This is a genomic window from Paenirhizobium selenitireducens ATCC BAA-1503, from assembly GCF_900492185.1.
Lineage (GTDB): Bacteria > Pseudomonadota > Alphaproteobacteria > Rhizobiales > Rhizobiaceae > Allorhizobium > Allorhizobium selenitireducens_A.
The window spans coordinates 168,228-280,242 of the sequence record NZ_UEYP01000002.1; the positions used below are offsets into that span (position 1 = coordinate 168,228).

Below are 112,015 nucleotides of genomic sequence, written 5' to 3' on the forward strand. Positions count from 1 at the left end.
CTTGCCACCTACATGCCGGCCGGCACGACCTGGACCCGGCCGGAAGGTGGCATGTTCATCTGGGTGACGCTGCCGGAGGGGATGGACGGGGCCGAGCTTCTGGCGCGCTCGGTCGAGACCGAAAAGGTTGCCTTCGTCCCGGGCCAGGCCTTCTTTGCCGACCGGTCGGGCGCCAATACACTGCGGCTCTCCTTCTGCTGTGCCAACGAGACGATGATCGACGAGGGGATCAAGCGCCTCGGTCGGATGGTCCAGGGCGCGCTGGCCGCCGCTGCCTGAGGACCATACTGGATCGTCCCTGAAGCGGTGGCATGGTCGCCGGCCCAGCGGCTGGTCGTCTGCGGTCCGTAAGGGCCATCGCGGCAGCCAGATTGTCCGCCGGACTGCATCGCTGCGGTGTCGTCGCTGCTTAACCTTGTTGAGCGAAACCGGCCGCGCGCGTGCAGCCCGGCGTTGAAGGGGCCCGGCGTTGCGTGACATGCTGGGGCCGAGGATGGGAGACCGAGGGGGCTTCATGCGGTTCCTGGCATTCGATGGGTTGAGAGGCCTGTTTTCGCTGCTAGTCGTCCTGGCGCATGTGCCGGCGGCGACGGTGCTGCGCCAGTCTGGCCTCAGTGCGACGGGCGATACGCTCGTCGATCTGTTCTTCGTCTTCAGCGGCTTCGTCATCGCCGCCGGCTACGAGAAGAGGCTGCTTCAAGGTTACGGCACGGGCCGCTTCCTCATCGAGCGGCTCGGGCGCATCTATCCCATCCACTTCGTCATGCTGATGGTTTTCATCGCCACCGAGATCGCCTTCGCCACCTTGCTCGGCTCGCTCGGGCAGCAGGGGCGGGCGCCCTTCGAGGGGGACAAGTCGGTGGAGGCGATCTTCACCCATCTGACCCTGATCCATGCCTGGAACGTCCATGACATACCGACGTGGAACTACCCGACCTGGAGCCTGTCGACGGAGTGGGCGGCCTATATCGTCTTCGCGTTTGCGCTTCTTGTCTTGCGACGGCGTTTCACAACTGCCGCCGTGGTCGGGATCGGCGTCTCCATCGTGGTCTTGCTGACGGTCGCTCCGAACGGCATGCAATCCTACCACGACTATGGCGTGTTCCGGTCTATCCTCGGCTTTTCGGCCGGTGTGCTCGCCTATCGCACCTACGACGCCCTGAACCGTCGCCAGGCTTTTTCCGCGCTTTCCAGGCCGGTCTTTACGGCTCTGGAAATCGGTGGACTTGCCGGCCTGTTCGGGTTGCAGGTGTCCTTTGGAGCCACGGATTTTGCAGTCGCCCTACCGCTCGTCTTCACGCTGCTGATGATCGTGTTCGCCTATGGCAAGGGCCATGTCTCTGCCCTGATGGGCAGCCGGCCACTCGTCTATCTCGGCACGATTTCGCTGTCGATCTATGTCGTGCATGTCTGGATCATCATGCGCGCCGGCAATGTGGCGGCGCTCGCCGAACGGCTGACCGGCCTAAATCTCGTCACTTATGTCGCGGAAGGCGATTCACGCCATCTCGAACTGGCGCTGCCGCCGCTTGCGGCAAACCTCCTTGCCCTGCTGGTCGTCGCCGGCGTGGTGCTCGTCAGCCACTTCACCTATCGCTATGTCGAGCTTCCCGGCCAGGCGCTGTTCCGCCGCCTGGCGAAACCCCTGGCGCCGGCGGTCACGGGGCCCGGACGGGCCGTGGCCGTGAACCCCTGAGGGTGTCGCATGTCTGCGGCGGTGGCGACGGTTTTCAGCCCCGCGCAAGCACGATGACCATGTCTTCCGGGTGATACTGGATCGGATCCGAGCGGGACGGATTGACCGTCACACCGCCGAGATTGCGGGTGTCGGCCTCGTCGTCGCGCTGGCGGCGGTGGCCGATGGCGATCTCGCCGCGACGCAGCGCCGCGAGCGCGATGGTGAAGAAGTTCACCGGGCGATCGATCGCCACATAGTCGCTCATCGGGCGCATGTAGATTTCCGAGCCGTCCTCGTCGAGCAGTTCGGCAAAGATCTCCGCCATGAACTCGTTCTCCGAGGCCTGGGCGAGCATCAGGCTGACCAGCTTGTTGCTGACGACGAAGTCGTCGGCGCGCGCCACCTCGGCAAGCTCGCGGTTGCGCACGTCGGTCATCTCGCTGACCACGTTAACGTGGCAACCGGCCCGCTCCGCGATCCTGCGGATGTGGAGAAGGGTGATCAGCGTGCGCGTATCGGCCGACTGCATGCTCATGTCGTCGCTGTAGCCCAGTACCAGGACGTGGTCATAGCTCGGGATGTTCAGACGATCGAGGGCGGTCCGGCTGCTGGTCTCGATCTCGTGGTACTCGATCGCCATATGGCCGTTCGGCAGTTGCAGACCGGCCATGTCTGCCCTGAACTGCGGCGTGTCCGCAGCGATCGTCAGATGCGAGCCGGGAGTGACATAGCGGCAGAGTTCGGAGGCGATGATCGGACCACGACGGTTCCAGCCGAGGATCAGCGTGCGTTCCGGCCCGGCCGGACGCTTCACCGGCGGCAGGATCACCTCCTTGGCGAGGTCGATCTCGTTGTTCCAGGACTTGATCGAGTCGTCGTCCTCGGCGATGATCACCACCCGTTCGCCCGGCTCGATCAGGCGGTTCGGGGCGGGGTTCAGGTGGATCTTGCCGGCCCGGTCGCAAAGGCCGATCAGGGTGCAATTCTCGTAAGCCATGACGCCGGCGGCGAACGGCTTGCCATTGAGTGCCGGCTGCTCGAGCGTGTAGATTTCGCAGCCGTCGAAATCGAGCAATTCGGAATAGACCGCGGACAGGCCGGACTGGCGGCTGGTATGGACGACGATCCGCGAGATCAGGTCGTCGGCCAGCACCATCTGCATTTCCCTACCGCCGACAATGCGGGCGACCTCGGCATTGTGCGCGTCGCGGATCTCGGCGGCGATCATGTAGGGCTCAGGGCGGCGCTTCGGATCGTTGACCAGCGCCAGCACCGATTTGATGACCTGCGAATCCGGATCTTCGTCCTCGGGTGAGAGCACGATGATCGAGCGTGAGTTCTGCGGATTGACGATGTCGAGGTCGTAGAGATCGGTCGGGTCGCCGCTGCGGCAGATGATCTTGGTGTTCTTCAGATCGGCCACCTTGGTGGCGATCTCATCCTCCATCTCGACCTTGTCCTTGTTCGCCATGATGACGATGCGGGGGCGGCGGCGGCTCTGGTTGGCGATCACCAGTTCCGAAATGACGTCGAAGATCGATGACGACCAGTTGAGGATGATCGTGTGGTCGGCCTCCAGCACGCGCGAGCGACCCTTGCGCAATTCGTCGAGCTTGTTCTCCAGGCCGGAGCTGATGACGCCGATCAAGGCGGAGAAGACGAAGATGCCGGCGAGCGTCACGACGAGCGCGACCAGGCGGAAGCCCCAGCCCTGATCTCCGCCCATTGTCCCGGCGTCGAAGGTGCGCATCAGCGATGCCCAGGTGCCCTCGATGAAGGAAACCGGCTCGCCGCCTTCCGGCGCGATGCCGGTAATGGCGAGAAAGGCACCGGCCAGAGAGATGACGACCAGAGAAATCAGGGCCAGCCAGCCGATCAACGCCACGGCGCCTCCGGCCATGCTCTTGTCGAACTCATAGCGCATGCGCGCCCGCCAATTTCCGCCCGTCTTCATGCTGATGCTTTCATTTGGTCTTTGAGAGGTAAGTAAATCCGCCATTGCAGGAAATGCCAATTCCCGCAACGTCCAAGCTTCGCAAGGTTGAAGAAAACCCATAAAAGTCCAATGGCAGGGACAAGGCGAGGGCTCGCCGTGCCTCAATGACGACGGGCCGCAGGCGACCGGCGCGATTTGCCTGTCGAAAAAAGCTGAATGTCATCCACGTGTTATACAGGCGCACTAAGCAGCGACATCTCATCCACACGAGGACGTTCCGATGAAAACCCTGCTTTCCGCTTTCACCGCCCTTGCGGCCGTCGGTTTCATGGCGGTTTCCGCCAACGCTGCCAATCTGGTGCTCTACACCAGCCAGCCGAACGAGGACGCGCAGGCGACCGTCGACGGCTTCATGGCCGCCAATCCCGATATCAAGGTCGACTGGGTGCGCGACGGCACGCCGAAGATCATGGCCAAGCTGATGGCCGAAATCGAAGCCGGCAATCCGGCTGCCGACGTTCTGCTGATCGCCGACACGGTCACCATGGAGCGCATGAAGCAGGCCAACCATCTCCTGGCCTACAAGTCGCCGGAAGCGGCCAACTATGACGCTGCCCTCTATGATGCAGAAGGCGCGTATTATTCGACCAAGCTGATTACCACGGGCATCATGTACAACACCGCGGCTGCCATGAAGCCGACCAAGTGGGCGGACCTGGCCAAGCCGGAAGCCAAGGGTCTCGTCACCATGCCGAGCCCGTTGACCTCGGGCGCCGCGCTCATTCATGCCCAGACGCTGGCCGGTGTTCCCAGCCTCGGTTGGGATTACTACGAGGCGCTGCAGGCCAATGGTGCCATCGCCGCCGGTGCCAATGGCGGCGTGCTGAAGGCTGTCGCTTCGGGCGAGAAGGCCTATGGCATGGTGGTGGACTTCATGCCGATCCGCGAGAAGGCCAAGGGCGCTCCGGTCGAATTCGTCTTCCCGGAAGAGGGTGTTTCCGCCGTCACCGAGCCGGTCGCCATCCTGTCGTCGAGCAAGAACGCCGAAGCCGCCAAGAGGTTCGTCGACTACGTCCTGTCCGAAAAGGGCCAGGAAGGCTTCTTGAAGCTCGGCTACATCCCGGCCCGCAACGGCATGCCGGTTCCGGAAGGTTTCCCGGCCCGCGACACGATCAAGGTCCTGCCGATCGACCCCGCCGCAGCCCTCAAGGCGACGGACGCCGACCTCAAGACCTTTTCGGGCATTTTCGGCACGAACTGATCGAACGGATCAATGCCGCATCACCTTGCCAAAGCGAACAGCCAGCCCCGCTGGCTGTTTCCTTTTGTCGTCTCGTTCGTCGCTCTCCTGTGCGTCCTGCCGCTGGCACGGCTGGTCGCAGCCGGCATTTCCACGCTGTTTTCCGGTCGCGCCCTCGACCTCCTCGAGGAACCGGCCGTGTGGTCGGCGGCGGTCAACACGCTCACCACCTCCTTCTTCGGCATGGTTGCCGCGGTCGCCATCGGCGGACTCTTCGCCCTGGCGCTGACGCTGGCCGACGTGCGGGGCAAGTGGCTGCTGAGCTTCCTGTTCATGCTGCCGACGATGATCCCGCCGCAGGTCCAGGCGCTGGCCTGGGTGGGCATGTCCGGTCCGTCGAGCCCGCTCCTGAAAGCGCTCGGCATCGCGCCGCCGATGGGAAGCCCGCAGCCGCTCTATTCGGTGGCCGGCATTGCGCTTCTTTACGGCGTCCAGCATGCGCCGCTGGTCTATCTTGCGCTCAGGGCCGGCCTTCTCGCCCTGCCGCGCGACGGTATCGAGGCGGCCAAGCTCGCCGGGGCGTCGCCCTGGCGGGTGCTGAAAGACATCATCCTGCCGCTGTCGCTGCCGGGCATCATCGCCGGAGCGGCCATCGCCTTCGTCTCCGGCGTCGGCAATTTCGGCATTCCGGCGATCCTCGGCCTGCCGGCGCAGATCTACACGCTGCCGACGCTGATCTATTCGCGGCTGGCGAGCTTCGGCGGCAATACGTTTGGTGACATCGCCGTGCTGTCGGCGATGATCGGCCTGATGGCGGTCGCCGGCCTGCAGATCCAGGAACGGGCGCTGAGGGGCCGGGACTATCGCGTCATCGGCCTTTCCGGCGCATCGGCGACCTTCCGGCTCGGCCGCTGGCGGGCGCCGCTTGAGGCCTTTCTCTGGCTCCTGCTGTTCATCATGCTGATCGCACCCTTCTTCGCCCTTGTCTCCGCCTCGCTGGTGCCGGCCTATGGCGTGGTGCTGTCGCTCAAGACCGCTTCGTTGTCCGCCTATGAGGAGATCCTGTTCCGCCAGACGGTGACGAGGACCGCCTTTGCCAATTCGCTCTTCCTTGCGGGCACGACCGCGTTCGGGCTTCTCGTGATCGGCGTGCTGGCCGGCTACACGCTGACGCGCGGCACGAGCCGCTGGACCGGTCTGCTCTCGGCGATGATCGAAATCCCCTATGCGCTGCCGGGCATCGTCATTTCGGTCGCCTTCGTGCTGGTCTTTGCCGCACCCTTGCCCGTCCTCGGCGTCACCATCTACGGGACGATCTGGATCATCCTGGCCGCCTATTTCGCCAGCTTCCTCGCTGTCGGGCTGAAACCGGTGGTCAGCGCGCTGCGCCAGCTCGACCCGGCGCTGGAGGAGGCGGCGCGCCTGTCGGGCGCCAGCTTCTACCGCCGGCTGTTCGACATCATCGTGCCGCTGATTGCGCCGGCGGCCGGCGTATCCGTGATCCTGGTCTTCCTCATCTCCTGCAACGAGCTGACGGTTTCGGCCCTTCTTTGGTCGGCCGGCACCCAGACACTCGGTGTCGCGATCTACAATCTCGACGACAGCGGTTCCTACGATCTCGCCTCGGCCCTTTCGGTCCTGGTGGTGCTAATGGTCGTGGTGTTGATGCTGCTGCTCGAACTGATGGCGGCGCGGCTGCCGAAAGGAGTAGTCCCATGGCGAAACTGATCCTGCACAAGCTCTGCAAGGACTACGGCACGGGACGGCCGGCGGTGAACGACGTGTCGCTCGACATTCGCGAGGGCGGCTTTCTGGCGCTGCTCGGGCCATCGGGCTGCGGCAAGACGACGGTGCTGCGCATGATCGCCGGCTTCGAGACGCCGAGTGACGGTTCGATCCTGCTCGGCGAACGGGTTCTGGCCGATGCGAGCGGCGTCGTTCCTCCGGAAAAGCGCAACATGGCCATGGTCTTCCAGTCCTATGCGCTCTGGCCGCACATGACCGTGGCCGCCAATGTCGGCTATCCGCTGAAGGTCAGGGGCATTTCCGGCGAGCGTTACCGGGCGAAGGTGACGGATGCGCTCAAAACCGTGCGGCTGGAGGCCTATGCCGAGCGCCGACCGGCGGACCTGTCCGGGGGGCAGCGGCAACGCGTGGCGCTGGCGCGCTGCCTGGTGACGGCGCCCGACGTGGTGCTGCTCGACGAGCCGCTCGCCAATCTCGACCGGCACCTGCGCCAGGAGATGGAGGAGACGTTTCGCGAGTTCCATGCCCGGTCCGGTGCGACGATGATCTACGTCACCCATGACCAGGCCGAGGCGATGGCGCTGGCCACCGATGTCGCGGTCATGTCGGAAGGCCGGCTGTTGCAGGTCGCGTCGCCGGCGGAGATTTATGCGAGGCCCGAAGGTCGGCTGGTCGGCGGCCTGATCGGCCAGGGGGTCGTCCTGACCCTTGCGGAGCGCGGGGCCGACCGGCGCGATCTGGAGTGGAACGACATCCTGGCGCGGCTGATCTCCGGTCAGTCGGGCGAGCCGTCGATGGACGTGCTGGTGCGGCCGCAGGACGTCGTGCTCGGCGGCGACGGGCTTCCGGCCGAGGTCGTCGGCGTTTTGTTCGAGGGCGAGCGTTATGCGCTCAGGCTCAAGCTCGGCGACGGCCGGTTGCTGCGGGCCTACAGCCGGACCGCCTGTATCGAAGGCGAACGGGTGGCGGTGACGATCACCGCCGGCTGGCGGCTATGAGGCTGCGTTGACCCCTCAGGGCGCGCCGGAGCAGACCCAACGGGCAACCCGGCAGCCGCCGGTATACTGGTTGCAGACGCCGATGGCCTCCAGTTCCGCCCTCCGGCGGTCGCTGCCCCAGCCGGAGCCCCAGCTGCCATTCTGCCCGACGGCAAGCGCCCCGCAGGCATTCTTGAACCAGATCGCGACGCGGCAATCGCGGGCACGACCGGAACATTCGCGCAAGGCCCGGCGCTCGGCATCGGCGCGGGTCGAGAAGGAGTGCGACCAGCCATCGGCGCGGGTCGTTGGCGAATAGGCGATCGCGCCGTAGCTATCGGCGACCGCCATGGCCGGAGCCAGGGTGGTGAAGGCGATGGCCAGAACGGCAAGGACTGAATAGGAACGGCGCATGCTGAACTCCCGGGTCATGCGGATGTCCAATCATAGGACGATGACGGGAGGCGGTGGAAGGACGTTTTTTGGGATGCGGCCCATGGTGGACCGGCGGCCGAAACGCCTTGGACTGTCATCTGTCCGTTCAGGTCTGTTGGTCTATACTTCTCTTAATCAGAAAGAGAGAATCATGGCGCTCAGGCTAGGCACGTTCAATATCGAGAACCTGATGACCCGGTTCGATTTCACCGGCTTTCGCAACCAGTTGCGCAAGGATCGGGTGCTGAATCTCTTCGACGTGCGAAGCGAGCAGGACTATCAGCGGCTGGAGGCCGCCCGGGTCGTCGCCTCGACGGACGACACGCGCCAGCTTTCGGCGCTCGCCATCGCCGACGCCGCCGCCGACATCCTGTGCCTGCAGGAGGTCGACAGCATGGAGGCACTCAAGGCCTTCGAATACGGCTATCTGTTTCGCATGGTCGGCGCCGGCTATCGCCACAAGTATCTGGTCGAGGGCAATGACAGCCGCGGTATCGACGTCGGTGTGATGATGCGCGACGAGACCCGCGACGGCGAGAAGATCGAGATTGTCGATATCCGCAGCCATGCGGCCCTGACCTATGGCGACCTCGATCTGTTCACCCCGGCGCTTGCCGCGACCAACAAGGCCGACGACAAGATCTTTAAGCGCGATTGCCTGGAACTCGAGCTGACGATCGGAGGCCGGCCGCTGGCGCTCTATGTCGTGCACCTGAAATCGATGAGCAACGGCCGCGACGGGGCCGACGGGCGCAGCTACACCATGCCGGTCCGCGAGGCGGAGACCAAGGCGATCCGCCACATCATCGAGGCGCGTTTCGGCAAGGGGCAGACCGCCGACAAGAACTTCGTCATCTGCGGCGACATGAACGACTATCAGGAGCGGGTGGACGTGGTCGGCGACCGCCGCTCGGGCTATCAATTCAATCCGAGCGGCCGGCTGGAGAGTGCGCTCGACGTCTTTTCCGCCGACGGCTTTGCGGAAAACGTGATGCTGCGGCGTGACCCGCTCGACCGCTGGACGCTCTATCACGCGCGCGGACCCGAGGAGCAGCATCTCTGCCAGCTTGACTATCTCTGGCTGTCTCCGGCGCTCGCCCGCAGGAATGCGGACAGGGCACCGGAGATCATTCGCAATGGCCAGCCGTACCGCACGCCCTTTCCCGAGGGGCAGGGGGTGGAGCGCTATCCGCGGATCGGCTGGGACCGGCCGAAGGCTTCCGACCACTGCCCGATCGTCATGGAACTGGAACTGTGATGTTCGATCGCGACGAAGGCTGCGTGGACCCCTTGCCGCCCGAAGGGCAGGTCTTTCCGCTGCAAGGGGTGCGGTTGCGTGTGCTTGAGGGCGAGCATCCCTTCCATCGGGACAATCACCGGGCCGCGGCCTCAAACTGGCAGGCGGAAATCGCCGCCAAGCCGGCGCTTTTCGACGGGCGCATGATCTTCCAGCATCGGCTGAGGCTCGAAGAGGGCGTGCTCGAGGGGGAGGGTTATGTCGTTCCCTATTCGACCTACCTCTGGTGGCGAAGGCAGCCGGACGGCGCCGGCGGGCGGCATGTCTTCGCATTCCCGGTGATCGCCTCGGCCGATGGCGCGCTGATTGCGGTGAGGATGGCCGAGCATACCGCCAATGGGGGCCAGGTCTATTGCGCCGCCGGGTCGCTCGACCCCGACGATGTCGTCGACGGCCATTGCGACATTGCCGGCAACATGGCGCGGGAGGTGCGCGAGGAGACCGGTCTCGACCTTAGCCAGGCCGTCACCGACGGGCGGTATTTCGCCAGTTATCGCGGCCGGCGGCTGACCATCCTGCGGCTTTATCGTTACCCGCTCACAGCCGATGCCCTGCTGGACCGCATCGCCGCGCACATGGCCATCGACGAGGAGAAGGAGATCGCCGGTGCGGTCGCGATCCGCTCGGCGGATCCGGCCGCGCATCCGTATAATCCGGCCATGTTGCCGGTTCTCGCCTGGTTCTTCGGCGGGGCGTCCTGACATCGCTTGCTTGCGCAAGGGGCGAAGGTCGGGCAGTCTCTGGCCAAATCGATCCATGCCTGCGGAGGATGCCTTGGCGCGACACTATTCGATCTACGACGTCTTTACCGAGCGCAAGCTGGCCGGAAATCCGCTGGCGGTGATCTTTGACGGCGAGGATCTCTCCGACCAGGCCATGCAGGCGATAGCCGCAGAAACCAACCTGTCGGAAACGGTGTTCGTACAGAAGTCCGCCAATCCTGCCCACTCCGCTCGTATCCGCATCTTCACGCCGGCGCGCGAACTGCCATTTGCCGGGCATCCGACCGTGGGCACCGCCGTGGCGCTCGCCGAGCGGGCCTATGGCAAGGAGAGTGGCGGGCTCGACCTCGTCTCGGTGCTGGAGGAAAATGTCGGGCCGGTCCGCTGTGCGGTGCGGCTGCGGGACGGCGAGGCGAGCTTTGCCGAATTCGACCTGCCGAAGACTTCCGTGCGCCACGAACTGGCGCTGGAGCGCCAGGGCATCGCCGACGCGCTTGCCTTGAAGGCGACCGACATCGGTTTCGAAAACCATGTTCCCTCCGTGTGGAGCGCCGGCGTACCCTTTCTCATGGTTCCGGTGCACAATCTGAGCGCGGTGGAAGGCCTCGATTTCGATGCGCAACTGTGGGAACGTATCGCACCGCTCTGCGAGGGCGGCCTGACCGCGGCCTATGTCTACTGTCGGGGCGGGGTGCATCATGCCGCGAAGTTCCATGCGCGGATGTTTTCCACCGACATGGGCATCGTCGAGGATCCCGCGACCGGTTCCGCGGTCGCAGCGTTGTCCGGCGCGATCCACCATTTCGATGGATTGCCCGATGGCCATCATCCGTTGATGATCGAGCAGGGCGTGGAGATGGGCCGGCCCTCCTACATTCATCTGCATATCGACACCAAGGATGGCGCGATCAGCCGGGCGCGGATCGGCGGGCAGGCGGTGCGGATCGCGTCCGGAATTCTCGACCTCTGAAAATAAAGGGATTTTGCCGGTTTTTGAATTTTTTTTGAAAAACGGCAAAGTTTTTTCTCCCCGGTGCTGGACAACATCGGCGATGCTGTTTATACGCCCTCTCACACCGCCGGAAGGCGCTGGTCGGGTGATTAGCTCAGTTGGTAGAGCAGCTGACTCTTAATCAGCGGGTCGTAGGTTCGAGCCCTACATCACCCACCATTTTCAATCAGATGGACGTATTCTTTGAAGTTTTGCCGCAACTCGCGGCCGAGGCGTTTTGTCGGATTCTTGACGCGCCGCTTGACCGCAGAATGCCTCCTCGGCCCTGTTCTTGGGCGGCCCTGTCTGGCCATTATTGGTACTAGCTGGCTTTTATCCGAAGCACGGATTGCGTCTTGTCCGAAGTGACGAATATGTGGTCACGCCCAATCTCGGGCATGGAGCATTGCAGTTACATGAAACGCGTTTTGTCCGCCGCCGGCATGCTGGCCGCCGTCCTTTTCTCAAGCGCTGCGCAGGCTGAAGACCTGGTCTTCACGCTGACCAACGGCACGAATTCGGTGCTTACCCATTTCTACACTTCGCCGGTCGGCGTCGAAAGCTGGGAAGGCGACGTCTTCGGCGACCAGGTCCTCGAGCCGGGCGAGAGCATTCAGCTGACCATCGCCGACGGTCGCACCCAGTGCGAATACGACATGCGCTTCGAATTCGCCGAAAGCTCGGATCTCGACACGACCGAAGACACGCAGAACCTCTGCGAGATGGGTTCGTACAAGATCCACGAATAAGCGACCCTAGCCCCATCTTGCCTCTCTTGGGGCCGCCTGCGGAGAACGCCGGCGGCCCCAAGGCCGTTTCCGGCACCGCATCGGCGGGGCGCCCCCGAGAGTCTTTGCCGGCTATGTTGTTGCATTGGGGATTTCCCGCCGGGACTGTCGAAGCGATCCGACGAAAATGCTCTTTTGTTCCGTCAGTCCGCAGCCGCTGTTCCCCGGATGTTCATGGAATTTGAGCGTTTCCGGGGAATGGAGGCTGTGGAAAGCTGTGGATAACTTAGTTAGCCGGCTCTTGCCGCCGAAGGATGCCGGGACTGTGGCAGGACGAAGGGCATGGAGGCCACGGGCAGCCGGCCGACAGCGCCGCCAATTCCATAAACGGCGGAAATGATGGCGTCGTCGATGACCGCAAGCGGCGTTCCCTCGGACATGATTCGACCCCGGTGCATGATGACGAGGTGATCGGCGAATTCCGCCGCCAGGTTGAGGTCGTGCAGGATGGCAAGGACCGCACCGCCACGGCGGGCAAAATCGCGGGCGGTTTCCAGCACGCTGATCTGGTGGCCGATGTCGAGGCTCGATGTCGGCTCGTCGAGGAAGAGCGCGCGGGCGCGTCCTTGCTGGACGGGATACGGCACCTGCGCCAGCGCACGGGCGAATTGTACACGCTGCTGCTCGCCGCCCGACAGGGCCCGATAGGCGCGAGCCTCGAAGCCTTCTAGCCCGACACGGGCGAGCGCCTTGCGGGCGGCATCGGTCGGGTCCCGTCTGCCATGGGCGATGGCGCCCATGCGCACCACTTCGAGCGCGGTGAACGGGAAGGACAACGTGGTCGCCTGCGGCAGCACGGCGCGGTCTGCGGCGAGCGCGACCGCCGAAAGGCGCGAAAGCGGTCGACCATGGCAAACGACCGTGCCGAGGTCGGGAGCGAGTTCTCCCGACAGGACCTTGAGCAGGGTCGATTTGCCGGCGCCGTTCGGGCCGATCACCACGGTAAAGACGCCCGGGCAAAGCGTGAGATCGACCTTGTCGACCAGAACCCGGCCGTCCCTGACGATGCTGACATCCTGGGCAACGATCATCACAGGCCCTCCATCGCGGCGCGGCCATTGCGGCCGAGCAGCAGGATGAGAAAGACCGGTGCGCCGAGTATGGCGGTGATGATGCCGATCGGCAGCTCCGCCGGGGCTGCAATCGTGCGGGCAATGCTGTCGGCTAGCAACAGCAGGCCGGCGCCGCCGATCGCGGAGGCCGGAAGCAGGAAGCGGTGCGACGGGCCGATGGCGAGCCGCAGGAGGTGGGGCACGACGATGCCGACGAAGGAGATCGAGCCGGCGACCGCCACCGTCGCGCCGCAGGCGGCGGCCACCGCGAGGATCGACAGCCGCTTCAGCCGCTGGACCGGCACACCCATGTGGAAGGCGGCGGCATCGCCCAGTACCAGCGCATCGAGCCCGCGGGCGACGAACGGCAGGGTGGCGAGGACCAGCAGGATGAAGGGGAGGATGGCCAGCACCTTGGCATAGGTCGCGCCGCCGAGCGAACCGAGCGACCAGAAGGTGATGTCGCGCAGCGCCCGGTCGTCGGCGATGACGATCAACAAGCCGGTCGCCGCAGCGCTCATTGCACCGATGGCGATGCCCGATAGGATCAACGCCGTCGTCGAGGTCTGGCCGTTGCGGGTGGCGATGGCATAGAGCAGCAGGGTGTTGGCAAGCCCGCCGGCAAAGGCCATGAGCGGCAGGAACTGGTCGCCGAGCAGGGACTGGAGAGGGGCCAGCACCGTCCCGCCGAGGACAATGGCGCAGACGGCGGCAAGGGCGGCGCCCGAAGTCACGCCGACAATGCCGGGATCGGCGAGCGGATTGCGAAACAGGCCCTGCATCATCGCACCGGAGATTCCGAGGCCCGCCCCGACGAGGAGGCCCAAGGCCGTGCGCGGCAGGCGGACGGCTTCGAGGATGATGCGGTCCTGCGCGTCCAGGCTGCCCATGTCGCCGGCGATATAGGCCAAGAGAACCTTCAGTCCGACCCCGGTCGGGCCGCTGACCAGCGATCCCAGCACGGCCGCGGCGAGCAGGGCGAGAAGCAGGAGGATGACGACGACGCCGAGGCCGGAACGGTCGCCGGGCGGCGAGTGCCGCCCGATCAGTGTGGCAACCGTGCTCATGGCTTCACGGTACCCGGATAGAGCCTTGCCGCAAGATCGAGTGCTGCGGCGGGCGTGCGTGGCCCAAGGCCGAGAAGGTAGAGGCCGTCCATGGCGATGAAGGCGCCGGTTTTCGCCGCCGGACTGGTTTGCAGCGCGGGCAGGGCAAACGCCTGTTCGGCGGTCAGGTGAAGCTGCGGGTTGTCCATCACCAGCACGACGTCGGGGGCCGCCGCGATCACCGCCTCGTCGCTCAGCGGCTTGTAGCCGGTAACGTCGGCTGCGGCATTGACGCCCCCGGCGAGCCGGATGATTGCATCGGCGGACGTGTTCGTGCCGGCGGCCGTGACGCGACCATTGGCGAGCGAGAGGGCGAAGAGCACGCGTTTCTTCGGCTCGCTGATCGCCGCGAGTTTCTGCTTGAGCGCCGAAAGGTTGGCATCGACGTCCATCGCCAGCTCTTCGGCGGCGTCCGGCGTGCCGACCGCGGCACCGACCGCCCGGATCTTGCCGGCGATCGCCTCAGCCTCCGGCGGGGTCGGGATGGAGACCATGGCCACGCCCGAGGCCTTGAGGATGGCGATAGCATCGGCCGGACCGGCGCCCGCCTCGGCGATGATGAGGTCCGGCTTCTGAGACAGCACGCCTTCGGCAGACAACTGGCGGATATAGCCGACATCGGGTTTGTCCGCAGCGCTCTTGGGATAGGTGCTGGTGCTGTCCACCGCGATGACCCGCTCGCCTTCGCCGAGCGCGTGGATGATTTCGGTCACCGTGCCGCCGATCGAGACAATGCGCTGCGCGCCACTCGGGCTCGATTGGGCGAGGGTGGCGCCGCCGGGGGCGACGATGAGGAGGAGGGCGGTGGCGAGCGTCCGTGCCGTCAGCCCGAGCGATCCGAATTGATCCATGCTTGTGAAATCCTATTGCCAATAATTGTGCGCTGCCGCCAAACTGGGTCGGCGAACGCCCGGAAAATCGAGCGCCGCTGCCGGCGACATTTAACTTGACACAAATACACAAGTTTAAATACCAAGGCAACACAACGTGGTGGCGGGCGGGAGGCCGGTGATGGTGGAATGCCGGCGCCCGGTCCGAGGCGTGGCCGTCCCGCCGATCAGAGAGAGGATTTTGACAGATGTTTATTGCCATGAACCGTTTCCGCGTGGTTCCCGGTCATGAGGAGGCATTCGAGGCCATGTGGGCGAACCGCAAGGGCCGACTGGCCGAAGTGCCGGGCTATGTCGAATTCCACATGCTGAAGGGCCCGAAGGCGGAGGATCATTCGCTCTATGCCTCGCATGCCGTCTGGGAGAGCGAGGAACACTTCAAGGCCTGGACCAAGTCCGAGCAGTTCCGGGCGGCCCATGCCCGCGCCGGCGAATCCAAGGTTCAGTATCTTTCCGGCCCGCAATTCGAAGGCTTCGAAGTCATCATTCATGAAGACCGTGACGGCAAGCGCGTCAACGAGGCCGCTTGAGGGACGAGGGAATGGCTATGTCGACAGACAGCGAAGAACGGGCGGAGCGGGCACGCGCCGCGCTCGCCGAGAAGCCCGACGGCGTCGTCGAGGCTATGGCTGCACAAGCCAACGTGACGCCGGCGGAGATCCTGGCGATCCTGCCCGCCGGGGCGGCGGTGCTCGCTCCGGGCGAACACTTCCTGACGATCTGGCAGGACATGACCGGTTGGGGCGACGTCCTCCTGATCGTCAACACCGACGATATCGTGCTCGAGGTGGAGGGGGCGCTGCCCCACGGGAGCGAAGGCCATGGATGGTTCAACATCCACGGCGACAGCCCGATCGGCGGCCATATCCGCAAGGACCGGTGCGTTTCGATCGCCTTCGTCGACCGTGGCTTCCATGGCCGGCGCTCCTGCTCCGTCTGGTTCATGAACGCCGATGGACGCGCGATGTTCAAGGTCTTCGTGCGGCGCGACGAGGAACGGGCGCTGCTTGCCGATCAGTTGCAGCGCTTCGAGGCCTTGCGCGGCAAGATGGCTGAGGCCTGACCAACCATGAGCGGGGCACAGGATGCCGGGTGCCTCGGCTTCGGGCGTTCTTTCTTTTGGCCTAAACAGTGACTATGGTCCGCGCAGAATCCAGATCAGCGCAAGGACCGAACTTGTCCCGCATCCACCGCCTTTATCTTGTCGTCATTGCCATGGTGCTCGCCCTCCAGCCGCTGGGGGGCGCCGATGGCGTCACGCCGGCCGTCGCGCAGGAAAGCGCGCCGGCGCGTGACAAGATCGTCGGGCACGCCCTGGAACAGATATCCGAGGCGGAAAAGCAGATCGAGGCGCTGCAGTCGCAAGTGGAGGCCCACAAGAGCGACGACGCGGCGCTGGTCGACATCAAGGTCAAGGCGGACGAGATCATCCGGCAATTGTTGAAGATCTCGGTCGAGCTTCGACCGCGCTTCAACGACGTCAAGGCCCGGCTGGCGCAGCTCGGCGAGAAACCGGCCGAGGGCGAGCCAGCGGAGGCGCCGGCGGTCACCGAGGAGCGCACGCGACTGAATGCGGCGCGTCTGGAGATCAATACGCTGACCGGACGGGCGGAGGATTTGTCGATCCGGGCCTCCAACCTTTCCGACAGCATTACCGACCTCAGACGCGAATTGTTCACCGACAGACTGTTCGAGCATACCGAAATCTCAGGCGACGTGGTCGATGACGCGCTCAATGCCTTTTCGGCGGAGTTCAACGACTTCCAGCGTACCGTCAGCAGCTGGTTCTCCTTCATCTGGAAATACAAGCGGGTGCCGCTCGGCACGGCCGTCACTCTGTCGCTGGCCATGGCGCTGGTGCTGCTCGCCGGCGAATACAGGCTGTTCGGCTCGCTCATCCGCCGGGATCCCACGGTCAGCAAGCCTGCCTATATGAGCCGGTTCTCGGTGGCTTTCTGGTCGACGATCCTGCCGGCACTGGCGCTCGCGGCCTTTCTCGTCAGCAGTTTCTTCTTCCTCGATACCTTCAACGTGTTGCGACCGGACATCGCGCCGATCGCGGCCGCATTGTTCGGTTTCGCCGGGCTCGTCTTCTTCGTCGCCATGCTGGCGCGGGCGGTGCTGGCACCAAAGGCGCCGAGCTGGCGGCTCGTCAGGCTGTCCGACAAAGGTGCGCGCGACCTGAATTTTGCTGTGCTGTCGATGGCCGTAGTCAATGGGTCGGACTACGTGCTCGGCGCGATCAGCGAGACCTTGAGTTCTCCGGTGGTGCTGACCGTGATGAAGAGTTTTCTCTCCTCGGTCGTGGTCGGGCTCATCGTTCTTGTCGTCTCCTTCCTGCGCCCGATGGTCGCCCCGAGCGGCGATCCTTCGGAGCGGGGCCGCGCCTGGCCTAAGGCCGTCGCCTTGCCGTTGCGCATTATCGGCATCGGCCTGATCCTGCTCAGTGCGATCGGCTATGTCGGACTGTCGCGCTTCCTCGCCACACAGATGGTGCTGACCGGCGCAGTCGTGGCGACGATGTATATCGGCATTCTTTCCGGCAAGGCGATTTCGGCACCGAACCAGTTCGGCGAGACGCGGGTCGGCCGATACCTCCAGCAGCGCTTTGCGCTCAAACCGGTCGGCCTCGACCAGGCGGGCATCGCCGCCGGCCTGCTGATCTACGTGTTCGCGCTGTCGATCGGCCTGCCGTTGATCCTGATCTCCTGGGGTTTCCAGCCGCGCGACCTGCAGATCTGGCTGGTCAACATCTTCACCGAGATCAACATCGGCTCGATTCGCATCTCGATCTTCGGCATCCTCGGCGGGGTCCTGCTGTTCGCTCTCGGTCTGGTCGCCACGCGCTGGCTGCAGAAGTGGCTCGACGGCAATGTCATGGCGCGTTCGCAGGTCGATGCCGGCGTTCGCAATTCGATCAAGACGGGGGTCGGTTATCTGGGAACCGGTCTCGCCGGGCTGATCGGCATTTCGGCGGCGGGGATCGACCTGTCGAGCCTGGCGTTGGTCGCCGGCGCGCTGTCGCTTGGCATCGGTTTCGGCTTGCAGAACATCGTGTCCAACTTCGTGTCCGGCCTCATCCTGCTCGCCGAACGGCCGTTCAAGGTCGGCGACTGGGTGGCGACCGGAACGACGGAGGGTTTCGTGCGTCGCATTTCGGTGCGCGCCACCGAAATCGAGACGTTCCAGCGCCAGTCGATCATCGTGCCGAACTCGGAACTGATCAACGCCCCGGTCGGCAACTGGACGCATCGCAACAAGCTCGGCCGTATCGAGATCCCGGTCAGCGTCTCCTATGAAGCGGACCCGCGCCGGGTGATGGAACTGCTGATGGAAATCGCACTCGCCCATCCCGGCTTGCTGCGCAATCCGGAGCCGGTGGTGATGTTCAACGGCTTCGGCGCATCTTCGCTTGATTTCGAACTGCGCGGCTTCATTGGTGACGTTCTCGGCGGACTGCCGATCAAGAATGAGCTTCGCGTGACCATCCTGGAGCGGTTCCGCGCGGAGAAGATCCAGATGCCCTATCCGCATCAGGAGGTGCACCTGCATCTCGACGAGGCAGATCGGCGCATCTTCGCCGGTCGCGGGAAGGGGCGTGCGGGAGAGGCGGGCGATTTGCGCGAACCGCCGGATGATGACAAGATCCTGCCATGAACGGGATGTTCAGCCGGCGTTCAGGGGCGCCGGCCTAGAAGAGGGGCATGTTCGGTGCGGTCAAGATGACCGCGAAACGGACAAAACGAGAGGACGGCGCCTCGGCGCCGGTTTGGCGATGAAAAAGTTCCTGACTGGCTTGATGATGTTCCTCGGCGCTGCGAACGGCGCCTGGGCGGCCTCGGTCACCAATGGCGGCACGGCAGCGATCGTGCTTCAGGTGGTCGAGGATGGCAATCGGAGCGAGGTCGCGATCGATGCCGGCGCTTCGGAAACGATTTGCCCGTCTGGCTGTTTCGTCACGCTTCCAAACGGAGACCGCCTCGGTCTCGAGGGTGGCGAGACGGTCGAGATCAAGGACGGTTCGGCAACGGTCAAGTAGGCGGTCAGTCGCCATCTCGCGGAGATTTGCAGGTTGAGGCGCCCGGACCCGTTCCGGGCGTTTGTGTTTTCGTCAGCCGATCGCACGGGCGACAGCATATTCAAAGTCCTTCAGGTCAAAATGCCGCGGGCGAAAGCCGTCCATGAACAGTCAAAGATCAAAAAGGGGCAGAACTGGTCGCCTTTCCTTCAGCATGAGTTAATCACGGCATGCTTCGATCTCGCCCGCTCGATTAACGGTTCTGCAAGTCCAAACGACTAATTTGTTTGCAGTTCTCTCAGGTTAAAGGCGTGTCATGGCTTTTCTAGGCATATCCGGAATGCAGTATTCCGGAGAGACTTTTCCGGATGTTCGTATCATCGTTGCTGAGGATTCGAATGTCTTCACGTCCATGATCAGCACGCGCATGAAGGAGCTGTTCGGCATCGACGTCGAAATCTGCCGTACCTTCGAGGATCTTCAGGCCGCCAACGAACTGTCCGACGAGGCGGTGACGCTGGCGATTTCCAATATCAACCTGCCGGGAGCGGAAAACGGCGAGGCGCTGGAATATCTGATCGACCTGAACATCCCGGTGATCGTGTTTACCGGTACATTCCAGGAGCAGACCCGCGAGAAACTGCTGTCGAAGGATATCGTCGACTATATCCTCAAGGACAATATCTTCGCGGTCGAGATGCTGGCCGAGTCGGTCTATCGGTTCCTGACCAATCATCGCCATCACGTGCTGATCGTCGACGATAGCCCGACGGCGCGGGCGCTGCTTTCAAGCCGCCTTAAACGCTATAATTTCCGCGTCAGCACCGCCGAGAGCGGTGCCAAGGCGCTAGAGATCCTCAAGGCCAGTCCGGATATCGGCCTCGTGGTCACCGACTACAATATGCCGGACATTGACGGCTTCGAGCTGACGCGGCGCATCCGTGGCGCCCGTGGCAGCCACGAGCTTCGGATCATCGGTGTGTCGTCCTCGACCAACCGGTTGTTGTCCGCGCGTTTCCTCAAGGTTGGCGGCAACGACTTCATGTTGCGACCGTTCATCGATGAAGAATTCTACTGCCGGGTGAATCAGAACCTCGACACTCTGGTACAGATCCGAGCGGCGAACGCGCGCAAATAGCGCGTCCTCGCACTCGTTGAGGACAGTTTTAAAGAATTGCCGATCCGAGGCTATGCCTCGGATTTGTGCGCGTGCCTGTAGATACCGATTGTTGCAGAACGACTGATTTTCAAAGGCGATTTTAAAATGTCAAAGCCGAGCGAACTGTCCGCAGGGTCCGTGGCTTCAGCGCGCAAGCGTGCGCATGTGCTGGTAATCGAGGATTCCCGTACCTTCTCATCCTTGCTCTGCCATCGCTTCGAACATGAGCACGGCTACCTGGTGACCCATTGTGCATCGACCAAGGCCCTGAGGGATGCGGCGGGGCGCGCGGACCAGCCTTTCGATGCGGCCGTCGTCGACCTCAACCTGCCGGATTCGCCCGACGGCCAGATTCTCGACGAGGTGGTCGCCATGGGCGTCCCGGCCGTCGTCTTCACCGCCGACTTCAACCGCCACATGCGCGAGCGTCTGGTCGAGCGCGGGGTCGCCGACTATGTCATCAAGAACAATGAGCGGGCCGTCGACATGGTCGTCTCTGCCGTTGCGCGCATCCTCGACAACCGTCACGTCCGGGTTCTGGTCGTCGATGACGTGGCATCGGCGCGCAAGATGCTGGTCGATCTGCTCAATGTCCAGCAGTTCCAGGTATTCGAGGCGACGACCGGCAGCGAGGCGCTCGACATGCTGGTGCGCCATCCCGGCATCGACATGGTGATCACCGACTATAACATGCCCGACATGGACGGCTATGAGCTGACCCGGCGGATCCGCCGCGAGCACGGTTCCGACCGGCTGCGGATCATCGGCATCTCCTCCTCGGCCGATCGCCTCTTGTCGGCAAGCTTCCTGAAGGCCGGGGCCAACGACTTCGTCTATCGCCCCTTCGTGGTCGAGGAATTGCAGTGCCGCATCGGCCACAATATCGAGACCTTGTCCCAGATCCGGCAGCTGAGGCTCGCCGCCTTCAGCGATTATCTGACCGGCTTGCGCAACCGACGCCATTTCTTCGACGAGGGCCCCGCCAGGATCGCGACCTGTCTCGAACGCGACGAGGCGTGCAGCATGGCGATGCTGGACATCGACCATTTCAAGCAGCTCAACGACAGCTACGGCCACGAAGTCGGTGACCGGGTTCTCAAGGCGGTCGCCGCTCGCCTCTCCGACCTCGTCGACAATACCGACCACCTTCTGGCGCGGCTGGGCGGCGAGGAGTTCGGCATATTGCTGTCGGGAATGGATTCGGAGGCGGCGAGCGCGTTTTGCGAGATCGTCCGCTCCAGCGTGGCGGAACTGCGTGTGGCGCATGCCGATATCGACATATCCGTGACCGCGTCTATCGGCGTGGCGGAGGTGGCGGGGCTGGAGAACTTCAGCAACTACCTCAACGCGGCCGACCAGTTCCTCTATCTCGCCAAGCGCTACGGCCGCAACCGGGTCTATTCCGACAATACGCTGCTGAAGATGGCGATCGGCGGCTGACGGCGGCAGTAAATGCCGTCGGCCGGCAGGCGTGCCGTTTTGGCGGCCGCTGCGTGCTGGCAAATGGCGATCCGTTTCCTATATTGGCCTGACGTTCCTCATTCCACACGGAGTCTCCGGCCATGGCCCCGATCATTTCCGTGCGTTCCCTGTCCAAGACGTATGCCAATGGATTCAAGGCACTCGACAACGTCTCGCTGGATATCGAGGAGGGCGAAATTCTCGCCTTGCTCGGTCCGAACGGCGCGGGCAAGACGACGCTGATTTCCATCATATGCGGCATTGCCAATCCGAGCGAGGGCTCGGTAACCGTCGACGGCTATGACGTGGTGCGCGACTTTCGCAAGACACGCGGTCAGATCGGCCTGGTGCCGCAGGAGCTGACGACGGACATGTTCGAAACCGTCGTCAACACCGTCAGTTTCTCGCGCGGGCTGAACGGAAAGAAGCCCGCGCCCGAACACATCGACAAGCTGTTGCGCGAGCTGACGCTGTTCGAGAAGCGCAACAATGCGCTGCGTGAGCTTTCCGGCGGCATGAAGCGTCGCGTGCTGATCGCCAAGGCGCTGTCGCACGAGCCCCGCATCCTGTTTCTCGACGAGCCGACGGCCGGCGTCGATGTCAGCCTGCGCAAGGATATGTGGCAATTGGTGAAGCGGCTGCGGGAAGGCGGCGTCACCATCATCCTGACCACCCACTATATCGAGGAAGCGCAGGAGATCGCCGACCGGATCGGCATCATCGACCGGGGTCGGCTGATGCTGGTCGAGGAGAAGGACACGCTGATGCGCAAGCTCGGCGGCAAGCATCTCAGCATCGAGTTGCGCGAGCCGATCGGCGAGATTCCTGCCTCCCTTGCCGCCTGGAACCTCCAGCTTTCGGAGAGGGGCGACGAACTGGTCTATGAGTATGACGATGAGACCAATCATGGCGGGATTGCGAGACTGCTGGCGGCGGTCGAGGCGGCGGGGATCGGATTTGCCGATATCTCCACCCGGCAGACCTCGCTCGAGGATATTTTCGTATCGCTGATCGGAGACGGCAGATGAATTTCGAGGCGATCAAGGCAATCTATTATTACGAGATGGCGCGCACCCGACGCACGCTTCTGCAGAGCGTGGTGTCGCCGGTGATCACTACGGCGCTCTACTTCATCGTGTTCGGCGCGGCGGTCGGATCGCGAATGGAAGCGGTTGAAGGGGTTGGCTATGGCGGCTTCATCACGCCCGGCCTGATCATGTTGACGCTCATCACCCAGTGCGTGTCGAACGGTTCGAGCGGCATCTATTTTCCGAAGTTTACCGGCACGATCTACGAGATCCTTTCAGCACCGATCGCCATGAGCGAAATCCTCATCGGTTACGTCGGTGCGGCGGCGACCAAGGGTATGATCATCGGCCTGATCATCCTGGCGACGGCAGCGTTCTTCGTCGACCTGCGCATCGACCACCCGGTGCTAATGATCTTCTTCATGCTGTTGACGTCGATCGCCTTCAGCCTGGCCGGCTTCATCATCGGCATCTGGGCGAAGAACTTCGAACAATTGAGCATGGTGCCCATGCTGGTCGTTCCGCCGCTCACCTTTCTTGGCGGGACATTCTATTCGATCGATGTCCTCCCGCCCTTCTGGCAGGCGGTCAGCCATTTCAATCCGGTGCTCTATCTGGTGAGCGGCTTCCGCTGGAGCTTCTTCGAAGTGTCGGACGTGCATCCGCTGATCAGCCTGGCGATGATCGGCGTCTTTCTTGCGGTATGCCTCGGCTTTCTCGCCTGGGTGTTCCGCACCGGCTTCAAGCTGCGCGCCTGAGCACGCGTGTCGCAAACCTCAGTCGCGCAGGCGCAGTTCGTCGCTCTGCATCTGCAGGGAGCCGAGCGTTGACAGGAAGCTCATGCCGAGCAGGCTCTGGTCGAGCTGGCCTTCTTCTATCACGACCCCCTGAATGTCTTCGCGCAGGATGGGGCCGAGCGAGACCTGCCTGAGGCGGGCCGGCGCAGCCATGGCCCGGCCGTTGGCCGTCATGATCGTCTGGGTGAAGGATAGCTCGGCGGGATCGATGCCGATCCGGATGGCATCGCGGTAGCTCAACGCCACGGAACTTGCGCCCGTGTCGATCAGTACCGACACGGGTACGCCATTGATGGCGACGGAGGTTTCGAAATGGCCGCCGAGCGACTTGTGCAGGACGACTTCGGCGGTTCCCTCGCTGGTCGTGACAACGACGGCGCGACCGGGAACGAGGCCTGCGAGAAGACGGTCACCGACAGCCTGCATTTCGAAGCGATAGAGATAGCCGGTGACCAGTGCGAGCCCGATCAGCAGCCAGATGGCGAACTGTCGTGCGCTCTGGCCGAGCGAGCGCTGGGATGCGACGAGCCCGACCGACAGCAGCGCGGCAAAGGGCAGCAGCCGGACGACATGTCCGAAATCCTCGTTGGCCATGCCGAAGCTCTGGCCGCTGTCGTGGTTGACGACGAGCACGGCGAGGCCGAATGCGAGAATGGCGAGAGCGAGGATCAGCCGCATCAGCTCGTCTTAAGCTCCCGCGCCAACCTCGTGCGGCGGGTTTCCCGGCGCGGCTTGCGCTCGACGGTTTCGAGGCGCGCCGGCAGGCTTGCCATGATCGCCCGGCGCTCGGCATCGCTATAGACCGTCCAGCTGCCGATCTCGGCGCCGGTGCGACCGCAGCCGAAACAATAGCCGGTCTTGATGTCGATCGAGCAGACGAGGATGCAGGGTGTTTCCATCGGGCGGCCTTGATTTCGAATCCGGTTTATATCGGGTGCTCAGCTGGCCATGGCAAGGGCGGCAAGCGCGGCGATCTCGGTCACCTGCTGCGTGGCGCCGATCGTGTCGCCGGTGTGGCCCGACAGGACGCGGCGGATCCTTGCGGTAAAGGCGGCGGCGGTAAGGGCCGCGACAAGCACGGCGAGGAAATAGGCGAACAGCGAAGCGGCCGGCACCAGCAGAACCGCCGAGAGTATCACGCCGGAAATCAGTGCCAGGTTGAGCGCGGACTTCAAGGGCGCGCCGGCGGCGACCGCCAGGCCATTGCTGCGCGCCGGCGGCAGGGCCGACCAGTGCCATACCATCAGCGCCCGGCTGAGGGCCGCGGTTGCGGGAAGGCACATGGCGGCGGCGAGCGGTCCGAGATGCGTGGCGAGTTCGGCAATCGCCGCGGCGCGCAGGCCAAAGGCCACGAGCAGGGCGATCGCGCCATAAGAGCCGATCCGGCTGTCCTTCATGATCGCCAGCGCATGGTCGCGGTCGCGTCCGCCGCCCAGGCCGTCGGCCGTATCCGACAGTCCGTCCTCATGCAGCGCGCCGGTGACGAGCGCCTGGACGGCAAGAGCTGCGAAGGCGGCGAGCAGCGGCGTCGCGTTCAACACCAGCATCACGAACAGCGTCGCGCCGGCGGGAAGGGACACAAGCAGACCGGCCAGCGGAAAGGCCCCGACGCCGCGCGACAGGCTGTCGTCATGGCCCTCGAAAACGCGGCCGGGCACGGTGATGCGGCTGAGGAAGGAGACCGCCCGGGCGGTGTCGGTCAGATAATCGCGCCAATCCATGGGATCGGATCACTCCATTTCAAAGACGACGGCACGCACCGTTTTTCGGCTTGTTGCGACAAGGCGCGGTCCGTATTAGAGGAGCCAACAAAGAACCGATTTGGAAGCAGATTACAAGGAAGCCTTGCTCATGAGCGTGACCGGCCTGCCATTCGACGATTTCCGTGCCCTGCTACGCGACCTGCCCGGGCCGGACACGGCGGCGCTGGTGGCGGCGCGCGACCGCGACCGGCAGCTGACGAAGCCCGCCGGATCGCTCGGCCGGCTCGAGGAAATCGCCATGTGGCTCGCCGCCTGGACCGGCCGTGCCCCGGCCGTGACGCGTCCGCTGGTGGCGATCTTTGCCGGCAATCACGGCGTCACCAAGCACGGCATCACGCCCTATCCGCCGTCGGTGACGCAGCAGATGGTCGAGAATTTTGCCGCCGGCGGCGCTGCGATCAACCAGATCTGCGTGACCTATGATCTCGGCTTGAAGATCTTCGACCTGGCGCTCGACTATCCGACCGGCGACATCACCTGCGAGCCGGCGCTTTCCGAGCGCGACTGCGCCGCCACCATGGCCTTCGGCATGGAGGCGATCGCCGGCGGCACCGATCTTCTGTGCATCGGCGAAATGGGCATTGGCAACACGACGATCGCGGCCGCGATCAATCTGGCGCTCTACGGCGGCACCGCCGAAGAATGGGTCGGTCCCGGCACCGGATCGGAAGGCGAAGTGCTGAAGCGCAAGATCGACGCGGTGAAGGCCGCCGTCGAATTCCACAAGGACCATCTCGACGATCCGCTCGAAATCCTGCGCCGTCTCGGCGGACGCGAGATCGCCGCCATGGCCGGCGCCATTCTCGCCTGCCGGATGCAGAAGATCCCGGTCCTGATCGACGGCTATGTCGCAACCTCGGCGGCGGCTATCCTCAAGGCCGCCAATCCGTCTGCGCTCGATCATTGCCTGATCGGCCATGTGTCGGGCGAGCCGGGCCATCTGAAGGCGATCGAGAAGCTTGGCAAGACGCCGCTTCTGGCGCTCGGCATGCGGCTCGGGGAGGGCACCGGCGCCGCGCTCGCCGCCGGCATCGTTAAGGCCGCCGCCGCCTGCCATACCGGCATGGCGACTTTCGAGGCTGCCGGGGTGGCGACGCCAAATGGCTGACGACGCACGTAGAAATTCAGCGCCGGAGACGGGGCCCCCGGTCGAGAAGAAGACGGGTATTGCCCATTTCTTCGCAGCCGGCCGTTATTCCCTGCAGGGGTTCCGAAGGCTCGTCGGCGAGGCGGCGTTCCGCCACGAACTTCTGGCGCTCGCCATCGGTCTCGCCTTGTTCGCCTTCGTCGGCGCGTCGGTCGGTGAATTCGTCACCTTCATCATCCTGATGCTGGTGCTGTTCTGCGTCGAGGCCGTCAACACGGCGATCGAGGAACTGGTCGACCGCATTTCGCCGGAAATCTCGACCGTCGGCCGCAACGCCAAGGATCTGGGGTCGTTTGCAGTCTTCTGCCTGCTGGTGGCGAACGGCCTCTATGCCGGCTACGTGGTGTTCTTCTAGAAGCCTGAAGCGGTTCCTGGCGGGATCGAAGTTTTCTAGAAACGAACCTTGGCCACGACCGCGCGGTGATCCGAAGGCCATGGGGTAACGACGATATCGGCCTGCGGGCTCCTTTCGCCGACCACGGAGACGCTCAGCGTCTCCAGCTTGGCGCTCCGGCCGAACACGTAGTCGATGCGGTCGTGGTGGTCGTCCTTGTCGGTCGGCTCGGATGTCGGCGTCCAGGTGAAGGCGGGCTTGGCCACTTCGTCGGGATAGGCGGCGCGCAGCAGGTCCGTCATCCCGGCTTGCTGCTCGATCCTGAGCGCCGAAGGATACTTCACCGCCATCGGCTGATGGCCGGCCTTGACGGCCGCGTCGGTCCAGTCGCGGTAGGACGGCTCGTTGAGATCGCCGAACAGGAAGACGGCGTCCGCTCCCTCGGCCTGCTTCATATCCTTCATCAGCAGATCGAGCGCCGGGCCGCGGGCCTTGGCGGCGGCCGCGACGGCTTCTTCGGCGGTCTTCAAGAAGGGCGCCGGGCCGTAGTCGATGCCGAGCAGCTGATAGGGCTGGTAGGGGAAGTCGGTGAGGTGGATGTTGAAGGCGTAGACCTTGCGGCCGTTGACGTCGATTTCGGCGCCGAGATCGTTGTCGGTCGGCTTGCCGATCGGGTAGCGGCTGAGGATCGCATTGGCCCAGAGCGCCGGATTGGTCTTGGCCTGCTCGTAGTAGTGGAAGCCCAGCGCCTCGGCGAGCTGCCTGGCGACGCTCGAACCCGTCGGTACGCAGTCGTCGGCATCGCAGACATCGGGTTCCGGCTTGGTCTCCTGGATGCCGATGATGTCGGCGCCGGCGGCGCGGATCACGGCGGCCGTTTCGGATACGTCCTTCTCCTCGTTCGCGCCGCCGCCCCAGATGTTGAAGCTCATGACCGTGAGCTCGCTCGGCGTTTCGGCAGCCATGGCCGGTGCGCCGACAAGCGCCGCCGACAGGAGGATTGCACGCGGCAGCTTGGTCATGGAGGTCTCCCGAATCCGTCGATTTTCGCCGAAGATAGGCGGGATCGATGACAGACGCACGAAAGAAAAAGAGCGAACAGGGCGTGTGCCCGTGCGCTGCCGGCCGGTCAGGCGAACTGGCGTTTGCGCGGCTCCACCGCCTGGGTCTCGGTCACGGCCGGCAGGCTTTCCAGCACGCGCCGGGCCGGCAGTATGGCGATCACCTCGGTGCCTTCGCGCAGCTTCGATTTCAGCTTGAATTCGCCGCCATGCTTGGCGAGGATCGCCTGGACGATCGGCAGGCCGAGGCCTGTGCCCTGTTCGGCGCTCTTGATGGCAATGGAACCCTGGCCGAAGGCGGAGAGCACGACCGGGATCTCGTTTTCCGGAATACCCGGACCGTTGTCGCGAATGGAGACATACTGGCCACCGCCGGCGGTCCAGCCGGCCTTGACATGGATCTCGCCGCCCTGCGGCGTGAATTTGACGGCATTGGACAAGAGGTTGAGCACGACCTGACGCATGGCCTTCTCGTCCGCCCATACCGCCGGCAGGTCGGGTTCGAACTGCTCGTCGATGGTGATATTCTTGGCCCGTGCACGCAATTGCACCATGCCGACGCAATCCTCTGCGAGGTCAAGCAGGGACACCACTTCCTCGTTCAGTTCATACTTGCCGGCCTCGATGCGCGACAGGTCGAGGATTTCGTTGATCAGGTCGAGCAGGTGCTGGCCCGAACGATGAATATCGCCGGAATATTCCTTGTAGAGCGGATTGTTGAGGGGCCCGAGTACCTCCGTCGCCATGACCTCGGAGAAGCCGAGAATGGCGTTGAGCGGGGTTCGCAGCTCGTGCGACATCGAGGCGAGGAAGCGCGACTTGGCGAGGTTGGCCTCCTCGGCGCGGCGACGGGCCTCGTCGGAGAGCGATTTGGCCACTTCGAGTTCGGCGATCAGGTCGTCCTTCTCGGTCTGGTAGGACAAAAGCTTGAGATTGGCCTGGTGGAGGCGGCTGGTGATGTAGATGAAGAAGACGAGCGCCGTGGTGAACAGCGCGGTCACGCCGATGTCGAGTGAATGGCGCGTGGTGGCCGCGACATAGACGAGAGCGCCGACCGTGGGCAGGAAGCCGAACAGCACCGCCTGACGCAGCAACATGTTCGACATGGCCGTGACCGAGAGCACGATCAGCAGGGCTGCGCCCTTGTAAAGCACGAAGGTGTCGCCGCCGCAGCTGGCGCAGGATTGCATCGAAAACAGCGCCCAGCACACGCCCATGCCGGCCTGTCCGACCAGAAGGAGGCGGCGCCATTTGACAATGCTGGTGGCCGACAGGTCCTCGTTCGATGCCCGCTTGACGAGGATGATATTGAGGGCATGGACGGTGAGCGTCGCCAGCGTCCAGAGGAAAAGCGTCGGGTCGGGATTGATATAGGCGCCGAATCCGCTGACCATCAGGATGATAATGGGCAGGACGGCGGCCCCTTGCAGCGAGGCGCCGACATGCATGGCGAGCAGTTCGCTCTCGAACAGCATCGATCCCGACTGGCTGGACTGCAAGCGTTCGCGCGTCGTGCGGACCGCTTTCGCCACGGCCTTGTTGCGATGGCCGCGCGAGAGGTCGACGATGTTCTTGTCTGTCGAGGTCGGGACGCCTTTACTCATATTGCCGATGGTCACTTGTCGCGGATCAGGCGAGGCTAGCGGGCATTTCTTAAGAAGATGCTGTCGAAAAGGATTTGTTTGCCATGATCGCCAAGGTTTCATTGTTGAAATGGGCCGAAATGTGAAGATCGGTGGACGCGTCCTGCGCGATGGGGTCGTCGGCGTTTCGATGCTGGTGCTCGGCCTCCTGATTGCGGCCAAGCTGGAGCAGGACAACAGGCGGATGCTCGCCGGCCGGTTCGTCGCCGTCGATGGCGATACGCTGATGCTGGGCGGCGAGCGCCTTCGGCTCGAGGGGATCGATGCGCCGGAGCTTGATCAGGCCTGCAGCCTTGACGAGCGCGCTATCCCTTGCGGGAAGGCTGCCCGGCGACGGCTGGCGCTCTGGACGGAGGAGGCGGCGTTTTCATGCAGCGGTGGCGAACGCGACCGTTTTGGTCGACTGCTCGTACGCTGCAGCGTCGGCGATGCCGACGTCAATGCGGCAATGGTTAGGGACGGGCATGCCGTGGCCTACGGCGACTACGGTCGCGAGGAGGCTGCGGCGAAACATCAGCGGGTGGGCCTGTGGGCCGGCGATTTCCAACGGCCGGACGAGTGGAGGCGGGAACATCAGCCTTCGGAGGCAACGGAGGCAGGCGAGGTGGAACCGATCGCCCGGTTTTGGGCTTTCCTCCGAGGCTTGCTTGGTGTCAATTGAGGTTCAATCGCGGGAGGTATCATGAAGCTTTATGACGGCGGGCGGGCGCCCAATCCACGACGGGTGACGGTGTTCCTCAAGGAGAAGGGCATCGAGGTCGATACGGTCGCGGTCGACATGGGCGCGTTCGGGCACAAGTCAGACGAGATCACGGCGAAGAACCCGCTGCAGCGGCTGCCGATCCTCGAGCTCGACGATGGGACCGTGCTGTGCGAGTCGGTTGCCATCTGCCGCTATTTTGAGGAGCTCCATCCGGATCCGCCACTGTTTGGCATCGATGCGAAGGACAAGGCGCTTGTCGAGATGTGGAACCGGCGCGTCGAGCTGATGTTCCTCGCCTCTGTTGCTGCCGCCTTCCGCCACCTGCACCCGGCCATGGCTGGGTGGGAAGTTCCGCAGGTGCCGGCCTGGGGAGAGGCCAACAAGCCGAAGGTGCTCGACTTCCTGCGCTTCCTCGATGGCGAACTGGCAAGCCGCGAATTCATCGTCGGACCGCGCTTCACGATCGCCGACATCACGGCGATGATCGCGTTCGAGTTCATGAAGCCGGCAAAGATCGCCTGTCCGGAGGACCTGACCCATGTCTGGCGCTGGTTCAGGGCCGTGCATCAGCGGCCGAGCGCGGCGCTCTGAGCGGCCGTGTCATGGACGGACAGGCAGGCGAGGGCGGGGACGAGGCCTTGGATGCGCTGAGGCGCGCCATTGCCGCTTGCCGTATCTGCCGCGACTGTCCGGCCGGCGGTCCGCAAAATCGCTTGCCGCACGAGCCGCGCCCCGTTGCGATCATTTCGTCGCGCGCCCGTATCCTGATCGCCGGTCAGGCGCCGGGGCTCAAGGTTCATCAGACCGGCCTGCCGTTCAACGATGCCTCGGGCGACCGGTTGCGGCAGTGGTTGGGGGTCGATCGCGACACCTTCTACGACCGCGACCGTTTCGCCATCGCGCCGATGGGCTTCTGCTTTCCCGGCTACAATGCCAATGGCCACGATCTGCCGCCGCGGCGCGAATGCGCGCCGCAATGGCGTCAGGCGGTGATGGCGGCCATGCCGCAGATCGAGCTGGTGCTGGCGATCGGGCACTTTGCCCAAGCCTGGCATCTGGGAAGTCGTAAGAGGAAGACGATGACGGAGACGGTCGCGCATTGGCGCGACTATTGGCAGGGGAATGTCGAGGGGCCGAAGGTGCTGCCGCTGCCGCATCCGAGCTGGCGCAACACGGGATGGCTGAAACGCCATGCCTGGTTCGAGGCCGAGGTCTTGCCGGTGCTGAAATCCGAGGTGGAAAGGTTGATCGGCTGAAACGATTTTCTTTGCTTTAATAAAATGCGAGCTATATCGAGAAAATTATTCGAAAGGCTTTGGCATGGACCGACTCGACCGAAAAATTCTGCGCATCCTCCAGGAAGACTCGACGCTGGCCGTTGCCGACCTCGCCAAGAAGGTCGGCCTGTCGACGACACCGTGCTGGCGGCGCATCCAGAAGATGGAGGAAGACGGCATCATCCGTCGCCGCGTCGCGCTGCTCGACCCGGTCAAGGTCAATACGAAGGTCACGGTGTTCGTCTCGATCCGCACCTCCAGCCATTCGATCGAATGGCTGAAGCGCTTTTCCGAAGTCGTGGCGGAGTTCCCGGAGGTCGTCGAGTTCTACCGCATGAGCGGCGACGTCGACTATCTGCTGCGCGTCGTCGTGCCGGACATCGCCGCCTATGACGCCTTCTACAAGCGGATGATCGCCAAGATCGAAATCCGCGACGTTTCCTCGGCCTTTGCCATGGAGCAGATCAAGTATACGACGGAACTGCCGCTCGACTACATGCTGCTCGACAACCAGAAGAATTCCGAGGACTGAGGCCGGTTGCGATCCTCACGCCTTGAGGCGCGCGAGGATCTTTTCGCTTTTCAGTTCGCGAACGGCGTCCTTGCCGATCCAGCGGGCCGTCTTGTCGTCGCTTGCCGCCAGTTTCTCGGCCAGCGCCAGCGCCGGGCCGTGGCAGGTTGCGTTGCGCTTGCCGATGTTGCGCAGGGCCCAGTTGACCGCCTTGCGGACAAAGTTGCGCGGGTCTGTCGCGTGTTTTTCGATCAAAGGAAGATAGGCGAGCAGGCTCTCGTCCGGCTCGTCTTTGTTGTGGACGGTGGCGCCGGCGATCATGGCGAAGGCCGTGCGGAGGACATATTCGCGCTCGTCATCGGCGAACTTCGTCACAAGCGCGCGCCAGAACGGCGTCTGGGTGAACAGATCGGCGGCCGTGTCGACGATTTCCCAGGAATTGAAATCGCCCGCCCAGGCCCGCGCCTCCTCCATCGTCAGCGCTCTCGGATCGGCCGTGAGGATCGCCAGCATGCGCGCATCGCGCAGGCCCGTCTGCCACAGGGCGAGAGCCCGGCGGTGATCGCGATTGACCTGCCGGGCGAGGGCCTGCATCTGCGGCGTCGTGATGCCGAGCGCCGTGGTCGTGTCGATGCCGAACCGGGCCATGCCGGCAATATTGGCCTCGTTGCGCAACGACCGGAGATAAGCGAGGATCTCGCCGACCGATGACGCAGGCTGGAGCGTCATTTCTTTTCCAGCCGGGCGAGCAGCGAGGACGTATCCCAGCGATTGCCGCCGAGCTTCTGAACTTCGCCGTAGAACTGGTCGACCAGTGCGGTGACGGGCAGCGCCGCGCCGTTGCGGCGGGCCTCGGACAGCACGATGTCAAGGTCCTTACGCATCCAGTCGACGGCGAAGCCGAACTCGTACTTGCCCTCGTTCATCGTCTGGTGGCGGTTTTCCATCTGCCACGAGCCGGCCGCCCCCTTGGAGATGACTTCGATTACCTTTTCAATGTCCAGGCCGGCTTTCTTGCCAAAGTGAATCCCCTCGGCAAGACCCTGGACCAGGCCGGCGATGCAGATCTGGTTGACCATCTTGGTGAGCTGGCCGGCGCCCGCCGGACCCATCAGGCCGACCATGCGAGCAAAGGCGTCGATGACGGGTTTTGCCTTGTCGAAGGTGGCCTGGTCGCCGCCGCACATGACGGTCAGCACGCCGTTCTCGGCGCCGGCCTGGCCGCCGGAGACAGGCGCGTCGATGAAGCCGCAGCCCTTCGCGGCGGCAGCCTCGGCAAGCTCGCGGGCGACCTCGGCCGATGCGGTGGTGTTGTCGATCAGGATGGCGCCGGACTTCATGCCCGACAACGCGCCGTCCTTGCCGATCGTCACCGAGCGCAGGTCGTCGTCATTGCCGACGCAGGTGAAGACGAAATCGGCATCCCGTGCCGCTTCGGCCGGGGTGGCGGCCGCCTTGCCGCCGAACCGGGCCACCCATTTATCGGCCTTGGCGGCAGTGCGGTTATAGACGGTGACGTCGTGTCCGCCCTTGGTCTTCAGGTGCCCCGCCATCGGGAAACCCATGACGCCCAAACCGATGAATGCGACCTTGGCCATGCTCAGAAATCTCCTGCCTCGTTTTTCGTGACGGCAGGAATAAAGCATAGCGCGGCGAAGGAAAAGCGCAGCAAGCCGGGCAGTGGTCCTCAGAGGCCGGAAACTTTCAGGAGATAGGCGATGAGATCGGCGCGCATGGCCGGATCGGGCGCCCGGTGGTCGGCGAGCAAGGCGTCGAGATAGGCGGTTTTTGCCGCGGCATCATTGCCGGCGATGAATGGGAGGATGCGGTCGACGCTGCGGTGACAGCGGGCGCAGGCCTGCGCATAGGCGGCTTCGCCGGCGACGGGATCGCCCGCGGCCTGAGCCTGGCCAGCAAGACAGACTAGGAGGGCGAAAGACATGGCGCGGATCATGGGAGAACCTATGAGGAAAAGAAACGGGGCCGGCTCGGGCCTGCCCCTATAGTTTCTCATCAAATCACCAGCGCGGCAATCGGTTCAGCCTTTCAGGCGGGCGATCACCAGGTGGCCAGGAGACGGGTTTCCGTCCTGCATGCGCACGTTGATATCGGAGATCTCGATGATCTCGAAGCCGGTCGAGGCGAGCCGCTCACGGATATAGGCCTCCGAGTGGAGGAAGCGCTGGTGCGGACCGACGGCATAGGTCCGCGTGTCCGAAGGATCGAGCGTTTCCGAGGAGAAGATGAAGAGGCCGCCGGCGACCATGTTTTCGGCCGCGCCGAAGAACAGCGGCTCGAGCGCGCCGAGATAGGGCAGCACGTCGGTCGCGGTGATCAGGTCGAAGGCCTCCTCGTCATTGTCCTCGAGGAAATCCTCGACCTCGGCGACATAGAGGGTCTCGTAGAGATCCTTCTCGTGGGCGAGCTCGACCATGTTTTCCGAAATGTCGATGCCGGTGATGTCGTCCACCATGTCGCGAAGCGTGCCACCGGTCAGGCCCGTGCCGCAACCGAGGTCGAGCATGCGCTTGAACGGTCCGAGTTCGAGCGCCTGCAATCGCTGGCGCACCATGGCCGGCACGGCATAGCCGAGTTGCTCAACGAGAATGTCCTCGAAGGCTTCGGCGTGCTGGTCGAACAGGGTCTCGACATAGGCGTCGGGCGCCTTCGGCGGGGCTTCGCCGCGGCCCAGCGAGGCGATCCGGACGGAGGCGCCGCCATGGTCCTCGGGGTCGATCGCCAGCACTTCCTCGTAGGCCTTGACGGCGGCGTCGATGTCGCCGGACTTTTCCAGCGCGAGCGCCCGGTTGTAGGCTTCCGCCAATGCGTCTTCGTCGATCTTGGCCATGGGGAACTCCGGTCGTTCAGCGCCGACAGCCGGCGCCCGTTTGGCCAGCCTCTAAATGGTCGGCCGGGGTTTGGCAATGCGTGAAGCTGGCCTGCGGCCGGAACACGGCCTTGCCGTGCCTCGTTAGGCGGGGTAACCACAAAGGCATCACGGGAGGTGGGCAGCAGCATGGCGGAACAGGGCGAAATCATCCAGCGGGCAGGAAAGGCGCATGGCGACGGGCCGGCCCTGCCGGCGACTTCGGTCGAAAAAGCCAATATGATCATCCATTACTATCGCGGCGAGATCGGCCGGATGACCAGCTGGCGCGATCGGATCGACCGTACCTCGAACTGGGCCATGACCGTGGTCGCCGGCTTGCTCTCGGTGTCGCTGTCGACACCGACATCGCATCATGGTGTGGTGCTGTTCGCCATGCTGCTGATCTCTCTGTTCCTGATGATCGAGGCGCGGCGCTACCGTTTCTTCGACGTCTATCGGGCGCGGGTGCGCCAGCTCGAGCGACACTACTTCGCCCAGGTGCTGAGCCCACAAGCCGAACTCAATCCCGACTGGGCGGCGGCGATCGCGGCAAGCCTGCGCAGTCCGGCCTTCCTCATGAGCTACCGGGAAGCGCTGTTCCGCCGCATCCGCCGCAACTATGTCTGGATGTATCTCATCCTGCTGCTGGCCTGGGGCCTCAAGATTTCCAGCCCCAAGCTGCTGCCCGACGAGCCCTCGGTCGAGTTCATCCATTCCTTCGGCGACCTGATGGCCAATGCGACGCTCGGTCCCTTGCCGGGCTGGCTGGTTCTCGCTGCCGTCGGGCTGTTGCACTGTGCAGTGGTCTTCTCAGCGCTCCACCGGGAACCCGATGACGGTGAGTTCGCCCATGGCGAGGTGCATGTCTGACCGGTCTCAGTGGAGAATGAATTCACCCTTCAGGGCGCGCCACTCATGCGCCGCGATCATCTGCTTGTGCACGTAGCGCACCGAATGCAGCGGGCCGTCCAGCTTTTCCTGCCAGAATTTGAGGAAACCCTTCATCTCGGGGAAATCGGGGGCCAGATCATAGTGCTGCCAGACATAGGTTTGCAGCAGTGTCGGATGGTCAGGCAGCCGGTAGAGGATTTGCGCCGTCGTCAGGCCATAACCCTTCAGCATCATTTCCATGTCGTGGTTCATGACAACCTCGTCTTCGTTCCCTTATCCAGAGGACCGGAGCCGGCGGTGTTCCGCTTCGGCGGACCGATCGGCCGCGCCCTATGAGCGGCCTGCTGATATGGAAGCACCGCAAGGTTAACTGAAGCTTAACAGGATTGGGGTGGTTCCGAATTTTCATTCGGAACCAATGGGTTGGCAGCCGCATCGATCGAGTGCTGCCTGCGGCAGACCTGCCGGGTTAGCGCTTGAGGTGGCGCGTCAGCCGCGCTTCCATCGCCGCCCAGATATGGCGCATGGCCTCGACGATCGACAGATAGAAGATCGCGGCCCACAGATAGGCCTGGTAGTCGAAGGTGCGCGAGAAGGTGTAGCGGGTCTGGCCCATCAGGTCGAGCACGGTGACGACCGCGACGACGGCCGAGGCCTTGATCATCAGGATGATCTCGTTGCCATAGGGCCTCAGCGCCACGATCAGCGCCTGCGGCAGGATGATCTTGCGGAAGGTGACGAAGGGGCTCAGCCCAAGCGATTTGGCGCCCTCGGTCTGGCCGCGCGGCACGCTCAGGATCGCCCCGCGCAGGATCTCCGCCTGATAGGCGGCGGTGTTGAGCGTCATCGATAGCAGCGCGCAATACCAGGCCTCGCGGAAGAACCACCACAGGCCGACGGCCTCGATCTGCGGCCGGAACGAGCCGAGGCCGTAATAGATCATGTAGATCTGGGCGAGCAGCGGTGTGCCACGGAACAGGTAGACATAGGCATAGGAGATCACGTTCAGCACGCGGTTTTTCGACATGCGGGCAAAGGCGATCGGAATGGACAGCAGGGCGCCAACGGCGATCCCGACCACCACGAGCGTCATTGTCACCCAGAGGCCGGACAGGTAGCGGGGGCCGTATTTGACGAACTTGTCGGTGTCCCAGTTGCTGATCATCATATAGGCCAGCGCCAGGCCGAGCAGGGCCCAGAGCGCGAGACCGAAAAGGCCGATAATGCGCGAGCCGCTGATGGGCGGCTTGTAGGCCGGCGGGGCCGGACGCGCCGGAATGAGTTGCGTGGCGTAGCTCATCGGCGGCCTCCGGCGCGGTTGCTCCAGCGGTCGATGGCACTGATGCCGATGGAAGACAGCATGGCAAGCGCGAGGAAGAGAGCGCAGGCCAGCAGATAGAAGAAGAACGGTTCCTTGCTGACCTTGGCGGCAATGCCGGTCTGGCGCAGGATGTCGGAAAGGCCGATGACGGAGACGAGGGCGGTGTCCTTCAACAGGTTCATCCACAGGTTTCCAAGGCCGGGCAGGGCGATGCGGATCAGTTGCGGCAGGATGATCAGCCGCATGGTTCTGGCGCGATGGAAGCCGAGCGAGTCGCCCGCTTCATATTGGCCCTTGGGAATGGCGCGGAAGGCCGAGAGCAGCACCTCCGAACAATAGGAAGAGAACACGACCGACAGCGCGATCATGCCGGCGACGAAGGCGTTGATCTCGATCCTTTGTTCATTGCCGAACCAGGCAAGGATCGACTGGATGCCCATCTGCACGCCGTAATAGACGATGAACAGGGTGAGCAGTTCCGGCAGGCCGCGAAAGATCGTCGTGTAGATGCCGCCGGCGACACGCAGGGTCTTTTCCTCCGACTGCATGGCCAGCGCCACGGCAAAGCCGAGCAGAAGGCCGATCGGAAGCGTCGCGAGGGACAGGGTGACGGTGACCTTGACGCCGAAGGCGATCTCGTCGCCCCAACCGGTCGCACCGCATGCGACGATCGAAGAACTGCCGAACAGGGTGAAGAGGCCGGCCGGTCCGCACAGCGGATCGAAGGCATATTGAAACCAGGTCCAAAATGACCCGAGGGCGGAAAACAATCCGCTCATGCTGAATTTCCCCTCTGCGGTTCGAGCCGCAAATTATTGTCATTCGTTTCAAGCAGGAATGGCGGAAGTGCAACCTTCCGCCATTCCCTGGTCAGACTTTCAACGCTTACTCGCCGTAAACGTCGAAATCGAAGTACTTGTCGTTGATTTCCTTGTACTTGCCGTTGGCGCGGATCGCTTTGATCGCCGCGTTGAACTTTTCGGCAAGCGCGGTCTCGCCCTTGCGGACGGCGATACCGGCACCCGGACCGTGGATTTCGATGTCCGGCGTGAGCGCAGTCAGGATCTTGCAGCAGGCGCCTGCGTCCGACTTGACCCATTCCGACAGGACAACGACGTCGTCGATGGCGGCATCGATGCGGCCGCCTTCGAGGTCAAGCTTGTATTCGTCCGTGGTCGGATAGAGCTTGAGTTCGGAATCGGCGAAGGCCTTTTCAGCGAAGTTGGCGTGGGTGGTCGACGACTGGGCGCCGATGGTCTTGCCCTTCAGGCCGGCCACGTCGGTGATCGGCGAATCCTTCGGCACGGCGATCGCCGGTCCGGTGTTGTAGTACTTGTCGGTGAAGTCGACCTTCTCCTTGCGCTCCGGGGTGATCGACATGGAGGCGATGATGGCGTCGAACTTCTTGGCCTGGAGCGCCGGGATGATGCCGTCCCAATCCTGGGTGACGAATTCACAGGTGACCTTCATTTCATCGCAAAGCGCCTTTGCGATGTCGATGTCGAAGCCGACGAGCGTGCCGTCCGATTCGAGGTTGTTGAAGGGCGGATAGGCGCCCTCCGTGCCGATGATCAGCTTTTCGCCTTCTGCCATTGCGGCGCCGGCAAAAAGCGACAGGGCGGCAATCGAAGCTGCGGCGAAGAAACGTGTCGAAATACGCATGAGATCCTCTCTGTTGGTCGTTCGCGCGGTTGTTATCGGTCCTGCGCTGAACAGGGTAGCGCGGCACTGCGTGCCGGACTGGGAGCGATATTCCTACTCTTTTTCAGGGAAAATCAACTGCAAAGACGCGCCTTGGATAAAAATTGTACGGTTGAGCAACAGTGGCTCGTGGTGATTGCCGGCCAAATTTCGCGAAAAGCATCGACGGCGACGAAACTTTTTCGTTCAGCCGAGGTTAATTGGCGGACGCCTAGGTTCTGCCCGATCGGACTGGGAGAATCGGGCGGCCTTATAAATGTCGCCTCGTCGGTGCTCCTTCCAACACTTCCCGCGTGGTATCACGCTCCGCCCAAGGAAACGCTTATGAATTTGAGATCGAAACTGTTCGCCACCGTCGCAGCACCCGTTCTGTCGGCGGCTGTGATGGTTGACCCGGTCGCAGCGGCAACCGTGCTGCGCTCGCAGCAAGCCGTTTCGCCCGTGTCGAGCCGTATACTCGGCACTATCGAGCTTGCCCAGGCTGCCGTGACCTGTAGCGATGGAAGCCAGGCCGCGGACCAGGCGAGCTGCGATGCGATCGACGCTCAGCGTGCAGCCGAGCAGCAGCAGGCCGAGGAGGCGCAGAAGGCCGCCGAACAGCAGGCTGCCGAGGAGGCGCAGAAGGCCGCCGAGCAGCAGGCTGCCGAGGAGGCCCAGAAAGCCGCCGAGCAGCAGGCTGCCGAGGAAGCCCAGAAGGCCGCCGAACAGCAGGCTGCCGAGGAGGCCCAGAAGGCCGCCGAACAGCAGGCTGCCGAGGAGGCCCAGAAGGCTGCCGAGCAGCAGGCTGCCGAGGAAGCACAGAAGGCCGCCGAACAGCAGGCTGCCGAGGAAGCGCAGAAGGCCGCCGAGCAGCAGGCTGCCGAGGAAGCGCAGAAGGCTGCCGAACAGCAGGCGGCCGAGGAAGCCCAGAAGGCCGCCGAACAGCAGGCTGCCGAGGAAGCGCAGAAGGCCGCCGAGCAGCAGGCTGCCGAGGAAGCGCAGAAGGCTGCCGAACAGCAGGCGGCCGAGGAAGCCCAGAAGGCCGCCGAACAGCAGGCTGCCGAGGAAGCGCAGAAGGCCGCCGAGCAGCAGGCTGCCGAGGAAGCGCAGAAGGCTGCCGAACAGCAGGCGGCCGAGGAAGCCCAGAAGGCCGCCGAACAGCAGGCTGCCGAGGAAGCGCAGAAGGCCGCCGAGCAGCAGGCTGCCGAAGAAGCCCAGAAGGCTGCCGAGCAGCAGGCTGCTGAAGAGGCGCAGAAGACTACCGAGCCGCCGGCAGCGGAAGCCGTGACGTGCGCGGACGGATCGCAAGCGGCATCCGCCGATGCGTGCCCTCCGGGCGAACAGTCCCCGGTAGAACAGCCGGCTCCTGCAGAGGAAGCCCCGGCAGAAGAGGCTCCCGCGAAGCAAGCCCCAGCGGATGAGCCGGCCCCGGCTGAGGAACCCGCTACCGCGCCTGCCGCTCCATCCAACGAGGCCGCCCCCGCCGATCAGGCGCCTGCCGAAGAAGCGCCTCAAGTGGAGACCGCTCCGGCCGAACAGCCGGCTGAAAGCCCGCTATCCAACGACGAAATGAAGCCGGCTCAGGACGAGACGCAGGGTGAGGCGCCCGCAGCGCCGCAGGACCAGTCGACCGCCGCACCGGCGCCCGACCAGCAGCCTGTTGGTGAACAGGTTCTCGTTCCGGCCGTCGAGCCACCGGAGGATGCGCCGGTCACCGAGATCGTCGACGAGCGCAGCGCCGAAGACAAACAGCAGATCGCCGAGGATCCTTCCAAGACTGCCGAGACGGTGGTTCTGCCGGTCGACAATGGCGCGGCCGTTCTCGACAGCGACAAGGATGCCGACAATAGCGGCGGTGCCAAAATTCGCGATGCGCGCACCGTACAGCGCGAGGAAACGCCGGTCGTTGCGGCCCCGGCAAGCGATGCCGAGGCGCAGGGCGACGCGCCGAAGTTCGAGCCGCAAGTGATGGAAGCCCTCATCGAGGAAAAGGGCGAGGCCAGGGAAACCGCCCCTGCCTTTGAGGTGCCTACTTCGGTGACCAACGTCACGAATGTGACGAACGTGACGAACGTGACAAACGTCACCACCAACGTCACCAATGAGACGAACATCAATGAAACGAATATCGTCAACCAGGTGAACGAGGTGCGGGTAGTCGAGGAAGTCGACAACCGGACGATCATCAACGTCGGCAACCTTGAAGTGGTGCGCAACAACGACAGGTCGCGCCTGCGCTATGACGAGGAGCAGACCTTCTACGAAGAACTGTCGCGTGGCCGAATGCGCGAGACAATCGAGCGCAATGACGGTTCGCGGCTGGTAACGGTCTACAACCGCTACGGCGACATCATCCTGCGCTCGCGCTTCACCGCGGGTGGTGAGGAATATGTGTTGTTCTATGCTCCGGAAGCCGACCGCGAAGAGCCGCATGTCTATGTCGACGTCGGCTACAGCCTGCCGCCGATGCGCCTGACCATTCCGGTTCAGGACTATATCGTCACGACGTCGAATGCGCCCGATCGCGATTATTACGACTTCCTCGCCCAGCCGCCGGTGGAGCGTGTCGAGCGGGTCTACTCGATCGAGGAGGTGAAGTCGTCGGCCCGTATTCGTGACAAGGTGCGCCGTATCGACCTCGACACGATTACCTTCCCGTCGGGATCGGCCGAGGTTCCGCTCGCCCAGGCGAAGACCCTGCGCAAGGTCGCGGCGGCGATGGAACAGGTGCTGGCGAAGGATCCGGGCGAGACCTTCCTGATCGAGGGCCACACGGATGCCGTGGGTTCAGACCGGTCGAACCTGGTCCTGTCGGACCAGCGCGCCGAGACGGTCGCCAACCTGCTGACCGAGGTCTATGGCATCCCGCCGGAAAACCTCACCGTCCAGGGCTATGGCGAGCGCTACCTCAAGATTCGCACCGCCGGAGACGAACAGCAGAACCGTCGCGTCGCAATCCGCCGCGTCACCTCGCTCGTTCGCCCCGCGACCGCCTCGAACTGACGGCGACAAGGCCAAGATGGCCGATGGAAATGAAGAGGCCGCCGGAGATGATCCGGCGGCCTCTTTGCATGTTCCGTTTTCTTCAGCCGGTCCGGGCCGGTAACTTGACGATGTCCGCGATGAAGTCGGCGATTGTCATGGTGTCGTCGAGGTCAAAGACCGGCAAGCGCGAATCTTCAACCGGATGATCGGCGGCGATCGCGACGATGTGCGGATCGTTCGGCGCCAGCGGTTCGCGGCTCCTGGCCTCCAGCCGCCGGGCCTCGATCTTCGGCACGGGCTCGCGCTTGTAGCCTTCGATCAGCACCAGATCGCAGGGGCCGAGCCGGCCCAGAATGTCCTCGAAACTCGGTTCGGCGGCGCCCCGCAATTCGTGCATGATGGCGTAGCGCGTGCCCGAGACGAGGGCCACCTCATGGGCGCCGGCCTCGCGGTGGCGGTAGCTGTCGGCGCCGACCTTGTCGATGTCGAAATCATGATGGGCGTGCTTGATCGTCGAAATGCGATAGCCGCGCCGGGTGAACTCGGCGACGAGCCGGACGGCAAGGCCGGTCTTGCCGGAATTCTTCCAGCCGGAAATGCCGAAGATGCGGGGTCTGGCGGTCATTTCGACAAGGCCTCGAGATAGCGTTCGGCCGAAAGGAGATCGGCCGGCGTATTGACGTTGAAGAAGGGGTCGAGCGACCCCGCCGACGTTTCAACCAGCGGGAAGTCGACGGCGAGCGAGGGATGGCGGGCGATGTAGGCCTGGAGGCGGCGGTTGTCGGGATTGGCCAGCCAGCTCTCCAGGTCATCGGCGAGCGATAGCGGCCAGAGAGCGACGACCGGATGGACCCGGCCAGCGGAGGCGGCCAGAACGATGCGCGTGGGGTCGTCGGCTGCGGCGCAGAGCGTGGCGGCGAGGTTGGACGGCAGGAAGGGCGTGTCGGCCGGAACGGTCAGCAGGTGGCTGGCCGTACTCGTCGCTGCCGCGTGGCGCAGGCCGGCCAGGACCCCGGCAAGCGGGCCTGGACGATCGGCAACCGTGTCCGGCACGAGCGGCAGGCCGAGGCCGAGGGGAAAACCCTCCGGCGCATTGATCGCCAGCGAGATCACCTGGGGGGCGAGGCGTTCAACGATCCAGGTGATCATCGGCCGGCCGTCAAAGGGGGCGGTCGTCTTGTCGCGGCCCATCCGGCGGGAGGCTCCGCCGGCAAGGATCAATGCCGGGAGCTTCTGGCGATCGCTCATCTTTCGTCATCCCTCCAGCTGTCGCTCTTGTCAGCATAATGGAGGAAGAGCAGGGCGGCGATGGCAAGCACACCGCAGGCGAGCATGACCAGCAGGAGCGGCATGGCGCCGGTTTCGACGCTGAGGATGGCCGAGGCATAGACCGAGGTCGCCGCACCGCCGCCCATGGCGATCGCACCGCTGAGGCCCGAGGCCGAGCCGGCGAGATGCGGCTTGACGCTGACCACGCCGGCATTGGCGCTCGGCAGGGTCAGACCGTTGCCGAAGCCGACGATGACCTGCGGCCCGAAGAAGGCGAGGGCGGAGGAGGCACCCGCCAGCAGGAAGAGGATCGGCAACACTGTGCCGGCAATCAGCATGATGGTGCCGGCCAGCATCATGGCAAAGGTGCCGAAGCGCCTTGCATAGCGGCCGGAAAGGTAGTTTCCGACCATGTAGCCGGCGGCGATGAAGATGAATTGCAGGCCGAGCGTGCTCGGGCTCATCTCCATCAGCGTCGCGCCGACGAAGGGGGCGCCGCCGAGAAACGCGAAGAAGGCGCCGGAGGTGAAAGTGACGACGGCCGTATAACCCCAGAACTGCGGCGAAGCGAGCAGGCCCGGCCAGGCCTTGAACTGTGCGGAAAAGCTGGCGCTGCGATTGTGGTTCGTTTCGCCAAGGTCGACGGCGACCAGCGCCAGTACCAGGGTTCCAAGGACAAGGAGGGCGGCGAAATTGGCGCGCCAGCCGAAGGCGTCGCCCAAAACACCGCCGATGGTCGGGCCGATCATCGGCACAATGGTCATGCCCATGGTGACATAGCCAATCATCGAGGCGGCTTCCTCCATCGGCACCATGTCGCGCACGATGGCCCGTGACAAGACGATGCCGGTAACGACGGCGGTCTGCAGCATGCGGGCTGCGACAAGCGTGTAGATGTCGGTGGCGACCATGCAGACGAGCGTGGCGAGGAGAAGGATGACCAGGCTGCCGATCACCGTCGGCCGCCGTCCGAAGCGATCCGAAAGCGGCCCGATGACGATCTGGATCAGCGCGGTGACGGCGATATAGCCGGAGATCAGGATCTGGATCGTACCGTAGGATACGCCGAGATCCTTCGCCATGCTCGGCAGCGACGGCAGGAAGATGTTCATCGTCAGCGCGGAGAGGCCGGCGATCGCCACCAGGGTCACGATGTGCGGCGGCGACCGACGGTCGAGAAAGCGTGTGTTCGTCAAGGCTTCGTTCCCCGTCGCGGCGGTCGGTGTCCGATCATCTGGCTCACGGCGCAGGTCCTCCGGACGCCGCCTCCAGCCGTGCCGCTTCCGCGCGACGCCTGTTCTCGCGGTAGAAGGCATAAAGGCCCGAGCCGATGACGATGACGGTGCCGGTGACCATCCAGATGTCGGGGACTTCGTTGAAGAAGATCATGCCGAGCGCTACGGCCCAGAGCAGGCTGGTATAGCGGAAGGGGGCGATGAAGGAAATCTCGCCGGTGCGCATGGCCATGACGATGGCCAGGTAGCCGACGAAGATCAGGCACGAGGCCAGAGCCATGATACCGAAGGTCGAGCCGCTCATCGGCTGCCAGCCGCCGAAGGGAATGATCAGCGCCGCGCCGACGACCGTGATCCCTGCGGCGGTCGAAAGCGTGATGGCCAGGGAGGAAATGCCGGGGTCGATCCTCTTCGTCACAAGGTCGCGGGCCGCGGCGAAGACCACGCTCAACACGACGTAGAGCGCCGCCATGGTGAAGCCTTCCGGGCCGGGCCGGATGATGATCAATACGCCGACGAAGCCGACGGCGATCGCCGTCCAGCGCCGCCAGCCGACGGCCTCGCCGAGAAAAAGGGCAGCCCCAAGCGTGACCGCCAGAGGCAAGGCCTGGAGGATGGACGAGACATTGGCGAGCGGCATGGCGCCCAGCGCATTGAGGAAGGTGATGGCGGCAAGCGTCTCGAACAGCATGCGCAGCAGGACCATGGGCTGTATCAAAAGGCGGATATGACCGAGCGCGCCCATCTGGCGGGCCACTGCATAGACCAGAATGGTGGTCAGCGCGCCGCGCACGAACATCAGCTGGCCGACATTCATCAGCGGGGTGACAGCCTTGCTCAAGGCATCGTTCAACGTGAAGCCGGCCATTGCGAGCGCCATCAGCAGCGCTCCCTTGGAATTATTGGACAATGCCATGCGGGGAATTCCTGGAATCTGCAAGGTTCGACCCATGGGAGGCGACAGCCGAGCGTTTTGCCGATGATGGCTTGTGAGGGGGAGTGGAAAAAGCAGCATGCGACGTGTTTGAACCCGCCCACGCACAGCCGGCGACGGTTCAGCCTCCCGTGACGCTCATGTGGCGGGCGACCGCCGGGCGGAGGTGGTTGCGGTCGATGATGAAATCGTGACCCTTCGGCTTGCGGCCGATCGCCTCGTCGATCGCGGCCGACAGGAAGGCGTCGTCGGACGAGGCGCGCAGCGCGGTGCGCAGGTCGGCGGCGTCGTCCTGGCCGAGGCACATGTAAAGCGTGCCGGTGCAGGTCAGGCGTACGCGGTTGCAGCTCTCGCAGAAATTATGCGTCATCGGCGTGATCAGGCCGAGCTTGCCGCCGGTCTCCTCGACCCGCACATAGCGGGCGGGCCCGCCGGTGGAGAGCGGCAGGTCGGTGAGCGTGAAGCTCTCCTCCAGCCGACGCCGGACCACGGACAGGGGGAGGTATTGGTCGGTGCGGTCTTCGCCGGTCTCGCCCATCGGCATGGTCTCGATCAGCGTCAGGTCCATGTCATTGGTATGGGCATAGCGCATCAGTTCCGGGATCTCGTCCTCGTTGAAGCCCTTGAGGGCGACGGCGTTGAGCTTGACCCGGATGCCGGCGGCCTGGGCGGCGCGAATGCCTTCCATCACCCTGTCGAACTCGCCCCAGCGGGTAATCGTCCGGAATTTATCTGGATCGAGCGTATCGAGCGAGACATTGATTCGGCGAACCCCGCAATCGGCGAGTTCGGCGGCGAAGCGCGACAGCTGCGAACCGTTGGTGGTCAGGGTCAGCTCGTCGAGCACGCCGCTTTCCAGATGCCGGGACAGGCTGCGGAAAAGGAACATGATGTTCTTGCGCACCAGCGGCTCGCCGCCGGTCAGGCGCAGCTTTCGTACGCCCTTGGCAATGAAGGCGGAACAGAGCCGGTCGAGTTCCTCGAGTGTCAGCAGGTCCTTCTTTGGCAGGAAATTCATGTTTTCCGCCATGCAGTAGGTGCAGCGGAAATCGCAACGATCGGTGACCGAAACGCGCAGATAGGTGACGGCCCGCCCGAAGGGGTCGATCATCGGCGCGTCGTTCGGCGCAAGCGCGGTTGCGTCCCGCCATGGACCGGCACTGGAATTCAAAGCATGACCTCCCCGTTTATATGAGCAAGATGGTCACCACGGCGCGCCGCGTCAAGCAAATGGGTGCACATCATCCCGGCAAAATGTCTTGCGCTGCACAAGAGGCAGGCATAGTGCTCGACTTCGGGCGACAATTGACGGATGCGAACATGAGCGATTTCTGGCCAAGCGAGTTGAAGGTGTCGAAGGACCGGCAGATGCTGTCGGTGACGTTCAACGACGGGATCGTGGCCACGCTTCCGGCGGAACTGCTCAGGGTGCTGTCGCCCTCGGCCGAGGTGCAGGGGCACGGACCCGGCCAGAAGGTCACAGTGCCGGGCAAGCGCGACGTGGCGATTCGGGCGGTGGCGCCGACCGGCAATTACGCCGTTCGCATCGCTTTCGACGACGGGCATGACAGCGGAATTTTCACCTGGAGCTATCTGCGCGAACTGGGCGAGACCGGGGAGGCAAAGTTCGCCGAATACGAACGCGAACTGACGCAAAAGGGCCTCAGCCGCGATCATCGCTGACATCGGGACTACGTGCCGACCAGCGGCGATCACTCGCCGGCGGTTTCTTCGCTCATCAGGCGGGTTATGAGCTTCTCCATCGTCCCGGCCATCAGCAGGCAGTCCTCGATCGGCGTTGCCGACAATATGCGTTCGATCAGGTCGGTCTGGATGGCCATGGCCCTCACGGTCAGTTCGCGGCCTTTGTCTGTGAGGAAGAGGCGCAGGATCCGCTTGTCCCTGGCATCCGCGCGACGTTCTATCAGGCCGCGTTTTTCCATCTGCGGCAGGAGCATGCTCATGTTGGAGCGTCCGACGAGCAGCTTGCGGGCCAGTTCCTGCTGCGAGATCGCCTCGAAACGATAGAGATTGACGAGAATGTCGAGATGCGGCGGCTTGATGTCGAGCGGCGCAAGCGCCCGCGTCAGCGCCTGTTGCATGAGCTGGCAGGCACGACCGACGCTGACCCAGCTCTTGAATCGCGGATGGTCCCAGGGCAGGGCTTGATTTTTGTTCATCGTTGTACTTTATTGTTCATAGTTGAACAGTTTCAAGGATTCCGACTATGCCATCCTTTGCGGCCAAGGTCACCCGATTCGGTTTTTCGACGCTGGGACGTATTTCACCGGATCTGGCGAGCCGCCTGGCCCTGGCTCTGTTCTGCCACACACCGCCCAAGCGGCCGAAGGCGGCCAAGGCCCGGCAGTCCTTTGCGGACGGCGCGCGCAAGCTCTCCACGGCGGAAAGGCTGATGCTCGAGGTCCGAGGCGCGAAGGTCGGGCTCCGCAGGATCGGCGCGCCGCGTTGCTCGGCGCCGCGCCTCCTCGTCGTCCATGGCTGGGGCTCGCGCGCCGAATATCTGGCCGACCTCGCCATGGGGCTGAGGGAGGCAGGCGCGGAGGTCTTCGTACTCGACCTGCCGGGCCACGGCCGTTCGTCCGGCCGGACCCTCGACATGCGCATGGCGGCCGAAGCCATGGCCGAGGCGCAGGCGCGGTTCGGCCCCTTCGATGCGGCGGTCGGCCACTCATTCGGTGGCGCGGCGCTGATGGCCGCTGCCGGCGGCAGTTTCCCCGGCGTGCCGGCCTTTTCGGTTCAACGCCTTGCCGTGATCGGCTCGCCGTCGCGGATCGAGGATGTCTTCGACGGTTTCGTCACGATGGCCGGCCTCAACCCGAGGACCGCTCGGGCCCTTGTCGCGCGAACCGAGCGGCGGGTCGGCTGCCCGGTCGAGGCGCTGGACGGGGTGGCGATCGCGCGCAGGCTCGGCCGGCCGCTGCTGGTGGTCCATGCCGAGGACGACAAGGAGGTCGGCGCTGACCAGGCGAAGCGCTATCTCGGCGTTTCCCATCACATTCGCCATCACTGGGCGAACGGGCAGGGGCATCGGCGCATCGTCAGCGCGCCGGAGGTGGTGGCCACCGTCTCGAACTTTCTTGTTGGTGACGATTCGACTGGCGAAATGGGCGAAACGGTGAGGCTGCGCACGGCGTCATCCGTCTGATAGGGTCTTCTCGTAAACGGGGCCGACGGCGCGCGCCGCGTCCCGTCGCGACAGACCTGGAAGGAGAGGCCATGACGATCATCCGCACCCCAGACGCGCTCAGGGAGATCTACGGCGGCGTGTCGGAAGCCTCGCTCGTCAAGGTGACGCCGGCGCTGACCGCGGATTATCGCCTGATGATCGAGCGCTCGCCCTTCATGGCGCTGGCGACCGTCGGTCCGGAAGGTCTGGACTGCTCGCCGCGCGGTGATCGTGGCGCGGTCGTGCGGGTGGAAGACGAAAAGACGCTCGCCATTCCCGACTGGCGCGGCAACAACCGGATCGATTCGCTGATGAATATCGTGCGCGATCCACGCGTCGCGTTGATGTTCCTCATTCCCGGCTCGAACACGGCGATACGGGTCAACGGGCAGGCCGTCGTCTCGGTCGATGCCGACGTGCTCGACAGCTTCGAGATGGACGGCAAGCATCCGCGCTGCGTGGTGCTGGTCACCATCGGCGAGGTCTATTTCCAGTGCGCCCGGGCGATCATGCGGGCGGATCTGTGGAACCCTGAGGGCTTTGTCGATCCGAAGATCCTGCCGACGCCCGGCGATCTGCTGAAGGCGGCGCAAGCCGATTTCGACAAGGAAACCTATGACCGGCAATGGCCGGAGCGCGCCGCCAAGACCATGTGGTGAGCAGCCGTCGCGGCGCTCCCTTTCTCGGCGGCGGCGTGACGCATTGTCAGAGCCGACCGCTCATGCGACGCTTTGGCTGCGGGATTATGACAGCCAGCAAGGAGGGGGCGGATGAAGCGCGTCGGATCGTTTGCACTGCTGTTCCTGGGATTTGCGCTGGCATCCTGTGCCGCACGGGCCGGCGAATTGGGACTTGACGAAAAGCTTCGGCTTCTCGTTGCGGCCTATCCCGAAACGCTTGCCGGCATAGAGGACGGCCGCCTGACCTTTCGGGACGGCGGCGAACCGCTTTTGATCGATGACGGCAAGGCGAAGGATCATTTCGCCAAGCTCGCACAGGGCGATGTCGAGGACAGCCTCTCGCAGGTCTATCCGGTCGGGCCATGCGAAACGAAGCCGGCGGTCAATGTCGATCCCGGTCGTATCCGCAGCGATCCGTTGATGATGCGGCTCTACGGGGCATCGGCACGCGAGGTGGAGCGCTCGCTGGTCAAGGTGACCTGGTTCGGCGAGAGCGTTCGGGTGACGAAAAGACAGGGTGCGGCGGCGGCGCTGGAAAAGGTCCGCGACGAACTGGCGTCAAGACCGGAGCTGAAGCGCTATCTGGTGCCCTCGGCCGGCACGTTCAACTGGCGCAAGGTGGCGAACGCGCCGAACATGTCGGTCCACAGTTTCGGTGCGGCGATCGACATCAACACCAAGTTCGCCGACTACTGGATCTGGTCCGGGGGCAAGCCGGGCAAGGTGCCCCATTATGCCAACAAGTTCCCGTTGGCGATCATCGATGTGTTCGAGCGGCATGGCTTTATCTGGGGCGGGCGCTGGTATCACTACGACACGATGCACTTCGAATACCGGCCGGAACTGATTGCGATCGCCCGGGAAAGCGGCGCTTCCGCCTGTCCGTGAGCGATTGGCCGGGGATTAACGCTTGTAGATCAGCCAGCTCTTGGTGAAGTCCTTCTTCATGCCGTCCTCGAAGATCTTCGTGCGGTTGCGACCGGCATTCTTGGCGCAGTAGAGCGCGATGTCGGACTTGGCATAGAGTTCGCCCGGATCTTCGGCTTCACCCGCCATGCAGAAGCCGAGCGACAGGGTGATCGGGCCGTAGTTCACACCGGTCCTCGAGTTTTTGAAGGGTGTCGTCTCCAGGGCGGTCCGGACGCGCTCGCACATGAGGTTGACTTCCTCGGCGCTATGACCTTCGACGATGATGGCGAACTCCTCGCCGCCAGTGCGCGCGACGAAACAATCCTTGCGGACATTGGCCCGGATCACCGTGGCGACGGTCGCGAGGATCTTGTCGCCGACCGGATGGCCATAGGTGTCGTTGATCTTCTTGAAATTGTCGATGTCGGCCAGCACCAGGCCAGTCAGCGGCGCGCTCGACGTGGCATTGTAGATCGACGCCAGCCGCTCGTCGAAGGCGCGACGATTGGCGATGCGGGTCAGCGAATCCGTGTTGGCGATGCGCTTGTATTCGTCCAGCTCCTTGCGGACCTGGTCCATTTCCTGAGACTTCTGGCTGACCTGCTCGACCGTCTGGGAGCCGTGGGCCATGGTGTCGCCGGTGGCCTCCGACAGAAGGGTGATGGCGCTGCGCAGGATGTCGGCGCTGGTGTTGTTCTTCGAACTGATGCGGGTGTAGGTCTCGCCAAGCAGCTTGTTGTAGCTTTCGAGCGATGTCTGCTCCTGTTTCAACAGGCGCAGCAGACCGTCCAGTTCGCTGACGATCTTCGAATGAGCGCTCTCGACCACCCGGTTCTGGTGATTGCCGAAATATTGCTGGCCGATCTCGTCGAGTTCGTCCTGCGTCGCCTTGCTGCCGAGCGCGGCCAGATCCCGGGTCAGGGTCGGATTGGAGCCGATATAGGCTTCGTAGAAGAGTTCGTAATTGCGCGGAATAGGAGCAACGCCCATGCTTCGCATCGCATAGGTGATCTGCGCCGATATATCGGGAATCTGCGCCTTCGGCGTCGTTGCCGTGTTCATAGGCGAACTCCATTGATCTTTCGGATCCATGATCCTTTCTGATTGTTAGATCAAATTTGTTTGGAAATATTTAATGACGAGTACCCGTGATTTCATCGGCGAAAATCTATGCCGAGCCGGTGGTCGCCATCCAAGTCGTTGATACATTTATAATATTCGGTGAACCAAGAAGAAAGGGCGCCGCTTGCGCGCCGCCCTCATGGTGCAATTCTCTTGCCGATCTCTCAGCCGAGATTGAATTCCTGGAAGAAATCATTGCCCTTGTCGTCGGTGACGATGAAGGCCGGGAAGTCGACGACTTCGATCTTCCATACCGCCTCCATGCCGAGTTCCGGATATTCGAGAACCTCGACATGCTTGATGCAGTCCTGGGCAAGGCGTGCCGCCGGGCCACCGATCGAGCCGAGATAGAAGCCGCCGTGCTTCTTGCAGGCCTCGCGCACGGCGCGCGAGCGGTTGCCCTTGGCGAGCATGACCATGGAGCCACCGAAGGACTGGAACTGGTCGACGTAGCTGTCCATGCGGCCGGCGGTCGTCGGGCCGAAAGAGCCGGAGGCATAGCCGGTCGGGGTCTTCGCCGGGCCGGCATAATAGACCGGATGGTTCTTCAGGTATTCCGGCATGCCTTCACCCTTTTCCAGCCGCTCGCGGATCTTGGAATGGGCAAGGTCGCGGGCGACGATGATGGTGCCGGTCAGCGACAGGCGGGTCTTCACCGGGTGCTTGGTCAACTCGGCAAGGACCGCGCTCATCGGCTGGTTGAGGTCGATCTTCACGACGGAGGAGGACAGTGCCGTCTCGTCGATCTCCGGCATGTATTTCGACGGATCGGTTTCCAGCTGCTCGATGTAGATGCCGTCCTTCGTGATCTTGCCGAGCGCCTGGCGGTCGGCGGAACAGGAAACGCCGAGCCCGATCGGCAGCGAGGCGCCGTGGCGGGGCAGGCGGATGACGCGCACGTCATGGCAGAAATACTTGCCGCCGAACTGGGCGCCGACGCCAAGCGACTGGGTCAGCTTGTGGATTTCCTGCTCCATTTCCAGGTCGCGGAAGGCGTGGCCCGATTCCGAACCTTCCGTCGGCAGGCTGTCGAGGTAACGCGCAGAGGCGAGCTTGACCGTCTTCAGGTTCATCTCGGCAGACAGGCCGCCGATGACGATCGCCAGATGGTAGGGCGGACAGGCCGCCGTGCCGAGCGACAGGATCTTGTCCTTCAAAAACTCGATCATGCGGTCGTGGGTCAGGAGCGAGGGCGTGCCCTGGTAGAGATAGGTCTTGTTGGCCGAGCCGCCGCCCTTGGCCATGAACAGGAACTTGTAGGCGTCCTCGCCTTCCTCGTAGATGTCGATCTGTGCCGGCAGGTTGGTGCGGGTGTTCTTTTCCTCGAACATCTTCAGCGGCGCCAGCTGTGAATAGCGCAAATTCTTGCGCTCGTAGGCATCCATCACGCCCTTGGCGAGCGCCACCTCGTCTCCGCCCTCGGTCCAGACCCGGCGGCCCTTCTTGGCCATGATGATCGCGGTGCCTGTGTCCTGGCACATCGGCAGCACGCCGCCGGCGGCAATGTTGGCGTTCTTCAGCAGGTCATAGGCGACGAAGCGGTCGTTGTCGGTCGCTTCGGGGTCCGAAAGGATGGAGGCGAGCTGCTTCAGGTGCCCCGGGCGCAGCAGATGGTTGATGTCGGCAAACGCCGTCTCGGCGAGCAGGCGCAGGCCCTCCGGTTCGACGGTCAGGACGTCCTGGCCCTTGAAGGTGTCGATGGATACGTAGTCGGAGGAAATCTTGCGGTAGGGAGTGGTGTCTTCGCCGAGGGGAAAGAGAGCGTCAGCCATGGGGGACCTTTAGCGGAACAGGGAGCGGAAATTTCCGCTTCCGTCTAGTCCGACAATAGCCGTTTTGCAATGATTCCAAAGTGGGGAGGCGTTGCCTATCGCTGGTGTTCGATATCGCGGGCGCCGTGGATGATCGCAACGACGAGAAGATGCGCATCGTGGGGCTCATAGATTATGACGTAATTGCCAACGACGAGAATGCGGGCAATGTCGCCGAGATCCGGTCTCCTTACGCCCATCAAAGGGTATTGCGCGGCAAGCTCCAGCCTATCGAAGAATGCGGAAAGCAGAGCATCGGCTGCCGGTTCGTTTTGCGCCGCGACCCAGCGCCATATGTCCCTGAGGTCCTGCTCCGCCTTGGGACTGAAGACATAGGACATGACGGACTTAGCCGGCTGATTTAAGGTCGCGCAGCAGGTCTGGCAGGCGCAGTTCGCGTGGCGGACCGCTGGCTTTGCCTTTGTCATAGGCCGCTTTCAGCCGGCGGTCGAAATCCCTGTCCGTGTTCGTACCGGCCCAGAGGGAAAGAGCGGCTTCGACAACCTCGCTTGCCGATGTGAAGTCGCCAGACGCCACAGCCGCTTCGATCCGGTCGATGTCGGCCGGATCGAGAGAAACGGTGAGAGGTCTCTTGGGTGAACTGGTCATTGGCTCAACCTAGTCGAGAAGGCGGACGCCATCAAGGTTGCCGGCTTCCTTACTTCGGACCGATCATCAGCTCCGGCCGCACCAGTTCGTCGAACTCCTCGTTGCTGAGATAGCCGCCGCCGACCGTTTCCTGGCGCAGCGTCGTGCCGTTCCTGTGGGCGGTCTTGGCGATCTTGGCGCAGGTGTCGTAGCCGAGACGGCTATTGAGGGCGGTGACCAGCATCAGTGAGTTTTCCACGCCCTTCTTGATATTGTCCTCGCGGGCTTCGATGCCGACGACGCAATTGTCGGTGAAGGAGCGGGCCGCATCGCCGAGCAGCTGCACGGACTGCAGGAAGTTGTAGGCCATCATCGGATTGTAGACGTTGAGTTCGAAATGGCCCTGGCTGCCGGCGAAGGTGATGGCAGCATTGTTGCCGAAAATATGGGCGCAGACCTGGGTCAGCGCCTCTGACTGGGTCGGGTTGACCTTGCCCGGCATGATCGACGAGCCCGGCTCGTTTTCCGGCAGCGCCAGTTCGCCGAGACCCGCGCGCGGGCCGGAGCCGAGGAAGCGGATGTCGTTGGCGATCTTGAACAGGGCGGCGGCGGCGGCGTTGATCGCGCCGTGCGAGAAGACCATGGCGTCGTGGGCGGCGAGCGCCTCGAACTTGTTCGGGGCGGTGACGAAGGGCAGGCCGGTGATCGCCGCAATCTCTTCCGCCACCTTTTCGGCAAAGCCGATGGGCGCGTTGAGGCCGGTGCCCACGGCAGTGCCGCCTTGGGCCAGTTCGTAAAGGCCCGGCAGCGTCAGCTCGATCCGTCTGATCGCCGAGGCGACCTGGGCGGCATAGCCGGAGAACTCCTGGCCGAGCGTCAGTGGGGTGGCATCCTGGGTGTGGGTACGGCCGATCTTGATGATGTGGGCAAAGGATTTCGCCTTGGCATCAAGGGCCTGGTGCAGATGTTTGAGATTTGGAATCAGGTGGCGGACGATCTGTTCTGCGCATGCGATATGCATCGCCGTCGGATAGGTGTCGTTCGACGACTGGCTCATGTTGACGTGGTCGTTGGGATGCACCGGCTTCTTCGACCCCATGACGCCGCCGAGCATTTCGATAGCCCGGTTGGATATCACCTCATTGGCGTTCATGTTGGACTGCGTGCCGGAACCGGTCTGCCAGACGACGAGCGGGAAATGGTCGTCGAGCCTGCCGTCGATCACTTCCTGCGCGGCACTCACAATGGCCTGGCCGAGCGCCGGATCGAGACCGCCGAGCGCCATGTTGGCGCGGGCCGCCGCCTGCTTGACGATGCCGAGGGCACGCACGACGGAAAGCGGCTGTTTTTCCCAGCCGATCTTGAAATTGCCGCGCGAGCGCTCGGCCTGCGCGCCCCAATAGCGATCGGCGGCGACGTCGATCGGGCCGAATGTGTCTGTTTCCGTGCGGATATTGCTCATCGGGTGACCTTGCTCTCAATCTGCTGCGAGAGGGGATATTTAGCCCCAGCGTGGTGTGGTGCCAATGGCCTCCTCAATATTTGAGCGTTGAATTCAGGTTAAAATTAGCGACAGGGCCATCTTGTAAATTTCGATATTTCATGATTTCTGGAATTATGGATACGAAACAGACACTCGATTCCCTTTCCGCCCTCGGTCACGAAGGGCGCCTGGCTGTCTTTCGCTTGCTGGTGCGGCATGCCCCGGAGGGCCTGAACGCCGGCGAGATCGCCACAGCCCTGAACTTCCGCGCCAACACGCTTTCGGCGAACCTGACCGTGCTGGCCAATGCCGGGCTGATCGCGGGCGAGCGGGAAGGGCGCCACATCCGCTACCGGGCCGATCTCGACTGCATGCGCGAACTCATGGGTTTTCTACTGGAGGACTGCTGCGGCGGCTCCCCGGAGATCTGCCGCCCGATTCTCGATGAAATTACTTGTCGTTGCTAGAGGCCTCTTCCATGACCCAAGAGCATTTCAATGTCTTGTTCCTGTGCACCGGCAATTCGGCGCGCTCCATCCTCGCAGAAGCCTGCCTCAATCGTGAGGGGCGGGGGCGGTTCACGGCCTATTCCGCGGGCTCGCATCCCAAGGGTGAGGTTCACCCGATGGCGATCGATCTGCTGAAGCGCGCCAATTACGATACCTCCGGTCTGCGTTCCAAAAGCTGGGACGAGTTTGCCGTGCCCGGTGCGCCGAAAATGGATTTCGTTTTCACGGTTTGCGATTCGGCCGCCGCCGAGGCTTGTCCGGTCTGGCCGGGCCAGCCGATGACGGCCCATTGGGGCGTGCCGGACCCTGCCGCCGTGGAGGGAACCGAGACGGAGAAGGCGCTGGCGTTTGCCGACGCCTACCGGATGCTGGGCAACCGGATCTCCATTTTCGTCAACCTGCCGATCGCCAGCCTCGACAGGCTCGCCCTGCAGAAGCGGGTGAGCGAGATCGGCAAATCCTAAAAGGCGCGGCTGTCGCGCACCATTCCTGTCAACGATCGGCGTATTTTCATGTCCTCGACTTCGTCTCCGTCCCCGCTCGGCTTTTTCGAGCGCTATCTGTCGATTTGGGTCGCGCTTTGCATCGCGGCCGGCGTCGGCCTCGGCTTGTCCTTTTCCGGCTTGTTTCAGGCTGTCGCGGCGATCGAATATGCCAGCGTCAACCTGGTCGTCGCGGTGCTGATATGGGTGATGATCTACCCGATGATGGTCAGCATAGACTTCGCCTCTTTGAAGGATGTCGGGCGTAAACCCAAGGGGCTGTGCGTGACGCTCGTGGTCAACTGGCTGATCAAACCCTTCACCATGGCCATTCTCGGCGTTTTGTTCTTCGAATATGTCTTTGCCGGGCTCGTTTCGCCGGAAGATGCCAAGGAATACATTGCCGGCATGATCCTGCTCGGCGTGGCACCCTGCACTGCGATGGTCTTTGTCTGGAGCCAGTTGGTCCGGGGTGACGCGAACTACACTCTGGTTCAGGTGTCGATCAACGATCTGGTGATGGTCGTCGCCTTCGCGCCGATCGCCGCCTTCCTGCTCGGCGTGACGGAAGTCGTCGTGCCCTGGCAAACGCTGCTGCTGTCGGTCATCCTCTATGTCGTGATTCCGCTCGTGGCCGGTTATCTGACGCGCCGGCGGCTCGACGCGCGCCACGACGGGGAGGCCGTGGCCGGATTCACGGCCACCCTCAAGCCCTTTTCAATCGTCGGGCTGCTGGCGACCGTCGTGCTTCTGTTCGGGTTCCAGGCCCAGACGATCGTTGCCTCGCCGCTCGTCATCGTGCTGATCGCCATACCGCTCCTGCTGCAGAATGTGCTGATCTTCATCATCGCCTATGGCTGGTCCTATCTCTGGCGCCTCCCGCACAACGTCGCCGCACCGGCGGCGCTGATCGGCACGTCCAATTTCTTCGAGCTTGCCGTCGCCGTCGCGATCAGCCTGTTCGGGCTCAATTCCGGTGCGGCGCTGGCCACGGTCGTCGGCGTTCTCGTCGAGGTGCCTGCGATGCTGGCGCTCGTGGCGGTCGCCAACAGCACGCGACGCTATTTTCCCGCCTGATGCGATCGGCCCGGCCGCCTCTGTCGGCCGTGTCATATTTGGCACGTGTCCCGCCTAAATGAGCGGGCTTCCGCACGGCCATTCGAGCCTGTCCACAGTAACGTGGCGAGGGGTAAAGAAAATTTAACCAGTGTTTTCATTAAAGTCCGCTGATGTGCCGGTGCGCCGGACGTCGTGGATTCACGCAGAATTGAAACAGGCCGGCGCCGCGGGCGAAGCGGCGACAACTTTTCAATGATATGCCTATCGGCTAGTGAACCGCGCCATGAACGGCGGCAGCCTCCCGGTTGCCGCTTCGCGACGACAGAGCTGGAGCGAGTGCAGGAATGACCAATTACACCAAGATCGCGGCAACGACAGCGCTTGCCGCGATAACGGCCTTCTCGGCCTTGCCCCCGGCGGCCGAGGCGGCCACGCTTCTCGACCTCTTGCGCGGCGGGCCGGGCAGATCCAGCGAGAGACCCGGACTGCGCTCGATCATCGAGCCCCAGGCGCGGGGCGGGCTGGAGATGGGCGATCCCGAGCCGCTGCCGAAGGTTGCCGGTCCGCGCTATTACACCTACAAGCCCGAAGCGACGCGGGCGATCGCGATCAAGGCACCGGTCTTGCCGTCCGCAACCGCCGCACCCGCTGCCACGGGCCTTGATGCCGCGACCCCGTCCGTCGCCAGCGACCAGCCGCAGGTGCGCCGTTTCCTCGCCGACACCGGCGTGCGCGCCACAGACGAGGTGGCGAAAGCCGTCGAGGCCTATTATGCAGACAACAAGCCGCTGATCTGGGTCACCGAGGCCGGCCTGACCGAGCGCGCGCGCCAGTCGATTGCCGGTCTTGCCGCCGCCGATGCGGTCGGTCTTGCCCCTGAGGATTATGCCGTGCCGGTGCCGGTCGAGGCGGCCGACCCGGCCGACCCCGACAGGCTTGCCCGGGATCTCGCCCGGTTCGAGGTGACGCTTTCGGCAAAGCTGCTCTCCTATGCCGCCGACACGGAGCGGGGGCGGATCGATCCGAACAAGATTTCCGGCTATCACGACTTCAAGCGCAAGTCGGTCAACCTGAAGCCGGTGCTCAACATGCTGCGGCTGAGCCCGGACGTTGCCGCCTATCTACGCTCGCGCGATCCCGATAATGCGCAGTTCAAGGCCATGGCGGCGGAGCTCGCCCGCTTGCGGGCCGCCGACAGCCAGGCCGGGGCTCGGGTCGAGATTGCTCCAGGCACGTTGTTGAAGCCCGGCCAGAGCAATGCTGAACTCTCCAACATCCTCGCAGCAATTAAGGCCGAAGGGTCGGATGCGCTCAAGGCCGAGCATGCTGCAGCGCTTGCGGGCTATGCGGGCACGCCGGAATACACGCCCGACCTCGTCGCCGTCGTCGAAGCTTTCCAGGAGGAAAAGGGTTTGAAGCCCGATGGCGTCGTCGGGCGCGCGACCATCCGGGCGCTGACCGGCCACAGCAATGCCGAGAAGATCGACAAGCTGATCGTCGCCATGGAACAGATCCGCTGGCTGCCGGATGATCTGGGACAGCGCTATGTGTTCATCAATCAGCCGTCCTATACCGCCTATTTCGTCAACGAGGGCCGCGAGCAACTGGCGATGCGGGTGGTCGTCGGTTCCAAGTCGAACCAGACCTATTTCTTCCAGGACCAGATCGAGACGGTGGAGTTCAACCCCTACTGGGGCGTGCCGAAGTCGATCATCGTCAACGAGATGCTGCCGAAGCTGCGCCGCGATCCGTCCTACCTCGATCGCCTCGGCTATGAGGTGAGCTATGGCGGTCGCAAGGTTTCCTCGACGCAGGTCGACTGGAACACCACCCACAGTGTCGATGTGCGCCAGCCGCCCGGTGGTGACAATGCGCTGGGCGAGCTGAAGATCCTGTTTCCCAACAGCCATGCGATCTACATGCACGACACGCCGTCAAAGAGCTTCTTCCAGCGCGACATGAGGGCGCTCAGCCATGGTTGCGTACGTCTGGCCGAGCCGCGCGTGATGGCGGCGGCGGTGATGGGCACGACGACGGCCGAGATCGCCAAGCAGATCGCGTCCGGGCAGAACCGCGCGGTTCAGGTGCCGCAGAAGATCCCGGTCTATGTTTCCTATTTCACCGCCTGGCCGAACAAGGACGGCGAAATCGATTATTTCGAAGACGTGTATGACCGGGATGAGGCGACCCGCAAGGCCTTCAAGGCGACCAGCGACGCCCGCGCCCCGCGCGGCTAACGATGACGAAGGCGGGTGGATGACCCGCCTTTTTTCATTTCCGCAGCAATTGCGCGAGCAGGTCCGGCGTCAGTTCGTCGAAGTGATCGATCTGCCGGTCGGCTCCGAGCTCGGCGATGGGAACATCCGAATAGCCGAACGGCACGACGATGGAGGGGATGCCGGCATTGCGCGCGGCAAGAATGTCGTTGACGCTGTCACCGACCATGACGGCCAAGCGCGGATCGCCGCCGGCCCGCTGGATGGTCGCGGTTATGTGGCCCGGATCGGGCTTGCGCACGGTGAAGGTGTCGCCGCCGGCAATGGCCGAAAAATGGTGGGCCAGCCCCAGCTTCTCGATCAGCGGCAAGGCCAGCGATTCCATCTTGTTGGTGCAGACGGCGAGCCGGAAGCCGGCCTCCCTCAAACGTCCCAGGGCGTCGACGAGGCCCGGATAGGGCCGGCTGTCCCCAGGCATTCCCGCCATGTAATGGGCGATGAAGCGATCGAGCAGCGGCTGCAGGTCTTCATCCGCGAGCGGCGCACCGCGCAGCGCGAAGGCGCGGGCGATCATGGCGCGGGCACCCTGGCCAACCAGATGGGTGAGATCCTCGTAACCCACCGGCGGCAGATCGGCGACGGCGATTGTGTGGTTGAGGCTGGCGACCAGGTCGGGCGCCGTGTCGACGAGCGTGCCGTCGAGGTCGAAGACGATCGTGGGGGCTTTCAAGGGCATGCTCCGTCACTGCTCAGGGAATGCGGGATCGCACTAGCCGGGTAGGCGAAATGCGGGCAAAAGGCAACCGATACAGCGGTATCGGAAAGGGGCTTTCGTTTGCCCGGCGAGGCGTGTAAACAGCTGTCGACGAAACGGACAGGAGCTTTTGGCGCATGGACGCCCGCGAAATGAAGATAAAGGCTGCGGCAGCGGCTTTGGAGCATGTCGAGGACGGAATGCGTCTCGGCATCGGCACCGGTTCTACCGCGGAGGAGTTCGTCCGGCTTCTGGCGGAAAAGGTAGCAGGCGGCCTCAAGGTCGAAGGCGTGCCGACGTCGGAGCGCACGGCGCGCCTGTGCCTCGAACTCGGCGTGCCGCTGAAGTCGCTCGACGAACTGCCGCAACTCGATCTCACCATTGACGGGGCCGACGAAGTGGACGGCCGGCTGCGCCTGATCAAGGGCGGCGGCGGAGCACTTCTGCGGGAAAAGATCGTTGCGGCGGCTTCCGAAAAGATGATCGTGATTGCCGACGAAAGCAAGGTCGTCGAGACGCTCGGCCGCTTTCCGCTGCCGATCGAAATCAATCCCTTCGGCCAGGTTTCGACCTGTATCGCCGTGGAGAAGGCGGCCGAACGGCTGGGGCTGACCGGTGCCATGACCTTGCGCGCCTCCGGCGACGGTCTCTTCACCACTGACGGCGGACACCTCATTCTCGACGCATCTTTTGGCCGTATTCCTGATGCAGAGGCCTTGGCTATCGCGCTCAATACCATTCCGGGTGTGGTCGAGCACGGGCTATTCATCAATCTGGCCACGCTTGCCATTATCGCCGGTCCGGCCGGCGCGCGGGTCATCGACGCAAAGAACTAGACAGGAGCTGTGGATTTCATGGTCAATTTTTCGAGCTTGGGACGTTTCGCGTCTGTCACCGTCATTGCCGGTAGCCTGTTCATGGGGCCGGTCGCCCAGGCCCAGGACGTCGCGCCGGAACACGTGCAGGCGGCCCGCGCGGCTATTACCGCGCTTGGCGTGACCGACCGTTTCGACACCATCCTGCCGGCGGTGTCGGATCAGCTGAAGACGCAGCTCATCCAGGCCTATCCTGATCTGGAGAGCAAGATCTCCGAGACGGTCGATGCCGAGGCCATCAAGCTTGCCCCGCGCCGCGGTGATCTGGAGCGGGAGGCCGCGCTGGTCTATGCCAAGGCCTTCTCCGCCGAGGAGCTCAAAGTGATCACCACCTTTTACACCAGCGAGGCCGGCAAGAAGTTGCTCAAGGACGGGCCGATCGCCATGCGCGAACTGATGAAGGCCGCGGACATCTGGACGGCCGGGATCTCTCGCGATCTCGAAAAGCAGGCCAATGAAGCCATGCTGAAGGAGGTCGGCGCAACCGCACCGGCTGCGCCGGCCGCCAAGCCCTGATCGCGGGCTAGCCGCCTGAACACAGAGCCCGGACGCGTTCCGGGCTTTTCTTTTGGGGGAGGGCGATCCTATATCTGGGCCGCTGTCCCCATCGATGACCTGCCCAATGATCTGCAAGGAGAAACGCCATGTCCGGTTTTGACTATGATCTGTTCGTGATCGGTGGCGGCTCCGGTGGGGTGCGCAGCGCCCGTGTTGCCGCTTCGCTCGGCAAGAAGGTCGCGATCGCCGAGGAATACCGCTTCGGCGGGACCTGCGTCATCCGTGGCTGCGTGCCGAAGAAGCTGTTCGTCTATGCCTCGCAGTTCCACGAGCATTTCGAGGATGCGGCGGGCTACGGCTGGACCGTCGGCGAGAGCCGTTTCGACTGGCCGACGCTGGTTGCGGCGAAGGACCGCGAAATCGCCCGGCTCGAGGGGCTTTACCGAAAGGGGCTGGACAATGCCGGCGCCGAGATTCTCGAAACGCGGGCCGAGCTGGCCGGGCCGAACAGCGTGCGCCTGCTGAAGTCCGGCAAGATCGTGACCGCCGAAAAGATCGTCATCGCCGTCGGCGGCGCTCCCAATCCGCATGCGGCGCTGCCCGGTCATGAACTGTGCATCTCGTCCAACGAAGCCTTCGACCTGAAGGAACTGCCGCGGGCGATCGTGATCGCCGGCGGCGGCTATATCGCGGTCGAGTTCGCCAACATCTTCCACGGCCTCGGCGTCGAGACGACGCTGATCTATCGCGGCGCGGAGATCCTCAGCCGCTTCGACCACGACATGCGGCACGGCCTGCACGAGGCCATGGAGGCCAAGGGCATTCGCATCCTGTGCCATGACATCATCGAACAGGTGAGCAAGGGCGCCGACGGCCGGCTGTTGGCCGAAACCAAGAACGGCGGGGAACTGGTGGCCGACCAGATCATGCTGGCGCTGGGCCGCGACCCCTATACCGAAGGTCTCGGCCTGGAGACGGCCGGGGTGGAGACGAACGAGCGCGGGGCCATCATTGTCGATGCCTATTCGCGGACCAATGTGCCGAGCATTTTCGCGCTCGGCGACGTCACCGACAGGGTGCAGTTGACGCCGGTGGCGATCCACGAGGCGATGTGCTTCATCGAGACCGAATACAAGAACAATCCGACCTCGCCGGATCACGACATGATTGCGACCGCGGTGTTCTCGCAGCCGGAGATCGGGACCGTCGGCCTTTCGGAAGAGGAGGCGGCCAAGCGGTTCGCCGATCTCGAAGTCTACCGCGCCCAGTTCCGGCCGATGAAGGCGACGCTTTCGGGTCGCGCCGAGAAGACGATCATGAAGCTCATCGTCAATGCCGCCGACCGCAAGGTCGTGGGCGCCCATATCCTCGGGCACGATGCCGGCGAGATGGCGCAGATCCTCGGGATCACGCTCAAGGCCGGCTGCACCAAGGACGATTTCGATCGCACCATGGCGGTCCATCCGACGGCGGCCGAAGAACTGGTGACGATGTACAATCCCAGCTATCGGGTGAAAAACGGTGAGCGGGTCTGAAACCGCAACCGCCGCCTTCCGGGCCGAAGTCGTTTCGAACGAAAAATGCCCCGTCGACGGGACGGGGCAATTGATGCGGAAGGAACCTCGGACAGGCGCCAAAGCGCCTATCCGACCAAGCTCAAACGCCGGAACGTCATGACGGTTCCGTTGCGAGCGAAAAATCTCTTCAGGTGAAGGCCAGAACCGGCGCCGCGAGCGCCATCAGTCCGAGACAGGAAGCGACTACAAATTTCAGCCGCCGGATACGCCTGGTACGAACACCACTCCAATCATACGCCATAGCACAGATCCTCATGATCGTTACAAACACATGGGCACAATGGCCGCACCTGCTTCCCGTAGCCGTCGAGGCTGGCGCGAAGCTGACTGCACGCAATCCGGATGCGACCTCTCCCGTCGCCTCCGAAAATTAGAGTATGACAATTTTTCGATGGACGCCAGCCTCCATCGCTTCCGGACGAAACGACTGGGGGTGGCTGATATTCCAGTTACAGTTCAATAGTTTATCGTATCTGGCTGAGCTTTGGCGCGACTGAGGGGCGGTTGTCTGCCAGCCAGTCGATCGCCGGCCGCCAGAGGGTTTCGCGGAAAGCCGGGCGGAAAAAGCCGAGATGACCGATCGGCTGACCGGCTGCCGCCGGTGATACGCGCATGCGCTCGACGGGGGCATTGGCATAGGCCTTGAGAATGGCCTCCTGTGCCTTGGGCGTGCCCCACACGTCGTCTTCGACGCCGATCGACAGAATGGGGGTGCGGACTTCGGCAAAGCGACGGGCGGCATCCATCTTGGCGTCGGCGAAGAAATAGTCGGGGGAGCGGCCCCAGCGGGCCCATTGGCGAAACACCGTGCCTGGCAGCGTCTGCCCCAGCCCGATCCAGCCCGGGACGCGGCCGGTCAGCATGGCGAGGGGGACGCCGACGAGGTTCATCGAGGCGAAGACCTTGTACGGCTCGGCGGTATAGGCCCAGTGACCCGACATGACCGCGACCATCAGATAGCGGTCGAAGCGATTGGCACGGCCGCAGAGACCGAGGCCCTGGCCGCCGAAGGACTGGCCGACGCCGACCATAGAATGGCCGGGGGCCACGCTTTCCAGACGGTCGACCGCCGCCGCCATGTCCTTTTCCGCCCAGTCGGCCATGCTCGGCCGGGCCTTCCATCCGCGGGGAATGCGGGAGCCGGCGACGCCGCGATAGTCATAGGTCAGCGCGGCGCGAAAACCGCGTTCGGCCACCAGGTGTTCGGCGAAGCGGGCATAGATGCCGCGCGGGACGGCGGCGGCGGACGAAATAAGGGCGAGGGGACCGTCGCCATCTCCGCGAAACAGGGTGCCGGCGAGGGGAAAGCTGTCCCCAGCGGCAAATGTAATCTCATCGCGCGCGAAGCCTATCCGGTCCTGCATGGCTGATCTCCTCCATCTCCCACGCCCAACGACGAAAATACTTACGTTTACGTCCATGTAAATGCAAGTCCGAGCAGTTTGCCAGCAGGGGGGCTGATCCAGTCCGAGGGCAGAGGCCGTGGTGTCTTTTTCGCCGCCCCGACAGAATCGTTGCCGGTGGCCCTTCAAGTTCGGCTTTGCAAGGCAAATATTAGGGTCTATAAGCCCCCGATCCAAAGCGGCCGGGAGGAGGCCGTCCTATTTCGAACAGCAGGTGACGATCATGGCACAGAATTGGACCCCGAGCAGCTGGCGCAGCAAGCCGATCAAGCAGGTTCCGGCTTATCCGGACTTGGGCGCCCTTGCCGATGCCGAAGCCCGTCTCGCCAAGTTTCCGCCGCTGGTCTTTGCCGGTGAAGCCCGTCGCTTGACCAAGGCGCTCGGCAACGTCGCCGAAGGCAATGGTTTCCTGCTGCAGGGCGGCGACTGCGCCGAAAGCTTCGCCGAGCATGGCGCGGACACGATCCGCGACTTCTTCCGCGCCTTCCTGCAGATGGCCGTCGTGCTGACCTTCGGCGCCCAGCTGCCGGTGGTCAAGGTCGGCCGTATCGCCGGCCAGTTCGCCAAGCCGCGCTCGTCCGACTTCGAGAAGCAGGGTGACGTCGAGCTGCCGAGCTATCGCGGCGACATCATCAACGGCATCGAATTCACGCCGGAATCGCGCATTCCCAATCCGGATCGGCAGATCATGGCGTACCGCCAGTCGGCGGCGACGCTCAACCTTTTGCGCGCCTTCGCCATGGGTGGCTATGCCAATCTCGACAACGTGCACCAGTGGATGCTCGGCTTCGTCAAGGATAGCCCCCAGGCCGAGCGCTACCGCAAGCTCGCTGACCGGATTTCCGAGACCATGGATTTCATGAAGGCGATCGGCATCAGCTCGGAGACCAATCCGAGCCTGCGCGAGACCGATTTCTTCACCAGCCACGAGGCGCTGCTTCTCGGCTATGAAGAAGCGCTGACGCGCGTCGATTCCACCTCCGGCGACTGGTATGCCACGTCCGGCCACATGATCTGGATCGGCGACCGTACCCGCCAGGCGGATCACGCGCATCTGGAATACTGCCGCGGCATCAAGAACCCGCTCGGCCTGAAATGCGGTCCGTCGCTGCAGGCCGACGATCTGTTGAACCTGATCGACATCCTCAACCCGAACAACGAGGCCGGTCGTCTGACGTTGATCTGCCGTTTCGGCCACGACAAGGTCCCCGATCACCTGCCGCGCCTCATCCGCGCGGTCGAGCGCGAGGGCCGCAAGGTCGTCTGGTCCTGCGATCCGATGCACGGCAACACGATCACGCTCAACAACTACAAGACCCGTCCGTTCGAGCGCGTCCTGTCGGAAGTCGAGAGCTTCTTCCAGATCCATCGTGCGGAAGGAACGCATCCGGGCGGCATCCACATCGAGATGACCGGCAATGACGTGACGGAATGCACCGGCGGTGCGCGTGCGGTGACGGCGGAAGCCCTGCAGGATCGCTACCACACCCATTGCGACCCGCGTCTCAATGCCGACCAGGCGCTCGAACTGGCCTTCCTGCTCGCCGAGCGGATGAAGGGCGGACGCGACGAAAAGCGAATGATGGTGGCGAACGGCTGAAGCTTAGCTTCAGATAAGCGCATTTGACCAACCGGGCCGGCTTCCCCAAGCTGGCCCGGTTTCTTTTTGTCAGATCGGGGTATCGAATGGACGAGCAGAGAACCGGGGCCTGCCTGTGCGGCGCAGTTCGCTTCCGGACGAGCGGTCCTCTGTGCGAGGTCGTCTTCTGTCATTGTTCGCAATGCCGGCGCCAGACGGGTCTATACTACGCGGCGACCGACGTTGCACACGACCGTATCACGGTCACAGGCTCAGATATGGTGGGCTGGTATCGATCGAGCGAGGAGGCGCAGAGGGGCTTCTGCACGCGGTGCGGTTCGGCCCTGTTCTGGCAGCGCGACGGCAGCGATCATGTCTCGGTCATGGCCGGCGCTTTCGACGAGCCGGGCGGGCTGGTCGCGGGCTATCATATCTTCTGTGCCGACAAGGGCGAATTCTACGCGGTCGACGACGGCCTGCCGTCCTTTCAGGCCGGCAGACCCGCCTCCGCCAGCAGCGGCTGAGAAGCCGTCGTGTTCGTGGCTATGCCGAGTTCGGCGAGGGCGTGGTGGAAGGCCTCTTCCAGGGCCGCGAATTTTGCCGACTGCCACTGGAAATAGTCGTCGACGAAGCGACGCGACAGCCACAGCGATCCGCGCCGGCGCGGCAGATCCCAGCCAAGCAGGCCCTCGGTCTCGGCCTTCGTGAACATGCGCTTCAGGTTCGTCGCCGAGATCATGTAGACCTCGCTGAGTTCGGGCAGCGACAGGCGGCCGACATCGATGCGCTCCGCCGGGTTCGGCGTGCCGGGAATCCGGGCGATGAGGTCATGCAGCACCATGCCGCCGAGATCCGACCAGAGGAAATGACCGATGCTGTCGGGAGGATCGCGCCAGATGGGGTCTTCGACCAGATGGGCGGCCGCCATGGGCTGGGCGATCCGGAAGATGCGCGGATCGGCCAGGGCAAGCGCTTCTCTCTGGCCGCCGTCCAGCCGGTCGAGGCAGGCCATGTGGCCCATGAACCAGGCCTTCATCGCATCATAGGCGGTTTCGGTCGTTTCCAGCACGCGGACACGGCGGTCAGGCACGTCGGGGACGTCGCGCAGGAATTTGTAGGCCACCAGTTCGGCGAGGAAGGCGGTGGCCGTATTGCGGCTGGCCGCGCCCAGCTTCATGACGATCTCGACGAAGCGGGTCGCGGTCAGACCCGACAGGGGGTCATCGTCCCTCCGCTGCAGGGACAGGGCAAAGAGCGAATGGGTCATCAGCCATTTGCGATGCGACGCCTTGAGCCGCGACAGGCGGGGCGTGCGAAGGTGTATGGCGATCAGGTGTTCGGCGATCTGTTTTTCGATCGTCGGGAACAAGGGGTGGACGGCGATCTCGGTGCGGGTCAATGGCCGCATGGCTTGGCTACGCTTTGCTGAAAAACTTGAACATTATCGGGTCGGCCCAACCTCTGGCCGGCATCGTGGCAAACGGGATGACGGTGCAGCATGGAAGCCTCAGTGCTGGCTAGACAATTTCCATATCCGTTTTGTGTCAATGGCCGGTTTACGTCGACGATGCAAGGCGAGGTCGGCGATCCGAGGGGGCAAGGGGCGGCGGCCCCGTTGCCCCGTCCCTCGCTCAGCTTGCAGGGGCCTCGAGCCGCTCGACCTGTTCGGGGAAGAAGCGCTCGGTGCCGAAGCCTTCTCCGAACATCTGGTCGTGCTGCAGATGGCGGTAGTCGCGGATCAACGGATCGACCGGTTCCCCGGAGGTCGCCCAGTCCGGGTGAGCCTGCGCGTTTCGTTCGATCAGTTGGTGACGGTCCACGACGGCATAGCGTTCGCTCAGTCGACCCAGCACGCCGGTATAGAAGCCGTGCCGGTAACCGGCGAGGCGCACCACGTAGTGAGGCAGTTGCGAGGGGCTGACCGAGCCGAGGTCCTTCTGCACGCCACGCTTCGACGACCAGACGACCAACGGCGTTTCGTGTTCGCGCTTCATCACGCTGACGGATGCCTTGCGGGTGGCCACCACGTCCGGCATGTAGCCGGTCTCGGTATAGACATTGCCAAGCGGCGGCAGGTGATCGCCGAACAGGACGATAATGGTTTCGCGCCGGCGCGTTTTTGCCCAGTCCATCAAGGCCTTCAGGCTGCTGTCGGCCTCGCGCACGCCCTGGGCATAGGTGGCGAGGCTGTCGCGGCTTTCCGGCGAGAGCGATGCAGACTGCACGTCGATGGTGTTCTTCGCATAGCGGTTCTTCTCGTAGGGGCCATGGCCCTGGAGGGTGACGGCGAAGAAGAAGAAGGGCTTCCTGGTCTGGTCGGCGGTGCGGATGATCTCCTTGGTCAGCGCCTCGTCCGAGGTGAACAGACCACGCTTGTCCATGATCGGCATGTTCTCTTCCGACATGAAGGACTGGAAGCCGAGCGACTGGTAGACATTGGCACGGTTCCAGAACCAGCTCTGGAACGGATGGAAGGCCCGCGTGGTATAGCCCTTCGAAGCGAAGAAGGTGGCAAGCGAAGGCAGGGGCCGGCGCACATACTGCTGATAGGGAATGCTGCCATAGGGCAGGAAGGCGTTGGAGAAGCCGGTCAGCGCCTCGAACTCGACATTGGCCGTCATGCCGCCGAATTCCGGCGAGAACAGGTTGCCCGAGGAATTGGCGCGGATCGTCGGCATCGGGTCCGGCGAAAGTTTTGCGTTCCACAGGCGCGTCGGGTCCCACAGCGATTCGCTCATGACCATGATGACGTCGGCATTGCGCCCCCCGAAGAAGGTGGCCGGCAGCCGCTCCGGCGCAATATCGGCGATCGCCTCAGGACCATAGCCGCCAGGTGCCTGGACATTGGCCATGGGCACGTTGAAGGCGAAGGCGAGCAGGAAGCCGTTGTGACGATAGTTCTCCTGCTGATCCCACATCATCGGAACGATGTTCAGCCGGTCGCGAATGTAGGAGAAGGAATTCGGATCCATCAGCGAGAGGAAGCCGCCGATCAACGGCAGGGCGACCAGCAGCCGAAACAGTTTGGACACTGCCGAAAGCGGTGGGAAATTGCGCCGGCCGAGGACCAGCAGGTAACCGAGCAGGGCGAGCATAGCCATGACGCCGAGCGCGAGGCCGATGGCGGCCAAGGGCCGGGCGGCAAACATGACGGGGACCAGTTCGCCGATCTGGCGACCGAACAGCATGTCGCTCGGATAGAGCGGGTCGGATAGGTATTGCTGCTTCTGCATCGACAGGAAGGCCGGCAGTATGGCCAGCGGAACCAGGATCAACGCCGATTGATAGGCCCGGCCGAACAGTGCGTCGGCGGCAATGAACACCAGGAACAGCACCAGCACGGCGACCATGCCCGGACGGCTGGCGGAGAAGAGATAATCCGAGACGCCGGAAAGCGTTTCCCGCGCCAGCCATTCGGTGACGATGATTGTCAGGAGGGCGAGGACAAACGAATTGACGGGCGTGACGACGGCGCGCAAGGCCGTGCTACGCAGGGGACGTGGCGCTGCCTTGACCTTGTGGCCTAAGGCTTTGACGGGCATTCCCGGCTCGGAGATCATCTCGGCCAACGCGCTCTCCCGCGATCAAGAACAGACTTAACAAAACTTTCGCATAGCTGTCACATAAGCGTCATGAACGCTAGATGAACCGGGGCGCCGTCGGTTTGTTCCCGCGATTTTTCCCGTCTTATGTTGCAGTGCGGCACTCAGCCTTGGTTCGCCGACATTGCGGAGCCGGGCGCCACGCGCTAAACGATATTCATGAGCGATAATCAGACCCGACCCGATACCCTTCGCATTGCCATCGCGCAGCTCGATCCGACTGTCGGCGACGTCGCCGGCAATCTCGCCAAGGCCCGCGAAGCGCGGGCGGAAGCAGCATCCCAGGGGGCCGATCTTCTGCTCCTGACCGAGCTTTTCATCTCCGGCTATCCGCCGGAGGATCTGGTACTGAAGTCGGCCTTCCTCAAGGCGTGCCGTGTGGCGGTGGAGCAGCTTGCCGCCGAGACGGCAGATGGCGGGCCGGGCGTCGTGATCGGTTTTCCGCGCGAGGACGAGAAGGGCCGCTACAATTCCGTCGCCGTGCTGGACGGCGGCAAGGTCACGGCGACCCGCGACAAGATCGACCTGCCGAATTACGGCGAGTTCGACGAGAAACGCGTTTTCATCGCCGGCGAGATGCCGGGCCCGGTCAACTTCCGCGGTGTCCGCATCGGCATTCCGATCTGCGAGGATATCTGGGGGGATCTCGGCGTGTGCGAGACGCTCGCCGAATCCGGTGCCGAGATCCTGCTGGTGCCGAATGGATCGCCTTATTTCCGGGAAAAGGTCGATATTCGCCATCAGGTGGCATTGAAGCAGGTGATCGAGAGCGGTCTGCCGCTGATCTACGCCAACCAGCTGGGTGGCCAGGACGAACTCGTGTTCGACGGGGCGAGCTTCGGCTTCAATGCCGACAAGACGCTGGCCTACCAGATGAGCCAGTTCGAATCGACCCTGTCGGTGACCACCTGGAAGCGCGCTGCCGACGGTTGGCGCTGCGGCGAGGGGCCGATGTCGCGTATTCCGGAAAAAGAAGAGGCCGATTATCGCGCCTGCGTGCTGGGCTTCCGCGACTATGTCAACAAGAACGGTTTCAAGAGCGTCGTGCTCGGCCTGTCGGGCGGGATCGATTCGGCCATCTGCGCGGCGATCGCCGTCGATGCTTTAGGCGAGGAGCGGGTGCGCGCCATCATGCTGCCCTATCGCTATACCTCGAAGGAATCGCTGGCCGACGCCGCCGCCTGCGCCAAGGCGCTCGGTTGCCATTATGACACGGTGCCGATCGGCGAACCGGTCGACGGCTTCCTCTCCGCGCTCTCCGACATGTTCGAGGGCACCGAGAGCGGCATCACCGAGGAAAACCTGCAGAGCCGCGCGCGGGGCACGATCCTGATGGCGATCTCCAACAAGTTCGGCTCGATGGTGGTGACGACCGGCAACAAGTCGGAAATGTCGGTCGGCTATGCGACGCTTTACGGCGACATGAATGGTGGCTTCAATCCGATCAAGGACCTTTACAAGATGCAGGTCTACGCGCTGGCCGCGTGGCGCAACGCCCATGTCCCGCCGGGCGCGCTCGGCCCCTCGGGCGAAGTGATTCCGGCCAATATCCTCTCCAAGGCACCGTCGGCCGAGCTTCGGCCCAACCAGACGGACCAGGATTCCCTGCCGCCCTATCCGGTGCTCGACGATATCCTCGAATGCCTGGTCGAGAAGGAAATGTCGGTCGACGAGATCGTCGCGCGCGGTCACGAGATCGCCACCGTGCACCGGGTCGAGCACCTGCTCTATCTCGCCGAATACAAGCGCCGCCAGTCGGCGCCGGGAGTGAAGATCACCCGCAAGAATTTCGGCCGGGACCGTCGCTACCCGATCACCAATCGTTTCCGCGACCGCTGACGGAGACGGTCGCCGGGACTTTTGGGGGAGGGAGCGATGCGGAGTTCGGTCGAGATCTTCAATATCCGCAGCCGCTCCCGGCGGGTCGTGTGGCGGACGGACCGGCTGGTCGAGGCACCCAACTGGAGCCCGGACGGCGCATCGCTCGTCATCAACGGTGACGGATTGCTCTACCGCCTGCCGGTGGACGGCGGTGGCGATCCGGTGCGGATCGATACCGGCTTCGCCACGCGTTGCAACAATGATCATGGCATTTCGCCCGACGGCCGATGGCTCGTGGTGTCGGACAAGGTCGAGCACGGCAAGTCCTGCATCTACATCTTGCCGGCCGAGGGCGGCACCCCACGCCAGGTGACGCAAACGCTGCCGTCCTATTGGCACGGCTGGTCGCCGGACGGTGGGAGGCTGGCCTATTGCGGCATCCGCGACGACGTTTTCGACATCTATACGATTTCGGTCGACGGCGGCGAGGAGACCCGGCTGACCTTCGGCGAGGGGCGCAATGACGGGCCGGACTATTCGGCCGACGGCAAATGGATCTATTTCAATTCCAGCCGCTCGGGACGGATGCAGATCTGGCGTGTCCCCGCCCAGGCCGGCCCCGTGGAGCGGATCACCGACAGTGCGTTCGGTGACTGGTTCCCGCATCCGTCGCCGAAGGGCGACAAGGTCCTGCTCTTGTCCTACGACCCTGACGTCTTCGACCATCCGCGCGATCTCGCCGTGCGGCTGCGGCTGATCGATCCGGACGGGGGCAATCCGGAGACCTTGTTCGAACTGTTCGGCGGGCAGGGCACGATCAACGTTCCGTGCTGGTCGCCGCAGGGCGATGCGTTTGCCTATGTCCGGTATTTTCCGGTGGCCGGCTGATCGCAGGCTGAACAGGCCGTCTTGCCTTCGGGCCTTGTTCCTGTAGACATTCTTCCGTCAGGTGTCCGCCTCGTTCGGGCGGGAGAATCGGGAAGCCGGTGGGATCCCGGCGCGTGCCCAACGCTGTGACGGGGACGGCGGCCTCCGCGAAGGATCTGGAATCCTTTCCGTATTTTGCCACTGGTTGTTCAACCGGGAAGGCAGGGGCGGTCGGGCGATCCGGAGTCAGAAGACCGGCCTGACATGATAGGCTTTGCCCGCGCGGACGGCGGGCGGTCGGAGGCATTGTTGGGGATATGACGATGCACGATGAACCGAACGACCACCTCGTCCGGGCCGGCGCCTTTTCCGTGGAAGAGCGCGAGGCCGTCTACCGGGCGATCCGCACCCGTCGCGACGTACGCGACCAGTTCCTGCCCGATCCTTTGCCGGAAGAACTGATTACGCGGCTGCTAAAGGCCGCCCACAGCGCACCCTCGGTCGGTTTCATGCAGCCATGGAATTTTCTCGTGGTGCGTGACGTGGCCCGCCGCGAGGCGGTGTGGCGGGCCTTCGCCAAGGCGAACGAGGAAGCCGCCGGAATGTTTGCCGGCGAGCAGCGCGACAGCTATCTGCGGCTCAAGCTGGAGGGTATCCGCAAGGCGCCGCTCGGAATCTGTGTCACCTGCGATCCGACTCGCGGCGGACCCGTTGTGCTGGGACGCACCCACAATCCGCGGATGGACAGCTACTCGACCGTCTGTGCCGTGCAGAACCTCTGGCTGGCGGCGCGCGCCGAGGGTGTCGGGGTCGGTTGGGTCAGCATCTTTCACCAGGCCGATCTTCGGGCCGTGCTTGGCATTCCCGGCCATGTCGAAGTGATCGGCTGGTTCTGCCTCGGCTATGTCGACCGGCTTTACGACCAGCCGGAACTGGCGCTGAAAGGCTGGCGCCAGCGGTTGCCGGTCGAGGAACTGGTGTTCGACGAGGTCTGGGGAAATCCAAGGCCAACGGAAGCGAGGTAAGCTTCTTTTTCTGGATGGAAACAGTATTGCGGTCGACCGCAATATATGACTTACATTAGACAAAGGACCCGTGCCGCCTGATCGCGGTCAGACCGACGGACATTACCAGAACGCGGCCGGGCTCTTGTCCGGCCGTTTGCGTTCCGCAAGAGGGCAAGCGTGAGATTGGCGTTCAGCCCAAGGTGAGGCTATTGCTGGAGCGGCTGGGGGCCCGGAAGCGCCGGGTTGCGCAGATCGATGCTGCCGGCGGTGGTCGGCAGGAAGGTCGGGCCGACCTTGCGCACGGCAGCCGATTTCGGGTCATAGGGCCGGTCCTGCGGCATGGCCGTGGACGCTTGCGCCGCAGGCCCATCCGCTGCCGCGCGGGCCGATGCCGATTTGCCGATTTCGACGACCGCCTTGTCGCTGCCGGGGGATTTGTTCTGCGCCCCTTGCGTCTGCATCTTGCGGTAATAGCCCGGCAGGTCGCAGCCGCAGGAGGGCTTTTCGCCGGTCGGCCGGTTCAGGTAGGAGAAAGCGGTCGGCAACATCCTGTAGGGCTGGCCGGTCTCGGCGGAGACCATGTCGGCGCTCTCCGCTGTGCGCATCGAGTGGTAATAGAGTTCGGTCTCGGTGTCGGGGCACATCTGCTGGCAGATTTCTGCGTCGCGGCGGAAATTGAGCGGTGACGTGTTGGACGAGATCGGGAAAAAGGCGCCGTCGCAGGTTCGGACACACAAGGTGCGCAAGCTGCCGTGACCGGCAAATGTCCGGAACCGGCCGGCTCCCTCGGTCTGCCCGGTCGCCTGCGTTGGGTCGGCGGGTCGGCTGATCGTTCCGGGTGGCAATGCCGGTGCTTGGGCCGCGTCCGGCTGGACGGCATTGCAGCCATTGGCCTCGAGCGCGGCGAGAAGGCGCGCGCGCGCCGGGTTGTTTCCCGCCCCGTCGAAACGCAAGGCATCACGCTTGACGGCGAGCGCCCGCTTGTTGGCTTCCATCCGCGTCAGCGCAGCGGACAGCTCGCCGCATTGGCTGGTGCCGTCCGATCGGTATTCGACGATCGCGCCCTCGCAGCGCAGACGCCGCATGTCGTAGCGGACCTTGCGGATCTCCAGGTTCTGGCGAACGATGGCGCTCGAATAGCGACGCATCTCACGCGTGTCGGCGACCACTTCCGGCTGGGACGCAAGGCGCACACGCAAGCTCTCACAGACGACCGATGCCTGCGCCGAAAGCGGCTGGCAGGTCAGGAAAACCCCAAGCGTCAAGATCAATCGATTTCTGCGATGGTGCAAGTCGCGTCCCCGGTGGGCATCATCGTGGTATTGAACAGGGCCAGCCTATAGGCATTTTCACGATAGTTTGCGAGCGCCATTGCGCCAAGTGGGAACACAAATCTGTGTTAACGCGGAAGCGCCGCGACGGGCGCGGCGCTCCTCTTCGTCAAAGGGTTTTTTCAGGCCGCGCGGGCCCGCTCGATCGCCAGCGGTTCGGCGAGTACCGGGCCTTCGATCTCGGCGACGGCCTTCATCCGTGCCAGCAGGTCGGGGGTCACCGCCCATGCGACCGCGACGGCATGGACCGAGCCGATCTTGTGGGGCTCGGCGATACGTTCGCCCGGGCAACCCATGCGACGGAACATGCGCTCGAGAAAGACGTCGGTTACTGTGACGATATCGCTCAAGCCCAGGGCCAGGCCGAGTTCACCGACGCCGCACATCAGTTCGGCCGCCGCGATCGTCACCTGGTTCGAGGCGCGGTCCTGCGAGATTTCAGGCTCGATGCAGAAGCGGCTCGATTCCCAGATCGCCGCGCTGCGGATCTCGGGGCGGCCGCCGAGCAGGATCGGGAAGGTGTCGTCGAGCATGTTGGGGCCGAGCGTCGGCAAAAGCCGGAGCGAACCGCGCAACAGGCCTTCCGGCGAATAGGACAGGATGTAGACGGGATTGGCATCGTCGTAGTGGTCGATCTCCCGGTCGCCCTCGACGATCACGTCCCACTTGAGGAGGTCGTGGAAGACGCGTTTGCGCAGTCGGTGCATGGCGGCGATCTCCTGCGGAAAGTCGTTGCGATTGGCACCATTGATGATCCGGATCATTCCAGTCTCCCTTGTTTTTCGAGGTGACTGGAAGATGGCGAAATGCGCTAAAAATGAAACTGTCGGTAGCGACAGGTCGCGTAGTTGCAATTGTGGATTATGCTCATGCGCCGCTCGAGGAGGCGGAGGTCAGTGCAGGTCGGGGCCGGGCAGCAGGCCGCGCCAAGCCGCCTCGGCCACCGCCTGAGTGTTGGAAACGACGTTCAGCTTGCGGCGCGCGTTTGCCATGAAATAGCGGACGGTGCGTTCGGTGATGCCGAGGATCACGGCGATCTCCCAGTAGCTCTTTCCGGCCGCCGCCCAGTAGAGGGCCTCGCGTTCGCGTCGCGTCAGGCGGGGTGTGGCCTGCTCGTCGCCGACGGGCCGGTTGCCCTGCAGCAGCGAGGCATGGAATTCGACGGCGAGCGCGTGCAGGTCGCGGTCGTGGAGCCGGCGGAACCTGTGCCATTCGCCGGTTTCGGCAGCGACATGAACGGCGAGCATGGCCTGACGCCCCTCGCGCGAGATCAGTGGATAGGCGACGCCGCAGGGCGTGATGCCGAGACGTTCGGCGACTTGTTCAAGTCCGTCTCGCGCCGGCGTGCCCGGTGCAAGCGCACTCCAGTCGAGGGGCCGGATGGATGCCAATGCCTGTCGCAGCGGTGGCTCGAAGATGCCGGGACCGAGCGCCTTGACCGCATGCGCAGCCGCAGTGCCAAAGGTGTGGCACAGGCGGTGCGGTTTCACGCCCGCAGGCGTGCAAGCGGCGTCGATGTAAAAAATGTGGGTGATGCCGAACACGGCCTGCATCTGTCGGAAGAACGGCAGCGGACGCACGACCTTCTGGTCTTGCAGCCAGTCCAGCAGATCGAAGTAGCCGCCCTGGTTCGTCATTCCTGAAACCCTACAAAAATATGGGTCAAGAGTGTTCGCCGGACGCCGCGATGTCCAGACCGTATTTTGGAGGTATGGCGTGCCGCACTTGACGCCCCGTCATGGTCGATGACGGGGCTGATCGGGCTTCAACGGCCATGGGTGCGGATCGACGCCTCAGTCCGGCTGCGCCGCTTCGACCACGGCAAGCGCCGCCATGTTGACCACGCCGCGCGATGTGACCGAGGTCGACAGGACGTGGGCGGGCAGGGCTGCGCCGAGCAGGATCGGTCCGACATGCAGGGCATCCATCATGGTGCGGACGATGCCGAGCGAGATATTGGCGGCGTCGAGATTGGGGAAGACCAGGAGATTGGCTTCGCCGGTCAGCGTGCTGTCGGGCATGGCCCGCTTGCGCAAGGCCTCGGAAAGCGCCGAGCCACCCTGCATTTCGCCATCGACCTCCAGCTCCGGCGCCTGGGCGCGGATCAGTTGCAGCGCCTCGCGCATCTTGCGGGCGCTGTCGGAATCGCGCGACCCGAAATTGGAGTGCGAGACGAGGGCCGCCCGCGGGGTGATGCCGAACCGGCGGATTTCCTGGGCGGCGAGGATCGTCATTTCGGCGATCTCGGCGGCCGAAGGGTTATAGGTCACGAAGGTATCGGTGAAGAAGATCGCGCCGCGCTGGGAAATCAGCAGGCTGAGACCGGAAAAGGCCCGCACGCCCGGCTTCTTTCCAATGATCTGGCCGACATCGCGCAGGTGTCGGTCGAAACGCCCCTCCACGCCGCAGATCAGTGCATCGGCATCGCCGCGCCGAACGGCGAGCGCTCCGATGACCGTATTGTTGGTGCGCACGATGGTGCGGGCGGCTTCCGGGTTGATGCCGACGCGGCCGACCAGGGCGAAATAGTCCTCGACATAGTCGCGGTAGCGGGGATCGTCCTCGGGGTTGACCAGTTCGAAATCGACGCCCGGACGGATGCGAAGGCCGAAGCGCTGCAGGCGGCTCTCGATGATGTGCGGACGACCGATCAGAATGGGCTTGCCGCTGCCTTCCTCGAGCAGGACCTGGGCGGCGCGCAGGACGCGCTCGTCCTCGCCTTCGGCAAAGATCACGCGCTTGTCGGAGGCCTTCTTCGCCGCGGCGAAGATCGGCTTCATGACGAAGCCGGAACGGAAGACGAAGCGGTTCAACTGGTCGAGATAGGTATCGTAGTCGGCGATCGGCCGGCGTGCCACGCCGCTCTCTTCCGCTGCCTTGGCGACGGCGGGGGCGATGCGCAGGATGAGGCGCGGATCGAAGGGCGAAGGGATGAGATAGTTCGGTCCGAAGGTCGGCGATTCGCCGGAATAGGCGCGGGCGGCGACTTCGGACACTTCCTCGCGGGCAAGGGCTGCGATGGCGCGCACCGCGGCCATCTTCATTTCCTCGTTGATCGTCGTTGCGCCGCAGTCGAGCGCGCCGCGGAAGATGTAGGGGAAACACAGGACGTTGTTGACCTGGTTGGGAAAGTCGGAGCGCCCGGTGCAGATCATCGCATCGGGGCGGGCCGCACGCGCCAGTTCCGGCATGATTTCCGGCGTCGGATTGGCGAGCGCCATGATCAGCGGCTTTTCCGCCATCTGCACGAGAAGCTCGGGCTTCAGCACGCCAGCCGCCGACAGTCCGAGGAAGACGTCGGCGCCCTCGATCGATTCGGCGAGCGTGCGCTTGTCGCTGACCTGGGCATAGACCGACTTCCATTGGTCCATCAGCATCTCGCGGCCGACATAGACCAGACCCTCGATGTCGTGCACCCAGATGTTCTCGCGCCGGGCACCAAGGATCACCAGGAGGTTGAGGCAGGCAAGCGCCGCCGCACCGGCGCCCGAGGCGACGATCTTGACGTCCTCGATCTTCTTGCCGGCGAGTTCCAGGCCGTTGAGGATGGCGGCGGCGACAATGATCGCCGTGCCGTGCTGGTCGTCGTGGAAGACCGGAATGTTCATCTTGGCGCGCAACTGCTGCTCGACCTCGAAGCATTCCGGCGCCTTGATGTCCTCGAGATTGATGCCGCCGAAGGTCGGCTCGAGCGCCGAGACGGTCGAGACCATCGAATCGACGGTCATGGCGTCGATTTCAATGTCGAAGACGTCGATGCCGGCGAACTTCTTGAACAGGACGGCCTTGCCTTCCATCACCGGCTTGGAGGCGAGCGGACCGATATTGCCGAGCCCGAGCACGGCTGTCCCGTTGGATATCACGGCGACAAGATTGCCGCGTGCCGTGTAGTCGGCGGCGGTCTCAGGTTCGTCGCGGATGGCCAGACAAGGGGCGGCAACGCCGGGGGAATAGGCAAGTGCCAAGTCGCGCTGGTTGCCGAGCGGCTTGGTCGCCTGGATCTCCAGCTTTCCCGGTCGCGGATAGCGATGGTAGAAAAGTGCCTGTTCGTCGAGGTCCGCCGTGGGGGCTGCCGGCTTGTTCTTGTCGGTGGTATCCATGCTTTTCCGTGTCCGGTTCATTCACTGGTATGCGTTCCTGCATACACCAAATGAACCGGACTGGGAGTACCCCGCCGCTCTCCCCACCGATTTTGTCAGGGCCGGGGACTGCGGGCTGCCGTCCTCGATGGCGAGGCGGCACGGGTATGGGGGGAAGCAAGCCGGCCGTGCCGGGGAGATGCGGATCAGGTCGAGGGCGAGATGACCGGCGGCAGAGAGGTCGCGCGCAGGCCGTATTTCGACTGGGTGCACTGTTCGTCGGAGAGGCCAGCCTTGGCGCAGGCAACTGCCTTTTCGTCGGTGGTCCTGATGGTCTGAGAGCAGCCTGCAAGCGCGGTAAGCATGAATGTAGCGAGAAGTAGTTTCTTCACGATGGGTCTCCTGAACTTGGCCTGTGTTTCGACGGGTGAACTAATTCGACCTATATTGAACACAAGTGTTCAAATGTCAACATTGATGTTTTTGGCGGCAGATGCTATGGCAACGGTCCCGCCCTTGGCTTGACAGCAGGCCTCAGTTGCCAAGGATGGTGATGCAAGAACCGGGAGGGTCCGCGTGAAATCTGTCGTTCAGTGCCGTATTCACGAGGCGGCAATGCGTCTCTTTGCCCGGGTCGGCGCCTGTCGGGTGAATGTCAGCGATCTCGCCGAGGAGGCTGGGGTCGCCCGCGGGACGATCTACAATGCCGTGCCCAATCCGGACAGCCTGTTCGAGGATGTCGCCGGTGACCTCGCCGGCGAAATGCAGGAACGCGTGCGCACCAGCATAGACGGGCTCGAGGATCCGGCGGCAAGGCTCGCCTGCGGCATACGGCTCTTTATTCGCCGGGCGCACGAGGAGCCGCAATGGGGCCGCTTCATCGTGCATTTCGGTTTCAGCAACAAGTCGCTGCGCGGCTTGCTGACCGCTTCGCTCACCGATGAGATGGGCGAGGCGATCACGCACGGACGTTATCGCATCGCCCCGGACCAGGTGACGTCGATGGTGGCGGTCATCGGCGGCGCGACGCTGTCCGGCATGATGCTCGTGCAGGAGGGCTACAAGAGCTGGCGCGACGCCGGCAGCGAGGTGGCGGAGTTCATTCTGATCGCCATGGGCATCGAGCGCGCCGAGGCGGCGCAAATCGCGCGATGCGATCTGCCGCCATTGAAGGGCAACTGAGGGCTGCTTGAGGCACCGGTGCATGGCGGTGTCATGTTCCTGAAACAAGAGTCTGATTTGGAAAAAGGGCAAAGGCTCGTCAAGCGAGAGGCCCATGACCGTGAATACAGATCCGGAAATCCGTCACTTCAGAACCCTGTTCATTTCCGACGTGCATCTCGGCTCGAAGGCGGCCAAGGCGGACTTCCTGCTGGATTTCCTGAGGACCCATGAGGCCGAGACGATCTTCCTGGTCGGCGACATCGTCGACGGTTGGCGGCTGAAGCGCAGCTGGTACTGGCCGCAGGACTGCAACGACGTGGTGCAGAAGCTGCTGCGCAAGGCGCGCAAGGGAACCCGCATCGTCTACATTCCGGGCAATCACGACGAATTCCTGCGCGGCTTCCCCGGCACGCATTTCGGCGGCATCGAGGTTGCCGAGCGGATGATTCACGAGACGGCCGACGGGAAGAAATACCTGGTGCTGCACGGCGACGAGTTCGACGTCGTGGTGCGCAATGCCCGCCTCGTTGCCTATCTCGGTGACTGGGCCTACGACATGGCGATCAACATCAACATCCTTTTGGCTGCGATCCGCCGCCGCCTTGGCATGCCCTACTGGTCGTTCTCCGCCTGGGCGAAGCTTCAGGTCAAGCAGGCGGTCAACTTCATCGGCGAATTCCAGAAGGTCGTGGCCGAGGAAGCCCGGCGCAACGATGTCGACGGCGTTATCTGTGGTCACATCCACCATGCGGTGATGGAAGACATCGACGGCATCCACTACGTCAATACCGGCGACTGGGTGGAGAGCTGCACGGCGATCGTCGAACACCATGACGGTCGCTTCGAGTTGATCTCCTGGGGACACCGGATCGGCGCTGCTTCGAAAAAGGTGGCGACGCTCGCCCTGCCGCGGCCTTTCCCAGCCGCTGTCGAACCGGCCGAAGCCCAGGATATTCAGGCCGCTTGACCGGGCAGCCCGCCCAGACCCGCCCAGACCCGCCCCGGGGCGGCGGTTCTTGTGGCTTGAAGGTGACGCAGGCCGATAAACGCTTTCTCAAGGATTTCATTGTCCGCCGGTCTGGATATACTGCGCGACAGAATGATTTGCGCCGCCAAACCGATTTGGCCAAGCCTGCGTGACGCAATGCGTGGAAGTTGTCAGAGCCTTGAAGTCCGTACATCCAGAGAGCGCCGCGATCGGTGTTGATGAACTGCCGGGCGAGGGGCATCGCATCCGGCTGTCCGGCGCCTGGCGCAACAACAGCCTTGGGCCTCTCCTGCAGAACGATGGCCGGTTGGTGTCGACCAATGGCGGAAAGTCGGTCGAAGTTGACTTGAATGCCGTTTCCGAAATGGACATGGCCGGCGCCTGGCTCATCCGCCGCTTCATCGCGGTGCGCCAGAAGGAGGGCGCCGAGGTCAAGCTGACGGGGGGCACGTCGGCGATGCGGGAACTGCTGCGGGTCCTGCCGGAAGACGTCAAGCATCCGCCGCCACCACCGGTAAAGGGCCCGCTGTTCCAGCGGCTGTTCGCGCCTGTGGGCAAGGTGATGGTCGATCTCTGGTCGGACGTCGTGGCGATGATGTTCGTTCTCGGTTCCGCCGTGCACGGTGCTCAGACCAAGCTTGGGCGCGGCAGCGGCATTTCGCCGGCCTCGGTGGTCACACAGATGGACCATATGGGTGTGCGGGCCGTGCCGATCGTCGCGCTCATGTCCTTCCTGATCGGCGCGATCATCGCCCAGCAGGGAGCCTTCCAGCTGCGCTATTTCGGCGCGGAGATTTTTGTCGTCGACCTGGTCGGCATCCTGCAATTGCGCGAGATCGGCGTGCTGCTGACGGCGATCATGGTTGCGGGTCGGTCTGGCAGCGCGATCACCGCCGAGATCGGCTCGATGAAGATGCGCGAGGAGATCGACGCGCTCAAGGTCATCGGGCTCAATCCGATCGGCGTGCTCGTCTTTCCGCGGCTTGTGGCCCTGACGATCGTCCTGCCTTTGCTCACCATCCTGGCGAATTTTTCCGCCCTTTACGGTGCGGCCCTGGTGGCGTGGAGCTATTCGGGCATCACCTTCGACGTCTTCACCACCCGCCTGCATTCCGCAGTCGACTATTCGACCGTCGCATCGGGCATGATAAAGGCCCCGTTCATGGCGCTGATCGTCGGCATCGTCTCGGCGGTGGAGGGCATGAAGGTCGGGGGCAGCGCGGAATCGCTCGGGCGGCATGTGACGGCTGCGGTGGTGAAATCGATCTTTGTGGTCATCCTCGTCGATGCCCTGTTCGCCATGTTCTATTCGGCGATCGACTTTTGAGGGGCGGGATGGACGACAAGACTCCGGTGGCGAACGAGGACGAACGCGAGAAGGTTCTGTCGGTCAAGGGGCTGACGGTCGGCTTTGGCAGCAAGATCGTGCTCGACAACCTCGATCTCGATATCTATCGCGGCGAGATCCTCGGTTTCGTCGGCGCCTCCGGCGCCGGCAAGTCGGTGCTGATGCGCACGGTCCTGCGGCTGCTGCCGCGACGGTCGGGAACGATCGAAATTCTGGGTTCCGATTATAATACGGTGGACGAACGCACGCGGATGGAACTCGATACGCGGCTGGGCGTCTTGTTCCAGCACGGCGCGCTATTTTCGGCGTTGACCGTCAAGGAGAACATCCAGCTGCCGATGCGCGAATATCTCGACCTGCCGAAGTGGCTGATGGATGAGCTTGCCTATCTCAAGCTGGATCTGGTCGGCCTCGACCCGGACGCGGCGGACAAGTATCCGTCGGAACTGTCCGGGGGCATGATCAAGCGCGCGGCGCTGGCGCGCGCGCTGGCGCTCGACCCGGATCTGGTCTTCCTCGACGAGCCGACCTCCGGCCTCGACCCGATCGGCGCTGCGGAATTCGACGAGTTGATCGCAAGGCTGCGCGACACGCTGGGCCTGACCGTCTATATGGTCACCCATGACCTGGACAGCCTGTTTTCCGTCTGCGACCGCATCGCCGTTCTCGGGCAAAAGCGAGTCTTGGTCGAAGGCACCTTAGACGATATGCTCGCCAGCGAAGATCCGTGGGTGAAATCCTATTTCAGGGGCAAGCGGGCCCGATCCATTCCTCGCCGGGGCGACCCGGTGGCATCCGGTAGAGTGACTGACTGATGGAAACCAAAGCCAATTATGCGATCGTCGGATTTTTCACGATGCTCGTCATCGCGGCCGCCTTCGGCTTCGTCTATTGGATGGCCGAATATGGCCGCGGCGGGACGCTCGCGCCCCTGGCAATCCGCATCCCGGGTTCGGCCAACGGCTTGAGCATCGGCTCGCCGGTGCGCTTCAACGGCATCGCCGTCGGTTCCGTGCGCAGCCTCTATATTGACAAGGAGGATCCGCAGTTCTCGGTGGCCTTCACCGAGGTCAGGGCCGACGCGCCGGTCACCGCCTCGACCAAGGCCGTACTCGAGATCCAGGGCCTGACCGGGGCCGCCTATATCGAGCTTTCCGGCGGCAATGCGGGGGACGCCAATATTCTCGAAAAGGCCATCGCCACCGGCGAGCCGGCGGTCTTGCTGGCCGACCAGTCGAGCGTGACCAACCTTCTGGCGACCGCCGACAAGATCCTGAAACGCGCCGACGACGCGATCGGGCAATTGCAGGGCTTCATCACCGACGCGCGCGATCCCTTGACCAACACGGTCAAGAACGCCGAGACCTTCTCCAAGTCGCTGGCCGAGAATGCCGATGGCATCGACAAGTTCCTGCAGAGCGTCAGCGCCCTGTCCGACTCGGTCTCCGGCCTGTCGGGCCGGCTGGATTCGACGCTCGGTGCGGCCGAGAGCCTGTTCAAGGCGCTCAATTCGGACAAGATCGACCAGATCCTCACCAATACCGAGGCGTTCACCGGCAATTTCGCCGACGCCTCTGACACGATCGGCCCGGCCATCGAGACTTTCCGCGAGACCGCGGCGACCTTCCAGAAGTTCGGCGAGAATGCCGACAAGACGCTGTCGCGGGTCGACGAGGTCGTCGCTGCGGTCGATGCACAGAAGATCACCAAGGTCATGGACGATGTCTCGGTCGCCTCTGCCGATGCGCGCGAGGCGATCAGCGGCTTCAAGGATTTGAGCCAGAGCATCACCGACCGTACCCAGGACATCGACCAGGCGATCACCGATTTCACCCAGCTTGCCAACAAGCTGAACAATGCCTCGGACCAGATCGACGGCATTCTGACCAAGGTCGACGCCTTCCTTGGTTCCGGCGAGGCGGATTCGCTGAGCGCCGAGGCCCGCAAAACGCTGGTTTCGATACGGGGCGCCGCCGACAATCTGAACTCCAGGATCGGACCGATCGCCGACAATCTGGCTCGGTTCTCCAATACGGGGCTCAGGGACATCCAGTCGCTGGTGACCGATACGCGCCAGACGGTGCGCGGTCTGAACGACGCGATCACCAATTTTGACAATGATCCGCAGCGCCTGCTGTTTGGCGGGGAAAACGTCAAGCAATATGACGGGCGGACGAGACGATGACGAACATGACGGCAAGGGGCAGGGATCACATGGGCGGAACCGCTATCATGGCGCGTTGCACGACGGCAATGAAGGCGGCGATCCTCGTGCCGCTGCTGGTCGCAGGGCTGTCGTCCTGCGGGTCGAAGGCTTCGAACGATACGTTCGACATCACGGCCGCACCGGATGTGAAGACCAGCACGCCGGCCCGCAGCCGCCAATTGCTGGTGGCCGATCCGTCGGCACTGAAGGCCTTGGACAGCGAACAGGTTCTGGTCCGTGTCTCGCCCTCGGAGATCCGATATCTGTCGAATTCGCAGTGGAGCGACAAGCTCACCCGAATGGTGCAGGCGAAACTGGTCGAGACCTTCGAGAATACCGGCAAGCTCGATGGCGTCGGCAAGCCGGGGCAGGGACTGGCGATCGACTACCAGTTGATCACCGATGTTCGGGCCTTCGAGATCGATACGGTGGGTGGTGACCGGGGTGTCGTGGAGATCTCCGTGAAGCTGCTCAACGACCGGAACGGTTCGGTCAAGGCGCAGAAGGTGTTCAGCGCCAGCCAGCCGGCGTCGGGAACGTCGAACGAGGCCTATATCCGGGCGATGGACCAGGCCTTTGCCCGGGTGAGCGCCGAGATCGTCACCTGGACGCTCAGTCTGCTCTGAACGCATCGGCCTGATCGGCAAGCTTCGCCGACGACCGATCGCGGCGGCCAGCCAGGAGAAGAACAAACGAAAGCCCCGACGCCTTGGATGGCGCCGGGGCTTTCGTTTTTCGTGATGCAGAGGAGGCCGGCGGTCACCCGCCAGCCTCTCCTGTTCAGCTGAACCGGCCTGCGGCGTGGGCCAGCATGGTGTAGACCTTGCCGGTATCCGAGGTGAGGTAAGATTGGGTGACCGTCTTGTCGCGGTCGGTACGGGTGACGTCGCCGAGCAGTTTTTCGAAATCGGCGATGTAGCGATCGACGGCGACGCGGAATTCCGGCTCGCGGTCGTACTTGCGCTTGATCTCGTCGAAGGTCTGCTGGCCCTTCAGCGTGTAGAGGCGGCGGGTGAAGACGTCGCGCTCGCCGCGCTGGTAGCGCCGCCACAGATCGACCGATGCGTCATGGTCGATGGCGCGGGCGATGTCGACCGACAGCGAGTTCAGCGATTCCACCATGTGCCGCGGATTGCGGGTATCGGCCTGGCGTGATGCGGCGGGCGCCTCGGCCGGACGCGGCGTGGGCGCGCGCGGTGCGGGAGCCGCCACCGTCTCTGTATGTTCGTCGCGCGATGCGCCGCGCAGCAGGTCGCTGATCCAGCCGGATTCACCGCGCGTGGCGGGTGCCGGGGCGGCTGCGGGATTGATGCTGCCGCGCAGGCCGAGTGGCTCCATCGCGCGTGCCGGGGTAGCCGCCGGAGTCGGAGCCGGGGCCGGGGCAGGGGCCGGAGGGGCGACGGGTGCGGCGACAGGCTGCTGGGCAACCGGGGCCGGAGCCGGGGGTTTTCTCGGAGCCTCCACCGGCCTTGCCTCGGCCAGCTTGCGGGCGACCGGCTCGGAGATTTCCAGCGACTGGGTCGAGCGGCCGACGAGCTGCGAAATGTCCTGCAGCGCCTTGATCTGCTCGGACACGGCACGCCGCATGGCGGCGGCGCTTTCCTTGGCCTCTTCGGGAAGATCGAAGGCGCCGCGCTTCAATTCGCTGCGGGTCATGTCCAGTTCCTTGCGGATATCCTGGGCCGAGCGGCGGATCTCGTCGGTGGCACCGGCAAAGCGGGTAACGGCCTCTTCGACCGCCTCGCGCATGGCCTCGCGCAGGTGGCTCGCGGCACCGTCCGACTTGCGGCCGGCCTCGCCGAGCAATTTGTCGACGTCGGACAGCGAGGCGGTCAGGCCGCCGCGCAGACGGTCGGCGAGATCGCTGGACCGCTTTTCGGCTTCCGACAGGGTCTTTTCGATCGAACGGGTGGCGTCTTCGCCAGCCGACATCAGCGCGCCGCGCATGTTGCCTGCCGTTGAAAGCGCCTGCTTCTCCGTGTCGGACAGGATCTTGCCGATATCGGCAAAGGAGGTCTGGATGCTCTGGCGCAGATTGCCGGCGACCTGGCCCGAGCGCTGTTCGGCGCGCTCGAAGGCGCCGTCGACCATGGCGCCGAGGTTCTGCATCGTCGTTTCGATCTCTTCCGAACGCTTGACCAGGCCAACGGCCAGATCGCGGAGCGCCTGCTGGCGCTCCTCGAGCGTGCCGACCAGATTGGACTGGGCAGCCGACAGGAGTTCGGAAGCCTGGCTCAGCATCTTCGAATGGTCGCCGAAGCGCCCGACGATGGAGGTGACCTGCGACAGGGTTTCGCCGGAGACCGCCGACAGACGCTCAAGCTTGCCGTCGAGCAGACGGCCGGAGGTCTGCAGCAGGTCGGCGGCCTTGGACGTGGTGTCGACGAAGCGCTCGGTGGTCTGGTTGAGCTGTCCGTCGGCTGCCGCGATATTGGTGGCGACCTGCTCGATCATCGCGGCGAGGCCCGAATTGCTTTCGCTGAGCCGTTCGATGAGGCGGCCGGCACTGTCGGTCAGGCTGAGTTCCGCTGCACCGATAGTCTCCGCCGCCTTGTCGGCACGCGTGCTGATCGCCGCGACGATGGCGTCGTTCTCGGCCCGCAGGCGTTCAGCGCTCAGCGATGCGGCTTCCGTGATCCGCTCGGCGGCGGCGCGACCGGTCTCGGCATAGTCGGCAATCAGCGGAGCCGCCTTCTCGTCGATCAGGCGCGACAGTTCGGAGGAGCGGGAGGCGAGCATGGAATTGAGCTCGCGGGTCCGCTCGTCCAGCACCGTGCGGATGGTGTTGCCGCGGGCTTCGAGCGCCTTTTCGACCGCGTCCATGGTCGAGGCGATTTCCTCGGTATTGCCGGACAGCTGCTGACGAATGGCGGCAGCGCGGGCTTCGAGCGTGGTTCCGGCATCCGACAGCGTGCCGGACAGGGCGGAGATGTGGCTGCCGACGAGGGCTTCGGCCTCGGCCACTTTGTTGGCGATGACGTCGCCGGCCTCGGCAAAGGTCTGCGCCACGGCGGCGGCCTGACCGGCAAGCCGGGTCTGAGTCTCGGAAATCCGGTTGGCGAGATCCTCGGATTTTTCTTCGACCGTGCGGCTCAGTTCGGCACTGCGTTCGCCGATCCGCTCGGCAAACTGCGCACCGGTCTGGCTGAGCAATTCGACGGAGCGCTGGGCCTCGCCGTCCAGCTCGCGCGCGGCGTCGGCCACCGCGCCACGCAGGGCAGCGGCAAGGCCCGCTGCCTTGCCTTCGATCGTGCGGTTGACGTTGTCGAGACCGATGGTGAGGGCGCGGTCCATGGTCGAAAGGCGTTCGTCGATCTGGGCGGTGCGACCGTCGAATGTTTCCGCCACCTTCGCGGTGCCATCGTCGAGCACACGGGTAACCCGCTCGACCGCCTCGCTGCCGACGCGCTCCAGATCGGAGACCTTCTCCGACAGGCGGCTGGCGAACTTCTCGCCGGCATCGCCGACGCGGATGTCGACGCCGTCTAGGCCGCTCTTGATACGGTCCTCGAGGGTCTCGAGGCTGAGTTCGATACGGCTGCTGGTATCGTCGAGGCGCGTCGACATGCCGCCGACCGACTGCTCGATCCGGCCGGAGAAATCCTCCGCGGTCCGGGTAATCTCCTTGGCTGCCTCGCCGAGCTGGCCGGCGAGTGCGCCCGCCGTGCCGCGCAGACGCTCGTCGAGCATCTTGCCGCTTTCGTCGATGGTCCGGCGAAGCGCTTCCTCGCGCTCCTCCAGCGTCATTTCCAGCATGCCGGTGGAGGCGGCGATCGATGCGCCGATCGCGGCTCCCTGTTCGGCGAGCGTGCCGTCCAGCTGTTCCTGGGCCGCGCGCAGCGTGACGTCGATCGCGTTGCCGCGTTCTTCCAGCGTGGCGCGGATCCGCTCATGGGTGTCGGAGAGCTTGCCGTCGATGCTGGCAAGACCGTAAACCATCGTGTCGCCAATGCCGGAAAGGCCAGACGCCATCGTCTCGCTGATGCGGCCGGTGCCTTCGCCAAATGTCTTTTCGAGTTGCTCGCCGGCCTGTTCCAGCGTGGAGGCGAGATAGCTGGCGTGGCCTGCCAGCGACAGGTCGAGCCGGTCCTGATTCTCGTTATAGGCGCTGCGGATCGCTTCGGCCTTGTCGGCAAAGGCGGCTTCGATCCGCTTGTCGGCGTCGGCCACGGTGTCGATGATTGCCGTGGTGCGACGGTCGAGAGCGTCGGCGAGGCTGCGTTCGGTTCCACTGACCGCTTCAACGAGGGTCGATGCGCGGCTCTCGAGCGTCTCGTCGATACGGCGCTGGCCCTCGGCGAGTGCCGAGGCAATCGCCTGGCTGCGGCCGTCGAGAACGTCTGCCAGGCGGTCCTCCGTGCCCGAGACGGCTTCGATGATGGAGCTGGTCCGGCTTTCGAGGGTTTCGTCGATGCGGCGCTGGCCGTCGGCGAGCGTCGAGGCGATCGCCTGATTGCGTCCGTCCAGAACGTCGGCAAGGCGATTCTCCGTGCCCGATACCGCCTCTATGATGGAAGTGGCGCGGCCCTCCAGCGTTTCATCGAGACGCTTCTGGCCGTCGGCCAGGGTGTCGGCGATCGCGCGGCTCTTGGTGTCGAGGGTCTCGGCGAAACGCTCCTGATTGCCCGACAAGGCGTTGACAATGGTCTCGGCGCGGGTCGCAAGCGTTTCTTCAAAGCGCGACTGGTTGTCGGCCAGCGCCGAATAGAGGGCGCCACCGCGCTCTTCCATGACGGCGTCGATGCGCTTCTTCGCGTTTTCCAGGCTTTCGCTCAGCGACAGCGCGCGGGCCGACATCGCGTCGGCGATTTCCTGGGCGCGGGTCGAAAGCGCGTCGTCGATCAATTCCTGGCCGGTGCCGACCGCCGTGGCAAGGGCAAACGACTGGTCGGTCAGCGTCGAGCCTAGGCGTTCGATGCTGGAGTTAAGAATGCCGTCGATCGCCTCCGAGCCGCCCGTGACGGTCTCGTTGATGCGGGCAAGGCTTTCCATCAGCTTGCTGTCGAGCGAACCGGCGCGCTGGTCGAATGCGCTGGCGAACTCGGCGACGCGCTCGTCGAAGGCCGCATTGACTTGGCCGATCGTCGCCTGCAGGCGATCCTCGAACAAGCCCGAGCGCAGGTCGAGGTCGACGATCGCGTCGTCGGCGCTCGATTGCAGGCTCTGGCGGAAGGCTGCACCCCGGTCTTCGAGCGTGGCGTTGAGCTTGGCCAGCACCAGGTCCAGCGAGCTGGTAATTCCCTGCTCGCCGGTGGTCAGGCTGTCTGCCAGCTCGCGGGTGCGTTCGGCCAGAGTTTCGTTCAGCTGGCGGGCCCGTTCGCCGAGCGCCGCATTGAGCTTTTCGGTATTGGCGTCGAGCGTCGAGGCCCGGGTTTCGAATTCACCGAGCAGTTCACGGCCGCGCTCCTGCAGGGTGCCGGTCAGCTGCTGCAGGCGGGTGTCGAATTCGCTGGCCAGCGAGATGCCCGAGGCGCTCAGCGTCTGGACGAGGTTTTCGGTCTTGCTCGACAGTAGGCTGCCGATCGAGGTCGCGGCGGCGTCCGATTTTTCCATAAGGGCGGCGGCGCGGGTGTCGATCAGCGAGGCAAAGGCCTCGCCAGAGGTGGCAAGGCGGACAGCGATCTCCTCGGTTGCCAGCGACAGCTCCTCCTTGAGCTGTTCATGGGCGCCGACGATCGAGCTGCGAATGCGTTCCGCGTGATTGACGATGGCGTCACGCTCGGAACCGAGTTCATGGACGAGGCCGCGGACGCGCAATTCATTATCGGTATAGCTGCGTTCGAGCGCGGTGACCTCTGAATGCACCAGCGTCTCGAGCTCGGTGGCGCGCGCGATGGTGCGCTCGATGCCCTCGTTCATCGCCGAGACTTCACGGCGCACGGCCTGGCCGACGGTCATGATGCGCTCAGACGCGATGGTCTCGGGTTCGGCGAGGCGCAGGGCGACCTCGGCCATGGACCGAGCCGCATTGCGCAGGTCGTGGGCGCGGGCCATCATGATGGCGAAGGCGAAGAACAGCATGACGGGGATGATCGTGCCGACGAAGATCGCCACGACGCCGGGCATGGCGACGATATCGGCGACGCTCTGGGCCTGCCAGATGGCGGTACCATAGAGAATCTGGCTGAGACCGATGGCACCGAGCACCCAGAGGACGGAGATGATCGTCGCGTTGCGCATGGCGCTGCGCATCGATGCGCCTTCCAAAGTCTTCATGATGGCGGCCGGGCTGCGGCGCGAGGCGTCGTTGGCCGGTTCAAAGGCGGGGGCCCGGGGCGCCATTTCGGGCGCGAGTTCGGCGCCGCGCGCCGCACGGCGTTCGGATGGCTTCTTGGGCGCAGCGGGACGCTGGTTGGTGGACTCGGACACTTTGGCCTCCGGTGCGTCTGACGTCTGCCTGCTTCGGCTGGCGGACGTCTCCTCTTCGTCGAAATCGATCCTCAGAGCCGCTTCAAGCGCCTGAAAGGCACTGTCGTCAATCGACTCGACCGTCTTGTTGTTCGCCATAGGGTTACGCCTCGTTACCAAGCCTATTGGGCCGTCCTTCCTGATGCCCCGCTCTTCGGAGTCCGGGCGCCTGGAAAGACCGCTTTTCACGGGGATCCCATCCTGCCGCCACGCCAGATGAAATCACCATCGGAATAAACAGCCGGATTTGCCCCGTTCTAGAGAGCATGACGATATTTTCCTATCATCATCCGGCCTGAGGGCAAAGGGACCCACCCTTTGCCCATATCAGTCGTATCGTAGTGACACATTCAGAATGTCGAGACAATTAAGGGGGGGCGGCATTCCTAACGCGATGGAGCCATTGTTAACAGCATTTAAACTAAATTAGCGCGTGAAAAACCATACGCTTCCGTCGTTTAGGCGGCATTAACCATATCGTAATGTTTTGTCCTCACATGAGCGCCGGTTTAACCGGATCTGGACGCTGCATCGCCAAGGATGAGCGTAGCAACAAAACCCATAAGAAGGAAATCGACCCATGGCCGCGCTCAGCATCGCTTTCGAAGCCCCCGAAAACATCGGCGGGCTCTGCCCCTCGAAGGACCGCCCGATCGACCTGGTCCAACTTGCGACCACGACGCTGGGCGACAAGGCGGTCGAGATCGAAATCCTGCAAATGTTCGCCCGTCAGGCCCGCGGTTGCCTCCAGGCACTTGCCAGTGAAACCGAGAATGCAGCACGGGTCACGATCGCCAAGCGCTTAAAGGGCGCGGCAGGCGCCGTCGGCGCCCATGCCGTGCTGCGCGCCGCGGAGGCCGTGGAATGCGATGGCGCGGATGCCGGCCGGCTTGCAGCGGTCGCCGCCAGCGTGATCGAGGCCGAGAACTTCATTCTCAAGCTTTGCCGCTGAAGGCGGCTTCCTGCGACGGGGGCTCGCTTCGAGCGACGCGGCCAATGACGGGAAATTCAGCCGCCTGAATGTTGACTGGCCCATCGTTTTAGGGGATGACTTCGCCGTTTTTTGCAATCGGCGAAGTCTGGACATCTCATCATGGCACAACTCACCATCATCGCTTTCGACGGCACGCGTTATGAACTCGCTGCGGACGAAGGATCCACGGTCATGGAGAATGCCGTGCGCAATTCCGTTCCCGGCATCGATGCCGAATGCGGCGGCGCCTGCGCCTGCGCGACCTGTCATGTCTATGTCGACGAGGCCTGGACCGAGAAAGTCGGAGTGCCATCGCCCATGGAAGAGGACATGCTCGACTTTGCCGTCGATGTGCAGCCCAATTCCCGTCTCTCCTGTCAGATCAAGGTCACGGCCGCCCTCGACGGCCTGGTCGTGCGCGTCCCCGAACGCCAGGGCTGATCAATCGAAAAAAAAGCCTCGCTCTTCGACAAGCGAGGAGCGAGGCAGGAGGGCGCATCGCCATAATCAGGCGAGGGAGGAACACCTGTGGCACCTGGATGCGCCAGGGAGAACTCGGAACCGGACACGTGACCGACTGAATTCGATGACATTTATATTTCAGTATTCGTTCAAGTACCACGCCGAGAAATAGTCAGTTATTCACAGGCTTGCCTGCAAGTTTCGCGCAAGCCCTGTGGCATTTTTGCCCGGTTGCTCGCTTGAGCCACCTCAATTTTTGGGGGTATTTTGCCCGGCTCGGTATTCGAGGATGCGCATCATGCGATTCTCGAAGTTGACGGCCTCGACGCGGTCAAAATCCATCTGCGCGGTGTCATGGGCGGCGATCACCCTGTCGGTGGCTTCCGCGACCTTCGCCTGCATGGCATCACAATTGCGCTGCGGGCGGAGCTTCTTCAGCGTCCTTTCCAGCTTCCGCGCATATTGCCGCGCGATCTCCGCGTGGCGTTCCTCATGACGCTTGATGTCGCTGGACAGGGCGTCCCATATGAGCGCGAGATCGCCCTTGGCCCTCTTGCGGTTCTTCCACTGCGGCAGGATGATGCGCGTATCAAGGGTCACGTCGACATTGCCGAGCCTGCAACGTCCCGCGGATTGCACATAGTCCAGTTCGCCGCCGAACTTTATCTGTGTCGCGCCGGGGTGACGCGATCCGCTGGCGCGGGTCGCGGGTCCGCGGCGCTCGAGTTCGCGGTCGAGATCCTCGGCCGTGGTGCCGCCGATCTGGAAATAGGAGACCGATTTGCGGACGATCGTCTCGGCCTGGGTCATTCCCCCCAGAGCGAGCCACAGGCCCGTGGCGGCAGTGAGGACGCCAAATCGGCGTGCAGTCTTCATTCTCGATGGTCCGCCAAGTTGAATTCGGCGCGACCTTGGGGCATAGGCTCTCCAAGTGCAATATCAGCCCACGCAAAATTTGCACCGGAAAGGGACAAGTCGGGTGAACAGCGGAACGAGCGGATACTGGCGGGCGGCCCACGGACGCGGCATCGCCCTTGGGGTGCGGGGCCGTTTGATGGCGATCGTCAACGTCACCCCTGATTCCTTTTCCGACGGTGGCCGGCATTTCAGCGTCGACAGGGCGGTCGGCCATGCTCTTTCGTGTGTCGCGGAAGGCGCCGATATCCTCGATATCGGCGGTGAATCGACAAGGCCCGGTGCGACACCCGTCAGTGCCGCGGAGGAGCTGGATCGTGTCTTGCCGGTGATCGAGAGGCTCGCGCGTGAAACGGATGCGCTGATCTCGATCGACACCTATCGGGCCCGGACCGCACAGCTTGCGATCGCAGCCGGTGCTCATATCATCAACGACGTGCATGGCCTTCAGCGCGAACCGGAAATCGCCGCGATTGCCGCGGAAACCGGCGCGGGGCTGTGCATCATGCATACCGGGCGCGGCCGCGACCGGCTGGCCGATGTCGTCGCCGACCAGTTCGACTATCTGAACCGCTCTCTGTCGATCGCCGCTGCGGCCAATGTGACGCGCGAGACAATCGTGCTCGACCCGGGCTTTGGTTTTGCCAAGGAGACGGTCGAGGAGAACATGGCGCTGATGGCGCGCTGCGACGAACTGCTGGCGCTTGGCTATCCGCTTCTGGTGGGCACCTCGCGCAAGCGATTTCTCGGCACGCTCACGGGTCGGGATGCAGGTGAACGCGATGCGGCGACCGCGGCGACGACCGTGCTCTTGCGCATGAAGGGTGCTTCGGTTTTCCGGGTGCACAATGTCGCGATCAACCGGGATGCCCTGGCGATCGCCGATGCTATGATCGCGGCCGAACCCAGGACCGGCAAGGAGCAGGCAGAATGACGGACGTCTACACCATCACCCTGAAGAACTGCGCCTTCTTTGCGCGTCACGGGGTCTATGCCGAGGAAGAGTTTCTCGGCCAACGATTCTTCGTCGATGCCGAGCTGGAGGTTGCCGCCGGGAGCGCGCTGGAAAACGACGACATAGACGGTACGGTCGACTACGGCATCGCCTTCAAGGTAATCGAGGAAACCGTCATGAGCAGCCGGCGCTTCCTGATCGAGGCGCTTGCGCTGGCGATTGCCAAGGAGCTCTGCCAGCGCTTCGGCCAGATCCGGCGGGCGAAGATCGCGGTGCGCAAGCCCAGCGCACCAGTGCCGGGTATCCTCGATTATGTACAGGTGAGTGTTGAGCATTTCAATTGAGGAGGGCTGGCGTCCAGCGACGCTCGGTCTCGGCGGCAATATCGGCGATCCGGTGGCGGCCATGGCTCTGGCCTTGCGCCGGCTCGACGCGCGCGACGACTGCCGGGTCACGGCAGTTTCGCGGCTCTACCGCACACCGCCCTGGGGCAAGACCGACCAGGCTGACTTCTACAATGCCTGCGCCGCGATCGAGACACGGCTTTCGCCGGCCGGGCTGCTCGAGGTCTGCCTGGACATCGAGCGCGACATGAAGAGGGTGAGATCCGAGCGTTGGGGGCCGCGCACGCTCGACATCGACATCCTGACCTTTGACGGTTTGCAGATCGACGAACAGGCTTTGACGGTTCCGCATCCGCGCATGACCGAGCGCGCCTTCGTGCTGATGCCGCTCGCCGACCTCGACGGCGGTCTGAAGGTGAAGGGCAGGGTGGTTGCCGATTGGCTCAACGGGCTTTCTGCCGACGGAATTGTCGTGGCAAACGAAAACCGCGCCTGGTGGCGCGGCTGATTGCATGCGGGCTTTGATCGAGGCTAGACAGACAGCCTCAGCCGGCCTCAGTTCTTGATGTCGCCGGCGTAGGCGTCGGCCTGCCGGTTCAGCTTCAAGCCGATGACCGGGATCATCCGATCCTCGACCTTGACGGAAATGGTGATGTTCATCGCCATGTCGTTTTGCAGACGGGCGACCATGGCGCCGTTCAGCTTCTTGCGGTTGATGCCCATGACCACGCGATCCCCGGTCACGGCGCCCGAGACGATATCCAGCCCCTTGCCTTCCGCGCCGTCGAGGAACTGGCCCTGATACTTGCCGCCGACCTCGGAAATCGTCGCCTTCATCGGCTGGGTGAACACGCCGACCCGGCACGTGCCGTCGAGTGTGATGCCGGTCAGGTCGCCGTCCGGCGGCAGGCCGGTCAGGCTGCAGGTGAATTTGGTGCCCTTGTACTTGCCGGCAACGATCTCGCCCGGGCCCTTCCAGACGCCTGCGACGGACTGGAAGAAGCGCTTGTCGCGCGATGCGGCATCGGCCACGGGTGCCAAGGCAAGCATGGCGGCAGCGGTGACGACGACAACGCGGCTGAATGACGAAATGGAACGATGCGACATCGACTTGAACCTTGGTACGAGCAACCCATGAACCCGCAGGCAAACTAACGCGGGAATGGTTAATGCATCCTTGCCCTAGCCGCAAAAGGGCTTCCGGGCAACGGCAAAAACTGGACGGGAACGTGGTTTGTCTCAGCCGGCGGCCTTGGGCGGATTGCCGGTCAGGCCGGGCGTCAGGTCGGAGATGAAATCGCCAATGCCCGGACGCTTCACCGCACGGAACGGCAATGGCCGGCAAAGGTCCATGGCGGCGATACCGATTCGCGCCGTCATCATCCCGTTGATCACGCCTTCGCCGAGCCGCGCGGAAAGCCGCGAAGCGAGCCCATGGCCGAGAATCTGCTGGGCGAGGCCATCGCCCACGGCAATCGAGCCCGTGACGGCGAGATGGGCGATCACGTCGCGCATCAGCCGAAGCATGCCGACCGTGCCCGGCCGTCCGCCATAGAGTTCGGCCATGCCGCGCACCAGGCGGAAGACCTCGAAGAGCACATAGGCCAGATCGACGATCGCCCGCGGGCTGACCGCGGTTACCACCGACACCCGCTTGGAGGCGCCAAGGATCAGCCCGCGCGCTCGGATATCGAGCGGCGCCAGCAGTTCGCGTTCGGCCAGTTCGATCAACTGCGGTGCGTCGATGATGTCTTCTTCCGTCGCTTCCAGGGTCGCCCGGCCGCTTGCGGTTTCCGGGCGTGAGGAAACCAGTTTCGCCAATTGCCGCACGACGGCGCGGGCGGCGGGCTTGCGCCCTTCGGCGGCCGCTTTTTCCGCGTCAGCCTTGAGGTTCTGCACCGCTTCCAGCCGGTACAGCCCGACGACCTCGCGGGCCATCAGCAGGAAGAGTGCGAGGAGGCCGATGGCCAGGACGGCCATCGCGGCATAGCCAAGCCAGTCCGAGCGGGAAAAGAGGTCGCGGATCAGTCCGTCCAACCAGAGGCCGATCGCAAGCGAGAGGAGCAGGCCGAAGGCGCCGGCGGCGATCTTGCCGAGAGACAGGCCCCTGCGGCGCGGCCGGGCGATTGCCATCGGCTCGATTGCGTCCAGATCGGCGCCGAGGAAGGGATCGGCTTCGTCGGGCGTGATTTCAATGCCCTCGTCGAAGCTCTGCGGCGCGCGCGGTGCCGCGGTCTTGGGGCGCATCGGCTCGTCCGGCTCGATGGCGAATGAGACTGGACGCCGGCGCGGGGCCTCAGGCGAAAGCGGTGGCCTTTTCATGCGAGGCGATCTCCGAACAGGAACTGCATGGCACGGTCGAGCCGGATATGCGGCACGGACAGCGTGATCCCGCCGCCGGTCTCTTCGATCAGCGGCGGGCGGAAGCGGACGATGTCGAGGTCGGGCAGGTCGAGATGCGGCGCCCCTTCGTCGAGCGAGCGGAAGAAGGGCTGGGGATCTTCCGGCAGGTCGCCGGGAAAGACGGCCGTCTTGCGCTTGCCGTCGAAGCGTTCGGAGCCGACCTTCTCGCCTTCCATCGGCGTTCCGACGATGACCGGCAGGTCATGGCCATCGCGCTTGACGGTCGCCTCGCGGGTGGCGCGCACCGAGGCGATCGCCATGACGTCGATGCCGGCGCCGGACATGCCGATCGTCTGGATGGCACGATCGACGAGACGGCGGGTGATCGCCTGCAGCCTGTCGTGGCTTTCGTGGTGCAGGTGGTCGGCCTTGGTGGCGGCGACCAGCACCCGGTCGATGCGGCGGCGGACGAACGAGGAAAGCAGGGTGTTCGTGCCGGCACGGAAGCAGGCGAGCACGTCGGCGAGCGCCCGCTCCAGATCCTGCACCGCTTCGGGGCCGCGATTGATGGCCTGCAAGGCATCGACCAGCACGATCTGCCGGTCGAGCCGGGCGAAGTGTTCGCGAAAGAACGGCTTTACCACGACGGACTTGTAGGCCTCGTAGCGCCGTTCCATCATGGCGCGCAGCGACCCCTTCGGCGGGCGGGTTTCAGGCATGCCGACCAGCGGCGCAAAGGTCAGTGCCGGCGAGCCCTCGAGATCGCCGGGCATGAGGAAACGGCCGGGCGGAAGCGTGGACAGCGACCGTTCGTCGGCCTTGCAGGCGCGCAGATAGGCGGTAAACGTGGTCGCCAATTGCCGCGCCACCATCTCGTCGGCCGGCCCGTCCATGTCGACGGCGGCGCAAAGGTCGAGCCAGTCGCGCGCCAGTTCGGCGCGGATGCCGGTTCGGGCAAGCTCTGTCGTCGCCTCGCTGAACCGGCGAAAATCCTGGCCGAGCAGCGGCAGGTCGAGCAGCCATTCGCCGGGATAGTCGACGATGTCGATCGACAGGCGTCCGGGCGAGAACATACGGTTCCAGCCGCTCGCGCTCTTGTATTCTATCGTCAGGCGAAGCTCGGAGATGGCACGGGTCGAGTCAGGCCAGACCCGGTCGCGCACCAGGGCGCGGATATGGTCCTCGTACTGGAAGCGCGGCACGGCATCGTCCGGCTGTTCCTCGAGGCGTGTCGCGGATACCCGGCCAGAGCGGATCGGCTCGAACAGAGGCAGACGTCCGCCATGCAGCAGATTGTGGACGAGGGAGGAAATGAAGACCGTCTTTCCCGCCCGCGACAGGCCGGTCACGCCGAGGCGCAGCGTCGGATTGACGAGATTGGCGGCGCGGTCGGCCAGATTGTCGAGTGCGATCGCGGCATCGTCGGTCAGGCTGGTCAAGGATGGCGGCAATTTTCTCGTCCCTGCGTGATGTGCGTCCCGTCATATAGGAAGGATGCGGGCGCGGAAACAGGGACGGGAAGGGCGCCGGCTCGTCGCGGCCTGAGGTCTGCGCTGCGTGAGGATCAACCGACGAGGAAATCCCGCAAGAGCCAGTCTTCGCCGTCGCCGTTGCGGTCGAGAACGGCAAGCCCCGACGTCGGATAGCCTTCCGGTATCGTCCGGTTGACGACGTCCATCCCGACCAGCGTGGCGAACAGCTCCTCGATCGCCGGATTGTGGCCGACCAGCATGACCGAGGAAAAGGCATCGATTTGACCGAGTGCGTCGACATAGATTTCCGCCGGCGCGTTGTAGAGTTCGTCGGCGAAGCGGAACTCGGTATTGCCGTCGATCGCGCGCTGGACGGCCTCTGCCGTTTGCCGGCACCGCATCGCCGAAGACGAGAGCACGAGATCGGGTCGATAGCCGCGCCTGGCCGCCTCGTCGGCGACCTGGGCCGCCTCTTCCAGGCCGGCTTGATCGAGGGTGCGGTCGAAGTCGCGCCCACCCGGCAGGGCCCATCCGGACTTCGCGTGCCTCAGGAGGTAGATGCGTTCAGGGGGCGAGGCAAGGAGGGGCATCCGAGGAAATTCCGCGACTGGGCTTCTTATTCTGAACTAGCTTTTGTCGGGGAGGTCCGTCAACTGCTGTTCAAACCGATTAGACCACAGTCGGGTATGCCGCGTGAGGCCTGTCAGGGCGCCGCACTGCCCAAATCGAAAATAGTGGTTAGAAAATATGCCCTTAGCCTAAAAATGTGACAGATTTAAAAATGGCTTAATAGGCAGCCATTAGGCTTGAACCCCGGTTATCGAAAGGATATACAGCCGGCCATTGAGATGTTCTTCAGGAGAATCGCGTTGAGTGAGAAGATCAATCTTAGCAATTATGTTCTCTCGGAAGACGACGAGTTCATGAACGCCAGCCAGAGGGCCTACTTCCGCGCCAAGCTTATCGCCTGGAAGAACGACATCCTCCGGGAAGCGCGTGAAACCCTCGAGCACCTTGCCGAAGAGAGTGCCAATCATCCCGATCTTGCCGACCGGGCTTCCTCTGAAACCGACCGTGCCATCGAGCTGCGCGCCCGCGACCGGCAGCGCAAGCTGATCTCCAAAATCGACGCCGCCCTGCAGCGTATCGATGACGGAACCTATGGCTATTGCGAGGAGACGGGAGAGCCGATCGGCCTGAAGCGGCTGGATGCGCGGCCGATCGCGACCTTGTCGATCGAGGCGCAGGAGCGTCACGAGCGACGCGAGAAGGTCTATCGCGACGAATAGCGCGACGCCGCAAGCCATCGATTGCTTTGCTCGAAAGGCCATGGATCATAAAGAAATGCCGGCTCGCGCCGGCATTTTCGCGTTCAGGAACGCCTCAGTGGCGGTCGGCGGACATCTCGCCGAAGATGCGCGCGATCTCGTCCTGCAGGTCAGGCTCCTGCTTGGCGGGGACGCCCGGGCGGCTCGCGTCATTGACCACAGGCCCGGCAATCGGCGGCACGAATGGTCGGTCGGCGCGCGTTTCGGGCAGGATCGGCTGGAAAGGCGGCGATGCCGTCGGCCGAGCGTCGTTTGCCGCAAGATGCAGGGCCATCTCCTCTTCCAGAACGCGTTCGAACTCGCTCTGTTCACCGGACCGGACGGGCGTTTCGGGCATGGTGGATGGCCGCTCCGGGCGGGGTTCGCTGCCGCGGGAGGGCGCGGATACCGGCGAAAGCACCCGCTGGCGAGCCGCCTCCAGAATATCGGAGGCGTCCTCCTGCGGGATGATGTTGACGTCTGCAGTCGGTTTTGACGGGCGTTCCATCGACTGGCCGACGGCCGCGGGCACTGTCGCTGCGGCCGCCGCCGGTGCGGCGAAGCGAGCCGAAATCTCGAGCGGGCGCGGCCCAGGCGTGACGATCGGGGCCGCAACCGGGCCGGCCTGGATCGCGGGCGCTAGAGGTTCCACGGGCTCGGGCGTTTGGGCAGCGGGTCTTGCCAAAGCGACGGGCGACGGCTGGGGCAGGGCCTCGGAAAGGGCGCGCACGACGGGGATCTGCGCCTTCGGGCCTTCGGACGGGACGCTTTCGGTGGCGTCGAGCGCCGGGCGGGCCGGTTCGGGCCTGACGATCGGGGCCGGGGCCACTTCCGCTGCCGGAACCTCGGGTTTACGCATTTCGACGTTTGGCGGCGATGGGCGTTGTGGTTGTGCTGGCTGCGCGACCGGTGCGGCGGGTGGCGCAGCCTTCACCTGGGTCACGGAGGGCACAGGTGCTGTTTCCGCAGCCGGCGCGCTAGCAGGGGGAGACAAGGGGCGGGCGGCGATCGGAGCGTCCGGCCTTGCCGCCTGAGTGCGTTCGTCCTTCGCCGCGGTCACAGCGTCGGGCGGCGCCGCTGGCGCAACGGGTGTGAGCGACCGGTCGAGCGCGCGCGGCGCCGTGGCCGGTCCCGGTTGCGATGCCGGCGCGACGTCGGCGGCGACCTGCAAGGGCGCGTCGGTCACCGGTCTGGCCGAGAGATAGGCGCGCTCGTTGCCTATGCCGCTTTCGATGACGATGTCGGTCGGGCCCCCGATCATCACCAGATGTTCGACATTGTCGCGGCGGACCAGCACCAGCCGCCGGCGCGCATCGACGGCGGCGGCATCCAGAACCTGCAGGCGCGGCTGGCGGTTGCGCCCCCCGCGGACGAAGGGGGAAGGCGCGCGGTTGCGCAACAGCCAAAGCACGATGAACAGGCACAGGAGCGCAAGGCTGACGCCGAGTGCCGCGACCAGAAAACGGTTCCCGTAGGCGGTCACCAGTTCGTCAAACATGTCGCGTTCTCCCTTTTTTCGCTTTCTCGCAGAAGATAGGCGATTTCGCAATCCGGCAAGGGCGCAGCACACGGCCCCGAGCGGGTTTCGCTCAAAAGGCGGAGGATCTCCGTCAAATGAGGCATTCCTGTGGGGATTGCTGTGTATGGTACCCCGCAATATGCCGGCCCGGAGCTTTTTGCCGCTGCCGCAAATTGCTAAAGAGGTTCTACACGCCCCGATTCCCTTAAGCATCGCAGGCGGCGACGCGCAATCCGGGCTCGAGTACGAGGCACATATGACAAGAGAGCCGAAGGGCGCAGACGACGAAGGTCCGCTGGTGGATCGCGCAACGCGTTCGGGCACGGCGCTGCGCGTCATCCTGCTTGCATTCGTGCTGCTGGCCGCCGCGGTCGCCTTCGTCGTGTTCCGCGGCCAGCTCGACAACGAGATCGTGCTCGGCCTCCTCGGCATCCTTGCCATGATGGGGATATTCTTCATCGTGGCGGCGGTGATCGGCTTCGTCGAGGTCATGCCGCAGTCCCATTCGGATACGCTGGCGCGCAGCTTCCTCGCCAGCCAGCCCGACGGCATCCTGATCACCGACGCCGATGGTCGCGTCATTTATGCCAATGGCGCCTATGGCCGCATGACGGGCGCCAAGAAGGCGACCGAGGTGCAATCGCTCGAGGCGCTGCTGTCGCGCTACCGCGAATCGAGTGAAGCGCTCTACCGACTGACCAACGGCTTGCGGGAAGGGCGCGAGGGTTATGAGGAGTTCCGCCTGCTCAAGCCGCTCGGTACGCATACCGGAAGCGGCTCGGGCGCGCATTGGTATCGGTTGAAGGCGCGGATGCTGGCCGGCGAGCGCCGGCTCGGCAAGAAGCTGCATATCTGGCAGATCAGCGACATTACCTCGGAGCGCGACGACCAGGAGCGCTTCTTCAAGGAACTGCAGCACGCCATCGACTATCTCGACCATGCCCCGGCCGGCTTCTTCTCCGCCGGTCGCAAGGGTGAGATCTACTATCTCAACGCGACACTGGCGGAATGGCTGGGGGTCGACCTCACCCAGTTCAGCCCGGGCTCGATGACGATTGCCGACCTGGTGGCCGGCGAGGGCATGGCGCTGATCAATTCGGTGCAGGCCGAGCCCGGCCAGTCGAAGACGGAGACGCTGGATCTCGACCTGAGGCGTGTCAACGGACAGAGCTTGCCGGTGAGGCTGGTCCATCGGGTCCGCTCGGCGCGTGACGGCGCGCCCGGCGAGAGCCGCTCGATCGTGCTGGCCCGGCAGGACGGCGGCAGCGACCAGTCGGCGTCGATCGCTTCGATGCGCTTCACCCGCTTCTTCAACAACACGCCGATGGCCATCGCCTCGGTCGATGGCGAGGGACGGATCCTGCGCACCAATGCGCCGTTCCTCAAGCTGTTCTCCGATATCGTCAGCCGCGACGACGTCGATCGCGGCGGCAAGCTGGAGGTCTTCTTTCACGAGAGCGAGCGTGAGCGCTTCCGCGAGGCGCTCGCCGCGGCCAAGGATCGCCAGGTCGACATTGCCCCCATCGACAGCCGCCATCCGGAAAGCGATGCCCGCCATTTCCGCTTCTACGTCAATGCGGTGATCGACCAGAGCGACGAGGCGCCGGAGGAGGCCGCGATCGTCTATGCGGTCGACGTGACCGACCAGAAGGCGCTCGAGACGCAGATGGCGCAGACGCAGAAGATGAATGCGGTCGGCACGCTGGCCGGCGGCATAGCGCACGACTTCAACAATGTGCTGACCGCGATCCTGCTGTCCTCCGACCACCTCTTGCTGCAGGCGCGGCCATCGGATTCGAGCTTTGCCGACCTGATGGAGATCAAGCGCAATGCCAACCGCGCCGCAGTCCTGGTGCGTCAGTTGCTGGCCTTCTCCCGCAAGCAGACCATGCGGCCGAGCGTGCTCAACCTGACGGATGTGATCGGCGACCTGCGCATGCTGGTCGACCGGCTGATCTCGGGCAGCAATGTCAAGCTGAAGGTCGAGTATGGCCGCGATCTTTGGGCGGTGAAGACCGACCTTTCGCAATTCGAGCAGGTGTTGATCAACCTGTGTGTCAACGCCCGCGACGCCATGCCGGACGGCGGGACGATCACGGTGACGACCCGCAATATTTCATCCGCCGAGGCGGCTGCCTTCAACTATCGCGGCCTTCCGGAGGAGGAGTTCGTCCTGGTGGAAGTGGCCGATACCGGGACCGGCATCGCGCCGGAGATCATGGACAAGATCTTCGAACCCTTCTTCACCACCAAGGATGTGGGCAAGGGGACCGGCCTCGGCCTTGCTATGGTCTACGGCATCGTCAAGCAATCCGGCGGCTATATCTATCCGGTATCGGAAGTGGGTCACGGGACGAAATTCAGCATCTTCCTGCCGCGGCACATTCCCGAGATCGTTCCGGCGTCGGCAACCGCCGCTGTGGCCGGCGCCAGCGGGGAGGGCGGCGTCGAACAGGCCGTCGGCGCTTCACAGCCGCCGGCCGGCCCGGACGCCAAGGAACCGGCCGACCTGACCGGCAAGTCCGCCGTGGTACTGCTGGTCGAGGACGAGGAGGCCGTTCGACGCGGCGGCAAGCGTATGCTGGAGACCCGCGGCTATACCGTGCACGAAGCCGGCTCCGGCGTCGAGGCGCTCGACATCATGCAGGAACTGCAGGGAGCGGTGGATATCGTCGTCTCCGACGTCGTCATGCCCGAAATGGACGGCCCGACGCTGCTGACCGAGTTGCGCAAGAATTATCCTGAACTCAAGTTCATCTTCGTCTCCGGCTATGCCGAGGACGCCTTTGCCCGCAACCTGCCGGCGGACGCGAAGTTCGGCTTCCTGCCCAAGCCGTTCTCGCTCAAGCAGCTTGCCGTCGCCGTCCGCGAAATGCTCGATGGGGCAAATTGACATTGAGCAAGATCATGCGCCTACTGTCATGACGGCCGTCACTTCGGCGGCCGGCTCGCCGCGGTCGCGAACCGGGTAAGAATAGGCTCGGGCGCGCGTGTGTTGCGAGCAGACGTTCGGCATGTGGTCGAGGTGCGATGGACGGTGACGGGGTAGCAGGCGGTGGTGGCAGGGAACTGCTGGTGCGAATTCAGGCGGTGGAGAGCCTGAGCGAGATCGGCACCGTGATCCACCTTTTGCTGCGCCGTTTTCGTTTCGACTATTTCAAGCTTTTCGCCGCGCGCTCCGCCCCGACCGGCTCGCTTCGGGACCACCTTCTCCTGACCAATGTTCCCCCGGCCTTCATCGACGGCTTTGATGCCATCGGCGGGCTTCCGGCGGCGCCGGTGCGCATCTTCGCCACATCCGACCGGCTGGCCTATCAGTGGCATGTCAGCGATCTGAGCGTGAAGGCGCAAGGGTCGGCACAGGTGGGGCAACTGATGGCGCTGCTACAGGAACACGGCATGAGCCAAGGCGCCTATGCCGCCCTGCCAACCCTTGACGGGCGCAAGCATATCTTCGGTGTCTATGGCGAACGCGATGCCCTGACGCACGCGGACCTGGACGAGTTCAGCTTCCTGTCGATTCATTTGCTCGACCGGCTGGAAACACTGGAAAAACGGCGCGCCGGCCAGCAGACCGGCATATCCGGCCTGGAAATCGAATGTCTGCTGATGACGGCCGCCGGTCACGATACGGCGGCGATCGCGCGCAGGCTTTCGCTGTCGACGCGCACCGTCAACTATCTGGTGGGCTCGCTGTGTCGTAAGCTCGGCACCGACCGCCTCGAGCATGCACTGGCCGAGGCAGCCCGACTGGGCTATCTCGACTGACACCCGACCAGCCTGGCGGGTCGGTTCAGAAGCTCTCAGGCATTCATCGCAACCGCAATCTCGGCGGCAAGGCGCGCATTGTTTTCGACCAGGGCGATATTGGTCTTCAGGCTGCGTCCACCGGTCATGTGGAAGATCGTGTCGAGCAGGAAGGGCGTGACTTCCTTGCCGGTGATTTCCTCGCGTTCGGCGCTGGCGAGCGCCCGGCCGATGTAAATCTCCATCTCTTCGCGCGGGATCTCGGCCTCGAGCGGCACGGGATTGGCGATCAGCATGCCGCCGGCGATGCCGAGCTGTTCGCGCATGCGCTGGAAGTTGGCGATCGCCGCCGGACTCGGGAGTGTCAGCGGGCTCTTCAGTCCTGACGAGCGCGACCAGAAGGCGGGGAATTCCTCGCTGTCGAAGCTGACCACCGGGACACCGCGGGTCTCCAACACTTCGAGCGTTTTCGGAATGTCGAGGATGGCCTTGGGGCCGGCGGAGACGACGATGACGGCCGTGCGCGCCAGTTCCTCGAGGTCGGCGGAAATATCGAAGCTCTCCTCGGCGCCGCGATGAACGCCCCCGATGCCGCCGGTGGCAAAGACCGAAATGCCGGCGCGGGCCGCGGCGATCATGGTGGCCGCCACCGTTGTCGCACCGGTGCGGCGCTCGGCAAGCGCAAAGGCAATGTCGGCGCGCGACAGCTTCATCACGTCGCGCATCTCAGCCAAGGCAGCGATCTGGGCCGGTTCGAGGCCGATGTGCAAGACACCCTCGATCACCGCAATGGTTGCCGGCACGGCACCGTTCTGTCGCACGATGTGCTCGACGCTGCGGGCCATGTCCAGGTTTCCCGGAAAGGGCATGCCATGGGTAATGATGGTCGATTCGAGCGCGACGATCGGTGCTCCGCGCGCTTTCGCGGCGACAACCTCGTCCGCGTAGACGATCGGCAGAAGGGGGGAAATGGAGCTTGTCATCATTCGTGTCCGGAATTGAGCGGGTTTCGTGGCAGGATAGCGGCTGCCGGCACGAGGGCCAGCCCCGACTTTAGGAGTTCTCTGGTAAGGTTCGCTGCCGTGGCATGAGGAGACCGCAGGGTGATTGCCGCGCAGGCGGTGCCATGGCGCAGCGCTTCGCCGATCGTCTCGCCGCAGGTCGTCGCAGAGAGAAAGCCGGCGGCGAAGGCGTCGCCGGCGCCGGTGACGTCGGATATGGCCTCGAGCCGCGGCGGGGCGAGCAGGGCGATGTCATTCTCGTCAAACGCGACGGTCGCGCCGGCGCCCATGGTGACCGTGCCGGAGCGCAGACCCGCTCGCCGCAAAAGATCCGGCCAGTCGGCGGGATCAACGGCCCGCGCCCCTGCCAGCACTTCGGCCTCGGCGGCATTCATGAAGACGTGGTCGAGAAGCGGCAGGCAGGTCTTCAGGCGGATCGCCTTGGCCGGAGAAATGGCGATGACGGCGGTCGGCTTGCCGAGCCGGGCGGCGCTGGTCGCCAGGGCGGCGATCGTGTCCCCTGGCAGGTTAGCGTCGCACAGGACATTCTGCGTCGCGGCCAGGCTGTCGCGCAGCGAGCGGCTGCGCAACCGGCGCGGGGTGAACAGATCATAAAGCGCCATGTCGGCCAGCGCCACGATCAGATTGCCGTCGTTTTCCAGAATGGCGGTATAGCTCGGTGTGGCGCGGTCGAGGAAGACGACCGGGCAATCCTCGATCCCCGCCTGCTCGGCGGCGGCCGCCACGCGCTGGCCGTTCGCATCGCCGCCGCGCGGCGCGATGAGGCGGACCGGATGGCCGAGCCGCGCCAGATTGCAGGCCGCGTTGAAGGCGCCGCCGCCGGGCTCATCGAACCACGTGCCGGGATTGCTCGCGCCCAGGCGAGTCTGACCGCCGATCCTGCCGCGGCGGTCGATGTGGGCGCCCCCGATGACCAGCACCGGCGCGGTCAAAGCGGACCTGCCGAGGCGTCTTCAAAGCGCGAATCGGCCGCCCATGAACCCGTCGCCCGGTCGTCGGCCGGAAGGCTCGCGCTGCGTCGGATCTCGTCCGGGACAAAAGTGGAACGCCGGCCTGGAAAGCCAGTTGATCCAATTGCTTGGCCGGGTCTTGCCAAATGAGAACAAAACATGTACATATTCGCCATCGGCTGCTTCATTGCCTATGCGGCTTCAATAACCTAAAGGTGGACCAGATGGCACAAAATTCTTTGCGGCTCGTAGAGGACAAATCGGTGGACAAAAGCAAGGCATTGGAAGCGGCGCTCGCGCAGATCGAACGATCGTTCGGCAAGGGCTCGATCATGAAGCTCGGCGCAAACGAGAGCGTGGTCGAAGTCGAGACAGTTTCGACCGGCTCGCTCAGCCTCGACATCGCGCTCGGCATTGGCGGACTGCCCAAGGGCCGCATCATCGAAATTTACGGCCCGGAAAGCTCGGGCAAGACGACCCTTGCGCTGCAGACGATCGCCGAAGCGCAGAAGAAGGGCGGCATCTGCGCCTTCGTCGATGCGGAGCATGCGCTTGATCCGATCTATGCCCGCAAGCTCGGCGTCGATCTGCAGAACCTTCTGATCTCGCAGCCGGATACCGGTGAGCAGGCCCTTGAGATCACCGATACGCTGGTACGTTCGGGTGCCGTCGACGTTCTGGTCGTCGATTCGGTCGCGGCTCTGACCCCGCGCGCCGAAATCGAAGGCGAGATGGGCGACAGTCTGCCCGGCCTGCAGGCCCGCCTGATGAGCCAGGCGCTGCGCAAGCTCACCGCCTCGATCTCCAAGTCGAAGACGATGGTGATCTTCATCAACCAGATCCGCATGAAGATCGGCGTGATGTTCGGCTCGCCGGAAACCACGACCGGCGGCAATGCGCTGAAGTTCTACGCTTCGGTCCGCCTCGACATCCGCCGCATCGGTGCTGTCAAGGATCGCGAAGAGGTCGTCGGCAACCAGACCCGCGTCAAGGTGGTGAAGAACAAGATGGCGCCGCCGTTCAAGCAGGTGGAATTCGACATCATGTATGGCGAGGGTGTGTCGAAGACCGGCGAGCTGGTCGATCTCGGGGTGAAGGCCGGCATTGTCGAGAAGTCGGGTGCCTGGTTCTCCTATAACAGTCAGCGCCTCGGTCAGGGCCGCGAAAACGCCAAGCTGTTCCTGCGCGACAATCCGGCCCTGGCCCAGGAAATCGAAATGGCGCTGCGGCAGAATGCCGGGCTGATTGCCGAAAAGTTCCTGCAGAACGGCGGTCCCGACAGCGAAGAGGGCGATGCCGGCGACGCATAATTGCTGCGTTCTGTCATTTTTCAGATTAGAGACCGGCCACATATCGAAAGAGGTGTGGCCGGTTTTGCGTTCGGCGGCTGGACAGGGGGAATGGCGAACGATAAAAGCCATTGATTTTCGCGGATCGGCCGCTTTCCGGCCAGAATGAAGGGCATGACATGAGCGGCGTGAACGACATCCGGTCGACTTTTCTCGATTTCTACAAGGCGAATGGCCACGAGATCGTGTCATCGAGCCCGCTCGTTCCGCGCAATGACCCGACGCTGATGTTCACCAATGCCGGCATGGTGCAGTTCAAGAACGTCTTTACCGGGCTCGAGCATCGTCCCTATACGACGGCGGCAACAGCGCAGAAATGCGTACGTGCCGGCGGCAAGCACAACGACCTCGACAATGTCGGCTATACCGCCCGCCATCATACCTTCTTCGAAATGCTCGGCAATTTCTCCTTCGGCGATTATTTCAAGGAACAGGCGATCGAGCTTGCCTGGAAGCTGATCACCAAGGAGTTCGGCCTCGACCGCAAGCGTCTGCTGGTCACGGTCTACCACACCGACGACGAGGCCTTCGATCTGTGGAAGAAGATCGCCGGGCTTACCGACGACCGCATCATCCGCATTCCGACCAGCGACAATTTCTGGGCCATGGGTGATACCGGCCCCTGCGGTCCGTGCTCGGAGATCTTCTACGACCACGGCGACCACATCTGGGGCGGTCCGCCCGGCTCGCCGGAGGAGGATGGCGACCGTTTCATCGAGATCTGGAACCTCGTCTTCATGCAGTATGAGCAGGTGACCAAGGAAGAACGGGTGAGCCTGCCGCGTCCGTCGATCGATACCGGCATGGGTCTCGAGCGCGTCGCTGCCGTATTGCAGGGGCGCCACGACAATTACGACATCGACCTGTTCCGGGCGCTGATCGAGGCATCCGTCGACCTGACCGGCGTTCCGGCCGAGGGCGATCGCCGCGCCAGCCACCGGGTGATCGCCGACCACCTGCGCTCGTCGGCCTTCCTGATTGCCGACGGCGTGCTGCCGTCCAACGAAGGCCGTGGCTATGTGCTGCGACGCATCATGCGGCGCGCCATGCGCCATGCGGAACTGCTCGGCGCCCGCGAACCGGTCATCTACAAGCTGCTTCCCGTGCTCGTCCAGCAGATGGGCCGCGCCTATCCTGAACTGGTGCGCGCCGAGGCGCTGATCGCCGAGACGCTGAAGCTCGAGGAAACCCGGTTCCGCAAGACGCTCGAGCGCGGCCTGTCGCTGCTGTCGGATGCGACCACAGATCTTGGCAAGGGCGACACGCTCGACGGCGAGACGGTGTTCAAGCTCTACGACACCTATGGCTTTCCGCTCGACCTGACGCAGGATGCGCTGCGCGCCCGCGGCATCGGCGTCGACATCACCGGTTTCAACGATGCCATGCAGCGGCAGAAGGCCGAGGCGCGTGCGCACTGGGCGGGATCGGGCGACAAGGCGACGGAGACCATCTGGTTCGAGCTTAAGGAAAAGCACGGGGCGACCGAGTTCTTCGGCTATTCCTCCGAGACCGCCGAGGGCCAGGTCCAGGCCATCGTGCGGGACGGCATAGCGGTCGAGAGCGCCTCGGCCGGCGAGAACGTGCAGATCGTCGTCAACCAGACCCCGTTCTACGCTGAATCGGGCGGTCAGATGGGGGATGCCGGGATCATCGCCAGCGATGCCGCGCGCGTAACGGTCAGTGATACGCAGAAGAAGGGTGAGGGCCTGTTCGTCCATGTCTCGACCGTTTCCGAGGGTACGCTCAAGGTCGGCGATGCGGTCGTGCTCACCGTGGATCACGCCCGCCGCTCGCGGCTGCGTTCCAACCATTCGGCCACGCACCTGATCCACGAGGCGCTGCGCGAGGTGCTCGGTACCCATGTGGCCCAGAAGGGTTCGCTGGTCGCGCCGGAACGCCTGCGCTTCGACGTCTCGCATCCGAAACCGATGTCGGCGGAGGAACTCAAGGTCGTCGAGGATATGGCCAATGCCATCGTGGTGCAGAATTCACCCGTGACGACGCGCCTGATGAGCGTCGACGACGCGATCGCCGAGGGTGCGATGGCCCTGTTCGGCGAGAAATACGGCGACGAGGTCCGGGTGGTATCGATGGGCACGGCGATCGAAGGCCCGAAGGCCGGCAAGGCCTATTCCGTCGAATTGTGCGGCGGCACCCATGTCGGTGCCACCGGCGATATCGGCCTGGTGCGCATTCTCGGCGAAAGCGCCGTCGGCGCCGGCGTCCGTCGCATCGAGGCCCTGACCGGGGAAGCCGCGCGGGCCTATCTCGCCGATCAGGACGAGAGGGTGAAGCAACTCGCCTCGACCCTCAAGGTGCAGCCCGGCGATGTCGTTTCGCGCGTCGAGGCGCTGATCGACGAGCGTCGCAAGCTTGAGCGCGAACTGGCCGACGCCAAGCGCAAACTCGCCATGGGCGGCGGTCAGGCCGGGGCGGAGGAGGCCGTTCGCGAGGTGAACGGTATCCGTTTCATCGGCAAGGTGCTGAATGGTGTCGACCCCAAGGACCTGAAAGGTCTGGCCGACGACGGCAAGACGACGCTCGGATCGGGTGTCGTGGCGCTGGTCGGGGTGTCGGAAGACGGAAAGGCAAGCGCCGTCGTCGCCGTGACCGCCGATCTGGTGGCCAGGGTGAGCGCAGTCGAACTGGTGCGCGTCGCTTCGGCCGCTCTTGGCGGCAAGGGCGGCGGTGGCCGTCCGGACATGGCACAGGCCGGCGGCCCGGACGGTGCCCAGGCGGAGGCGGCGATCGAGGCCGTCGCAGCGGCGCTCGCCGGCTGATCGCCGGCAGCCTGGTTCGCTCGCCGCAGTTTTGCGGCGGCGGGTTGTCGGGCGAAGGTTCCGTTCGATGGTCTGAAGTTTAAGAGGGCGCGGCTTGAGACTGCGCCCTTTTTCGTGTCCATGGACCATCCGCAGGCTATTTTCCGTGCCGCGCAACCGATCGCGAGAGTGGCGCTGCGCGACATGTGGCGGATCCCCGTCCGATCCGTGCGCAGCGTTTCCCTCTGCCGATCCGGCGCATTGCGCAGGGCGCTGGTAAATCCGGATCAGCCAGGCTTTTCGGCAATCAGGGCGCGCGCTTCCCCGACCGAGGGCAGGTAAACCACATTGGCGCCGTGAACCTCGTGGGTTTCCAGCATCCGGCGAACATCCGGTTCGGCGCCGGTGATGTAGACGCTGACGCCGGCACGCCGCGCCTTGCGCACCGTGCCGGCGATGACATTGGCGGCGGTCGAATCGATGAAATGCAGGCCCGAGCAGTCGATGACGAAATGGTGGTACTGGTCGGCGATCCGGTCGAGGACCGATCCGACCGTTGCCGCCGCGCCGAAGAAAAAGGCCCCGCCGAGGCGATAGACGACGGTATTTCCGTCGATATTGTCGAGCGGCCGCTCCTTGACCTCGTCCTGTGGCGCGACGGTCACGCTCTTTCCCATGCGGTCGATGAAGAGCAGGGCGCCCAGGGCGAAGCCGACGATGATCCCTTCCGTCAGGTCGCGGAAGACGACGAGCAGCATGGTGACGAGTAGTACCACGGCGTCGCCGCGCGAGGTGCGGATGAGGGCGGCGAAGGCCGGACGCTCGATCATGTTCCATGCGACGATCGCCAGGACGCCGGCAAGGGCGGCCAGCGGAATATAGCTGGCGAGTGGCGCGGCGATCACCATGAATAGCAGCAGGAAAAGCGCGTGCAGCATGCCGGCGACCGGGCTCGTCCCGCCGGCGCGGACATTGGTCGCGGTGCGGGCGATCGTGCCGGTCACGCAGAAGCCGCCGAACAGGCCGGAGCCGATATTGGCGATGCCCTGTCCGATCAGTTCGACATTCGAGCGATGGCGCCGGCCGGTCATGCCGTCGGCGACGACTGCCGAAAGCAGCGATTCGATGGCGCCGAGGAGGGCGAAGGCGATGGCATCGGGCAGGACCGCCCGGGCGAGGTCGAGCGATATTGCGGGAAGCTGCGGCAAAGGGAGACTGCGGGGAATGCCGCCGAAGCGGCTGCCGATCGTTGCGATGTCGAGGTGGAGGAACGCGGTCACAGCGGAGGCGAGGCAGACGGCGATCAGCATGCCGGGCCAGCTCGGGCGCCGACGCCGCAGAGCGAGGATCGTGCCGACGGTGAGTGCGGCTATGGATGCCGCGCCCGGGTCGAAGCTGGGC

Annotated in this window: 105 protein-coding genes, 1 tRNA gene and 1 riboswitch (2 of these 107 only partly in view); of the genes, 58 read left to right on the plus strand and 48 right to left on the minus strand. The window is 63.9% G+C overall.

Translation table 11 applies throughout. The annotated features are described in order from the left end of the window. A protein-coding gene (locus RHIZ70P_RS04560) for a PLP-dependent aminotransferase family protein (protein ID WP_115669208.1) crosses the window boundary here: on the plus strand, positions 1-279 show its final stretch. It extends 948 nt beyond the left edge of the window; only the last 279 of its 1,227 coding nucleotides appear in the window; its start codon lies beyond the left edge, outside the window; the stop codon is at positions 277-279. Positions 280-514: 235 nt separating this feature from the next. Beyond that, a complete protein-coding gene (locus tag RHIZ70P_RS04565) occupies positions 515-1,696 on the plus strand; it encodes an acyltransferase family protein (protein WP_181903942.1) in 1,182 nt (393 codons plus the stop codon). Between the two features lie 34 nt (positions 1,697-1,730). Here the strand turns inward: RHIZ70P_RS04565 and RHIZ70P_RS04570 are convergent, their stop codons facing one another. Then, positions 1,731-3,632, minus strand: a complete 1,902-nt coding sequence (locus tag RHIZ70P_RS04570) for a CASTOR/POLLUX-related putative ion channel (RefSeq protein WP_115669210.1) — start codon at positions 3,630-3,632, stop codon at positions 1,731-1,733. A gap of 262 nt (positions 3,633-3,894) precedes the next feature. On the opposite strand from RHIZ70P_RS04570, the gene RHIZ70P_RS04575 reads away from it, so the two are divergent. The 3 genes from RHIZ70P_RS04575 to RHIZ70P_RS04585 are packed head-to-tail and all read left to right on the plus strand — an operon-like array spanning position 3,895 to position 7,598. Further along, positions 3,895-4,875 (plus strand): ABC transporter substrate-binding protein, encoded by a 981-nt coding sequence (locus RHIZ70P_RS04575; RefSeq protein ID WP_115669211.1) that lies wholly within the window; start codon positions 3,895-3,897, stop codon positions 4,873-4,875. Between the two features lie 12 nt (positions 4,876-4,887). Next, on the plus strand, positions 4,888-6,582 hold the full coding sequence (locus RHIZ70P_RS04580) for an ABC transporter permease (protein ID WP_115669212.1): 1,695 nt from the start codon (positions 4,888-4,890) through the stop codon (positions 6,580-6,582). Continuing rightward, the gene (locus RHIZ70P_RS04585; RefSeq protein ID WP_115669213.1) at positions 6,570-7,598 is read left to right on the plus strand and encodes an ABC transporter ATP-binding protein; all 1,029 of its coding nucleotides are present in this window, start codon (positions 6,570-6,572) and stop codon (positions 7,596-7,598) included. Before RHIZ70P_RS04580 ends, RHIZ70P_RS04585 begins: the two co-directional genes overlap by 13 nt. A gap of 15 nt (positions 7,599-7,613) precedes the next feature. On the opposite strand, the gene RHIZ70P_RS04590 is transcribed toward RHIZ70P_RS04585, so the two are convergent. Beyond that, entirely contained in the window at positions 7,614-7,991 is a 378-nt protein-coding gene (locus RHIZ70P_RS04590; protein WP_115669508.1) for a DUF4189 domain-containing protein, read from the minus strand. Positions 7,992-8,163: 172 nt separating this feature from the next. Here RHIZ70P_RS04590 and RHIZ70P_RS04595 point away from each other — a divergent pair, with 172 nt between their 5' ends. The 5 genes from RHIZ70P_RS04595 to RHIZ70P_RS04615 all read left to right on the plus strand — a co-directional run bounded on the left by RHIZ70P_RS04595 (position 8,164) and on the right by RHIZ70P_RS04615 (position 11,771). Next, positions 8,164-9,270 (plus strand): endonuclease/exonuclease/phosphatase family protein, encoded by a 1,107-nt coding sequence (locus RHIZ70P_RS04595; RefSeq protein ID WP_115669214.1) that lies wholly within the window; start codon positions 8,164-8,166, stop codon positions 9,268-9,270. Then, complete coding sequence (locus tag RHIZ70P_RS04600; protein WP_115669215.1) at positions 9,270-10,010, plus strand: NUDIX domain-containing protein; 741 nt, start codon at positions 9,270-9,272, stop codon at positions 10,008-10,010. Before RHIZ70P_RS04595 ends, RHIZ70P_RS04600 begins: the two co-directional genes overlap by 1 nt. Before the next feature lie 73 nt (positions 10,011-10,083). Beyond that, the gene (locus RHIZ70P_RS04605) at positions 10,084-11,001 is read left to right on the plus strand and encodes a PhzF family phenazine biosynthesis protein (RefSeq protein ID WP_115669509.1); all 918 of its coding nucleotides are present in this window, start codon (positions 10,084-10,086) and stop codon (positions 10,999-11,001) included. Positions 11,002-11,126: 125 nt separating this feature from the next. After that, positions 11,127-11,202: transfer RNA gene (locus RHIZ70P_RS04610), tRNA-Lys, on the plus strand. A gap of 236 nt (positions 11,203-11,438) precedes the next feature. Then, positions 11,439-11,771, plus strand: coding sequence for a hypothetical protein (locus tag RHIZ70P_RS04615; protein ID WP_115669216.1), 333 nt, complete (start codon positions 11,439-11,441; stop codon positions 11,769-11,771). A 269-nt stretch (positions 11,772-12,040) separates the two neighbouring features. Here RHIZ70P_RS04615 and RHIZ70P_RS04620 read toward each other — a convergent pair whose 3' ends face one another. The 3 genes from RHIZ70P_RS04620 to RHIZ70P_RS04630 are packed head-to-tail and all read right to left on the minus strand — an operon-like array spanning position 12,041 to position 14,819. Continuing rightward, positions 12,041-12,841 carry a heme ABC transporter ATP-binding protein gene (locus RHIZ70P_RS04620; protein WP_115669217.1) on the minus strand — a complete coding sequence of 267 codons (801 nt, stop codon included), beginning with the start codon at positions 12,839-12,841 and terminating at the stop codon, positions 12,041-12,043. Continuing rightward, positions 12,841-13,929 (minus strand): FecCD family ABC transporter permease, encoded by a 1,089-nt coding sequence (locus RHIZ70P_RS04625; protein WP_115669218.1) that lies wholly within the window; start codon positions 13,927-13,929, stop codon positions 12,841-12,843. Before RHIZ70P_RS04625 ends, RHIZ70P_RS04620 begins: the two co-directional genes overlap by 1 nt. Next, on the minus strand, positions 13,926-14,819 hold the full coding sequence (locus tag RHIZ70P_RS04630) for a heme/hemin ABC transporter substrate-binding protein (RefSeq protein WP_115669219.1): 894 nt from the start codon (positions 14,817-14,819) through the stop codon (positions 13,926-13,928). Before RHIZ70P_RS04630 ends, RHIZ70P_RS04625 begins: the two co-directional genes overlap by 4 nt. A gap of 227 nt (positions 14,820-15,046) precedes the next feature. On the opposite strand from RHIZ70P_RS04630, the gene RHIZ70P_RS04635 reads away from it, so the two are divergent. The 8 genes from RHIZ70P_RS04635 (at position 15,047) to RHIZ70P_RS04675 (ending at position 23,282) form a co-directional block, all read left to right on the plus strand. Continuing rightward, complete coding sequence (locus RHIZ70P_RS04635; RefSeq protein WP_115669220.1) at positions 15,047-15,388, plus strand: antibiotic biosynthesis monooxygenase family protein; 342 nt, start codon at positions 15,047-15,049, stop codon at positions 15,386-15,388. 11 nt (positions 15,389-15,399) lie between these two features. Next, positions 15,400-15,921: a heme utilization cystosolic carrier protein HutX gene (hutX, locus tag RHIZ70P_RS04640; RefSeq protein ID WP_115669221.1), complete on the plus strand. Its 522-nt coding sequence runs from the start codon at positions 15,400-15,402 to the stop codon at positions 15,919-15,921. 152 nt (positions 15,922-16,073) lie between these two features. Next, positions 16,074-18,515, plus strand: coding sequence for a mechanosensitive ion channel domain-containing protein (locus RHIZ70P_RS04645; protein WP_419178274.1), 2,442 nt, complete (start codon positions 16,074-16,076; stop codon positions 18,513-18,515). 118 nt (positions 18,516-18,633) lie between these two features. Continuing rightward, positions 18,634-18,897 carry a hypothetical protein gene (locus tag RHIZ70P_RS04650; protein WP_115669223.1) on the plus strand — a complete coding sequence of 88 codons (264 nt, stop codon included), beginning with the start codon at positions 18,634-18,636 and terminating at the stop codon, positions 18,895-18,897. 295 nt (positions 18,898-19,192) lie between these two features. Continuing rightward, positions 19,193-20,014 carry a response regulator gene (locus RHIZ70P_RS04660; RefSeq protein ID WP_115669225.1) on the plus strand — a complete coding sequence of 274 codons (822 nt, stop codon included), beginning with the start codon at positions 19,193-19,195 and terminating at the stop codon, positions 20,012-20,014. Positions 20,015-20,140: 126 nt separating this feature from the next. After that, positions 20,141-21,475 carry a diguanylate cyclase domain-containing protein gene (locus RHIZ70P_RS04665; protein WP_115669226.1) on the plus strand — a complete coding sequence of 445 codons (1,335 nt, stop codon included), beginning with the start codon at positions 20,141-20,143 and terminating at the stop codon, positions 21,473-21,475. A 122-nt stretch (positions 21,476-21,597) separates the two neighbouring features. Continuing rightward, complete coding sequence (locus tag RHIZ70P_RS04670) at positions 21,598-22,524, plus strand: ABC transporter ATP-binding protein (protein ID WP_115669227.1); 927 nt, start codon at positions 21,598-21,600, stop codon at positions 22,522-22,524. After that, positions 22,521-23,282, plus strand: coding sequence for an ABC transporter permease (locus RHIZ70P_RS04675; protein WP_115669228.1), 762 nt, complete (start codon positions 22,521-22,523; stop codon positions 23,280-23,282). Before RHIZ70P_RS04670 ends, RHIZ70P_RS04675 begins: the two co-directional genes overlap by 4 nt. An 18-nt stretch (positions 23,283-23,300) precedes the next feature. Here the strand turns inward: RHIZ70P_RS04675 and RHIZ70P_RS04680 are convergent, their stop codons facing one another. Genes RHIZ70P_RS04680 through RHIZ70P_RS04690 form a run of 3 tightly spaced genes read right to left on the minus strand, consistent with a single transcriptional unit; the run spans position 23,301 to position 25,042 of the window. Beyond that, positions 23,301-24,002 (minus strand): retropepsin-like aspartic protease family protein, encoded by a 702-nt coding sequence (locus RHIZ70P_RS04680; protein WP_115669229.1) that lies wholly within the window; start codon positions 24,000-24,002, stop codon positions 23,301-23,303. Further along, positions 23,999-24,220: a DUF1289 domain-containing protein gene (locus RHIZ70P_RS04685; RefSeq protein WP_115669230.1), complete on the minus strand. Its 222-nt coding sequence runs from the start codon at positions 24,218-24,220 to the stop codon at positions 23,999-24,001. The genes RHIZ70P_RS04680 and RHIZ70P_RS04685 overlap by 4 nt, the downstream gene beginning before the upstream one ends. Positions 24,221-24,259: 39 nt before the next feature. Then, positions 24,260-25,042, minus strand: coding sequence for an adenosylcobinamide-GDP ribazoletransferase (locus RHIZ70P_RS04690; protein ID WP_115669231.1), 783 nt, complete (start codon positions 25,040-25,042; stop codon positions 24,260-24,262). 130 nt (positions 25,043-25,172) lie between these two features. On the opposite strand from RHIZ70P_RS04690, the gene cobT reads away from it, so the two are divergent. Beyond that, the gene (gene cobT / locus RHIZ70P_RS04695; RefSeq protein ID WP_115669510.1) at positions 25,173-26,192 is read left to right on the plus strand and encodes a nicotinate-nucleotide--dimethylbenzimidazole phosphoribosyltransferase; all 1,020 of its coding nucleotides are present in this window, start codon (positions 25,173-25,175) and stop codon (positions 26,190-26,192) included. Beyond that, entirely contained in the window at positions 26,185-26,586 is a 402-nt protein-coding gene (locus RHIZ70P_RS04700) for a diacylglycerol kinase (protein WP_115669232.1), read from the plus strand. The genes cobT and RHIZ70P_RS04700 overlap by 8 nt, the downstream gene beginning before the upstream one ends. 35 nt (positions 26,587-26,621) lie before the next feature. Here the strand turns inward: RHIZ70P_RS04700 and RHIZ70P_RS04705 are convergent, their stop codons facing one another. Then, positions 26,622-27,587, minus strand: a complete 966-nt coding sequence (locus RHIZ70P_RS04705; RefSeq protein ID WP_115669233.1) for an endonuclease/exonuclease/phosphatase family protein — start codon at positions 27,585-27,587, stop codon at positions 26,622-26,624. 107 nt (positions 27,588-27,694) lie between these two features. Further along, positions 27,695-29,230, minus strand: a complete 1,536-nt coding sequence (locus tag RHIZ70P_RS04710) for a sensor histidine kinase (RefSeq protein WP_115669511.1) — start codon at positions 29,228-29,230, stop codon at positions 27,695-27,697. A 121-nt stretch (positions 29,231-29,351) separates the two neighbouring features. Here RHIZ70P_RS04710 and RHIZ70P_RS04715 point away from each other — a divergent pair, with 121 nt between their 5' ends. The 4 genes from RHIZ70P_RS04715 to RHIZ70P_RS04730 all read left to right on the plus strand — a co-directional run bounded on the left by RHIZ70P_RS04715 (position 29,352) and on the right by RHIZ70P_RS04730 (position 31,781). Further along, positions 29,352-29,930: a thermonuclease family protein gene (locus tag RHIZ70P_RS04715; RefSeq protein ID WP_235842142.1), complete on the plus strand. Its 579-nt coding sequence runs from the start codon at positions 29,352-29,354 to the stop codon at positions 29,928-29,930. Positions 29,931-29,951: 21 nt separating this feature from the next. Then, the gene (locus RHIZ70P_RS04720; protein ID WP_115669235.1) at positions 29,952-30,563 is read left to right on the plus strand and encodes a glutathione S-transferase; all 612 of its coding nucleotides are present in this window, start codon (positions 29,952-29,954) and stop codon (positions 30,561-30,563) included. Between the two features lie 11 nt (positions 30,564-30,574). Next, positions 30,575-31,228, plus strand: coding sequence for a uracil-DNA glycosylase family protein (locus RHIZ70P_RS04725; RefSeq protein WP_115669236.1), 654 nt, complete (start codon positions 30,575-30,577; stop codon positions 31,226-31,228). Positions 31,229-31,292: 64 nt separating this feature from the next. Next, positions 31,293-31,781 carry an Lrp/AsnC family transcriptional regulator gene (locus RHIZ70P_RS04730; protein ID WP_115669237.1) on the plus strand — a complete coding sequence of 163 codons (489 nt, stop codon included), beginning with the start codon at positions 31,293-31,295 and terminating at the stop codon, positions 31,779-31,781. Between the two features lie 15 nt (positions 31,782-31,796). Here the strand turns inward: RHIZ70P_RS04730 and RHIZ70P_RS04735 are convergent, their stop codons facing one another. The 4 genes from RHIZ70P_RS04735 to RHIZ70P_RS04750 all read right to left on the minus strand — a co-directional run bounded on the left by RHIZ70P_RS04735 (position 31,797) and on the right by RHIZ70P_RS04750 (position 34,608). Then, on the minus strand, positions 31,797-32,489 hold the full coding sequence (locus tag RHIZ70P_RS04735; RefSeq protein WP_115669238.1) for a DNA alkylation repair protein: 693 nt from the start codon (positions 32,487-32,489) through the stop codon (positions 31,797-31,799). Continuing rightward, positions 32,486-33,406, minus strand: a complete 921-nt coding sequence (locus tag RHIZ70P_RS04740; RefSeq protein ID WP_419178270.1) for an NAD(P)-dependent oxidoreductase — start codon at positions 33,404-33,406, stop codon at positions 32,486-32,488. The genes RHIZ70P_RS04735 and RHIZ70P_RS04740 overlap by 4 nt, the downstream gene beginning before the upstream one ends. 41 nt (positions 33,407-33,447) lie before the next feature. After that, on the minus strand, positions 33,448-33,702 hold the full coding sequence (locus tag RHIZ70P_RS04745) for a hypothetical protein (protein ID WP_147293964.1): 255 nt from the start codon (positions 33,700-33,702) through the stop codon (positions 33,448-33,450). 96 nt (positions 33,703-33,798) lie between these two features. Then, on the minus strand, positions 33,799-34,608 hold the full coding sequence (locus RHIZ70P_RS04750) for a methyltransferase domain-containing protein (RefSeq protein WP_115669241.1): 810 nt from the start codon (positions 34,606-34,608) through the stop codon (positions 33,799-33,801). A gap of 168 nt (positions 34,609-34,776) precedes the next feature. Between RHIZ70P_RS04750 and RHIZ70P_RS04755 the strand changes: the two genes are divergently transcribed. Then, positions 34,777-35,499 (plus strand): DUF2270 domain-containing protein, encoded by a 723-nt coding sequence (locus RHIZ70P_RS04755; RefSeq protein ID WP_115669242.1) that lies wholly within the window; start codon positions 34,777-34,779, stop codon positions 35,497-35,499. Between the two features lie 6 nt (positions 35,500-35,505). Here the strand turns inward: RHIZ70P_RS04755 and RHIZ70P_RS04760 are convergent, their stop codons facing one another. The 4 genes from RHIZ70P_RS04760 to RHIZ70P_RS04775 form a co-directional block, all read right to left on the minus strand. After that, positions 35,506-35,772, minus strand: a complete 267-nt coding sequence (locus tag RHIZ70P_RS04760; RefSeq protein WP_115669243.1) for an usg protein — start codon at positions 35,770-35,772, stop codon at positions 35,506-35,508. Between the two features lie 217 nt (positions 35,773-35,989). Further along, positions 35,990-36,820 carry an ABC transporter permease gene (locus RHIZ70P_RS04765; RefSeq protein ID WP_115669244.1) on the minus strand — a complete coding sequence of 277 codons (831 nt, stop codon included), beginning with the start codon at positions 36,818-36,820 and terminating at the stop codon, positions 35,990-35,992. Next, the gene (locus tag RHIZ70P_RS04770; protein WP_115669245.1) at positions 36,817-37,620 is read right to left on the minus strand and encodes an ABC transporter permease; all 804 of its coding nucleotides are present in this window, start codon (positions 37,618-37,620) and stop codon (positions 36,817-36,819) included. Before RHIZ70P_RS04770 ends, RHIZ70P_RS04765 begins: the two co-directional genes overlap by 4 nt. 106 nt (positions 37,621-37,726) lie before the next feature. Continuing rightward, positions 37,727-38,503: an ABC transporter substrate-binding protein gene (locus tag RHIZ70P_RS04775; RefSeq protein WP_115669246.1), complete on the minus strand. Its 777-nt coding sequence runs from the start codon at positions 38,501-38,503 to the stop codon at positions 37,727-37,729. A 363-nt stretch (positions 38,504-38,866) separates the two neighbouring features. Between RHIZ70P_RS04775 and RHIZ70P_RS04780 the strand changes: the two genes are divergently transcribed. Then, positions 38,867-41,524 (plus strand): OmpA family protein, encoded by a 2,658-nt coding sequence (locus RHIZ70P_RS04780; protein WP_235842143.1) that lies wholly within the window; start codon positions 38,867-38,869, stop codon positions 41,522-41,524. Positions 41,525-41,606: 82 nt separating this feature from the next. On the opposite strand, the gene mobB is transcribed toward RHIZ70P_RS04780, so the two are convergent. The 5 genes from mobB to moaA form a co-directional block, all read right to left on the minus strand. Next, the gene (mobB, locus tag RHIZ70P_RS04785; RefSeq protein ID WP_115669247.1) at positions 41,607-42,131 is read right to left on the minus strand and encodes a molybdopterin-guanine dinucleotide biosynthesis protein B; all 525 of its coding nucleotides are present in this window, start codon (positions 42,129-42,131) and stop codon (positions 41,607-41,609) included. After that, positions 42,128-42,754, minus strand: a complete 627-nt coding sequence (mobA, locus tag RHIZ70P_RS04790) for a molybdenum cofactor guanylyltransferase MobA (protein WP_115669248.1) — start codon at positions 42,752-42,754, stop codon at positions 42,128-42,130. The genes mobB and mobA overlap by 4 nt, the downstream gene beginning before the upstream one ends. After that, positions 42,751-43,971 carry a multidrug effflux MFS transporter gene (locus RHIZ70P_RS04795; RefSeq protein ID WP_235842144.1) on the minus strand — a complete coding sequence of 407 codons (1,221 nt, stop codon included), beginning with the start codon at positions 43,969-43,971 and terminating at the stop codon, positions 42,751-42,753. The genes mobA and RHIZ70P_RS04795 overlap by 4 nt, the downstream gene beginning before the upstream one ends. 43 nt (positions 43,972-44,014) lie before the next feature. Then, positions 44,015-44,926 carry a DMT family transporter gene (locus tag RHIZ70P_RS04800; RefSeq protein ID WP_115669250.1) on the minus strand — a complete coding sequence of 304 codons (912 nt, stop codon included), beginning with the start codon at positions 44,924-44,926 and terminating at the stop codon, positions 44,015-44,017. A 139-nt stretch (positions 44,927-45,065) separates the two neighbouring features. Next, on the minus strand, positions 45,066-46,055 hold the full coding sequence (moaA, locus tag RHIZ70P_RS04805; RefSeq protein ID WP_115669513.1) for a GTP 3',8-cyclase MoaA: 990 nt from the start codon (positions 46,053-46,055) through the stop codon (positions 45,066-45,068). 209 nt (positions 46,056-46,264) lie between these two features. Between moaA and RHIZ70P_RS04810 the strand changes: the two genes are divergently transcribed. Beyond that, positions 46,265-46,627 (plus strand): gamma-butyrobetaine hydroxylase-like domain-containing protein, encoded by a 363-nt coding sequence (locus RHIZ70P_RS04810; RefSeq protein ID WP_115669251.1) that lies wholly within the window; start codon positions 46,265-46,267, stop codon positions 46,625-46,627. 29 nt (positions 46,628-46,656) lie between these two features. On the opposite strand, the gene RHIZ70P_RS04815 is transcribed toward RHIZ70P_RS04810, so the two are convergent. Then, positions 46,657-47,124, minus strand: a complete 468-nt coding sequence (locus RHIZ70P_RS04815) for a MarR family winged helix-turn-helix transcriptional regulator (protein WP_115669252.1) — start codon at positions 47,122-47,124, stop codon at positions 46,657-46,659. A 47-nt stretch (positions 47,125-47,171) separates the two neighbouring features. Here RHIZ70P_RS04815 and RHIZ70P_RS04820 point away from each other — a divergent pair, with 47 nt between their 5' ends. From RHIZ70P_RS04820 to RHIZ70P_RS04830, 3 genes are all read left to right on the plus strand, one after another. Further along, positions 47,172-48,110: an alpha/beta hydrolase gene (locus RHIZ70P_RS04820; RefSeq protein WP_115669253.1), complete on the plus strand. Its 939-nt coding sequence runs from the start codon at positions 47,172-47,174 to the stop codon at positions 48,108-48,110. Positions 48,111-48,181: 71 nt separating this feature from the next. Beyond that, positions 48,182-48,790 carry a pyridoxamine 5'-phosphate oxidase family protein gene (locus RHIZ70P_RS04825; protein WP_115669254.1) on the plus strand — a complete coding sequence of 203 codons (609 nt, stop codon included), beginning with the start codon at positions 48,182-48,184 and terminating at the stop codon, positions 48,788-48,790. Between the two features lie 111 nt (positions 48,791-48,901). Further along, entirely contained in the window at positions 48,902-49,699 is a 798-nt protein-coding gene (locus RHIZ70P_RS04830) for a M15 family metallopeptidase (protein ID WP_115669255.1), read from the plus strand. 15 nt (positions 49,700-49,714) lie between these two features. Here the strand turns inward: RHIZ70P_RS04830 and RHIZ70P_RS04835 are convergent, their stop codons facing one another. From RHIZ70P_RS04835 to fumC, 5 genes are all read right to left on the minus strand, one after another. Further along, a complete protein-coding gene (locus tag RHIZ70P_RS04835) occupies positions 49,715-50,782 on the minus strand; it encodes a GGDEF domain-containing protein (RefSeq protein ID WP_115669256.1) in 1,068 nt (355 codons plus the stop codon). A gap of 224 nt (positions 50,783-51,006) precedes the next feature. Then, complete coding sequence (locus RHIZ70P_RS04840) at positions 51,007-52,614, minus strand: fumarate hydratase (protein ID WP_115669257.1); 1,608 nt, start codon at positions 52,612-52,614, stop codon at positions 51,007-51,009. A gap of 95 nt (positions 52,615-52,709) precedes the next feature. Beyond that, positions 52,710-52,994 carry a type II toxin-antitoxin system RelE/ParE family toxin gene (locus RHIZ70P_RS04845; RefSeq protein ID WP_115669258.1) on the minus strand — a complete coding sequence of 95 codons (285 nt, stop codon included), beginning with the start codon at positions 52,992-52,994 and terminating at the stop codon, positions 52,710-52,712. Between the two features lie 7 nt (positions 52,995-53,001). Next, positions 53,002-53,262 carry a ribbon-helix-helix domain-containing protein gene (locus tag RHIZ70P_RS04850; RefSeq protein ID WP_115669259.1) on the minus strand — a complete coding sequence of 87 codons (261 nt, stop codon included), beginning with the start codon at positions 53,260-53,262 and terminating at the stop codon, positions 53,002-53,004. Between the two features lie 49 nt (positions 53,263-53,311). Next, entirely contained in the window at positions 53,312-54,703 is a 1,392-nt protein-coding gene (gene fumC, locus RHIZ70P_RS04855) for a class II fumarate hydratase (RefSeq protein WP_115669260.1), read from the minus strand. Between the two features lie 140 nt (positions 54,704-54,843). On the opposite strand from fumC, the gene RHIZ70P_RS04860 reads away from it, so the two are divergent. The 4 genes from RHIZ70P_RS04860 to RHIZ70P_RS04875 all read left to right on the plus strand — a co-directional run bounded on the left by RHIZ70P_RS04860 (position 54,844) and on the right by RHIZ70P_RS04875 (position 59,011). Further along, positions 54,844-55,191, plus strand: coding sequence for a metalloregulator ArsR/SmtB family transcription factor (locus RHIZ70P_RS04860; RefSeq protein ID WP_328588175.1), 348 nt, complete (start codon positions 54,844-54,846; stop codon positions 55,189-55,191). A gap of 11 nt (positions 55,192-55,202) precedes the next feature. After that, complete coding sequence (locus tag RHIZ70P_RS04865; protein WP_115669262.1) at positions 55,203-55,697, plus strand: arsenate reductase ArsC; 495 nt, start codon at positions 55,203-55,205, stop codon at positions 55,695-55,697. Between the two features lie 48 nt (positions 55,698-55,745). After that, a complete protein-coding gene (arsB, locus tag RHIZ70P_RS04870) occupies positions 55,746-56,792 on the plus strand; it encodes an ACR3 family arsenite efflux transporter (protein WP_115669263.1) in 1,047 nt (348 codons plus the stop codon). Positions 56,793-57,118: 326 nt separating this feature from the next. Next, on the plus strand, positions 57,119-59,011 hold the full coding sequence (locus RHIZ70P_RS04875) for a L,D-transpeptidase family protein (RefSeq protein WP_115669264.1): 1,893 nt from the start codon (positions 57,119-57,121) through the stop codon (positions 59,009-59,011). Between the two features lie 34 nt (positions 59,012-59,045). Here RHIZ70P_RS04875 and gph read toward each other — a convergent pair whose 3' ends face one another. Further along, the gene (gene gph, locus RHIZ70P_RS04880) at positions 59,046-59,726 is read right to left on the minus strand and encodes a phosphoglycolate phosphatase (RefSeq protein ID WP_115669265.1); all 681 of its coding nucleotides are present in this window, start codon (positions 59,724-59,726) and stop codon (positions 59,046-59,048) included. A 155-nt stretch (positions 59,727-59,881) separates the two neighbouring features. Here gph and rpiA point away from each other — a divergent pair, with 155 nt between their 5' ends. From rpiA to gor, 3 genes are all read left to right on the plus strand, one after another. Beyond that, complete coding sequence (rpiA, locus tag RHIZ70P_RS04885; protein WP_115669266.1) at positions 59,882-60,580, plus strand: ribose-5-phosphate isomerase RpiA; 699 nt, start codon at positions 59,882-59,884, stop codon at positions 60,578-60,580. An 18-nt stretch (positions 60,581-60,598) separates the two neighbouring features. After that, positions 60,599-61,135 (plus strand): DUF2059 domain-containing protein, encoded by a 537-nt coding sequence (locus RHIZ70P_RS04890; RefSeq protein ID WP_115669267.1) that lies wholly within the window; start codon positions 60,599-60,601, stop codon positions 61,133-61,135. Between the two features lie 128 nt (positions 61,136-61,263). Continuing rightward, complete coding sequence (gene gor / locus RHIZ70P_RS04895) at positions 61,264-62,652, plus strand: glutathione-disulfide reductase (RefSeq protein WP_115669268.1); 1,389 nt, start codon at positions 61,264-61,266, stop codon at positions 62,650-62,652. A 506-nt stretch (positions 62,653-63,158) separates the two neighbouring features. Here gor and RHIZ70P_RS04900 read toward each other — a convergent pair. Then, the gene (locus tag RHIZ70P_RS04900) at positions 63,159-64,058 is read right to left on the minus strand and encodes a hypothetical protein (RefSeq protein ID WP_115669269.1); all 900 of its coding nucleotides are present in this window, start codon (positions 64,056-64,058) and stop codon (positions 63,159-63,161) included. A gap of 262 nt (positions 64,059-64,320) precedes the next feature. Here RHIZ70P_RS04900 and RHIZ70P_RS04905 point away from each other — a divergent pair, with 262 nt between their 5' ends. Together RHIZ70P_RS04905 and RHIZ70P_RS04910 are read left to right on the plus strand one after the other, a co-directional pair. After that, on the plus strand, positions 64,321-65,697 hold the full coding sequence (locus tag RHIZ70P_RS04905) for a class II 3-deoxy-7-phosphoheptulonate synthase (protein WP_115669270.1): 1,377 nt from the start codon (positions 64,321-64,323) through the stop codon (positions 65,695-65,697). Positions 65,698-65,783: 86 nt separating this feature from the next. Next, positions 65,784-66,200 carry a GFA family protein gene (locus RHIZ70P_RS04910; protein WP_115669271.1) on the plus strand — a complete coding sequence of 139 codons (417 nt, stop codon included), beginning with the start codon at positions 65,784-65,786 and terminating at the stop codon, positions 66,198-66,200. Here RHIZ70P_RS04910 and RHIZ70P_RS04915 read toward each other — a convergent pair. Both RHIZ70P_RS04915 and RHIZ70P_RS04920 read right to left on the minus strand, forming a co-directional pair. After that, the gene (locus RHIZ70P_RS04915) at positions 66,164-67,084 is read right to left on the minus strand and encodes a hypothetical protein (RefSeq protein WP_115669272.1); all 921 of its coding nucleotides are present in this window, start codon (positions 67,082-67,084) and stop codon (positions 66,164-66,166) included. The genes RHIZ70P_RS04910 and RHIZ70P_RS04915 overlap by 37 nt on opposite strands. Before the next feature lie 223 nt (positions 67,085-67,307). Then, complete coding sequence (locus tag RHIZ70P_RS04920) at positions 67,308-69,236, minus strand: LTA synthase family protein (protein WP_115669514.1); 1,929 nt, start codon at positions 69,234-69,236, stop codon at positions 67,308-67,310. 201 nt (positions 69,237-69,437) lie between these two features. Here RHIZ70P_RS04920 and RHIZ70P_RS04925 point away from each other — a divergent pair, with 201 nt between their 5' ends. The 3 genes from RHIZ70P_RS04925 (at position 69,438) to bluB (ending at position 72,991) form a co-directional block, all read left to right on the plus strand. Then, positions 69,438-71,117: an NAD+ synthase gene (locus RHIZ70P_RS04925; protein WP_115669273.1), complete on the plus strand. Its 1,680-nt coding sequence runs from the start codon at positions 69,438-69,440 to the stop codon at positions 71,115-71,117. Between the two features lie 36 nt (positions 71,118-71,153). Further along, positions 71,154-71,987, plus strand: coding sequence for a TolB family protein (locus RHIZ70P_RS04930; RefSeq protein WP_115669274.1), 834 nt, complete (start codon positions 71,154-71,156; stop codon positions 71,985-71,987). Positions 71,988-72,029: 42 nt separating this feature from the next. Continuing rightward, positions 72,030-72,244: riboswitch (cobalamin riboswitch) on the plus strand. 45 nt (positions 72,245-72,289) lie between these two features. Beyond that, positions 72,290-72,991, plus strand: a complete 702-nt coding sequence (gene bluB / locus RHIZ70P_RS04935) for a 5,6-dimethylbenzimidazole synthase (protein ID WP_115669515.1) — start codon at positions 72,290-72,292, stop codon at positions 72,989-72,991. Positions 72,992-73,179: 188 nt separating this feature from the next. Here the strand turns inward: bluB and RHIZ70P_RS04940 are convergent, their stop codons facing one another. The 5 genes from RHIZ70P_RS04940 to RHIZ70P_RS22740 form a co-directional block, all read right to left on the minus strand. Beyond that, positions 73,180-74,238 (minus strand): DUF2865 domain-containing protein, encoded by a 1,059-nt coding sequence (locus RHIZ70P_RS04940; RefSeq protein WP_147293965.1) that lies wholly within the window; start codon positions 74,236-74,238, stop codon positions 73,180-73,182. A gap of 188 nt (positions 74,239-74,426) precedes the next feature. Beyond that, complete coding sequence (locus RHIZ70P_RS04945) at positions 74,427-75,068, minus strand: acyl-homoserine-lactone synthase (RefSeq protein ID WP_115669276.1); 642 nt, start codon at positions 75,066-75,068, stop codon at positions 74,427-74,429. Positions 75,069-75,197: 129 nt separating this feature from the next. Further along, the gene (locus RHIZ70P_RS04950) at positions 75,198-75,941 is read right to left on the minus strand and encodes a helix-turn-helix transcriptional regulator (RefSeq protein ID WP_115669277.1); all 744 of its coding nucleotides are present in this window, start codon (positions 75,939-75,941) and stop codon (positions 75,198-75,200) included. A 156-nt stretch (positions 75,942-76,097) separates the two neighbouring features. After that, a complete protein-coding gene (locus tag RHIZ70P_RS04955) occupies positions 76,098-78,404 on the minus strand; it encodes an NADP-dependent malic enzyme (RefSeq protein ID WP_115669278.1) in 2,307 nt (768 codons plus the stop codon). A 185-nt stretch (positions 78,405-78,589) separates the two neighbouring features. Further along, a complete protein-coding gene (locus RHIZ70P_RS22740; protein WP_147293966.1) occupies positions 78,590-78,775 on the minus strand; it encodes a lipoprotein in 186 nt (61 codons plus the stop codon). 184 nt (positions 78,776-78,959) lie between these two features. Between RHIZ70P_RS22740 and RHIZ70P_RS04960 the strand changes: the two genes are divergently transcribed. The 6 genes from RHIZ70P_RS04960 (at position 78,960) to RHIZ70P_RS04985 (ending at position 84,715) form a co-directional block, all read left to right on the plus strand. After that, positions 78,960-79,565 (plus strand): TetR/AcrR family transcriptional regulator, encoded by a 606-nt coding sequence (locus tag RHIZ70P_RS04960; RefSeq protein ID WP_210209730.1) that lies wholly within the window; start codon positions 78,960-78,962, stop codon positions 79,563-79,565. Between the two features lie 94 nt (positions 79,566-79,659). Then, positions 79,660-80,514: a UDP-2,3-diacylglucosamine diphosphatase gene (locus tag RHIZ70P_RS04965; RefSeq protein WP_115669280.1), complete on the plus strand. Its 855-nt coding sequence runs from the start codon at positions 79,660-79,662 to the stop codon at positions 80,512-80,514. Positions 80,515-80,713: 199 nt separating this feature from the next. Further along, entirely contained in the window at positions 80,714-81,862 is a 1,149-nt protein-coding gene (locus tag RHIZ70P_RS04970) for an ABC transporter permease (RefSeq protein WP_115669281.1), read from the plus strand. Between the two features lie 8 nt (positions 81,863-81,870). Beyond that, the gene (locus RHIZ70P_RS04975) at positions 81,871-82,698 is read left to right on the plus strand and encodes an ABC transporter ATP-binding protein (protein WP_115669282.1); all 828 of its coding nucleotides are present in this window, start codon (positions 81,871-81,873) and stop codon (positions 82,696-82,698) included. Then, positions 82,698-84,068: an MlaD family protein gene (locus RHIZ70P_RS04980; protein WP_115669283.1), complete on the plus strand. Its 1,371-nt coding sequence runs from the start codon at positions 82,698-82,700 to the stop codon at positions 84,066-84,068. Before RHIZ70P_RS04975 ends, RHIZ70P_RS04980 begins: the two co-directional genes overlap by 1 nt. A 29-nt stretch (positions 84,069-84,097) precedes the next feature. Next, positions 84,098-84,715, plus strand: a complete 618-nt coding sequence (locus RHIZ70P_RS04985) for an ABC-type transport auxiliary lipoprotein family protein (protein ID WP_115669284.1) — start codon at positions 84,098-84,100, stop codon at positions 84,713-84,715. A 154-nt stretch (positions 84,716-84,869) separates the two neighbouring features. Here RHIZ70P_RS04985 and RHIZ70P_RS04990 read toward each other — a convergent pair whose 3' ends face one another. After that, complete coding sequence (locus RHIZ70P_RS04990) at positions 84,870-90,596, minus strand: hypothetical protein (protein WP_115669285.1); 5,727 nt, start codon at positions 90,594-90,596, stop codon at positions 84,870-84,872. A 481-nt stretch (positions 90,597-91,077) separates the two neighbouring features. Here RHIZ70P_RS04990 and RHIZ70P_RS04995 point away from each other — a divergent pair, with 481 nt between their 5' ends. Together RHIZ70P_RS04995 and RHIZ70P_RS05000 are read left to right on the plus strand one after the other, a co-directional pair. After that, a complete protein-coding gene (locus RHIZ70P_RS04995) occupies positions 91,078-91,449 on the plus strand; it encodes an Hpt domain-containing protein (RefSeq protein WP_115669286.1) in 372 nt (123 codons plus the stop codon). 141 nt (positions 91,450-91,590) lie between these two features. Beyond that, positions 91,591-91,911 (plus strand): 2Fe-2S iron-sulfur cluster-binding protein, encoded by a 321-nt coding sequence (locus RHIZ70P_RS05000; protein WP_115669287.1) that lies wholly within the window; start codon positions 91,591-91,593, stop codon positions 91,909-91,911. Positions 91,912-92,181: 270 nt separating this feature from the next. Here RHIZ70P_RS05000 and RHIZ70P_RS05005 read toward each other — a convergent pair whose 3' ends face one another. Then, positions 92,182-92,808, minus strand: coding sequence for a DUF922 domain-containing Zn-dependent protease (locus RHIZ70P_RS05005; RefSeq protein WP_115669288.1), 627 nt, complete (start codon positions 92,806-92,808; stop codon positions 92,182-92,184). A gap of 103 nt (positions 92,809-92,911) precedes the next feature. On the opposite strand from RHIZ70P_RS05005, the gene folP reads away from it, so the two are divergent. From folP to folK, 3 genes are read left to right on the plus strand one after another with little or no spacing between them, the layout of a single operon-like run. Continuing rightward, positions 92,912-93,781 (plus strand): dihydropteroate synthase, encoded by an 870-nt coding sequence (gene folP / locus RHIZ70P_RS05010; RefSeq protein ID WP_235842146.1) that lies wholly within the window; start codon positions 92,912-92,914, stop codon positions 93,779-93,781. Next, the gene (gene folB / locus RHIZ70P_RS05015) at positions 93,778-94,146 is read left to right on the plus strand and encodes a dihydroneopterin aldolase (RefSeq protein ID WP_115669290.1); all 369 of its coding nucleotides are present in this window, start codon (positions 93,778-93,780) and stop codon (positions 94,144-94,146) included. Before folP ends, folB begins: the two co-directional genes overlap by 4 nt. Continuing rightward, entirely contained in the window at positions 94,130-94,654 is a 525-nt protein-coding gene (folK, locus tag RHIZ70P_RS05020) for a 2-amino-4-hydroxy-6-hydroxymethyldihydropteridine diphosphokinase (protein ID WP_268877515.1), read from the plus strand. Before folB ends, folK begins: the two co-directional genes overlap by 17 nt. A gap of 47 nt (positions 94,655-94,701) precedes the next feature. On the opposite strand, the gene RHIZ70P_RS05025 is transcribed toward folK, so the two are convergent. The 4 genes from RHIZ70P_RS05025 to RHIZ70P_RS05040 form a co-directional block, all read right to left on the minus strand. Continuing rightward, complete coding sequence (locus tag RHIZ70P_RS05025) at positions 94,702-95,253, minus strand: hypothetical protein (RefSeq protein ID WP_115669291.1); 552 nt, start codon at positions 95,251-95,253, stop codon at positions 94,702-94,704. Positions 95,254-95,385: 132 nt separating this feature from the next. Beyond that, the gene (locus RHIZ70P_RS05030) at positions 95,386-96,468 is read right to left on the minus strand and encodes a YcjF family protein (RefSeq protein WP_115669292.1); all 1,083 of its coding nucleotides are present in this window, start codon (positions 96,466-96,468) and stop codon (positions 95,386-95,388) included. Beyond that, the gene (locus RHIZ70P_RS05035) at positions 96,465-97,940 is read right to left on the minus strand and encodes a YcjX family protein (RefSeq protein WP_115669293.1); all 1,476 of its coding nucleotides are present in this window, start codon (positions 97,938-97,940) and stop codon (positions 96,465-96,467) included. Before RHIZ70P_RS05035 ends, RHIZ70P_RS05030 begins: the two co-directional genes overlap by 4 nt. Positions 97,941-98,053: 113 nt before the next feature. Continuing rightward, positions 98,054-98,551: a SixA phosphatase family protein gene (locus RHIZ70P_RS05040; RefSeq protein ID WP_115669294.1), complete on the minus strand. Its 498-nt coding sequence runs from the start codon at positions 98,549-98,551 to the stop codon at positions 98,054-98,056. Between the two features lie 279 nt (positions 98,552-98,830). Between RHIZ70P_RS05040 and dksA the strand changes: the two genes are divergently transcribed. Beyond that, positions 98,831-99,250, plus strand: coding sequence for an RNA polymerase-binding protein DksA (gene dksA / locus RHIZ70P_RS05045; protein ID WP_115669517.1), 420 nt, complete (start codon positions 98,831-98,833; stop codon positions 99,248-99,250). A gap of 94 nt (positions 99,251-99,344) precedes the next feature. Here dksA and RHIZ70P_RS05050 read toward each other — a convergent pair whose 3' ends face one another. After that, positions 99,345-100,766 (minus strand): flagellar biosynthetic protein FliO, encoded by a 1,422-nt coding sequence (locus RHIZ70P_RS05050; protein WP_115669295.1) that lies wholly within the window; start codon positions 100,764-100,766, stop codon positions 99,345-99,347. Between the two features lie 277 nt (positions 100,767-101,043). Between RHIZ70P_RS05050 and cckA the strand changes: the two genes are divergently transcribed. Both cckA and RHIZ70P_RS05060 read left to right on the plus strand, forming a co-directional pair. After that, on the plus strand, positions 101,044-103,680 hold the full coding sequence (gene cckA, locus RHIZ70P_RS05055; protein ID WP_115669296.1) for a cell cycle histidine kinase CckA: 2,637 nt from the start codon (positions 101,044-101,046) through the stop codon (positions 103,678-103,680). A gap of 137 nt (positions 103,681-103,817) precedes the next feature. Further along, the gene (locus tag RHIZ70P_RS05060) at positions 103,818-104,555 is read left to right on the plus strand and encodes a helix-turn-helix transcriptional regulator (RefSeq protein ID WP_115669297.1); all 738 of its coding nucleotides are present in this window, start codon (positions 103,818-103,820) and stop codon (positions 104,553-104,555) included. A 35-nt stretch (positions 104,556-104,590) separates the two neighbouring features. Here RHIZ70P_RS05060 and RHIZ70P_RS05065 read toward each other — a convergent pair whose 3' ends face one another. After that, the gene (locus RHIZ70P_RS05065; protein ID WP_115669518.1) at positions 104,591-105,517 is read right to left on the minus strand and encodes a pseudouridine-5'-phosphate glycosidase; all 927 of its coding nucleotides are present in this window, start codon (positions 105,515-105,517) and stop codon (positions 104,591-104,593) included. Continuing rightward, complete coding sequence (locus tag RHIZ70P_RS05070; RefSeq protein WP_115669298.1) at positions 105,517-106,488, minus strand: carbohydrate kinase family protein; 972 nt, start codon at positions 106,486-106,488, stop codon at positions 105,517-105,519. The genes RHIZ70P_RS05065 and RHIZ70P_RS05070 overlap by 1 nt, the downstream gene beginning before the upstream one ends. A 242-nt stretch (positions 106,489-106,730) precedes the next feature. On the opposite strand from RHIZ70P_RS05070, the gene recA reads away from it, so the two are divergent. After that, complete coding sequence (gene recA, locus RHIZ70P_RS05075; RefSeq protein ID WP_115669299.1) at positions 106,731-107,816, plus strand: recombinase RecA; 1,086 nt, start codon at positions 106,731-106,733, stop codon at positions 107,814-107,816. 158 nt (positions 107,817-107,974) lie between these two features. Beyond that, positions 107,975-110,635 (plus strand): alanine--tRNA ligase, encoded by a 2,661-nt coding sequence (alaS, locus tag RHIZ70P_RS05080; protein WP_115669519.1) that lies wholly within the window; start codon positions 107,975-107,977, stop codon positions 110,633-110,635. Between the two features lie 266 nt (positions 110,636-110,901). Here the strand turns inward: alaS and RHIZ70P_RS05085 are convergent, their stop codons facing one another. Then, positions 110,902-112,015, minus strand: the 3' portion of a protein-coding gene (locus RHIZ70P_RS05085; protein ID WP_115669300.1) for a SulP family inorganic anion transporter. 515 nt of this gene lie beyond the right edge of the window; 1,114 of the gene's 1,629 nt are visible here — the last part of the coding sequence; its start codon lies off the right edge, out of view; the stop codon is at positions 110,902-110,904.

Coding starts and splice junctions, on each gene's coding strand:
- RHIZ70P_RS04565 (WP_181903942.1), top strand. CDS start 515: ATGCGGTTCCTGGCATTCGATGGGTTGAGAGGCCTGTTTTCGCTGCTA.
- RHIZ70P_RS04570 (WP_115669210.1), bottom strand. CDS start 3,632: ATGAAGACGGGCGGAAATTGGCGGGCGCGCATGCGCTATGAGTTCGAC.
- RHIZ70P_RS04575 (WP_115669211.1), top strand. CDS start 3,895: ATGAAAACCCTGCTTTCCGCTTTCACCGCCCTTGCGGCCGTCGGTTTC.
- RHIZ70P_RS04580 (WP_115669212.1), top strand. CDS start 4,888: ATGCCGCATCACCTTGCCAAAGCGAACAGCCAGCCCCGCTGGCTGTTT.
- RHIZ70P_RS04585 (WP_115669213.1), top strand. CDS start 6,570: ATGGCGAAACTGATCCTGCACAAGCTCTGCAAGGACTACGGCACGGGA.
- RHIZ70P_RS04590 (WP_115669508.1), bottom strand. CDS start 7,991: ATGCGCCGTTCCTATTCAGTCCTTGCCGTTCTGGCCATCGCCTTCACC.
- RHIZ70P_RS04595 (WP_115669214.1), top strand. CDS start 8,164: ATGGCGCTCAGGCTAGGCACGTTCAATATCGAGAACCTGATGACCCGG.
- RHIZ70P_RS04600 (WP_115669215.1), top strand. CDS start 9,270: ATGTTCGATCGCGACGAAGGCTGCGTGGACCCCTTGCCGCCCGAAGGG.
- RHIZ70P_RS04615 (WP_115669216.1), top strand. CDS start 11,439: ATGAAACGCGTTTTGTCCGCCGCCGGCATGCTGGCCGCCGTCCTTTTC.
- RHIZ70P_RS04620 (WP_115669217.1), bottom strand. CDS start 12,841: ATGATCGTTGCCCAGGATGTCAGCATCGTCAGGGACGGCCGGGTTCTG.
- RHIZ70P_RS04625 (WP_115669218.1), bottom strand. CDS start 13,929: ATGAGCACGGTTGCCACACTGATCGGGCGGCACTCGCCGCCCGGCGAC.
- RHIZ70P_RS04630 (WP_115669219.1), bottom strand. CDS start 14,819: ATGGATCAATTCGGATCGCTCGGGCTGACGGCACGGACGCTCGCCACC.
- RHIZ70P_RS04635 (WP_115669220.1), top strand. CDS start 15,047: ATGTTTATTGCCATGAACCGTTTCCGCGTGGTTCCCGGTCATGAGGAG.
- hutX (WP_115669221.1), top strand. CDS start 15,400: ATGGCTATGTCGACAGACAGCGAAGAACGGGCGGAGCGGGCACGCGCC.
- RHIZ70P_RS04645 (WP_419178274.1), top strand. CDS start 16,074: ATGGTGCTCGCCCTCCAGCCGCTGGGGGGCGCCGATGGCGTCACGCCG.
- RHIZ70P_RS04650 (WP_115669223.1), top strand. CDS start 18,634: ATGAAAAAGTTCCTGACTGGCTTGATGATGTTCCTCGGCGCTGCGAAC.
- RHIZ70P_RS04660 (WP_115669225.1), top strand. CDS start 19,193: ATGGCTTTTCTAGGCATATCCGGAATGCAGTATTCCGGAGAGACTTTT.
- RHIZ70P_RS04665 (WP_115669226.1), top strand. CDS start 20,141: ATGTCAAAGCCGAGCGAACTGTCCGCAGGGTCCGTGGCTTCAGCGCGC.
- RHIZ70P_RS04670 (WP_115669227.1), top strand. CDS start 21,598: ATGGCCCCGATCATTTCCGTGCGTTCCCTGTCCAAGACGTATGCCAAT.
- RHIZ70P_RS04675 (WP_115669228.1), top strand. CDS start 22,521: ATGAATTTCGAGGCGATCAAGGCAATCTATTATTACGAGATGGCGCGC.
- RHIZ70P_RS04685 (WP_115669230.1), bottom strand. CDS start 24,220: ATGGAAACACCCTGCATCCTCGTCTGCTCGATCGACATCAAGACCGGC.
- RHIZ70P_RS04690 (WP_115669231.1), bottom strand. CDS start 25,042: ATGGATTGGCGCGATTATCTGACCGACACCGCCCGGGCGGTCTCCTTC.
- cobT (WP_115669510.1), top strand. CDS start 25,173: ATGAGCGTGACCGGCCTGCCATTCGACGATTTCCGTGCCCTGCTACGC.
- RHIZ70P_RS04700 (WP_115669232.1), top strand. CDS start 26,185: ATGGCTGACGACGCACGTAGAAATTCAGCGCCGGAGACGGGGCCCCCG.
- RHIZ70P_RS04705 (WP_115669233.1), bottom strand. CDS start 27,587: ATGACCAAGCTGCCGCGTGCAATCCTCCTGTCGGCGGCGCTTGTCGGC.
- RHIZ70P_RS04710 (WP_115669511.1), bottom strand. CDS start 29,230: ATGAGTAAAGGCGTCCCGACCTCGACAGACAAGAACATCGTCGACCTC.
- RHIZ70P_RS04720 (WP_115669235.1), top strand. CDS start 29,952: ATGAAGCTTTATGACGGCGGGCGGGCGCCCAATCCACGACGGGTGACG.
- RHIZ70P_RS04725 (WP_115669236.1), top strand. CDS start 30,575: ATGGACGGACAGGCAGGCGAGGGCGGGGACGAGGCCTTGGATGCGCTG.
- RHIZ70P_RS04730 (WP_115669237.1), top strand. CDS start 31,293: ATGGACCGACTCGACCGAAAAATTCTGCGCATCCTCCAGGAAGACTCG.
- RHIZ70P_RS04735 (WP_115669238.1), bottom strand. CDS start 32,489: ATGACGCTCCAGCCTGCGTCATCGGTCGGCGAGATCCTCGCTTATCTC.
- RHIZ70P_RS04740 (WP_419178270.1), bottom strand. CDS start 33,406: ATGCTTTATTCCTGCCGTCACGAAAAACGAGGCAGGAGATTTCTGAGC.
- RHIZ70P_RS04745 (WP_147293964.1), bottom strand. CDS start 33,702: ATGTCTTTCGCCCTCCTAGTCTGTCTTGCTGGCCAGGCTCAGGCCGCG.
- RHIZ70P_RS04750 (WP_115669241.1), bottom strand. CDS start 34,608: ATGGCCAAGATCGACGAAGACGCATTGGCGGAAGCCTACAACCGGGCG.
- RHIZ70P_RS04755 (WP_115669242.1), top strand. CDS start 34,777: ATGGCGGAACAGGGCGAAATCATCCAGCGGGCAGGAAAGGCGCATGGC.
- RHIZ70P_RS04760 (WP_115669243.1), bottom strand. CDS start 35,772: ATGAACCACGACATGGAAATGATGCTGAAGGGTTATGGCCTGACGACG.
- RHIZ70P_RS04765 (WP_115669244.1), bottom strand. CDS start 36,820: ATGAGCTACGCCACGCAACTCATTCCGGCGCGTCCGGCCCCGCCGGCC.
- RHIZ70P_RS04770 (WP_115669245.1), bottom strand. CDS start 37,620: ATGAGCGGATTGTTTTCCGCCCTCGGGTCATTTTGGACCTGGTTTCAA.
- RHIZ70P_RS04775 (WP_115669246.1), bottom strand. CDS start 38,503: ATGCGTATTTCGACACGTTTCTTCGCCGCAGCTTCGATTGCCGCCCTG.
- RHIZ70P_RS04780 (WP_235842143.1), top strand. CDS start 38,867: ATGAATTTGAGATCGAAACTGTTCGCCACCGTCGCAGCACCCGTTCTG.
- mobB (WP_115669247.1), bottom strand. CDS start 42,131: ATGACCGCCAGACCCCGCATCTTCGGCATTTCCGGCTGGAAGAATTCC.
- mobA (WP_115669248.1), bottom strand. CDS start 42,754: ATGAGCGATCGCCAGAAGCTCCCGGCATTGATCCTTGCCGGCGGAGCC.
- RHIZ70P_RS04800 (WP_115669250.1), bottom strand. CDS start 44,926: ATGGCATTGTCCAATAATTCCAAGGGAGCGCTGCTGATGGCGCTCGCA.
- moaA (WP_115669513.1), bottom strand. CDS start 46,055: ATGATCGACCCCTTCGGGCGGGCCGTCACCTATCTGCGCGTTTCGGTC.
- RHIZ70P_RS04810 (WP_115669251.1), top strand. CDS start 46,265: ATGAGCGATTTCTGGCCAAGCGAGTTGAAGGTGTCGAAGGACCGGCAG.
- RHIZ70P_RS04815 (WP_115669252.1), bottom strand. CDS start 47,124: ATGAACAAAAATCAAGCCCTGCCCTGGGACCATCCGCGATTCAAGAGC.
- RHIZ70P_RS04820 (WP_115669253.1), top strand. CDS start 47,172: ATGCCATCCTTTGCGGCCAAGGTCACCCGATTCGGTTTTTCGACGCTG.
- RHIZ70P_RS04825 (WP_115669254.1), top strand. CDS start 48,182: ATGACGATCATCCGCACCCCAGACGCGCTCAGGGAGATCTACGGCGGC.
- RHIZ70P_RS04830 (WP_115669255.1), top strand. CDS start 48,902: ATGAAGCGCGTCGGATCGTTTGCACTGCTGTTCCTGGGATTTGCGCTG.
- RHIZ70P_RS04835 (WP_115669256.1), bottom strand. CDS start 50,782: ATGAACACGGCAACGACGCCGAAGGCGCAGATTCCCGATATATCGGCG.
- RHIZ70P_RS04840 (WP_115669257.1), bottom strand. CDS start 52,614: ATGGCTGACGCTCTCTTTCCCCTCGGCGAAGACACCACTCCCTACCGC.
- RHIZ70P_RS04845 (WP_115669258.1), bottom strand. CDS start 52,994: ATGTCCTATGTCTTCAGTCCCAAGGCGGAGCAGGACCTCAGGGACATA.
- RHIZ70P_RS04850 (WP_115669259.1), bottom strand. CDS start 53,262: ATGACCAGTTCACCCAAGAGACCTCTCACCGTTTCTCTCGATCCGGCC.
- fumC (WP_115669260.1), bottom strand. CDS start 54,703: ATGAGCAATATCCGCACGGAAACAGACACATTCGGCCCGATCGACGTC.
- RHIZ70P_RS04860 (WP_328588175.1), top strand. CDS start 54,844: ATGATTTCTGGAATTATGGATACGAAACAGACACTCGATTCCCTTTCC.
- RHIZ70P_RS04865 (WP_115669262.1), top strand. CDS start 55,203: ATGACCCAAGAGCATTTCAATGTCTTGTTCCTGTGCACCGGCAATTCG.
- arsB (WP_115669263.1), top strand. CDS start 55,746: ATGTCCTCGACTTCGTCTCCGTCCCCGCTCGGCTTTTTCGAGCGCTAT.
- RHIZ70P_RS04875 (WP_115669264.1), top strand. CDS start 57,119: ATGACCAATTACACCAAGATCGCGGCAACGACAGCGCTTGCCGCGATA.
- gph (WP_115669265.1), bottom strand. CDS start 59,726: ATGCCCTTGAAAGCCCCCACGATCGTCTTCGACCTCGACGGCACGCTC.
- rpiA (WP_115669266.1), top strand. CDS start 59,882: ATGGACGCCCGCGAAATGAAGATAAAGGCTGCGGCAGCGGCTTTGGAG.
- RHIZ70P_RS04890 (WP_115669267.1), top strand. CDS start 60,599: ATGGTCAATTTTTCGAGCTTGGGACGTTTCGCGTCTGTCACCGTCATT.
- gor (WP_115669268.1), top strand. CDS start 61,264: ATGTCCGGTTTTGACTATGATCTGTTCGTGATCGGTGGCGGCTCCGGT.
- RHIZ70P_RS04900 (WP_115669269.1), bottom strand. CDS start 64,058: ATGCAGGACCGGATAGGCTTCGCGCGCGATGAGATTACATTTGCCGCT.
- RHIZ70P_RS04905 (WP_115669270.1), top strand. CDS start 64,321: ATGGCACAGAATTGGACCCCGAGCAGCTGGCGCAGCAAGCCGATCAAG.
- RHIZ70P_RS04910 (WP_115669271.1), top strand. CDS start 65,784: ATGGACGAGCAGAGAACCGGGGCCTGCCTGTGCGGCGCAGTTCGCTTC.
- RHIZ70P_RS04915 (WP_115669272.1), bottom strand. CDS start 67,084: ATGCGGCCATTGACCCGCACCGAGATCGCCGTCCACCCCTTGTTCCCG.
- RHIZ70P_RS04920 (WP_115669514.1), bottom strand. CDS start 69,236: ATGATCTCCGAGCCGGGAATGCCCGTCAAAGCCTTAGGCCACAAGGTC.
- RHIZ70P_RS04925 (WP_115669273.1), top strand. CDS start 69,438: ATGAGCGATAATCAGACCCGACCCGATACCCTTCGCATTGCCATCGCG.
- RHIZ70P_RS04930 (WP_115669274.1), top strand. CDS start 71,154: ATGCGGAGTTCGGTCGAGATCTTCAATATCCGCAGCCGCTCCCGGCGG.
- bluB (WP_115669515.1), top strand. CDS start 72,290: ATGCACGATGAACCGAACGACCACCTCGTCCGGGCCGGCGCCTTTTCC.
- RHIZ70P_RS04945 (WP_115669276.1), bottom strand. CDS start 75,068: ATGATCCGGATCATCAATGGTGCCAATCGCAACGACTTTCCGCAGGAG.
- RHIZ70P_RS04950 (WP_115669277.1), bottom strand. CDS start 75,941: ATGACGAACCAGGGCGGCTACTTCGATCTGCTGGACTGGCTGCAAGAC.
- RHIZ70P_RS04955 (WP_115669278.1), bottom strand. CDS start 78,404: ATGGATACCACCGACAAGAACAAGCCGGCAGCCCCCACGGCGGACCTC.
- RHIZ70P_RS04965 (WP_115669280.1), top strand. CDS start 79,660: ATGACCGTGAATACAGATCCGGAAATCCGTCACTTCAGAACCCTGTTC.
- RHIZ70P_RS04975 (WP_115669282.1), top strand. CDS start 81,871: ATGGACGACAAGACTCCGGTGGCGAACGAGGACGAACGCGAGAAGGTT.
- RHIZ70P_RS04980 (WP_115669283.1), top strand. CDS start 82,698: ATGGAAACCAAAGCCAATTATGCGATCGTCGGATTTTTCACGATGCTC.
- RHIZ70P_RS04985 (WP_115669284.1), top strand. CDS start 84,098: ATGGGCGGAACCGCTATCATGGCGCGTTGCACGACGGCAATGAAGGCG.
- RHIZ70P_RS04990 (WP_115669285.1), bottom strand. CDS start 90,596: ATGGCGAACAACAAGACGGTCGAGTCGATTGACGACAGTGCCTTTCAG.
- RHIZ70P_RS04995 (WP_115669286.1), top strand. CDS start 91,078: ATGGCCGCGCTCAGCATCGCTTTCGAAGCCCCCGAAAACATCGGCGGG.
- RHIZ70P_RS05000 (WP_115669287.1), top strand. CDS start 91,591: ATGGCACAACTCACCATCATCGCTTTCGACGGCACGCGTTATGAACTC.
- RHIZ70P_RS05005 (WP_115669288.1), bottom strand. CDS start 92,808: ATGAAGACTGCACGCCGATTTGGCGTCCTCACTGCCGCCACGGGCCTG.
- folB (WP_115669290.1), top strand. CDS start 93,778: ATGACGGACGTCTACACCATCACCCTGAAGAACTGCGCCTTCTTTGCG.
- RHIZ70P_RS05025 (WP_115669291.1), bottom strand. CDS start 95,253: ATGTCGCATCGTTCCATTTCGTCATTCAGCCGCGTTGTCGTCGTCACC.
- RHIZ70P_RS05030 (WP_115669292.1), bottom strand. CDS start 96,468: ATGAAAAGGCCACCGCTTTCGCCTGAGGCCCCGCGCCGGCGTCCAGTC.
- RHIZ70P_RS05040 (WP_115669294.1), bottom strand. CDS start 98,551: ATGCCCCTCCTTGCCTCGCCCCCTGAACGCATCTACCTCCTGAGGCAC.
- RHIZ70P_RS05050 (WP_115669295.1), bottom strand. CDS start 100,766: ATGTTTGACGAACTGGTGACCGCCTACGGGAACCGTTTTCTGGTCGCG.
- cckA (WP_115669296.1), top strand. CDS start 101,044: ATGACAAGAGAGCCGAAGGGCGCAGACGACGAAGGTCCGCTGGTGGAT.
- RHIZ70P_RS05060 (WP_115669297.1), top strand. CDS start 103,818: ATGGACGGTGACGGGGTAGCAGGCGGTGGTGGCAGGGAACTGCTGGTG.
- RHIZ70P_RS05065 (WP_115669518.1), bottom strand. CDS start 105,517: ATGACAAGCTCCATTTCCCCCCTTCTGCCGATCGTCTACGCGGACGAG.
- recA (WP_115669299.1), top strand. CDS start 106,731: ATGGCACAAAATTCTTTGCGGCTCGTAGAGGACAAATCGGTGGACAAA.
- alaS (WP_115669519.1), top strand. CDS start 107,975: ATGAGCGGCGTGAACGACATCCGGTCGACTTTTCTCGATTTCTACAAG.